The following is a 111,366-nucleotide window of genomic DNA, read 5'->3' as shown; positions in this document are numbered from 1 at the left end:
CTTGTGTATTCAATGCCAAAGGCGACGGCGCGGGCAAGCTGTCTTGTAAAGCGCTGGACAGCTATGACGACACCAAAATCGGTCACGAGCTGGAGCATGCCGTGGACAGCTGCCGCATGCAGCAAGGCGGAGGGAGCCTGGGCCGGAATTACTGGGGCGTGGTCTCCGAAATACACGCGCACACTGTGCAGGCCGCGATTGCCAAGAACAACCAGGAGAAAGGCCTCAAGGTCGAATCGAGGGATCTCTCGCTCATGAAGGACTTCGATGCCGGCTGCATCATGCCCAGCTCGGCTGCCAAACTGGACAACGTGGATGCCGGCATGTGGGCCATCGTGCACAGCTACCACAAGCTCTATGTGCAGACCGATTTGAGCCTGCCGGACTTGCTGGCCATGTATGGCAAAGAAATGGCCAAGGCCCACGCCCGCTATACGGACATGACTCAATCTTCAAGCTACATCTCGGCAAAGGATCCGAGATACAAGGCCATCAAATAGTGGGTCGGCCAGAGACCCGTACCGGGCCGGTCTGACCTGGTCGGTAGCGGACCAGGTAGGGGCCTAGGTACGGCACTCAGCGGTCGAGCAAGCGGGTCGGATCGGCAAGACTTTCCAGCGCCTGCCCCTCCCGCGCCAGCAACTTCTCCAACGCCGGCAGCAGCGGCCCCAGCCGCTCCTCGATGGCCTCACGCACCGTGTCGACGAACACCTGCGTCTGCCGCTCGATCTCGATGTTCAGACCTGAGCCCACCTCCTTCTCGCCGAAGGTGGTCATGCGCAGGGTTTCCGGGATCAGCCAGACTTCGAACCAGCCGGCGCCGCCGGGTTCGCGGTGGGCTTCGGCGACGGTCAGGCTGGCGCCGTTGATCGCGATATAGCCCTTGGCGAAGATGTAGCGCATCCAGGGCGCGGGCACCGCGATGCGCAGCACATGGTTGTTCTCGGGCCGGCGGATCTCGGCCACCGTGGCCATGAAGTCCACATGGCCGGAGAGCGGGTGGCCGCCGATCTCGGCGCCGTCGCGCGCGGCGCGCTCGACATTGATGCGGCTGCCCTGGCGCAGGCCGGCCAGCGTGGTCAGGTTCAGGCTTTGCTGCATCACATCAAAGTCGGCCCGGGTATCGCCCTGCAGCGCGGTGACGGTCAGGCAGACGCCGTCGCTGGCGACGCTGGCGCCGATCTCCAGGCCGTGGCAGAAGCCCGGCGGGAACTCCAGCGAGAAGCTGCGCAGGCCGGGCTTGTCGGTGATGGCGGCGACTTCGGCGATGCCTTGAACAATGCCGGTGAACATATCAGTGCGTCGCTTTCAAAGATGGCGCGAGAAGGTCTCGGCCGAGAAGCCGACCGTCAGGCGGCCGTCGTCCCATTCGATGATGGGGCGCTTGATGACGCTGGGCTGGGCCTGCATCAGCGCGGCCGCGCCGGCGGCGTCCGCCGCAGCGGTCTTGGCCGCCTCGTCGAGCTTGCGCCAGGTGGTGCCGGCACGGTTGAGCACACGCTCCCAGCCCAGTTCCTTGAGCCAGCGCTGCAGCTGCTCGGGCGGCACGCCGGCGCGCTTGTAGTCGTGGAAGTGGTAGCTCAGGCCCTGATCGTCCAGCCAGGCGCGCGCACGCTTCATCGTGTCGCAGTTGGGAATGCCATAAACAGTAATCATGGGGCGGGAAGTTACCATGAAGCCATGATCGACTGGCTCGACGAGGCTTCTCTCGACTTTCCGCCCTCCTCCCGCGCGCTCGGCCCCGACTCGGACGCGCCGGGTCTGCTGGCCGCCGGCGGCGACCTGAGCCCGGCACGGCTGACGGCCGCCTATGCGCGCGGCATCTTTCCCTGGTACGGGCCGGACCAGCCCATCCTGTGGTGGGCACCGGACCCGCGCATGGTGCTGCAGACGCGGCACTTTCGCCTGACCCGTTCGCTGCGCAAGACGATTGCCCGCTTCGTGCGCACGCCGGGCTGCGAGATCCGCGTCGACAGCGCGACGCCGGCCGTGCTGCGCGCCTGCGCCGAGGCGCCGCGCGAGGGCCAGAACGGCACCTGGATACTGCCCGAGATGCAGGCCGCCTATGCCCGTTGGGCCGTGCTGGGCACGGTGCACAGCGTCGAGACCTGGGTCGACGGCGAGCTGGTCGGCGGGCTCTACGGCGTCAACCTGGGCCGCATGTTCTTCGGCGAATCGATGTTCATGCGCGCCACCGATGCCTCCAAGATCGCGCTGGCGGCCCTGGTCTGCCTGTGCCGCCAGCACGGCATCCCCTGGATCGACTGCCAGCAGAACACCCGGCACCTGGCCTCGATGGGGGCGGCCGAGGTGGCTCGGCCCGAGTTCGAAGCCCATCTGCGGCAGTTTGTTGGGCAGTCCTCCCCACAATCCTGGGTCTTCCGGCCCGCGCTATGGGACTGGCTGCAGGCAGAATCGGCCCCAGCCTCAACCACCCTCAAGCCCGCCACGTCGTGACCCATCCCAAAGAGCTACCGCTGTCGCAGCTGCAGTTCTACGCCACAGCGCCCTACCCCTGCAGCTATCTGCCGGACCGCCAGGCGCGCTCCCAGGTCGCCACGCCCAGCCATCTGATCCATGCGGACGCCTACTCGGGTCTGGTCGAGGCGGGTTTCCGGCGCAGCGGTCTGTTCACCTACCGGCCCTATTGCGACGGCTGCAAGTCCTGCGTGCCGATGCGCATCCCGGTGGCGGCCTTCCAGCCCTCGCGCAGCCAGCGCCGCGCCTGGAAGCAGCATGGCGACCTGAGCGTGCATGTGATGCGCCTGGGCTTCAGCGAAGAGCACTACCAGCTCTATCTGCGCTACCAGGCCGGCCGCCACTCGGGCGGCGGCATGGACCACGACAGCATCGACCAGTACACCCAGTTCCTGCTGCAAAGCCGCATCAACTCGCGCCTGGTCGAGTTCCGTGCGCCGGCCGCGCCGGGCGAGGAGGAAGGAGCGCTGAAGATGGTGTCCATCCTCGATGTGCTCAGCGACGGGCTCTCGGCCGTCTACACCTTCTACGAGCCCGATGAGGCCGCCAGCTACGGCAGCTACAACGTGCTGTGGCAGATCGCGCAGGCCCGTGAGCTGGGCCTGGCCCACCTCTATCTGGGCTACTGGATCGCCGAGAGCCAGAAGATGGCTTACAAGGCCCGCTTTCGTCCGCACGAGCTGCTGCGCGACGGCCAGTGGCAGGTCGCCGAGGCCTGATACCAGCCTCGCCCACTTGGCGCGATGCGCACAACTGGACTCTTTTCGGTATTTAAAATTACCAGAAATTACATACAAACCAAGGGTTAACTACGATACCAGCCTTCACATTGGTATCTAAAGTCCGTCTCACTACGGGGGCACGAGCAGTCCGCTTCTTGTAGCTGCAAGCCGATGGCGCCCACGCGCCTGGCTATGGTCAAGACCATTGCGCAGCAGTAACAAGCGCACCGAACGCGGGAGACGTTCATGGACATGCGAACCCTGGTGCTGGGCCTGTGCGGCCTGCTGCTGAACAGCAGCGCGCTGGCGCTGGACTGCAGCCCCCTGCCGGACTGGACAGCCACTGGTATCTACACCGCCGGCCAGCAGACCCGCGATCAGGGCCGCGCCTACAGTGCCAACTGGTGGAACCAGGGCGCGGCACCGGCGACCAACGCCGGGCCCTGGCAGGTCTGGAAGCTGCTGGGCAGCTGTGACGGCGGCGGTGCTGGCAACAAGCCCCCCGTCGCCAGCTTCAGCAGCCAGACCAGCCGGCTGAGCGTGAGCTTCGATGCCAGCGCCTCCAGCGATGCCGACGGCAGCATCAGCACCTGGCGCTGGGACTTCGGTGACGGCGCCACGGCGGCGGTCGCCAAACCCAGCCACCGCTATGCCCGCGCCGGCACCTATGCGGTGAGCCTGACCGTCACCGACAACCAGGGCGCCAGCACCAGCCGCAGCGCCAGCCTGACCGTCTCCAGCATCGCCCGCGACCCGGTCACCGGCAAGTACACGCTGGCCCTGGCCGATCTGCTGGCCAGCGAGGCCGCGCTGACCGACAGCCCGCTGTTCCGCGCGGTCAAGGCCTCGGTCGCGACCCGGCCCCATGCCCTGGTCACCGCCGTGGGGCCAGGTCTTGCCGGCAACCCTGACAACGTCAAGCGGGTCGAACGCCTGCTGGGCGCGACGCAATGGGAGTTCCTGTTCCCGCTGCGCCATCCCTCCTACACCTACACCGGCTTGCTGCAGGCCATCGCCAAGTTCGGCGGCGTCTGCGCCAGCTACGCCGACGGCCGCGACAGCGACGCGATCTGCCGCAAGACCCTGGCCACGATGTTTGCCCACTTCACCCAGGAAACCGGCGCGCACGACCGCAACCATGCCATCCCCGAGTGGCGCCAGGCGCTGTACTACGTGCGCGAGGCCGGCTGCAGCGAGGACGGCTACGGTTGCCCCTACAACAATGAATGCCGGCCCGAGACCTGGCAGGCCCAGGTCTGGCCCTGCGGCAAGGACGCCCAGGGCCGCTACAAGCAGTACTTCGGCCGTGGTGCCAAGCAGCTCTCCTACAGCTTCAACTACGGGCCCTTCTCGGACGCGATGTTCGGCGATGTGCGGGTGCTGCTGAACGCGCCCGAGCAGGTCGCCGACACCTGGCTGAACCTGGCCTCGGCGGTGTTCTTCCTGGTCTACCCGGCCTCGCCCAAGCCCAGCATGCTGCATGTGCTGGACGGCAGCTGGCAGCCCAATGCGGCCGACCTGGCGCTGGGCATACGCCCCGGCTTCGGCGCCACCACCAACATCATCAACGGCGGCATCGAATGCGGCCAGGGCAGCGAAAAGCCTCAGTCGCTCAACCGCATCGCCTACTACCGCCAGCACGCGGCCGTGCTGGGCGTGCCCATCGCGGCCACCGAGGAGCTCGGCTGTGCCCAGCAAAAGCGCTTCGAGGTGGGCGGCGCCGGCGCACTGAACATCTTCTGGGACCAGGACTGGTCCTACCGCGCCGACATGCCGGAGGGCAAGACCTTTGCCTGCAAGACGGTCGGCTACCAGACCGCCTACTCGGCGCTCAAACCCGGCGACTACCAGCGCTGCGTCGAGAAGTATTTCGACGTGATCGTCCAGCCCTAGCCCGCAGCCCCCGTCTTACCCGGCCCGACCCGTGCCCCGAAAGGCACAGGGGTCAGGTCTTGCTCGTCCGTTCATTTCCCCTCATGCAAGGAGTCATCCCATGCGTTCTCCCCAGCTACTCGTGATGCTGATGGCCGGAGGCCTCAGTCCCCTGGTCCTCGCCTATGACTGCAGCGGCCTGGCCGACTGGAGCGCCGCGGCCGTCTACACCGGCGGCCAGAGCGTCAAGCACAACAACGCCGCCTACCAGGCCAAATGGTGGACCCAGAACAACTCGCCGGCCACCAACTCGGGCCAGTGGGATGTCTGGAAGCCGCTGGGCGCCTGCGATGGTGGCCCGGTCAACCAGCCGCCGGTGGCCAGCTTCAGCGCCGCGGTCCAGGGTCTGACGATCACGGTCAACGGCAGTGCCTCCAGCGACCCGGACGGCAGCATCGCCGCCCATGCCTGGAGCTTCGGCGACGGCGCCACGGCCAGCGGCGCCACCGCCAGCCGCAGCTATGCGGCGGCCGGCAGCTACACGGTCACGCTGACCGTGACCGACAACAAGGGCGCCAGCGCCAGCCGCTCGCAGCAGCTCACGGTGACCAGCGGCCCTGTCAACCAGCCGCCGACCGTGGGCCTGAGCGCGCCGACGGCCGGCGCCAGCCCGACCGCCGGCGACGCGGTGACCCTGGCGGCCAACGCTGCCGACAGCGACGGCAGCGTCGCCAAGGTGGGCTTCTACGTCAACGGCGCCCTGGTGGCCGAGGACACGAGCGCACCCTTCAGCGTCAGCTGGACGGCGCGCGCCGGCGTCGCCGACATCGTCGCCCGCGCCACCGACGACAAGGGTGCGGCCACCGACAGCGCCGCCGTTCGCATCACGGTGCGCGGCCAGGTGGTCGGCGAGGAGCGCTGCCGCCCCGAGGGCCTGGCGACCACGCCGGGTACCGCACCGGCCTACTGCAAGGTCTATGACGAGCAGGGGCGCGAAAAGATGGGGGTCGACAAGCCCCGCCGCGTGATTGGCTACTTCACCAGCTGGCGCACCGGCAAGAACGGCCAGCCGGCCTATCTGGCCTCCAACATCCCCTGGGGCCAGCTGACCCATATCAACTACGCCTTCGCCCATGTGGACGCGGCCCACAAGGTCTCGATCGGCAATGCCGCCGATCCGGCCAATGCCGCCACCGGCCTGACCTGGCCCGGCGTGGCCGGCGCCGAGATGGACCCGGCTTACGCCTACAAGGGCCACTTCAACCTGCTGAACAAGTTCAAGAAGCAGTATCCGCAGGTCAAGACCATGATCTCGGTCGGGGGCTGGGCCGAGACCGGCGGCTTCTTCAATGCCAGCGGCCAGCGCGTCGCCAGCGGCGGCTTCTACACGATGACCACGAATGCCGATGGCACGGCCAACACGGCCGGCATCAGCGCCTTCGCCGACTCGGCCGTGGCCTTCATCCGCCAGTACGGCTTCGACGGCGTGGACATCGACTACGAGTACGCCACCAGCATGAAGGACGCCGGCAACCCGGACGACTTCGCGATCTCCAACGCCCGCCGCGCCCATCTGCTGAAGAACTATGTGCTGCTGATGAAGACGCTGCGCGAGCGGCTCGATGCCGCCGGCCAGCAGGACGCCCGCCACTACCTGCTGACGGTGGCCGCGCCCTCCTCGGCCTATCTGCTGCGCGGCATGGAGAACCACCAGATCACGCCCTATCTGGACTACGTCAACATCATGAGCTACGACCTGCACGGGGCCTGGAACCAGTTCGTCGGCCCCAATGCGGCGCTCTACGACGACGGCAAGGACGCCGAGCTCGCGGCCTGGAGCTACTACCCGGCGCCCCAGTACGCGCGCATCGGCTACCTGAACACCGACTGGGCCTACCACTACTTCCGCGGCGCGCTGCCGGCGGGCCGCATCAATATCGGCGTGCCCTATTACAGCCGCGGCTGGAAGGATGTGGTGGGCGGCACGAACGGGCTGTGGGGCCAGGCGCCCCAGGCCGACCAGAGCAAGTGCCCGGCCGGTACCGGCGGCGGCACGGTGCAGAAGTGCGGGGCCGGTGCCGTCGGCATCGACAACCTCTGGCATGACCTGGACGTCGGCAACCGTGAGGTGCCGGCCGGCTCCAACCCGCTATGGCATCTGAAGAACCTGGCCGAGGGCCGGCCCGGCAGCTATCTGGCCGCCTATGGCCTGAACCCGGCCACCAACCCGGCCGACCAGCTGATCGGCAGCTATGCCCGCCACTACGACCCGACCCTGGTCGCACCCTGGCTGTGGAACGCGCAGAAGAAGGTCTTCCTGTCGATCGAGGACGAGCAGTCGCTGGGCGTCAAGGCCCAGTATGTGGCGGACCGCGGCATCGGCGGCGTGATGTTCTGGGAGCTGGCCGGCGACTACGGCTGGAACGCCCAGCGCGGCGAATGGGGCATGGGCAGCACCTTGACGACGGCGCTCTACAACAAGTTCAAGACCGCCACGCCCTATGGCAACACGCTGACCGCACCGGGCCAGGCGGCCCTGCCCGCCGAGGTGCTGGACATCGGCTATGCGATCTCGGGCTTTGCACTCGGCGATGCCAACTACCCGATCAACCCGACGCTGACGCTGACCAACCGCACAGGCAGCACGCTGCCCGGCGGCACCGAGTTCAGCTTCGATGTGCCCACCGCGATCCCGGCCACCCTGACCGACCAGAGCGGCTTCGGCCTGACGGTGGTGCAAAGCGGCGCCAATCCGGCCGGCCACAACATCGGCGGGCTGGCCAAGGACTTCCACCGCGCCAGCTTCAAGCTGCCCGGCTGGCAAAGCCTGGCCCCGGGCGCCAGCGTCCAGGTCAAGCTGAACTACTACCTGCCGATGCCCCTGCCCAGCAACTGGGTCGTGAGCTTCGGCGGCAAGAGCTACGGCCTGGCCCAGGAAGCCCGCCGCGGCACCCAGCCGGCCACGGCCGCTGCCGCTGCCAGCAACAAGACCTCGACGCTCAAGCGCTGAGTCCCCTCCCTCACCCAAGGACATCACCCATGAAGAACGCCTATCGATTGATCGCCCTGGCCGCCGCGATGGCCGCCGGCTCGGCCCAGGCCTATGACTGCAGCGCGGTGCCGGCCTGGACCGCCGCCGACATCTACACCGGCGGCAAGCTGGCCCAGCAGAACAGCAAGGCCTACCAGGCCAAGTGGTGGACCCAGAACAACTCGCCCGCCACCAACTCCGGCAGCTGGGACGTCTGGAAACCGCTGGGCGACTGCGACGGCAACCCGCCCGTCGACACCACGCCGCCCAGCGTGCCCGCCGGCCTGAGCGCCACCGGCGCCACCAGCTCCAGCATCAGCCTGAGCTGGCAGGCCTCGACCGACACCGGCAGCGGCGTGGCCGGCTATGAGCTGCTGCGCGGCGCCAGCCTGATCGCCTCGCCCACCGGCACCAGCCACACCGACAGCGGCCTGAGCGCCGGCACTGCCTACAGCTACACGGTGCGCGCCAAGGACCGGGCCGGCAATGTCTCGGCCGCCAGCGCCGCGCTGCTGACCAGCACGGCCAACGGCGCCTGCGCCGCGCCGCCGGCCACACCCGCCGGGCTGAACGCCACCGGCACCAGCAGCAACAGCGTCAACCTGGCCTGGGGCGCGGTGGCAGCCGGGCCCAACTGCACGGTGCAGTATCGCGTGCTGCAGGGCTCAAGCACGGCCGCCACCGTGGCCAACCCGGCCGCCAGCGTCACCGGCCTGAGCCCCGACACCGCCTACAGCTTCAGCGTCGTCGCCTTCAACCAAGCCGGCGCCTCCCAGCCCTCGGCCGCGATCTCGGTGCGCACCCAGGAGCTGGGCGGTGGCGACAAGACGGTGCTTGGCTACTTCGCGCAATGGGGCATCTACGGCCGCAACTACCTGGTCAAGAACATCGACACCAGCGGCTCGGCCCAGCACCTGACCCATATCAACTACGCCTTCGGCAATGTGCGCAACAACCGTTGCGAGGTCGGCGTGACCCAGGCGGTCAACGAGAACACCGGGGCCGGCGGCGATGCCTTTGCCGACTACACCAAGGGCTTCAGCGCGGCCCAGAGCGTGGACGGCGTGGCCGACCGCTGGGACCAGCCGCTGCGCGGCAACTGGGGCCAGTTGAAGAAGCTCAAGACCAAGTATCCCAAGCTCAAGCTGCTGATCTCGCTGGGCGGCTGGACCTACTCGCGCGGCTTCTCCGAAGCCGCAAAACCCGAGAACCGCGCCGCATTCGTCAAGAGCTGCATCGACGCCTATATCAAGGGCGATCTGCCGCGTGTCGAGGACGCCGGCGGTGCCGGCGCGCTGGCCGGTGTGTTCGATGGCATCGACCTCGACTGGGAGTATCCGAACGCCTGCGGCCTGGCCTGCGGCAAGCCCGAGGACCGCGAGAACTTCACCGGCCTGGTGGCCGAGTTCCGCCGCCAGCTCGACGCGCTGCGCCCGGGCCTGCTGCTGACCATGGCCGCGCCGGCCGGCATCGACAAGATCCGCGCCTTCGACCCCGGCCAGGCCCATCCCTACATGGACTTCATCAATGTGATGACCTACGACTTCCACGGCAGCTGGGAGGCCAGAACCAATTTCCATTCGCCGCTCTACGGCAGCACGGCCGACCCTTCGACCGGCGATGTGCGGCTCTACAACACCGACGATGCGCTGCAGGCCTACCTCGCCCAGGGCGTGCCGGCCACCAAGCTGAACCTGGGCATCGGCTTCTACGGCCGCGGCTGGACCAATGTGCCCAATGTCAACAACGGTCTCTACCAGAGCGGTGTCGCGGCACCGGCCACCTGGGAGCGTGGCAACGAGGACTACAAGGTGCTGAAGAGCCTGGGCTGGCCCAGCTTCGTCGACCCGCAAAGCCGCGCGCAGTGGATCTACAACGGCACGACCTTCTGGAGCTTCGACACCCCGGTGCAGATCCGCGAGAAGATGGACTACGTCAAGTCACGCGGCCTGGGCGGCGCCTTCTTCTGGGAGTTCAGCGGGGATGATGCCCAGGGCAGCCTGAGCAAGGCGATTGGCGAAGGGCTCAAGTAAGGGCCAGCCGCTGCAGTGTCTCCTCGGCAATGGCCAGGCAGCTGGTCAGGCCGGGGGACTCGATGCCCAGCAGATTGACCAGGCCGGGCACGCCGTGGCGCTCGGGGCCGTCGATGCGGAAGTCCGGCGCCGGCTCGCCCGGGCCATGGATCTTGGGCCGCACGCCGCTATAGGCCGGGGCCAGCGCGCCGTCGGGAAGCTCCGGCCAGTAGCGCCGCACATCGGCATAGAAGGCCTCGGCCCGGGCCGGGTCGACCTGGTAGTCGATCTGGCCTGGCTCGCTGACCTCGTCCAGCCACTGCGCGTCCGGTCCGAAGCGGGCCTGGCCGCCCAGGTCCAGGCTCAGGTGCACGCCCAGCCAGGCGTCCTGCGGCAGCGGATAGACCAGGCGCGCAAACGGCGCCTTGCCCTGCAGCGAGAAATAGCTGCCCTTGCTGAAATGCGCGGTCGGCACATGGGCGGCGTCCAGGCCCTCGGTCTGCGCGGCCAGCCAGGGCGCCGACAGGCCCGCCGCATTGACGACGATGGGGGCCAGCAGCTCCATCGTGCCGCCATCGTCGGTGCCCACAGTCAAGACCTGACCCTCGGGCGTGGCTCGCAAGGCCTGCACCGTCGAGGCCAGGCCGACCGCGCCGCCGGCGCGCTCCAGATCGCCCTGCAGGGCCAGCATCAGGCCATGGCTGTCGATGATGCCGGTCGAGGGCGACAGCAGGGCCGCCTCGCAGCGCAGTGCCGGCTCCAGGGCCTGGGCTTCCTCGCGCGCCAGCCAGCGCAGATCGTCAACGCCGTTGCGCGCGCCCTTGGCGGCCAGTGCCCGCAGCCCCGCCACCTGCTCGGGCCCGGTGGCCACAACCAGCTTGCCGCAGCGGCGGTGGGCGATGCCGTGGCTCTCGCACAGCGCATAGAGCTGCTGCTTGCCGGCCACGCAGAGCCGAGCCTTCAGCGAGCCCTCGGGGTAGTAGAGCCCGGCGTGGATGACCTCGCTATTGCGCGAGCTGACCCCGGTGCCGATGGCGGTCTCGCGCTCCAGCACCAGGGTTTCGAGCCCGCGCATGGCCAGCGCCCGGCCCACGGCCAGGCCAACGACACCGGCCCCGACCACCACCGCATCGACCTTGTCCATCACTTTATTCCCCGTGTAGTTCCTTGTGATCGCCGCGTTCGATGGCGTGGGCGATGACGGCCGCCGCATCGGGCGTGAAGCCGCTCAGCGAGCCGGGTTCCAGGTCCAGGAACTCGGCCACCTCGCCGTCCTGGTTGACCGGCCGGAACTCGGCCGGCAGGCGCAGATTGAAGACATGCAGGACCTCGTCGTGCAGGCCCTGGGCAGTCAGCCGCACCGTGCGCAAGGCACCGCCGGGCCGCAGCGCGGCGGACAGCGCCGCGTCGACACCGGCCTCCTCCCACAGCTCGCGCCGCGCGCAGGCCAGCGGCTCCTCGCCGGCGGCCAGGCCGCCGGCGGCCAGATTGTCCAGCAGGCCCGGGTCGGTCGGCTTGCTGAGCGCGCGCCGTCCGCACAGCATGCGGCCGTCGGGCCGCCAGCCATTGATGTGCACGGCCCGGCTCATCAGACCGAAGAAGCGGAAGGCCGCGCGCTCCATGCGGAACAGCTCGGTGCCGCGCGCGCTGCAAGGCTCGGCCAGCGGCGCCTCGCAGGCAAAGGCCTCGCCGCGCCAGCCCTGGATCGCGCCCTGGGCCAGCAAGGCCTCGGCAGCCGCCTGCATCGCGGCGGACAGATCGGCTACGCCCTCCCAGCGCAGCTCCTGGTCGGTCAGCCGGGCACCGGGCAGCAGCGGCAGCACCCGCGCCGCCCGCTCGGGGCTGAGCCAGCCCAGCGCCTGCTCGCCCAGCCGAAAGCGCAGCCAGTCCGTCGGCAGCGGCAACAGTACCGGCTCAGACATCGAGCCGCGTCTGGCCGCCCGGCTCGCGCAAGCGCGTCTGCGCCAGCACGCCGGCCGAGTCGAGGATGGGATAGGCGATCGAGCAGATATGGCTGTTGATGCGCTTCAGGTCGGTGATCAGGTCCAGATGCAGCGAGCTGGTGCCTATGCTCTGCATGGTGTTGTCCTGCAGGCGCGCGATATGGGTGGCCGCGTACTCGAGCTCGAGATCGCGGAAACGCGCCTTCTCCTCCAGCAGCTTCTGCGCATCGCGCACATGGCCGTCGAGGAAGACGCTCATGCCCAGGCGCAGATTGGCCAGCAGGCGCTCGTGCATATGGGCGATCTCGGCCATGCCGGCCTCGGAGAAGTTGCGGCCCTTCCTGATCTTCTTGTCCTCGATGTCTTCGAGGATGCGCTCTATCGTGTCGCCGATCTGCTCCATATTGATCGTGAACGAGACGATGTCGGTCCAGCGCCGCGCCTCGCGCTCGGACAGGGCCTCGCGCGAGATCTGGGTCAGGTAGAACTTGATCGCCGAGTAGAGCTCGTCGACCGTGTCGTCGAGCCGGCGCAGCTCGCCGGAGAGCTGGGTGTCGTCGTTCTTGATCACCGGCAGGATGCCGCGCAGCATGGTCTCGACCACATCGGCCTGGTGCAGGGCCTCGCGGGCCGCGCAGCTGATCGCCAGCGCCGGCGTGGCCAGGGCCATCGGGTCCAGATGGCGCGGCCGGCTCGACGCGGCCGGCGGCGGCGTCACCATGAAGCGCTCCAGCAGCCTGGCCATCGGCGTCACGAAGGCGATGAAGAGCAGCGCCATCAGGATGTTGAAGCCCAGGTGCAGCGCGATCACCTGCTGGTGCACGGTCGGCAGCCACTGCTGCAGCTCGACGTGGATCATCGGCAGCAAGGGCACGACCACCGCACAGGTCGCCAGCTTGAAGATCAGATTGCCCAGCGGCAGGCGGCGCGTCGAGACATTGGCCTTGGCGGTGGACAGCACGGCCAGCACGCCGCTGCCGACATTGGCCCCCATCACCAGGCCCATCGCCAGCGTGGCCGGCACCATGCCGGACTCGGCCAGGGTCGCGGTCAGCAGCACGACGGCCAGGCTGGAATAGGACATCACGGTCAGCAAGGCGCCGACCAGGATCTCCAGCATGATCTCGTTGGGCAGGGCCACCAGCAGCGCGCGCACCGCCGGGCTCTGGGTCAGCGGACCGGTGCTCGCGACGATCAGCTTCAGCGCCAAGGTGATGATGCCCAGGCCGATCGCCACCCGGCCGATGCGCCCGACCGTGGTCTTCTCCTGCGAGATGAACAGCACCACGCCGGTGAAGATCAGCGCTGGCGACAGCCAGGACAGATCGAAGGAGAACACCACCGCCATCAGCGCCGTGCCCATGTCGGCACCCAGCATCACGGCCAGCGCCGAGGCGGTCGACACCAGACCCTGGCCGACGAAGGAGGCGACGATCAGGCAGGTGGCCGTGCTGGACTGCACCAGGGTGGTCACGCCCAGGCCGGCGCTCATCGCGAAGAAGCGGTTGCTGACGCTGCGCGCCAGCACCTCGCGCAAATTGGCCCCGAAGATGCGCAGGACACCGGTGCGCACGATGTAGGTGCCCCAGACCAGCAGCGCGATGGCTGCCAATAGATTCAACAGATGCAACATAGGCGATTGATTCTGCTTGAAGCCCCGGCTGCTTCCCGGCACAGGTTGTTGCATTGCGCACAAACTTTCATATTTGGCAGCGCAATTCCGGCTTTGTTGCAAATGCGAATAGTTCCTGTTTAAATAAACACCCAACGCCAGCCCTCCAGCCAGCCCTTCGCAGCGCCGTGACCGTCACGGCAGGACATGGATGGCCCATGCTGGTTCCCCCCGCCCCTCATTTGCCCGCTACCGCAGCCGCCCGATCGCGCTGGCGCGGCAGACAGCTGCTGGGCCTGCTGATCGTCGGCGCCGGCCTGGCACTGGGCCTGCTGCAGCTCTGGCAGGGCCTGGCGCCGCCCCCGGCGATGCAGACCGCGCTGGGCGCTGGCGGCATGGCGGCGCTGGCCACCGCGCTGGGCGTGCTGCCGATGCTGTGCACCCGCTCGCCCGGCCGGCGCAGCCATGACGCCCTGCTGGGCTTCGGCGCCGGTGTGATGCTGGCGGCCTGCTGCTTCTCGCTGCTGGTGCCGGCCCTGGCCGCCGCCGGCCGCTTGGGCCATGGGAGCTGGGCCAGCGCGGTCGGCATCGGCGCGGCCCTGCTGGCGGGTGCGGCGTTGATCATGGGGGTCGAGCGCCTGTTGCCGCCCCAGCACGGTGGCGCCGGCACGGCCGGCCGGGTCGCCCCGCGCCGCGAGCGCGGCCTGTGGCTGTTCGTCATCGCCATCGTGCTGCACAACATCCCCGAGGGTCTGGCCATCGGCGTCGCGGCGGCCGGCACCGACGCGGCGCGCGCCACCGCGCTGGCCACCGGCATCGCGATCCAGGACGTGCCCGAGGGTCTGGTGGTAGCGCTGGCGCTGCAAAGCCTGGGCGTCGGCCGCTGGCGGGCGGCCGGCATCGGCGCGGCGTCGGGGCTGGTGGAGCCACTGGCGGCCGTGGTCGGTGCCGCACTGCTGGGTCTCAGCGCGGCACTGCTGCCCTGGGGCCTGGCCTTCGCGGCCGGCGCGATGCTCTTCGTCGTCAGTCACGAGGTCATCCCCGAATCGCACCGCCAGGGCCATGAGCGCCATGCCACGACCGGCCTGCTGATCGGCTTCGTGCTGATGATGGTGCTCGACACCGCCCTGGGATAAGTCAACCAAGCCACAGCCATGAACCCACCCACTCCCAACACCTGGACCCAGCTGACCTTGCAGGGCAACGAGCTGTTCGAGCGCGGCGAGCATCTGCGCGCCATCCTGGCCTACGAGCAGGCGCGCAGCCTGGCGCTGGCCTGCTTCAACGACTGGCCGGACGGCGAGGACGCGGTGGCCGCCGTGGTTGTCAGCACCTTGAACCTGGCCGAGGCCCAGGCCCGCGCCGGCGCGCTGGACGAGGCCGCCGAGCTGCTGGCCAGCGTGCACGCCAGCCTGCTGCGGGCCAGCCGCAACAGCGACCTGCACGTCTCGCTGCGCGATGCGGCGACGCGACACCTGCGCGAGACCCAGGCCGCGCTGCTGCGCTTCGAGGCCCAGCACGGCGCCCATGCCGAGCTGCGGCGCTGCCTGTGCCCGGACTGCTATGCCGAGCTGCACGGCAGCCCCTACAACGCCCGCACCCTGCACTGAACCCGCCGACCGCATGAGCGCTTCCGACCATATCGCCGACATCCAGTCGATGGGCCTCAAGGCCACCATGCCGCGCATCAAGATCCTGCGCATATTCCAGCGCACCGCCCAGCGCCATCTCAGCGCCGAGGACGTCTACAAGGCCTTGCTGGCCGAAGATGCCGACATCGGCCTGGCCACCGTCTATCGCGTGCTGATGCAGTTTGCCCAGGCCGGCCTGCTGTCGCGCCATCACTTCGAGCCCGGCAAGGCGGTGTTCGAGCTTGACGAGGGCAGTCATCACGACCATCTGGTCTGCCTGAACTGCGGCCGGGTCGAGGAATTCGTCGACGAGGAGATCGAGCAGCGCCAGCGCGAGATCGCGCTGCGCCACGGCTTCGAGCTGCAGGACCATGCGCTGGCCCTGTATGGCTATTGCTCGGCGCCGCAGTGCCAGGGCACGGGGCGGTTGCGGCCGGCATGAGGGCTCGCCGCCCAAGAAAAAAGCCCCCGAGGTCGATGACTTCGGGGGCTTGATCTGGTGGGCGGTGCAGGGTTCGAACCTGCGACCCCTGCCGTGTGAAGGCAGTGCTCTACCGCTGAGCTAACCGCCCGGTATCTGGGGCGCAACGACCGGTTCAGAATGGGTGACCCCGATACGATTGCCGGAGTCATTCAATATTCTGGTGGGCGGTGCAGGGTTCGAACCTGCGACCCCTGCCGTGTGAAGGCAGTGCTCTACCGCTGAGCTAACCGCCCGGTCTGGTCGTCCGACAAATCCTTTCAAATCGCTTTGGAAGAATTCATCAACCGGGAAGCCCACGATTATGCCATGGCTTTATCGCGGCAATCAAGCCGCTTGCCAGATTCTTTTGCCGCCGCTGGCCTTGTCGAGTTCGGCCAGCACTTTGTCATGAGCTTGCAGCTCGGCCTCGCTGGCCTGCAGCACCGGCAGCGCAAAGCGGCTCAGATCGACCGCCTCGACCCGCAGCTCGCCCGGCTGGTTCGAATGGCTGCTGCCACCCTCGTCGATCACCAGCGAATCCTGCCCGCGGGTCAGGCGGATATAGACCTCGGCCAGCAGCTCGGCATCGAGCAAGGCGCCGTGCAGGGTGCGGCTGGAGTTGTCGACCTCCAGGCGCCGGCACAGCGCGTCCAGCGAATTGGCCTTGCCGGGGAACATATCGCGCGCCATCAGCAAGGTGTCGAGCACGCTGCCGACATGGTCGGTGATCGGCGGCTTCTTCAGGCGCTTGAGTTCGGCATTGACGAAGCCGATGTCGAAAGGCGCGTTGTGGATCACCAGCTGGGCGCCGGCCAGGAAGTCCAGCAGCTGATCGGCCACCTCGGCGAACTTGGGCTTGGTCGAGAGGAATTCCTCGGTCAGCCCGTGCACCTTCAGCGCTTCCTCGTGGCTGGCGCGCTCGGGGTTGACGTAGAGGTGCAGGTTGTTGCCGGTGAGCTGACGGTTGACCATCTCGACGCAGCCGATTTCAACCAGGCGGTCGCCGCCCTCGGCATACAGGCCGGTGGTTTCGGTATCGAAGAAGATTTGACGCATGAAGAAAAACTCAGTTGGCTTGGCGGCGGCTGGCCCAGAGCCAGATCAGCACACCGGCCGCGATCATCGGCAGCGACAGCCATTGTCCCTGACTCAGATTGAAGGCCCGCAGGCCCAGGAAGTCGTCCGGCTCGCGGAAGAACTCGGCCAGGAAACGCATCAGCCCATAGCCGATCAGGAAGAGGCCGGACACCTGGCCGGTCGCGCGCGGCTTCTTCGCATAAAACCACAGCACGACAAAAAGCAGCAGGCCTTCGCCGAGGAACTGGTAGAGCTGCGAGGGATGGCGCGGCACGCCGCCATCGCCGGCCTGCGGAAAGATCATCGCCCAGGGCAGGCTGGGGTCGGCCGCCCGGCCCCACAGCTCGCCGTTGATGAAGTTGCCGATGCGCCCGGCCGCCAGGCCGGTGGGCACGCAGGGCGCGATCAGGTCGGTGACCTCGAAGAACTTGCGGCCGCGCAGCCTGGCAAACAGCGCCATCGCGACCAGCACACCGAGCAGGCCGCCATGAAAGGCCATGCCGCCCTTCCAGACCGCCAGCACCTCGCCGAGGTGGTGCAGGTAGTAGTCGGGCTTGTAGAACAGCACATAGCCCAGCCGCCCGCCCAGCACCACGCCCAGCACGCCGAAGAACAGCAGGTCGTCGACATCGCGCTTGCTCCAGCCGGCCGCCGCGAACTGCGGCTGGCGCACTTTCAGATTGGCCAGCCACAGGAACAAGCCGAAGGCGGCCAGATAGGTCAGGCCGTACCAATGCACGGCCAGCGGGCCGAGGCTGATGGCGATGGGGTCGAACTGGGGGTGGACCAGCATGGCGTAAGCACCTCTTGAAGCAAGCCGCGCATCATAGTGGGCGGCTCATCATGTCAAACCGAGGCAAGCCTGGACATGCTGGACAAAGCGACGCACCGCCGGCCCGGCATCGGGGCGCCAGATCAGGCTGGTCTCGCAGACCGGCACCCTGCCGGCCACGCGCTTGTAGACCACGCCGCTGCGCTGCAAGCCCATCACCGACTCCGGCACCCAGGCCGCGCCCATGCCGGCGGAGACCAGGTTGACGATGGTCTGCATCTGTATCGCCTCCTGGGCGATCACCGGTGCGGCCTGCTGATCGCGGTAGAAGGCCAGCACCGCATCGAACAGCGAGGGCGCTATTTGTCGCGGGAAGATCACCAGCGGCAGCGCCAGGATGTCGGCGGCCGCCAGCTGCGCTTTGGCGGCCAGCGCCTCCTCGGCGCTGAGCGCCAGCACCATGGGCTCGCGGGCGATGCCCAGGGCCTCGAAGCCGGCCGGCAAGGCGCCCGGCGCATGGATCACGAAGCCGGCGTCCAGATCCTCGCCGGAAAACTGCTGCAGCTGCACGTCCAGCGTGGCCTCGCGCAGGCTCAGCACGATGTCGGGCTGCTGCTCGCGGAAAGCGCGCAGCCAGCGCGGCAGCTCGCCGAAACCGACGGTCGAGACAAAGCCCAGCCGCACCCGGCCGCGCTGGCCCTCGGCGGCCGCGCGCACCAGGGTGCCCAGTTGCTCGGCCTCCAGCAGCAGGCGCCTCGCCTGCGGCAGCAAGGCCTCACCGGCCGGGCTCAGCCGCACCGAGCGGCTGCTGCGCTCGAACAGCGGCGCGCCAAGCGCCTGCTCCAGCTTCTGGATCGCCTGGGTCAGCGGCGGCTGGGTCATGTGCAGGCGCAGGGCCGCCCGGCCGAAATGCAACTCCTCCGCAACGGCAAGGAACTGGCGCAGGCTTCTGAGCTCAATCATTGCTTCAATACATATCAATCATCATTGAATAATATATTTGATAAACGATCACCGGCCGCGCAAACTGCAGCAATTCTGAGGAGACACCCATGTCAGCGATCAACCGCCGTTCCAAGAACATCACCGAGGGCGTGGCCCGCGCCCCGAACCGCTCCATGTATTACGGCATGGGCTACCAGGAGAGCGACTTCGGCAAGCCGATGATTGGCATCGCCAACGGCCACTCGACGATCACGCCCTGCAACTCCGGCCTGCAAAAGCTGGCCGATGCCGCCGTGATCGGCCTGAAGGCCGCCGGTGCCAACCCGCAGGTTTTCGGCACACCGACGATCTCGGACGGCATGGCCATGGGCACCGAGGGCATGAAGTACTCGCTGGTCTCGCGCGAGGTGATCTCCGACTGCGTGGAGACCTGCGTCGGCGGCCAGTGGCTGGACGGCGTGATGGTGATCGGCGGCTGCGACAAGAATATGCCCGGCGGCATGATGGGCATGCTGCGCGCCAATGTGCCGGCCATCTACATCTATGGCGGCACCATCAAGCCCGGCCATTACAAGGGCCAGGACCTGAACATCGTCAGCGTCTTTGAGGCGGTCGGTCAGTTCAGCGCCGGCAAGATGAGCGAAGAGGATTTCTGTCAGATCGAGAAGCGCGCCATCCCCGGCAGCGGCTCCTGCGGCGGCATGTACACGGCCAATACGATGAGCTCGGCCTTCGAGGCGCTGGGCATGAGCCTGCCCTATTCCTCGTCGATGTCCAATGTCGAGGACGAGGTGGTGGTCAACACCCAGAAGGCTGCCGCCGTGCTGGTCGAGGCCGTCAAGGCCGACCTGAAGCCGCGCGACATCGTCACCAAGAAAGCCATCGAGAACGCCGTGGCCGTCATCATGGCGACCGGGGGCTCGACCAATGCGGTCTTGCACTTCCTGGCCATCGCCCACGCGGCGGAAGTGGACTGGACCATCGACGACTTCGAGCGCATGCGCAAGAAGATTCCGGTGCTGTGCGACCTGAAGCCCAGCGGCCAGTTCCTGGCGGTGGACCTGCACAAGGCCGGCGGTATCCCGGCCGTGATGAAGGTGCTGCTGAAGGCCGGCTTGCTGCATGGCGACTGCATCACCATCACCGGCAGGACCGTGGCCGAGAACCTGGCCGAGGTGCCCGAGCTGCGCGCCGACCAGGCCGTGATCCGCGACGTCAGCGCGCCGATCTACGCGCAGGGCCATCTGGCCATCCTGAAGGGCAATCTCTCGCCCGAGGGCGCGGTCGCCAAGATCACCGGTCTGAAGACCCCGGTGATGACCGGCCCGGCCCGGGTCTTCGAGGACGAGCAATCGGCGCTGGCCGCCATCATGGCCAACAAGATCGTGGCCGGCGACATCATGGTGCTGCGCTATCTGGGCCCCAAGGGCGGCCCGGGCATGCCCGAGATGCTGGCGCCGACCGGCGCGCTGATCGGTCAGGGCCTGGGCGAGAGCGTGGGCCTGATCACCGATGGCCGCTTCTCCGGCGGCACCTGGGGCATGGTGGTCGGCCATGTGGCCCCCGAGGCCTATGCGGGCGGTGTGATCGCGCTGGTGCAGGAGGGCGACAGCATCACCATCGATGCCCACCAGCTCAAGCTCGAGCTGCATGTGGACGCCGCCGAGCTGGCGCGCCGCAAGACGCTGTGGCAGCAGCCGGCACCGCGCTACACCCGCGGCGTGCTGGCCAAGTTCGCGAAGACCGCGTCGAGCGCCAGCTCCGGTGCGGTGCTCGACCTGTTCGAGTAACGGAAGTGTAGAAAAAGCGGCGCCGGCTATTTGCGGCGCTGCTTCTCGCTCTGGCCCAGCGCTTCGAGCGAGCGCTCGCGGCGCGCTTCCTTGCGCTGGTCCATGCGTTGCATGGCCTTTTTCTGTGTATAGCCGCTGGCATCGGCCCAGGCCCACCACAGCACGGCCAGGCCGAAGGGCGCCAGCACCCAGAGCCAGCTCCACTCGCTGACCGGCGCCACGCCCACCAGCTTGAGCAGCAAGAGCACGACACCGACGGCCATCAACAACATCACACGACTCCTTTGATCCATGCCGCCCCATAAAATCGCGGGCGAGGCTATGCTGTCAGCACTGTAGTGCAGATTGCACCGACCAGCCCTCCGAGATTGTTGAGCCGAAAGGAAACCATGAAATCCTCTCTGATTGCCCTGGCCACACTGGCCGCCACCCTGGCCGCTCCGGCCGCTTTTGCCAACGCCGAACTGGCACAGAAGAAGAACTGCATGGCCTGCCATGCGACCGACAAGAAGCTGGTCGGCCCGTCCTACAAGGACGTCGCGGCCAAGTACGCCAAGGACAAGGACGCCGTCAAGAAGCTGGCCGAGAAGATCATCAAGGGCGGCTCCGGCGTCTGGGGCCCCGTGCCCATGCCCGCCAATGCCCAGGTCAATCCGGCCGAGGCCGAGGAGCTGGCCAAGTGGGTGATGACGATCAAGTGAGCGTCCGAGCGCCATAAAAAAAGCCCCGCACAGCGGGGCTTTTTCATTGCAGGCCGGCGAGCTCAGTAGGCCTGGCCCAGCTGTTCCAGGATGGCGGGGTTCTCCAGCGTCGAGGTGTCCTGTGTGACGCTCTCGCCCTTGGCCACCGAGCGCAGCAGGCGGCGCATGATCTTGCCGCTGCGGGTCTTGGGCAGGTTGTCGCCGAAGCGGATGTCCTTGGGCTTGGCGATCGGACCGATCTCCTTGGCCACATGGTCGCGCAGCTGCTTGGCGATGGCCTTGGCCTCGTCGCCGGTCGGGCGCGGACGCTTCAGCACGACGAAGGCACAGATCGCCTCGCCGGTGGTGTCGTCCGGACGCCCCACCACGGCCGCCTCGGCCACCAGCTCGGTGCAGCTGACCAGGGCCGACTCGATCTCCATCGTGCCCATGCGGTGGCCGGACACGTTCAAGACATCGTCGATGCGGCCGGTGATCGTGAAGTAGCCGGTTTCGGCATCGCGGATCGCGCCGTCACCCGCCAGGTAATAGCCCTTGAGCTCGGCCGGGTAGTAGCTCTTCTTGAAGCGCTCCGGGTCACCCCAGATCGTGCGGATCATCGAGGGCCAGGGCTTCTTGACGACCAGGATGCCGCCCTGCCCGTTGGGCACGTCGTTACCCAGTTCGTCGACGATGGCGGCCGTGATGCCCGGGAAGGGCAAGGTGCAGGAGCCCGGCACCAGCGGCGTCGCGCCCGGCAGCGGCGTGATCATGTGGCCGCCGGTCTCGGTCTGCCAGAAGGTGTCGACGATGGGGCAGCGGCCGCCGCCGATATTCGCGTGGTACCACTCCCAGGCGGCCGGATTGATAGGTTCGCCGACCGAGCCGAGCAGGCGCAGGCTGCTCAGGTCATAACGCTTCGGGTGCACGGCCTCATTGCTCTCGGCCGCCTTGATCAGCGAGCGGATCGCGGTGGGCGCGGTGTAGAAGATCGTGACCTTGTGTTTCTCGATCATCTGCCAGAAGCGGCCGGCATCCGGGAAGGTCGGGATGCTCTCGAACACGATCTCGGTGCCGCCCAGCGCCAGCGGGCCATAGGTGATATAGGTGTGGCCGGTGACCCAGCCGATGTCGGCGGTGCACCAGAAGATATCGTCGGGCTTCAGATCGAAGGTCCACTTGGTCGTCAGCGCCGCATGCAGCAGATAGCCGCCGGTGCTGTGCTGAACGCCCTTGGGCTTGCCGGTCGAACCCGAGGTGTAGAGCAGGAACAGCGGGTGCTCGGCCTCGACCCATTCCGGCGCGCAGTCGCTGGACTGGCCGGCCACGATCTCGTGCAGCCACTGGTCGCGGCCCGCGACCCAGCCGATCGCGCCGCCGGTGCGCTTGTAGACGATCACATCCTCCAGGCTCGGGCAGCTGTTGTCGGCCAGGGCCTCGTCGACGATGGCCTTCAGCGGCAGGGCCTTGCCGCCGCGCTGCTGTTCGTCGGCGGTGATCAGCATCACCGCGCCGGCGTCCTGGATGCGGTCGCGCAAGGATTGCGCCGAGAAGCCGCCGAACACCACCGAATGCGTCGCGCCGATGCGGGCGCAGGCCTGCATCGCAGCCACGCCCTCAACCGACATCGGCATATAGATGACGACCCGGTCGCCCTTTTTCACGCCACGGCTCTTCAGCGCATTCGCCAGCTGGGACACACGGACCAGCAACTCGCTGTAACTGACCTTGGTGACATCGCCGTTGTCGGCCTCGAAGATCAGCGCGGTCTTGTCGCCCAGGCCGGCCTCGATATTGCGGTCCAGGCAGTTGTAGGAGACGTTCAGCCGGCCATCCTCGAACCACTTGAAGAACGGCGCCTCGCTGTCGTTGAGCACCTGGGTGAAGGGCGTCTGCCAGCTGATCAGCTCGCGCGCCTGGCGGGCCCAGAAGCCCTGGTAATCGGCCTCGGCCTCGGCCACCAGGGCCTGGTAGCCGGCCATGCCTTTGACATGGGCCTGGGCCTGCCAATCGGCGCTGGGCAGGTATTGCTTGTTGCTCTGTGTCATCGCTATGTCTCCTCGGGCATCCAAGATCGCTGATCGCTGGGTCAGGACTGTGCGTGCAGTCTCTGACGAAGCGCTTACTCTAACCCCGTAACCGGGCGTGATCGGCCCGCGCTGCGGTCGGACCCCGGGGCCCTAGAATCGCCCGCTACCGAACCCTTGAGCCGTCCCCCATGAGCACACGCCGTCTGCGCCCCTTGCCCAATCTGATCTTTGCCAGCCGCTGGCTGCAGCTGCCGCTCTACCTGGGCCTGATCCTGGCCCAGGGCGTCTATGTCTTCCAGTTCTGGACCGAGCTGGTGCACCTGATCGAGGCCGCTTTCGGCAACCAGGACGCGCTGGCGATGCTGGTCAAGAGCATTGGCTACAAGGCCACCGTGATCAAGGATGCGGCCGGCGTGGTGACCGGCTACGAGCCGATCGCCAAGCTCAACGAGACCATTCTGATGCTGGTCGTGCTGGGCCTGATCGACGTCGTGATGATCTCCAATCTGCTGATCATGGTCATCATCGGCGGCTACGAGACCTTTGTCTCGCGCATGGGCCTGGAAGACCACCCCGACCAGCCCGAGTGGTTGAGCCATGTCAATGCCTCGGTGCTGAAGGTCAAGCTGGCGACCGCCATCATCGGCATCTCATCGATCCATCTGCTGAAGACCTTCATCAACGCCGACAACTACACCGAGAAGACCCTGATGTGGCAGACCCTGATCCACATCGCCTTCCTGTTCTCGGCCATCGCGATCGCCTATACCGACAAGCTGCTCAACGCCAATCACAGCGGCTCGGGCAAACACTGACCCCGTTCAGGGCTGCGGCTGATCGGCCGGCAGCTCGGCCTTGGACGGCTGGCGCTGATGCAGCGCCGCCTTGGCCAGCAGATTGGCCGAAACCGGCGCGGTGATGAAGATGAACAGCGTGATCAGCAGCTCGTGCAGACCGTGATCGCCCTGGGCCCAGTGGATCAGCAGGCTGGCCAGCAGCACGCCGCCGACGCCCAGCGTGCTGGCCTTGGTCGGTGCATGCAGGCGCATGAAGAAGTCCGGGAAGCGCAGCAGGCCGATCGCGCCCACCAGCGCGAACACCCCGCCTATCACCAGCAGCGCAGCGACCAGGGCTTGCAGGGCCCAGTGCAGCTCGTTCATCGTCATCACTCCATCACATCGCCGCGACTCAGATAGCGCGCCAGCGCCACGGTCGAGGCAAAACCCAGCAGCGCGATCAGCAGCGCCGCTTCGAACAGCAGCTCGCTGGCCTGGCGTATGCCCAGCAGGACCACCAGGGCCAGCGCGTTGACATACAGGGTGTCCAGCGCCAGCACGCGGTCGGTGGCCGTCGGCCCCTTCAGCAGGCGCCAGCCGCACAGCAACAGTGCCAGGCCAATGGCGGCCGTGGCGAAGTCCAGCGCCCAGGCGATCAGAGGCAGGTGTTCCATCATCCGAAGATCTCCAGCAGCGGCCGCTCGTAGCGTGCCTTGATCTGGGCGGCCAGCGCGAGCGGGTCGTCACAGTCCAAGGCATGGACCAGGATCTCATGGGCCTCCTCATCGACCACGCAGGACACCGTGCCCGGCGTCATCGTGATGATGGAAGCCATCAGCGAGATCGCGCCCGGCTGGCGCAGCGCCAGCGGCACCGGCACCCAGGCCGGCTGCGGGCGGGCACCGGGCGACAGCACCAGGCGGGCCACCACCAGGTTCGACACCAGGATGTCCCACAGCACGATGAAGACGAGGCGCAGCGCCAGACCGGGCTTGCGAAGGCGCAGCGCCGGCCCCAGAAAACCCTGCAGCAGACGCGGCAGCAGCAGGCCCAGCAGGGCCGCCACGATCAGCTGCGGCAGGGCCAGGCTTTGCTGCAGCAGCAGCCAGACCGCCGCCAGCAGCAGCGACAGCAGCGGGTGACTCAGCCATTTCTTGCCAGGCATCAGCGGGCCTCCTCGGGCTTGTCGATCCGATAGGGCCGGGTCGTCTGCGCCGCCGCCCCGCCCTGCTCGCCCAGCACCGCCTGGGCATAGGCGGCGCGATCCGCCAGCTGCAGCGCCGCCGCCTCGGTATAGCGCTGGATCGGCGCGGCCGCCACGCTCATCAGCACGCTGGCCGCCAGCAGCGCGCAGGTGGCCAGCACCAGCTTGGGACTGCTGCCCGAATCGCCGCAGGCCGGCAGATCGCTGCGCAGATGCCAGAACAGGATGCTGCCGGCGCGCGCCAGGCCCACCAGCGTGAAAAAGCCCACCCCCAGCAGCACGGCCCAGAAGCCGACGGCCCAGGCATGGCCGCTGGCCGCCTGCAGCAGCAGCAGCTTGCCGATGAAGCCCGGCAGCGGCGGCAAGCCGGCGGTCGAGGCCGCTGCCAGCAACAGCATCAGGCCCAGCAAGGTCGGCTGGGCCAGCGGCGAGGCCGGCACCAGCCGACCCTCGGCTTCGCCACGCTGCGCCGCCACCAGCTCGGCCAGCAGGAACAGCGCCGCGATCACCAGCGTGCTGTTGAGCATGTAGTAGAAGGCCGCGCCCCAGGCCGCCGCGCCATAAAGCCCCAGGCCCGCCAGCACCGTGCCCACCGAGGCCACCGTCAGCCAGGCCACCAGGCGCGCCAGCGTGCGGGCCGACAGGGCGCCCATCACGCCGACCGCGCTGGTGGCCAGCGCCAGCGGCAGCAGCACCGGCTCCACCGTCAAGGCTGTGGCGCCGCCGCTGTCGCCGAACACCACGCCATGCACGCGCACGATGGCATAGACCCCCACCTTGGTCATGATGGCAAACAGCGCCGCCACCGGCGGGCTGGCCGCCGCATAGGTGGCCGGCAGCCACATCGCCAGCGGCATCAGCGCGGCCTTGAAGCCGAACACCACCAGCAGCAGCAGCGCGCCGACCCGCAGCACGGCCGCGTCCGGCGCCGCCACCTGCGGCACGCGCAGCGCCAGATCGGCCAGGTTCAAGGTGCCGGTCTCCGCATAGATCAGGGCCACGCCGATCAGGAACAGCGCCGAGGCCGCCAGATTCAGCACCACATAGTGCAGGCCGACCCGGAAGCGCTCCCGCCCCTGGCCATGCACCATCAGCACATAGCTGGCGATCAAGAGCACCTCGAAGAACACGAAGAGATTGAACAGATCGCCGGTCACGAAGGCGCCGCTCAGCCCCATCAGCTGGAACTGGAACAGCGCGTGGAAATAGCGGCCATGGGCGTCCCAGCCGCCGCTGGCGTACCAGAGCACCGGCAAGGCCACGCAGCTTGCCAGCAAGAGCATCATCGCGCCCAGCCGGTCCACCAGCACCATGATGCCGAAGGGTGCCGGCCAGTCGCCGACCCGGTAGGCGATCAACTCGCCGCCCGCAGCCCGCTGCACCAGCGCGGCCGCGATCAACAGGCCCAGCGCGGTCGAGGCCAGCGTCAGGCGGCGCGCCCACAAGAGCTTGTGGTGACCGTGACCGGCATCGCCGCCGTGGTCGCCTAGCAGCAAGAGCAGCACGGCGGTGATGGCCGGCAGCAGCACCGGCAGGATCGGCAGATGCAAAGCGATCCAGTTCATCGCGCCTCGCCTTTCGCGTCGGGTCGCCCATCGACATGGTCGCTGTCGTTCTCATGCCGGCTGCGCAAGGCCAGCTCGATCACGAAGCCGGTGGTCGCGAAGCCGATCACGATGGCCGTCAGCACCAGGGCCTGGGGCAAGGGGTCGGCCACGGCAGCCCCGTCGCGCAGGATGGGCGGCGCGGCGCTCCACAGCCGCCCCATCGCGAAGATGAAGACATTGACCGCATAGCCGATCAGGCTCAGGCCCAGCACCACCGAGAAACTGCGCCCGCGCAGCAGCAGATAAATGCCGCAGGCCGTGACCCAGCCGATGCCGCTGGCCAGCAGGAATTCCATCGAGATCGTCATGCCCTCGCCCCTCGCGCACTGGCCGTGCCGCTTGCCTTGCTCGCCGCGCCCAGCACCGACAGCATCAGCAGCGTCGACCCCACCACGGTGATATAGACCCCCAGATCGAACAGCGCTGCCGTGGCCAGCGGCAGCTCACCGAGCAGCGGCACGGTCGGGTGGCCATGGGCGCTGCTCAGGAAGGGCCGGCCGAACACAAAGGCGCCGACGCCGGTCAACCAGGCAATGCCCAGGCCCGCGCCTATCCAGCGCACAAAGCGCCGCCCGCCCCCGGCGCGCAACAGGCTCTCGGCGCGCTGCTGGCCCTGGGCCATGTATTGCAGCAGCAGGGCCACCGCGGTGACCAGGCCGGCGACAAAGCCGCCGCCCGGCAGGTTGTGGCCGCGCCAGAAGATATAGGCCGACAGCAGCAAGGCCAGCGGCAGCACCAGGCGCGCGACGACACGCAGCATCAGCGGCTCGCGCGCATAGCTCCAGGGCCGACCCTCGGCATCGGCCTTGGGCTTGGCGACCCGGAATCCGTCCAGCAGAGCCAGCACACCCACCGCCGCAATGCCCAGCACGGTGATCTCGCCGAAGGTGTCATAGCCGCGGAAGTCCACCAGGATCACATTGACCGCATTTGTGCCGCCGCCGCCCGGTAGCGACTGCTCCAGGAAATACCACGAGATCGAGTCATGGTTGCGGGTCAGCATCAGCCAGGCCAGCCAGCCGATGCCGCCACCGCCAGCGATGGCCAGCAGCGCATCGCGTCCGCGCCGCAGCCGGCTCGATTCGACCGGGCTGAGCTGCGGCAGCAAGGCCAGGCCCATCAGCAGCAGCGCGGTCGAGACCACATCGACCGAGAGCTGGGTCAGCGCCAGGTCGGGCGCCGACAGTGCCAGAAAAGCCAGCGAGCAGATCAGGCCCACACCGCCCACCAGCACCACCGCGACAAAGCGCTGGCGCTGCATCACCAGCAGGGCCGCGCCCAGCACGATCAGCAGCAGCCACACCCCCACCGCCAGCGGCGGCGCAGCCAGCAGCTCGCGCTCGCCTGTGCCAAGGTTCTGGCCCAGCAGGGGCCAGACTGACAGGCCCACCGCCAGCGCCACCATCCAGGCCGCATAGCGCTGCAGCGAGCCATTCTCCAGCAGCGCGGTGCCACGCCCGGCCAGGCCGATCAGCCCGTCGATGACCGCATGGAACAGGGCCTTGGCACTGAGGGGCCCCGGCCGATAGCGGTGCAGCCGCCCTCCGCGACCGAGCCCGAAATAAAGCAGCGCGCCGCCGGCCACCGCGACCGCGCTCATCAGCAGCGGCAAATTGAGGCCATGCCAGAGCGCGAACTCGAAAGCCGGTGCCGGCGCGCCGAGCATGCTGCTCGCCGCCAAGCTCACCAGCGGGCCGGCAATCCACATCGGCGCCAGGCCTACGGCCACACAGATCGCGACCAGCAGCGCCACCGGTGCCTTCATGCCCAGCGGCGGCTCATGCGGATGCGGGTTCGGCAAGTCCCGCGCCGGACCATTGAAGAACACGTCGTGGACCAGGCGCAGCGAGTAAGCCACCGAACATAGCCCACCCAAGGTGGCCAGCAGCGGGATCGCCCAGGACAGCGGGCCCCAGAAATCGGCCTGCAGGGCCTGATCCAGCATCAGCTCCTTGGACAGAAAGCCGTTGAACGGCGGCAGGCCGGCCATGGCCGCCGCCGCCAGCAGGGCCAGGCTGCCGACCCAGGGCATGGCCTTCATCAGGCCGCCGAGCCGGCGCATATCGCGGCTGCCGCACTCGTGGTCGACGATGCCGGCCGTCATGAACAGCGCGGCCTTGAAGCTGGCGTGGTTCAGGATATGGAACACCGCGACCACGGCCGACATCGGCGAGCCCAGGCCGATCAGAAAGGTGATGAAGCCCAGATGGCTGATCGTCGAGTAGGCCAGCAATCCCTTCAGGTCGTGCTTGAAGATCGCGACAAAGGCGGCGAACACCATGGTCGCCAGGCCCACCGAGGCCACCACCACCTCGAACAGCGCCGAGCCGCTGCCTATCACCGGGTACAGCCGCATCATCAGGAACAGCCCGGCCTTGACCATGGTGGCCGAATGCAGATAGGCCGAAACCGGGGTCGGTGCCGCCATCGCCTCGGGCAGCCAGAAGTGAAAGGGCAGCTGGGCGCTCTTGCTGAAACAGCCGACCAGGATCAGGGCCAGGGCCAGCGGGTAGCGGCCGTCGGCCTGTACCAGTGCGCCCTGGTCGAGCATCTGCGAGAGCTCATAGGTGCCGGCGATCTGGCCCAGCAGGATGACGCCGGCCAGCAGGGCCAGGCCGCCGCCGCCGGTCACCGCCAGCGCCATGCGCGCGCCCTGGCGGGCCTCCTCCTTGTGGCCCCAATAACCCACCAGCAGAAAGGACGAGATGCTGGTCAGCTCCCAGAACACCACCAGCAGGAGCAGGTTGTCACTCAGCGCAATGCCCAGCATCGCCGCCATGAAGAGCATCAGCAGGCTGTAGAACTTGCCGGCCGGGTCCTCACGGTGCAGATAGTAGGCGCCGTAGAGCACGATCAGCAGGCCGATGGCCGTGATCAGGCCGGCGAACAGCAGGGCCAGACCGTCGAGCCGGAAGCCGAGGTTCAGGCCTATGGCCGGCACCCACTCGGCAAAGCCCAGCAAGACCTGACCCTCGAACACGGCCGGCGCAGCCGAGGCCAGCAGGCCCAGCGCGGCAGCGGTGGTCAGGCCGGCGGCCCAGGCCGGGGCCTGACGGTAGGCACTCTTGCGGCCCAGCCAGAAGCACAGGCCGGTGCCGAGCAGAAGCGGCAGCAGAACCACCGAAGCAAGCAGGTTCATCGTGTCGTCAGAGTGGGTAGCGGGGGCGACTCTCGGCAAGACCTGCCCCCGGGGACGCTCTAGGCGCGCGATCGGAAAGTTCTTGATTGTAGGAGACGCCCATCGGGGCACCGGCCTTCATCCCGGGTTCATGCCCCTGGGCTATGCTGCCGGCATGCCGATCAGCCCCTGGTACACCCTGGACACGAGTGGCCCACAACTCCGCCTGGCGCTGCGCGGTGCCTGGCGCATGGTGCATCTGGCCGAGATCGAACAGGCCCTGCGCGAACTGCAGCTGCCCGAGGCGCTGAGCGTCGATGCGACCGAGCTGGCCGAAATCGACTCGGCGGCGGCCCTGGTGCTGCTGCGCGCCCTGCCCCGGCAAGCAGGCTGGCATGGGCTGGCCGAGGTGCCGGCGCGCATCATCGAACGGGTGCGCGAGCATCTGCGGGCGGCAGCACCGCCGCAGGTGGCGCCACCGCCGACGGCGCTGGCCCAGCTGGGTCGCCAGACCCTGGACTTGCGCGCGCTGCTGCTGGGCCATCTGAACTTCTTCGGCGCCACGATGGTGGCGCTGGGCGAGGCGCTGCGGCGGCCACGCCTGCTGCGCCTGCGCGAGCTGACCGTGCAGGTCGAGCAGACGGGGCTCAATGCCGTGCCGGTGGTGGCCCTGGTGACCCTGCTGATCGGCGTCGTGATCGCCTATCTGCTGGGCCTGCAGGCCGAGCAGTACGGCGCTAATATCTTTGTCGTCGACGGCGTCGCGATCGGCGCGACGCGCGAATTCGCGCCCATCATCGTCGCGGTCATCGTCGCGGGCCGCTCTGGCGCCTCCTTCACCGCCCAGCTCGGCGCGATGCGGCTGACCGAGGAGACCGATGCGATCCAGACCCTGGGCCTGTCGACCATGCAGGTGCTGGTGCTACCGCGCGTGCTGGCCCTGATGCTGGTGCTGCCGCTGCTGGTCTTTGTCGGCGACGTGATGAGCATCCTTGGCGCGATGGCGATCGCCGATCCCATGCTGGGCATCACGCCCGGCGCCTTCCTGGCACGGCTGCGCGAGTCGCTGGACCTGCGCCATGTGCTGGTGGGCCTGTCCAAGGCGCCGGTGTTTGCGCTGGTGATCGCGGTGATCGGCGCCCGCATGGGCATGACGGTGGGCAAGGACACCCGCGCGGTCGGCGCGGCCACCACCTCGACCGTGGTGCAGGGCATCGTCGCGGTGATATTGCTGGACGCCGGCTTTGCCATCCTCTTGCAGACCCTGGGCTGGTGATGGCGGGCGACGACAAGGTCATCGAGCTGGAGAACATCGTCACCCGTTTCGGCGCGCAGACGGTGCACGACGGCGTCAGCTTCACGGTCGAACGCGGCACCCTGGTCGGCATGATTGGCGCCAGCGGCACCGGCAAATCGGTGCTGCTGCGCGAGATGATAGGCCTGCAGCGGCCGACGGCCGGCCAGGTGCGGCTGCTGGGCACCGAGATGTGGAATGCGCCAGCCGACGAGCTGGCCGCCGTGCGACGGCGCTTCGGCATGATGTTCCAGGATGGCGCGCTGTTCTCCTCGCTGACGGTGGCGCAGAACATCGCGGTGCCGCTGAGCGAACACACGGCGCTGGACCCGGCCACCATCAAGGCGCTGGTGGCGCTGCGCCTGCACCAGGCCGGTCTGCCGCCGGAGGCCGGGGCCAAGATGCCCAGCGAGCTCTCGGGCGGCATGCGCAAGCGGGCGGCGCTGGCCCGCGCGATCGCGCTGGAGCCCGAGATCCTGTTCCTGGACGAGCCGACCTCGGGGCTGGACCCGATCACCGCGCGCGCCTTCGACCGGCTGGTGCGCTCCCTGGTCGATGATCTGGGCCTGACGGTCTTTCTCGTCACCCATGATCTGGACACCTTGCTGGGCTCGGTCGACCGGCTGATCGCGCTGGCCCGATCCAGGGTGCTGGCCGACGGGCCGGTGCAGCAGGTGATGGCAATCGACGATGAATGGCTGCGCGAGTACTTCTCTGCGCGCCTCACAGTTCAAGGAGTTCAAAGCCATGGAAGCTGAAGCCCGCTACACCCGGGTCGGCGCGATCGTGCTGGCCCTGCTGGCGGCCCTGATCGTCGCCGTGCTGTGGCTCAGCAAGGTCGGCGGCCAGGGCGATTTCAAGCGCTACGCGATCCACTTCGAGCAGCAGGCGCTCGACGGCCTGCAGGTCGGCGCCGATGTCTCGCTGCGCGGCATCAAGATCGGCCGGGTCGAGGACTATTCGCTGGCCGCCAGCAAGTTCAACCGGGTCCGGGTCGAGCTGCGGGTCGACGGCCGCGCGCCGGTGTTGACCAACACGGTGGCCGTCGTGACCCGCAACTTCGTCACCGGCATCGCCGCGATCACGCTGATCACGCCCGAGCCGCCGGGCGAGCCGCTGGTGCAGGTGGCCGAGGGCGAGAGCTACCCGCTGATCAAGGAAGGCCGCTCTGATCTGGATGTGATCACCGGCCGGGTCCAGCAGGTCGGCGAGATGGCCGCGACCACGCTGTCCAGCGTCAACCAGCTGCTCAGCAGCGAGAACCGTGACGAGGTGATGGCGACGATACGCAATCTGCGCCAGCTCTCGCAAGGCCTGAACAGCCGGCTCGGCGCCCTGGATCGCACGCTGGCGCAGACCGGCGCGGCGGCCGAGAGCGTGGGCCAGGCCGCCACCCAGCTGAGCGGCTCGGGCGAGCGCATCACCGCGGCGGTCGAGCGCATGGGCAGCCGCCTGGACGGCACGCTGACCGAGACCGAGCGCACCCTGGTCGAGGCCCGCCAGGCGCTCGGCCAGACGGCCAAGGCGGTCGAGGCGCTGCAGACCCAGTCGGTCGCGACCGCGCGCCGGCTTGAGGACACGGCCAGCGGGGTCGACGACCAGCTGAGCGTCGCGATGTCCGAGCTGCGCCTGTCGATCGACGCCGCCACCCGCGTGTTCGACCGCCTGCGCGATCCGCGCGCGGCCCTGCTGGGGCCCAGCACACAACAACTCGGCCCCGGGGAGAAGAAGCCATGAGCGCTGCCAATCACGAAGTCCTTCTGCGGCGCCAGCTGCTGCTGGGCCTGGGCCTGTCGCCGCTGCTAAGCGCCTGCGTCTCGGTGGGCGGCGGCGATGCACCCTTGCAGGCCCTGTACCGCCTGCATGACGAGGGCGCCGGCACCGCCGAACGACTGCCCGCCCCACTGGTCGCCGCGCTGCTGATCCAGCAGTTGCCGGCCAATGCGATGGCCGACACGGTGTCGATGGCCTACTCAAAGCGAGCCCATGAGTTCGCCTTCTACCAGCAGGGCAGCTGGGTGGAGCAGCCGGTGCGCCAGGTGCCGCGCCTGCTGCAGCAGCGCCTGGAGGCGCGCGGCATCGCCGGCGCGGTGGGCCTGCTGGGCGACCCGATGCGCGCCGACTGGCTGCTGACCGTGGGCATCTCCAGCCTGCATCACGAGGTCGGCAGCGAGCCCGGCAGCGCGAAGCTGGCGCTGACCCTGGAGCTGTTCGACCGCCGCAGCCGCCAGCGCGTCGCGCGCCGGCGTTTCGACGCCGAGGTGCCTGCCAGGAGCGCCAGCGCCGCCGGCGCCGCGCAGGCGCTGTCGCAGGCGCTGAGCCAGAGCTTCGATGCGCTGCTGCCCTGGCTGGAGACCGAGCTGGCGCGTGCGGCCAAGGTCAGCCCACCCGCAGCACCGGCACCGGCCGGCTGAGCGCAAGCAGGGGGAAAGCTGGCCTCGCTAAAATCCCGCCAGCCTTACAAACCCGGACCCGCCTCATCATGACCACCGCGATCAAGCACGACGACCTCGTCGACAGCGTGGCTGCCGCCCTGCAGTACATCAGCTACTACCACCCGACCGACTACATCCAGCATCTGGCCCGTGCCTATGAGCGCGAGCAGAGCGCCGCCGCCAAGGACGCGATCGCGCAGATCCTGACCAACTCGAAGATGTGCGCCGAAGGCCGCCGCCCGATCTGCCAGGACACCGGCATCGTCAATGTGTTCCTGAAGGTGGGCATGGATGTGCGCTTCGAGGGCTTCCCCGGCTCGCTGGAGGATGCCGTCAACGAGGGCGTGCGCCGCGCCTACAACCACCCCGACAACAAGCTGCGCGCCTCGGTGCTCAACGACCCGCTGTTCGAGCGCAAGAACACCAAGGACAACACGCCGGCGGTGATCAGCGTCAGCATCGTGCCCGGCAATACCGTCGATGTGATGGTGGCCGCCAAGGGCGGCGGCTCGGAGAACAAGAGCAAGTTCGTGATGATGAACCCGAACGACAACCTGGTCGACTGGGTGCTGAAGACCGTGCCGCAGATGGGCGCCGGCTGGTGCCCGCCGGGCATGCTGGGCATCGGTGTCGGCGGCACGGCCGAGAAAGCCATGCTGATGGCCAAGGAGTCCTTGATGGACGACATCGATATGTACGAGCTGCTGGAACGCGGCCCGCAGAACAAGCTCGAAGAGCTGCGCATCGAGCTCTACGAGAAGGTCAACGCGCTGGGCATCGGCGCCCAGGGCCTGGGCGGCCTGACCACCGTCTTGGACATCAAGATCAAGACCTACCCGACCCATGCCGCCAGCAAGCCGGTCGCGATGATCCCCAACTGCGCCGCCACCCGCCACGCCCACTTCGTGCTCGACGGCTCCGGCCCCACGTACCTGGAAGCGCCCAGCCTGGACCTGTGGCCCGACGTCAAATGGGCGCCCGACTACAACAAGAGCCGTCGCGTCGACCTGAACGCGCTGAGCCGCGAAGAGATTGCCAGCTGGAAGGCCGGCGACACCCTGCTGCTGAACGGCAAGATGCTGACCGGCCGCGACGCCGCGCACAAGCGCATCGCCGACATGCTGGCCAAGGGCGAAAAGCTGCCGGTGGACTTCACGAACCGCGCGATCTATTACGTCGGCCCGGTCGATCCGGTGCGCGATGAAGTGGTCGGCCCGGCCGGCCCGACCACCGCCACGCGGATGGACGGTTTCACCCGCATGATGCTGGAGAAGACCGGCCTGACCGTGATGATCGGCAAGTCGGAGCGCGGCCCTGTGGCGATCGACGCGATCCGCGACAACAAGGCCGCCTACCTGATGGCCGTCGGCGGCTCCGCCTACCTGGTCTCCAAGGCCATCAAGGCCGCCAAGGTGCTGGGCTTCGAGGACCTGGGCATGGAAGCGATCTACGAGTTCGACGTGACCGATATGCCGGTCACGGTGGCCGTCGATTCGAACGGCACCAACGCCCACGACACCGGCCCGGCCGAGTGGAAGGAGCGCATCGCCTCGGGCAAGGCGGTGAAGATTCCGGTGGCGGCGGGCTGAGCCCGGCTGCGGCCACTCCCGCTCTTTGACGAAGCCACCGCCCAGCGGTGGCTTTTTCTTTGACTGTCCGAGTCGCGGCATCGGCATGAGCGATCAGCGTCGGACCGCTCATATCCTGGCCACACCTCAGAAAAGCGACGTTCTTCGCCAGCGCCCGGGGCGCCCGTGAGGCAACTCACGGAGCGCAGGCTCCGTTGGCACTGCCTGCCTGAGGCTTAGCATGGTCCGCGAGCGCGGCCGGGCCTCGCCACCCCCTTGCTTGGGCGCCCCCCTTGGCGGGATGGCGGCCGGGCGCTCCTTCGGCGACGATGCCGCCAGGGAGGTCGCCAGCAAGGCGGCGCGGCCGCAGCACGATGACATCGGCGGACCGCAGCCAGAACCTCCTACTGCGCCATGGGAGGGCGAACGATGTGGATTTCAAAGTATTGGTACGAGAAGCTGCCGGCGCTCTATGCGGCAGCGGCCTTGCTGAGCCTGGCCTTGCTGGGTACGCCGGCGGCCTTCAGCGCGACGCTGCTGATGGCGGCGGCGGCGCTGACCGCCTGGTGGCGCTACCAGCACCGCCGGCCGGACTGAGCCAGGCCCGGCCTCAGGCCAGCCGGAACACCTTGACCAGCGCGCTCAGGCGCTCGGCCTGCTGGCTCAGGCTTTGGGCCGCGGCGGTGCTCTGTTCGACCAGCGCGGCGTTCTGCTGGGTCACCTCGTCGAGTTGACCCACGGCCAGGCTGACCTGCTGGATGCCGCCGCTTTGCTCGCCGGTGGCCACCGAGATCTCGCTGATCAGGCCCGAGACCCGCTGCACCTGGGTGACCAGCTCGCCCATGGTCTGGCCGGCGCGCTGGACCTGGCGCGCGCCGTCCTCGACCTTGTCGACGTTCTCGCTGATCAGGCTCTTGATCTCGCGTGCGGCAGCGGCCGAGCGCTGGGCCAGCGAGCGCACCTCGGAGGCGACGACCGCGAAACCGCGACCCTGCTCGCCGGCCCGCGCCGCCTCGACGGCCGCGTTCAGCGCCAGGATATTGGTCTGGAAGGCGATGCCGTCGATCACCGAGGTGATGTCGGCGATCTTCTTGCTCTGCGCACTGATCGCATCCATCGTGCCCACCACCTGACCGACCGCCGCGCCGCCCTGGCTGGCCACGCCGCTGGCGGTGGCCGCGAGCTGGGTGGCCTGGCGGGCCGACTCGGCGTTGTGCTGCACGGTCGAAGTCAGCTGATCCATCGACGAGGCGGTCTGCTGCAGGCTGCTGGCCTGATGCTCGGTGCGGCTGGACAGATCCTGGTTGCCGGCCGCGATCTCGCTGGAGGCCAAAGCGATGCTTTGCGCCGACTGGTTGACATCGGTGACCAGCGCCCGCAGCGAATCGCGGGTGCGCTGCAGCGCCGCCATCATCGAGCTGCTGTCACCGGCGGCCACCGGCACCTCGGCCAGCAGATCGCCGGCCGCCACCCGCTCCAGCACCTGGCGTGCGGTGGCCGGATCGCCACCCAGTTCGCGCTGCACGCAGCGGCGCAGGCTGACCAGAAAGGCGATGCAGACCGCCAGGCTCAGCAGCGCCAGGCTCAGCACGGTCCAGCGCGCCGAGCTCATCGCGGCGGCGGCTTCCTGGCGCGCGCCTTCCTTGTCGGCGCCGGTGATTTTCTTGAGCTCCAAGAGCTCGGCGCGCAGCTCGCGCCAGGCCGGGGTTTCCTGCTTGTTCAGCAGCAGGGCGGCAGCGGCGGCATCCTGCTGCACCTGGGCCAGCACCTGCTGCTGCATCTCGGCCAGGCGGCTGCGCAGTGCGGCCATCGCACGCAGCTTGCTCAGCTGCTCGGGCGAGGCGGCCGCCTCGGCCGCGCCGGCAGCCTTGTCATAGGCCTTGGCGGCGCCATCGAGGTTCTCGTAGGCCTTCTTGTTGGCCGGGTCCAGCACGATATTGCGCAACGCCTGGCCCATCTGCAGGCCCTGGGCATACATCTCGTTGACCTCGGCCGACAAGGCGTCTTCATGCGTGAAGTAGTCGCCCAGCTGGCGCTCCACCGAGTAGGTGCCGACGCTGACGGCCGCGCCCAGCACCAGCACCAAGCCGGCCGGCACCGCCAAGGACAACATCACCCGCTGCATGAATCGCATAACCATCCCCTGCTTTGTCGACAAAACCGAGATAGTAGGCAGGAGCCCCTGGCTCAGGGGGGTGGCAGGGTCGCCGAATCGGCACTATTGCGCGCTTGGTGCACAACCCGCTGCGGGAATGGGATCTCGATGCCCAGCGCATCGAACAGACGCAGGATGGCCAGATTGACCTGGGAGCGCACGCCCAGCTGACCGTTGTGCGGATCCTCGATCCAGAAGCCGATCTGCAGGGTCAGCCCGTCGGCCGCAAACTCGCGCAGCAGCACGCCGGGCGCCGGGTCATGCAGCACGCGCGGCACCTTCATGATCTCCTCGACCATGCGCGGCATCAGGGTCTCGACATCGGTGCCATAGGCCACCTGCACGGTCGTGACCACCGAGACGCGCGGATCGGCCAGCGAGGAGTTCTCGACCCGCTGCGTGATCAGCATCTCGTTGGGCACGACCGACTCGCGGCCGTTGAGCGCGCGTATCACCGTGTAGCGGGTCTTGATGTCGCTGATGCGGCCCTCGAAGCCGTCCACCATCACCATATCGCCGATGCGCAGCGAACGCTCGGCCAGGATCACGAAGCCGCTCACATAGTTGGCCGCCAGCTTCTGCAGACCCAGCCCTATGCCCACGCCGATCGCGCCGCCCAGCACGCCCAGCGCGGTCAGGTCGATGCCGGCCGCCGTCAGCGCCAGCAGCAGGCCGACAAAGATCAGGAGCGAGCGGGTCAGGTTGACGCCGATCTTGCGCAGCGACAGATCGGTGGTCACATTGCGCAGCAGCCGCGCCTCGATCACCGACGAGACCCACAGCGCCAGCACCATCACCAGCACCGCGCTGAGGCTGCCCTCGATCAGCGCGCGCAGGCTGACCTGGCTGGCACCGATCTTCCACTTGATGTCGTCGAGCTCCGCCATCAGCACCGGCAGCAGGCCGGTGATCCACAGGATGGAGCCGCCCCAGGCCAGCCAGGAGACGGTGCGCTCGATCAGCTTGACCCAGCCCGAGCTGGGCAGCGCCGCGCTCAGCACCCGCACCGTCAGCCGTATCACCGCCAGCGAGATCAGCACCGGGATCACGACCTTGAACACCGCCACCGGCACGCCCAGCAGCGGCAGCGCCCGCCGCGCGCCCCAGGCCAGCGCCAGCGCCAGCAGCGGGAACAGCACGCCGTCGAACAGCTGGCGGCCAAACAGCACCGAGGGCGGCTGGGGCTGGCGGCCGCGCAGGCGCCAGACCACCAGCCAGGCCAGGCCCAGGCAGGCCAGCACCAGGGCCAGCTCGGTCAGCGCCGCAGGCTGCAGCAAGGACGCCAGCAGCGTCTGCAATTCGTCAAAAGTCAGGGGATGATGGTTCATTCGTCGGGGCGGCCGCCGGGCGGCGCCGCATCATAAAAGTCGCGCCGGGCTCAGACCCCGGCCAGCACGCGCAGATGCACGCCGACGCTGCGCGCCAGCGCGCCCAGGTGGTAGCCGCCCTCCAGGCAGGAGACGATGCGGCCCTGGGCATGGCGCTCGGCCAGCTCCTTGATGCGCCAGGTGATCCACTCGTAGTCGGCCTCGACCAGGCCCAGCTGGCCCAGATCGTCGTCGCGGTGGGCGTCGAAGCCGGCCGAGATGAAGATCATCTCGGGCTTGAAACGCTCCAGCGCCGGCATCCACATCGCCTCTATCATTTCGCGGATCTCGCCGCCGCGGGTGTAGGCCGGCACCGGCACATTGATCATGTTCTCGCCCTTGGGCACGGCGCCGCAATAGGGATAGAGCGGGTGCTGGAAGATGCTGACCATCAGCACGCGCTCGTCGCCGGCCAGGATGTCCTCGGTGCCATTGCCGTGGTGCACATCGAAGTCCACCACCGCGACACGCTGCAGCCCGCGCACATCAAGCGCATGGCGGGCCGCGATCGCGACATTGTTGAAAAAGCAAAAGCCCATGCTCTGGTCGCGCGTCGCATGGTGGCCCGGCGGGCGCACCGAGCAGAAGGCATTCTCGACCTGGCCGTCGATCACCAGATCGGTGGCCTGCACCGCCGCGCCGGCGGCGCGCAAGGCGGCCGACCAGGTGTGGGGATTGGCGATGGTGTCGGGGTCGATGGCACGCGACTCGCCCGTGGCGGCCAGCGACTCCAGCGTGTCGCGCAGCTGGGCCACATAGCCATGGGTATGGGCCAGCTCCACATCCGACAGACGCACGCTCGGCGCCTCATGGCGCTCCAGCGCGACATCCAGTCCGCTGCCGATCAGCCAGTCCTCGATCGCGTCCAGGCGCTGCGGACATTCGGGGTGGCCGGCGCCCATATCGTGGCGGCGGCAGTCGGGGTGGCTGAGGTAGGCAGTGGGCATGCAGGAGGGCGCGGCAGTCAGGGTGGCGCGGCGTGTTTTGAGTTAATGTCCGAGCATGAGCGACCAAGCCACCAAGCACCAGCTGTTCCAGCAACTCAAGACGCTGCAGCACCAGATTAGCACGATCATCCGCGGCAAGCCGACCCAGATCCGCGACTGCGTGGCCTGCCTGATCGCCGGCGGCCATCTGCTGATCGAAGACCTGCCCGGGGTCGGCAAGACCACGCTGGCCCATACCCTGTCCGTCTCGATGGGCCTGCGCTTCTCGCGCGTGCAGTTCACCTCCGACCTGATGCCCTCCGATCTGCTGGGCGTCTCGGTCTACGAGCGCGAGCGCGGCGGCTTCGCCTTCCACCCCGGGCCGGTATTCGCCCAGGTGCTGCTGGCCGACGAGATCAACCGCGCCGGCCCCAAGACCCAGAGCGCGCTGCTGGAGGCGATGGAGGAGAACCAGGTCAGCGTCGACGGCCAGACCCATGCCCTGCCCCAACCCTTCTTCGTGATCGCGACGCAAAACCCCAGCGAGCAGCTCGGCACCTACCCGCTGCCCGAGTCGCAGCTGGACCGCTTCCTGATGTGCATCTCGCTGGGCTATCCGGACGAGAAGGCCGAGCGCGAGCTGCTGATGGGCCAGGACAGCCGCGAGGCGATCCGTGCGCTGGCTGCGGTGATGCAGCCCGGCGAGCTGCTGGCGGCCCAGGCCGCCGTGCGCGAGATCCATGCGGCGCCGGCCCTGCTGGACTATCTGCAGGCCCTGCTGGCCGCGACCCGCTCGGGCCAGTGGTTTGTCGAAGGCCTGAGCCCGCGTGCCGGCCTCGGCGTGCTGCGCGCCGCACGCGCGCGCGCCCTGCTGGACGAGCGCGACTATGTCTCGCCCGACGATGTGCAGGCCATCCTGCCGCAGACCATTGCCCACCGCCTGCGACCCAAGGCCGGCAGCGGCCGCGGCGCGCGCGAGCAGGTGCGGGCCATGATCGAGTCCATCCCGATTCCCTGAGCGCTGATATGGTGCAGTCCCTCCGACGCCGCGCCCGGGCCTGGTGGCAGGCCCGCCATCCGCTCAGCGACACCCACCAGATGGGCCAGCGCAATATCTACATCCTGCCGAGCCGGCCGGGCTTGTCCTATTGCATCACCCTGGTCGTGCTGCTGCTGGCCTCGATCAATGACCAGCTGAGCCTGGGCTATCTGCTGACCTTTCTGCTGGCCGGCGCGGGTTTTGCGTCGATGCACGCCACCCACGCCAATCTGCGCGGCCTGAGCCTGGACCTGAAAAGCCCGCAGCCGGTCTTTGCCGGCGACGATGTGCAGCTGGAGGTGAGGCTGCACAACAGCGGCCGGGCGCGCTATGGCATCGGCATCCAGGTCCGGCCAGGCAAGGAGGCGGAGCCGGCCTGGGCCGATGTGCCGGCGCTGGGCCACAGCCTGCTGCAGCTGCGCTGCCCGGCGGCCACGCGCGGCCTCATGAGCCTGCCGCAGCTGCGCGTCTCGACCCGTTTTCCGCTCGGCCTGTTCGGCGCCTGGAGCATCTGGCGGCCGGCGGCCCGGGTCTGGGTCTATCCCCGGCCCGAGCAGCCGCCGCCGGCCCTGCCCGGCCAGGCGGCCAGCAGCGGCGAGGGCCAGCGCGCCGCGACGCTGATGGTGCGCGGCCAGGACTTCGAGGGGGTGCGCCCCTACCGCCAGGGCGATTCGATCAAGCAGGTGCTGTGGAAGAAGGCCGCCAGCGCCCCCGACGGCCAGCTGCTGGTGCGCGAGACCCTGGCGCCGGCCAGCCGCCAGCGCTGGCTGGACCTGGCCGACACCGCCGGCCTGGACTGGGAGGCACGGCTCTCGCGCCTGAGCGCCTGGGTGCTGCTGGCCGAGCAGCTGGGCCAGTCCTACGGCCTGCGCCTGGGCGGGCAAGAACTGCCCCCCGATCATGGGCCGGCACAGCGCCAGGCCTGCCTGGAGCTGCTTGCCTCGGCGCCCCAGGCGCCGTCCCATGGCTCGCCGCTGGAGCCGCTGCGATGAGTACCTGGGCCACGTTCAAGGCTCGGCTGCAACACCTGCCGCGCGAGACCCGCGACACCTTCTTCCTGCTGTTCGCGATCGCCGCCACCGCCCTGCCCCATGCCAGCCATCTGCCGCTGTGGTGCACGGCGCTGACCGGGCTGATGCTGCTGTGGCGCGGCCTGCTGGCCTGGAACGGCCAGGCACTGCCCGGGCGCTGGAGCCTGAGCCTGCTGCTGCTGGTGACGGCCGGCCTGACCCTGCTGACTCACCGCACGCTGATCGGCCGCGAGGCCGGCATCACGATGCTGGTGATGCTGATGGCGATGAAGACGCTGGAGCTGCGCGCGCGCCGCGATGCCTTCGTCGTGTTCTTCCTCGGCTTCTTCCTGGTGCTGACCCAGTATCTGTACTCGCAGTCGCTGCTGACCGGGCTGTGGACCCTGGTCAGCGTCTGGGCGCTGCTGAGCGCGCTGGTGCTGGCCCAGATGCCGGTGGGCCAGCCCAGCCTGAAGCTGGCCGCGACCCAGGCCGCCCGCACCACCGCGATGGGCCTGCCGGTGATGGTGCTGCTGTTCCTGCTGTTCCCGCGCATCGCGCCGCTATGGGGCATCCCCAGCGACTCGGTGGGCCGTACCGGGCTGTCCAACGAGATGGAACTGGGCGCGATGTCGGAGATCGCCAACGACGAGAGCATCGCGATGCGGCTGCGCTTCGAGGGCCCGGCGCCGCCGCCGCAAGGCCTGTACTTCCGCGGCCCGGTGCTCAGTCGCTTCGACGGCCGCAGCTGGCGACCGCTGCCCGGCAATAACAACCCCTTCATCACCCGCGCGCCGGCGCCACGGGTGCGGGGCCAGGTCTTGCGCTACGAGCTGACGATGGAGCCGCTGCGTCTGAGCGTGCTGCCCCTGCTGGAGAGCAGCCCCGAAGCGCCGGGCAGCGAAATGGATGTGCAGGGGCTGCTGCTGCGTCGCAGCGTCGACCTGCAATGGCTGGCGCCCCGGCCCATCACCGAGCGCCTGCGCCTGAACCAGCAGGCCTATCTCGACTATGACAGCGGCCCGCTGCAGCCGACCCTGGGCCTGCAAGCCTATCTGGAGCTGCCCCAGGGGCTGAACCCGCGCACTCTGGGCTGGGCGGCCGAGCTGCGGCGCCGCCCCGAGCTGGCCGGACTCGACGAGGCCGCGTATGCGCCGGCCATGGTGGCCGCCGTGCTGCGCCACATCACCACGGCCGAGTTCATCTACACGCTGGCCCCGGGCCGCTACGGCGAGGTGACGCCGCATCTGATCGACGAGTTCTGGTTCGACCGCCGGCTGGGCTTTTGCGAGCATTTCTCGGCCGGCTTTGTCGTCGTGATGCGGGCCCTGGGCATTCCGGCCCGCATCGTCACCGGTTTCCAGGGCGCCGACCGCGAGCTGCAGGACGGCTATCTGGTCGTGCGCAACAGCCAGGCCCATGCCTGGGCGGAGGTCTGGCAGGCCGGGCGCGGCTGGGTGCGGGTGGACCCGACAGCCGCGGTGGCGCCGGACCGCGTCAATCTGGGCCAGGCCCTGAGCCCCCCGCCCGGCGCCTTCGCCGGCGCGCTGGGCCAGGTCAACCCAGCCCTGTGGCAGGGGCTGCGGGCCATCGCCCGGAGCTGGGAGCAGCTGAACAACCGCTGGCAGCAGTATGTGCTGAACTACTCGCGCAGCGACCAGTTCGATCTGCTGAAGAAGCTGGGCTGGCGCAGCCCCGACTGGCAGTCGCTGGGCCAGCTGGTCGGCGCGCTGATCGGCCTGCTGGCCGGCGCCGGCGCGGCCTGGGCGGCCTGGCAGGCCCGGCCGCACGACAGCTGGAGCCGCCAGCGCGGCGCCATCCTGCGCGAGCTGCGCCGGCTCGATATTGCCGCCGCCGCCCACCAGGCGCCGCGCCAATGGGCCGCCCTGCTGCGAGCCCGCCACGGCGCGGCGGCCGAGCCGCTGGCGCGCCAGCTGCTGGCGCTGGAGCTCGCGCGCTATGCGGCGGGCAGCACGCCAAGTGCCGCGCACACGGCCGGCTGGCTGAACCGCTGGCGCTGGCTGCGCGAGTTCCGTGCCGCAGGCCGTATGCTGCGGCACCAGACCATGAAGACCTCCTGATGTTGTTGCGTGCCCTGACCCTTGCCCTGATCACCGCCGCGCTGGCCGGCCCGGCCCAAGCCACCAAGAAGAAACAAGCAGCACCGCCGCCCGCCGCCGCGCTCTACGGCGAGCGCGAAGACCTGATGCGCTTCGCCAGCGAGCAAGCCGCACTGCTGGGCTGGAACGAGGCCGGCCTGCGCCGCCTGCTGTCCCAGGCCAGGAAGCTGCCGACCGTGCAGCGCCTGATCATGCCGCCGCCGGCCGGCACAGCCAAGGACTGGGCCGCCTACCGGGCCCGCTTCGTCGAACCGCGCCGGCTGCAGGCCGGCCTGGCCTTCTGGGCCGCCCATGAGGCCGCGCTGGCGCGGGCCGAGGCGCAGTACGGCGTGCCGGCCGAGCTGATCGCCGGCCTGATCGGCGTCGAGACCTTCTACGGCCAGATCACCGGCGGCTTTCGCGTGCTCGACGCGCTGGTGACGCTGGGTTTCGACTTCCCGCCGGGACGGCGCGACCGCAGCGAGTTCTTCCGCGCCGAGCTGGCCGAGTTCCTGAAGCTGTGCCAGCGCGAGGGGCTGGACGCCGCGACCGTCAAAGGCTCCTACGCGGGTGCAATGGGCTGGCCGCAATTCATGCCCAGCAGCTGGAACAAGCATGCGATCGATTTCGATGGCGACGGCCACGTCGACCTGATTGGCAATCCGGTCGACGCGATCGGCTCGGTGGCCCACTACCTGGCCCAGCATGGCTGGCGGCCCGGCATGCCCACCCATTACACGGTGGCGGTACCGGTCGACACCGTCGAGCGGGCCCGCCTGCTGGCGCCCGACATCCTGCCCAGCTTCAGCGCCGCCCAGTTCGCCGAGGCCGGTGCCGAACTCTCGGAGGCCGGCCGCGAACACCAGGGCGCGCTGGCCCTGGTCGAGCTGCAGAATGGCACGGCCGCGCCCAGCTATATCGCCGGCACCGCCAACTTCTATGCGCTGACCCGCTACAACTGGTCCAGCTACTACGCCTATGCGGTGATCGAGCTGGGGCGCACGCTGCGCGGCTTCAGGGACAGCGCTCAAAAACCCTGATCGTCACCGCCGCCAGCCTCGCCCTGGATCGCCGCCGTGCGCTGCCAGTAGCGCCGCACCAGCTCGCGCTGGCATGAGGGCTCGGGCGCATCGCTGCGCCAGCGCAGCGCGCCGCAGTCGGCCGAGTTCCAGACCGGCACGCCGCGCGCCTGCAGTCGCGCCAGCACGGCCGGGGCCGGATGGCCGAAGCGGTTGCGGTAGCCGGCCTGCACAAAGGCCTGGCGCGGCGCCACCGCGTCCAGGAAAGCCGGCGTCGACGACGTCTGGCTGCCATGGTGGGCCAGCATCAGCAAGTCGCTGGGCAGCTGCGGCAGGCCCAGCAGGCTCTGCTCCTGGGCCGCCTCGATATCGCCGGTCAGCAGCAGGCTGCGCGTGCCGGCCCGCAGCTTCAGCACACAGGACAGCGCATTGGGTTTGACAGCTTCGCGCCGGTAGTCGGCCGGCTGTGGGTGCAGGATCTCGAAGTCCACACCGTCCCAGGTCCAGCGCAGGCCCCGCTCGCAGCGGCGCTGCGGCGGGCCTGCCGCCAGCAAGACATGACCCTCGTCCAGCGAGCTCAGCAGCGCGCGCACCGGCAGGCCGGCCAGCAGCGCGGCGGCGCCGCCGACATGGTCCTGGTCGCGGTGGCTCAGCAGCAGCAGGTCCAGCTCGCGCACGCCCAGCGCCCGCAGCAGCGGCAGCAGCACCCGCTGGCCGGCATCGGCCTGGGGTGTGTACTGCGCGCCGCTGTCATAGAGCAGGCTGTGGTTGGCGGTGCGCAGCAGCACGGCCGTGCCCTGGCCGACATCGGCGGCCAGCAGCTCCACCTGGCCCGGCGCCGGCCGCGGCACGGCCGGCCACAGCAGGCCCAGCGCCAGCGGCAGGCCCAGCAGCCGCGAGCCCCAGGGCAGCGGCAGCACCAGCAGCAGCGCCGCCAGCAGGCCGCAGACCTGGGCCCACAGCGGCGCCACCGGCAGATGCCAGACCGCCCAGGGCAGGCCGGCCAGCCAGCGCAGCCACAGCATCAGCCCCTGCAGACACAGCACGGCCAGGTCCCACAGCATCGGCACCAGGCTGCCGGCCAGGGCCAGCGGCGTGATCAGCAGGCTGACCACCGGAATCGCGACCAGATTGGCCAGCAGACCCACCGCCGAGATCTGCTGGAAGAACAGCAGGGTCAGCGGCGCCAGACCCAGCGTGGCGACCCACTGGCTGTGCAGCGCCGCGCCGAGCTGGGCCCGCCAGCCCGGCGGCAGCGTGCCCGGCCCGCTGGCCATCAGCAGGCCGACCGCGACAAAGGACAGCCAGAACCCCGCCTGGCTGATCGCCCAGGGGTCGATGGCCGTCACGACGCAGGCCGCCAGCAGCAGGCTCAGCGGCCAGGGCCAGCGCAGGCCCAGCTGGCGCAGCAGCGCCAGCGTCAGCAGCATCCAGACCGTGCGCTGGGCCGGCACGCCCCAGCCCGAGAACAGCGCATAGGCCAGCGCCACCCCCACGCCGGCCCACAGCCCGGCACTCGGCGCGGGCAGCCACAGGCAAGACCTGGCACTGCGGCGCCACAGGCCGGCCACCGCCCAGCCGGCGGCCCAAGCCAGCATCGTGATGTGCAGGCCGCTGATCGCGACCAGATGGCTGACGCCGGTGTCGCGGAACAGGCCCCAGTCGGCGCGTGTGATCTGGTTTTCCGTAATTGAGTGGAATCTACGCAATAGGTCCACCGGAATCGCCGCGGCGAATTATGTTGGCCGCAATGCCATCCCGGCACCCCTCGACGACCTCCACGAAAGTCGGCCGCAATGGCCTTTCGACCGCCCAACTCTCCTCTGAAACCAATCTCCCACTTACGTCCGATTTACGTATTCGGTCGTCCGAGAATGCTCAGAAATTAAGCAACTCAAGCTGCCTAATTTTTAAGCACTTCTTTCACACGCAATTCCGCACTTTCTGCTTTCCTAGGAAAAAGGCACCGTGCGCAATTGAGATGAAAGCAAAAATGTCCCTCGCGTAAATGAGTTGCGCGCAATCACTACGCGTACCCCAAATCACGCCACGGCCACACCAGAGCAGACGGCTCCTCGCTGCGGCAAACCACTCGAGCAGCCGACCTTCATCACGCCGGAATCGCCCTGATGTCCAGCCACAGTTCCGGCTGGTCGAGCATTTTGTGCTCCTTCATTCGAAGGCTCAAGAGGAGGTCCTCCCCGAGCGCCCACCGCTGCATCTGAGCCCATCCCTCGTGCAGCGGATTCGACTCGTATTCCAGCCCTGTTGGGACGCTCACCGGCCAGCAAGCCCTGCGAAGCGCGTGGACGGCTTCCTGCTCCTCCGACTCTGCATTCCAGCGCGCGGTGCCCACCAGCACCGAAAACGCCCCCACGCAGGCTTTTCCCCTCACGTGAATGCTGATGTCATCGCGAACCTCAGCCCATCTCCGCTCCACCAACTCCACCTCGGCCGGGCTCGGGGCATGTGGGCAGTCAGTCTGGTCGGAAGCACGAAGGAACTCGGCCGGATAGTCGGGCTTGAAATTGCGGAGGATGGCTCCCAGGGTCATCGATTGGTTCATCACGTTCTCACTTGGGCGCAGGCCCGATGAAGCGTGTAGAAGGCTGTTTTATACGCCGCGAGCCGTCGGCTTGCTTCTGACGAGGAAGCAGCTCGACGACCAATCCGTTCAATAGGTTGCCACTCGGTCAATGGGCTACCTGTTCGACGACAGTGAGGGCAGAAGCGCCTACCTAAGCAATTGAGTTGATGACATCAAGGGCCGCGCTCGCTATGAAATTTCAGAACTGGCTCATCTAGTGAGCCACCTTCAGTAGAGACTATTGCTATTGCGTGTCACGGCGGTGGTCGATGGGTTGTCTGGTCGGCATTGAATGTTGTATAAAACACCAGTATGTGTTTTTGTACTGCGCTACAGCTAGTGTCGAAAAACCTCTTGGACCCCACCTTTAGTTTTTGCTAGCACTCTGATACATTGAGTGCCAGACTTTCAGAAAGTGGTTCCTACGCATAAGGAGCGTTGGATGGCGTCGCACGAAGAACTTCCCAAGGGCGTTCATCGCCTCCTCAAACTGCCTTCGCCAGAGTTGGGCGAGCTTTGGGATTCCATAGTCCTCGACCAGGGAATCAAGGACCAATTGATTGGCCAAGCCATTATCAACTTCACGGTCCGGCAGAAAGTGCCCCGCACAGTTCTGCCCCTGCACGGCACCATCCTTCTCGTTGGCGAGCCCGGCACGGGCAAGACTTCGTTGGCACGGGGCCTGGCACACAAGGCCGCTGAAGTGTTCGACAGCACGGCCTTCCGCTTGCTCGAAGTCGACCCTCACGCCCTCGGCAGCGCCATGATGGGCAATACGCAGAAAGCCGTGACCACCCTCTTCGGCCAGACCATTGCTGAGTCGGCCATGGCGGGCCCGACCATCGTGCTGCTGGATGAGGTGGAGACCCTTGCCGCTGACCGCAGCAAGCTCAGCCTGCAGGCCAATCCAGTCGATGTTCACCGTGCCACAGATGCCGTCCTCGTGCAGCTGGATATGCTGGCCGAGCTGCACAAGAACCTCTTGTTCGTTGCGACCTCGAACTTCCCTCAGGCGGTCGACGAGGCCTTCACCTCCCGCTGCGACCTTGTTCTGGAAATACCGCGACCGAACGCGCTGGCCTGCCAGCAAATTCTGTCGTCGTGCCTGACCGAACTTGGGGGCATCTTCAAGGCAATCGGAAAGCTGTCTGCGGCACCCGGTTTCGACAAGCTCGTGCACGAGGTGCAGGGACTCGACGGCCGCGCAATCCGCAAGGTCGTCGGCAGCGCCCTGACCTTGCGTAAACAGGTGGCGGTCGACCCTAACCAACTAACCCTGCAGGACTTGGTCAATGCCGCCAAGGCTGCCAAGGCGGTCCGGCTGAAAGGCGGCAAGTCGTGAGCACCATCGCAAGCCGAGTTGTGCGGAGCTCCCCCTACCGCAACACCAGTGAAACCTGGGCCTTCATCGTCGAGTTGCTCACGCAGGGTAAGGACAGTGATGCCAAGAAGGAACTGCTGTCAGTGGCCGGCATCGCCAGCTCGGTCATCGCCGAACACGGCCCCAAGGACGCGGCCATCGTCGTGACCTGCGACGGGCCGCGCACACGGGTCTATTGCCTGTACGACGAATCAGCCATCGAGGGCGGCGACGCGAAGGAAGACGACCTGGGCTACGAGCCCTTAAAGGGTCAGTGGGCCATTTCGCTGCCCTGCCCTGAAGAGGACCTTGAATGGGTCCAGCGAGCCTTGAAGGCAAAGAGCAGTCGCATCACCGCCCGCGACATGATTCAAAAACTCGGTGAGGAAGCAGAGGCCGGCAAATCAGCGGCAAGTGGCGGTCTGACCTTGAACGTGGACAAGTTCCTAAAATCATGAGTGCAGTCGCCGTCTACTCCTACACCCAGTCGGTCGTCTATGTCGCCGACAACATCCTCAAGAGCCTGAAGGACATCATCCGCCTCAGCGGCCTGGACCCTAGCAAGCTCGTTGGTGACTGGGAAGTCCTGTTGCGAGGCATCAGTACCTGGATTGAGTCCAGGCATCTTGAGACCGTGCGGCTTGAGATTTACGACCCCAAGACTGACGCCCTCATCACGCGCTGGGACGTCGGCATTTCCTACACCTGGGACATCTCGGCCGGCACCTTCTGGACGGATACCGAGCAACTGAAGTACGCCATCCGCAAGGCTGGGCTGATGCCTTCCGAGGCGCGATACCGAGTCGTCGTGCACCGCACTGCTGGCTACTCCGAAGTCGCAGGCTGGAGTACCTGCGAGCTTCGCTCGACCGCAGGCATGGTGCAGCAAAGCCTCGGCACGACCATCGAGCACAACGGCCTCGGCGCCAACACCACCTACTGGAGGAAGCTCTGATGCTGACCATTGACGAGGCTTTTCGCAAATTCAAGAGCCGCCTTGAGCTGAACGCCAAGGAACAGAAGAACGCGACAGACCGCCACACCGAGGTTCGGGAGTACGTCCGCAGCAAGTTCGCCATCGACCGGGACTTCTTGACGGGCTCCTACGCTCGCTACACGAAGACCAAACCGCTCAAGGACATCGACATCTTCTTCGTGATGAAGGAGGCGGAGAAGCACTACCGCAACAAGGGCGCAGGCGTGGTGCTGGACGACTACGAAGCCGCGCTTGTGGAGAAGTACGGCAGGAAGGCGGTCCGGCGCCAGAGCCGCTCCATCAACATCGACTTCGGCGTCGAGGTCAAGGAAGAGGACAAGACAGACTACAAGATTCTGAGCGTGGACGTCGTGCCTGCGTTCGCCAGCGGCGACGACTACGAGATTCCCGACGACGACTCGGGCAAGTGGATTAAGACCAACCCCGAGACCCACGCGGAGAAGGCCACCAAAGCGCACCAGGCGTACGGCAACGAATGGAAGGGCTTGGTGCGCATGGTCAAGTACTGGAACAACAACAAGAAGCACGGGGAGAAGCCTGTTAAGCCCTCGTTCCTCATTGAAGTCATGGCCCTTCAGTGTCTGTACGGCGGCTGGGGCGGGCAGTTCGACAGGGAAATCCAGAGCTTCTTCTCCACCCTGGCCACGCGCATCGGAGAGGTTTGGGCCGACCCAGCAGGTCTTGGCCCACCCATCAGCAACTCGATGGATGCCGCCCGCGTCGCCAAAGCACAGCAGGCACTGCGCCAAGCCGCGAGTGAGGCCGACAGGGCTATCAACCTGGTTCGTCAAGGTCGGACTGGCGATGCGCTTAAAGCATGGCGTGACCTCTTTGGGCCGATGTTCCCTCTGAGCTGAAAGACACCATGACCCAGGCAGTCGTTACCCGCCGCGATGGCGATGTGTTCCAAGCAAGGCTGTTCTGGCTGCATGCCGCGCGCCTGCTGGACGACGAAGGTCCCATCGTGCGAGTCGGCTTCGAGTCCGGCCTCAAGGGGTTCGATGACATCTGGGTGGAATACGACCCGGCGCGCGCGCCGCAGGACCATCGTGGCAACGCCTTGCTGCTTGAGCGCATGCAATGCAAATGGCATGCCGCGCCGGGAACCTTCACGCATGAGGACTTGACGCGACCGGAGTACATCAATGCGACCACGACGTCGTTGCTGCAGCGCGCCTTGGCCGCGTATCGCGAGGACAAGGCGGAAGGTCGTTCTTCTCGCCTCGTCCTGGTGACCAACCATTTCGCCCGTGAACAAGACCCCCTCTTTGGGCTGTTGCGAATGAAGTCGCTCCACATGGACGTAGACGGGCTCTTCGTCGGCAAGACGGTCCGTAGCGCGACCGGCAAGGTGCGCAAGGTCTGGCAGGACCACCTTGGCATCGACGAAGACGAGCTGCGAGCGCTGTGCCTGCGCATGGGCTTCAAGCTCTCCCGCGACTCCCTCGATGGGCTTCGTGGCTTGCTCGATGACGCGTGCCGAGCGAACGGCTTGGTCAGGCCCGCTGCCAATGCAAGCACCACGGTCTACGACGCGAACATCTTCGAGTGGGTCGGACAACGGCGGATGGTCTTCGACAGGAAGGAGTTCAAAGAGAAATGTGCGCAGGAGGGACTGCTGGCAGTCAAGCCAAGCAACGCACCCAAGATGTTTGGCGTGAAGACTTTCGAACACACCCTAGACCGGCTCGAGAACCGCTGCGTGAAGGTGCTCAACCTCGTCCACGAGTTCGACGAGCGCACCATCCGAAACACCGCGGCCTGGCGCGACACCATGGTTCCCAGGCTGACAGACTTCCTGTTGAAGGTTCCGGCACCGGAAGGACGCATGCGCCTCGCCATCGAGGCTCATGCGACGCTCGCCTTTGCCGCCGGTGCCATCTTGGACACAAAGTCGGGCCGCCAAGTCGAGCTGGAGCAACGCTCGCCCGTCCTCAAGATTTGGGCCCCCGACGACCAGCAGCTCGCAGAGGACAGCCCAGGCTGGGTGTTCGAAGAGGAAGAGCTGGATGCAAATGCGTCCGGAACAGCATGCGCCGTCAGCATCACGAGGGACGCTACGGCCGCGGTGAAGCAGTACCTGCAAGAGAACCAAGTCAAGGTTCGCCTGCTGCTCATTGCGAAGCCGTCGTGCGGGGCCTCGCCGCAGGCTGTGTCTTCAGGTGCGCATGCCAACGCCCTCGCCGAAAAGCTTGCCGAGAAACTCAAACGGGACCGCGACGCGAGCCCAGCGGCACGACGCGAGCGCATCCACCTGTTCGTCTCAGCGCCCAACGCCTTCACTTTCTACCTTGGTCGCCAGGTGGCAATGATGAAGCCGCTGACACTCTACGAATACGACTTCACCTACCAAGTGGACGGCTCCTACCGTCCTTCGCTGTCGTACCCAGAGGTCGCGGCTGCCCCGAAGCCATCAATTGACCCCGAGAGATGACGTGCATCGAAGCAGCCTTGAGGGCATGGGTAAAGGACATCGAGCCAACGCCTAAGCAGAAGGAGGCGGCCAGTCGTAGCTACAGCCATCTCGTAAACGTGTTGAGCAAGCGAGGCGTCGGCGACCGCATCGTCAACTGCTACCTCAGCGGAAGCTACAGCCGGAATACTGCTCTGCGTCCCATTGCCGACATTGACGTCATCTTCGTGATTGACCCTAGCCAGTGGTCCGGTGCCTTTTTCGGCCTCGCCGACAAGCCGAACCCGTCTGCTGTGCTTCGGTCGTTTGCGCGAGTGCTCCGCGACGGGTATCAAATGAGTTCCACGTTCACCCAGAAGCGGTCACTCCGGCTGGAACTTGACCACGTACATATTGACTGCGTGCCCGCTATCGCGCGGCCGAACAGCGACGTCATCTTGATTGGCAACCATGCCGATGAGACTTGGTTCGAGTCGTCGCCGAAGCGCCATCAAGCAGCACTCACGGCGGCGAACGCAGAAAACGGCAAGCTGCTGGTTCCGTTGGTCAAGCTGTTAAAGGCCTGGAACTGCTCGCTGCCGGAAGACACACGGGTCCGCTCCTTTGTGGTCGAGACTCTCGCTGTCACGTTGTTCAGCGAGGTGCGTATGGGCTCACTCGAAGAGGGCCTCTATCTCTTCCTCGATTTCATCTCCCACTTCGATGGAAAAGGCGAGCGGACCTGGTTATCGAAGCTCGGAATCGAAATGAACCTGTGGGACGGCATGGTCGTGCCGGACATCTCCGGCACTCGAAGCAACGTCGCTGCAGGCATTGAAATGGGGAAGATGAAGACCTTCAAACGCTTCGCCGCAACTAGCAGAGACAACCTGCAACGTGCCTTCGAGGCGACAACAGATGCCGCCGCTGCGGAACATCTGAACGCAGCGATGAACCGCTGACAAAATGGACTCAGCGCTGCGCCACCCAACGTGCGCGCGGAGATAGAACACGTCGTTTCTTGCGCGGAGCTGTAGGCTTGGACTCAGTGCGAGGCAACGGCAGGATGCTCCACCAACGGATTGGTTGGTCAGTTGCTCCACGGTCAGCAACTTCCCGAAGACCGAGGTGTTCCGGAAAGGTATCGGCGGCCTCGACAAGGAAGTTATTGCAGACGAGCGGTTGGTCGGACTGTCGGAATCTCTCAGCGAGCTCCAACAGCAGCGCTGCTTCGAGCGGTCTCTCGATACGTAACTCCTTCTTCCAGGTCCGGCGCTCCTGGTATCGCCGAAAGAGGGTCACCTGTTCTTGAAGCGGCCAGTCGGGAGGTTCACCTGCCACGGCGTGCACGATTTGAGCCGCGATGCTTGGAGCGTTCAGCACCGCAAGCATTCTCTTCTCGGCAGCGGCTGGAATGTGCACCCGTGCCGTGCCGGCGTATCTATTGAAAAGGAAGAGGATTGCGTAATACGCAAGTCTGTCGCTAGGCTTCATATCCGGTTCCTCAAGGAGAAACCGGTGCAACACCGCCCGAAGGTCCGTGACCGTATGACCTTCGTATCGCATCAGCGCGTAGATAAGCTCTTCTAGGAATCCTTCGAACTTCTTCTGGCTATCTGCCCCCAGGTTGCTGTCGACGGTCGCTATCCAGCAGGATGGCGCGAGCGGTGCAAACAGAATGCCAGGAATGTCTTCCCGGTAGCTTGACGGCTGAGGGCCAACCGTTTCCTGCGCGAGAACGTAGCTCTTGATGACATGCCGTGTGATGCGGGCAAGCCCATGAAGCGTGAACATACGCTTCCTGTCAATGAGCATCGTTTGCATGACCGGCCCCCCGCTCATCAACAATTTGGGAAGTGGCCTAAGCTCGTGCACATACTTTGAGCGAGCCTCGTAGGCACTGGCCAACGCCTGCCCAAGTTCGCTTCTTCCTATCGGATGAGAATGCTGTTTGAAAGGGCCGCGGAAGTAGGCGTCGCCGAGGTACTCTGCCATGAACGCCCGGAACTTCGGACCAATCGACGCGTGCTCCACCTTCACCAACGCGTCGCGAACTCTGCTTGCAACGAGTTCATGTGCCCCTTCGAGAGCACCATCCACTGCTCGTCGCTTTTCTTCAGGCAAATCCGCCCAGGTAGTTGTTTTAACGAAGCGCGTCGCTAGCGTCTCGGCGGACGCGACCAGCAGCGTGTAGGCGAGGTCCAAGTCGTCACCGATTCTTTGCATCCCGGTGACGTGCGTGCGGATGACCTGAATGACGTTACGGTATTTCTCACGTGGAAGGCACAGAAGGTGTTCGACAAAACACGTGAAGCTCTTGGCGTCTTCGTGCCCACAGTAGACGGCCTTGTCAAAGGTCCGCGGCACATACTTGTTCGGCGGCAACGAAGTTGCCAAACCTCGCTCGTTTGCAAGAAGGCGTCTGACCAAGTCTCGGTCGCGTGAGCATGTGCAATCGAAGAAGAAGCTGACTAGGACGCCCATGTCCTCCACATAAGCGTCGGCACCCCATGAAATCACAACGCCCGGCTCCATACGGCCATCTTCGAGACGCTCGGTGAACTCGTAGACCGTTGAGCGCGGGTGCTCATCTATCTCTGTGGTCTGCACGATTCGACCGAAGAGCGGGCTCCGGATTTCGTGTTCGGGGCCGCCTGGGAGCACGAGATTTGTGAACAGTGTTCCTCTCATCGGGTTCTCACGCCCCGCCGATTGCTCGAAGATTCGTCCGGTCGCAATTTGAAGCATGCGCTTTCCCTGGTCGGTGTAGCTGCTGTGTAAATTTTTTAATCAGGCCTGCGGAAAAATTCCCACGTGCTCGATACGAGTCGAAACCATATTCAAGCTTGGTTGGAGCCAGCGCGTTGACGCGACTATGGGACTGCGGTGCAGCCCTCAAAGTTCGCATCGCGGTCATCACATGCCGACGGATGCCGAGCGCTGGAATCCCTCTGACTGCAAAGCACTACATGCCTCGATAACGGTCTAAACCGAATAGCGCTGGAACTCTCAGCTAGGTCGGGCCATCAAGCCTTGTCCACCCTGAAGAACATCTCTCAGGTCCGCCACCAATCGCTCTCGAGCAAACTCAGAAGTGGCACCGCCGCTCAACTGGGAGCCAAGCAAGAATGTGACACCTGGCCACGCTAAGGATGCGTAACGGTGCCCGTTTGTTTGGAGTTCAAGACCAAGCTCATCGCGGACGAGGCGAGAGGCAGCAGCATTAACAACCACGATGACTTTCGGAGCCATCGCACGAACCAAATCCAGGGCGGCATTAAGAAGCTCTTCTCGAGCCTTCCACTTGGCCCGGTTGCTGTCCTCAGTTGCAGCAAGGAACTCTTTGAACGCGCCTTGGTCAGTGGAACGCAGCGGGAACAAGTCAAGGTGCTCGTGGTGAACGTCAGCTTGCGTGTCCGCCATAAGTTTGTCGACCGGGCCGTAATACCTCTTGTACTCTTCGCGGGAATAGCGGTCCAATTGCTCAACTGCTTCTCTGTACTGCCCCCAGCCATCAGCGTTCTCCGGAACAACCCAATTAAGCGCATCGAGGCCTATCGCAAGCAGTTCCGGAGTCTGGTGATGCGTTGCTGCCCAGTGCTCCTCCAACGCAGACGGAACGAATGAAGGGCTGAGTCCAAGAAATAGGACTATTGGCGTCTTTCGCGAAGGCCATTGGCCGAACAATGGGAGAAGCCCAAAACCCGGAGCCGAATCGCCCTCCTGACTACGCCAGATTGCCAGGAGCGCAATTTCAAATTGGGCCAAAGCGTCATCTGGCGTCATCGCGGTCTCGGAACCTCAAGATTCTTGGTGCGCTGGGATAATTCCCTCCAGCTCTAGGCTGTTTCTGCCTAGCACCGTCATGCACTGGAGCAAGAAGGAAGCGCTGAAAGTGCCTCTGTGCAACTTGCTCTTGACTGACCCCTCAGTCTCTTCAAGCCCCAACGCCTGTAGACGTTCCGCCAGCAGACGCAGCGTAAATCCTTTGCGGGCCAACTCGCCCCGGAGCAGGCGAGACGCGGCGTCTGACCAGTCATGCGAAGCCTGCATTTGCCCCTCCGATTCGTGACTTCGCAAAGCATGCGTCAGCACGACTACCGTTCCACTTTCGGAACAAAGGTTTCATATATGAAACTTTCTGGCACAATCTGGCGTTATAGGGCCAACGGTAGCCGAGGATTCTCTCGGTAGCGAGGCTAGTAGGGAGGAGTAAACGATGTCGATTCTACCGAGACGGCCATCAGGCATGGGTTCTGCGCGCCTTCAGCCGCAAAAAACGTCCGAGGGCCGTCTAGACCCCTATCGTTTGACCGATTTGGACGCGCGCTCAAGAGCGAACTCGAAACGCGAAAGGTATGGCCCCACATCCAAACTCCTGGCAAGCCGGACGACACGGTCATCGGGCGAATGCATCGCCTCGCGCTTCGCTACGAACAGTACTCTCAAAAGAAACGACGCTGGAAACGTCCCTCGGCGAATCTTCTTCTGCATACTTTTCAAATCCATATGGTCGGCATGTATCGCTTCCAGACGTTCTTGCAGCTCCTCAACAGTTAGGCCAGCATCGTCCAGGACTGCTCGCAGAAGGTTGGTCGCTTCCGTCTCCCACATGTCCTTGGACTCGGTGTCAGAACTATTCAAAGTCATGACATGAGGGTATTTGCAGCCTGCTTGATTCGTAACCGCCAAATTTGACCCTCTGGAGCCATTTTTGTCCCATAACGCCCATATTTGGACTAATGGAGACGTTTTTGGCAGTGGGCGATGGGTGATGACCTATACGAAGGGCGAGCCAAGCGGTTTGGCTTGAAACCAAGGACACGAAATGAACAATAGCTCTGAGCATAGACAACTAGAAGAAACCACTTCGGCGGACCGCAACACCGGTGCGCCGCGAGTCCCCTTGGGTCGCGATACCTCGCAGCCCATGCGCAGGCGCCGTCAGGCGAGGCGGACTGACCATTTAAACGAAGCAGTCCGCAATAGACGGTCCACCGACCGCCATCCGCGCATGCTGATGCGCCGTGACGGCGACCAGCACTACGTGACGTAGTCACTCCTTGCGGCTTTGAGCAGCTCTCGCCTTCTGGCAAGTAGCGCGAAACCGCTCACCTCCTGAACGCCACCTATCCGGTGCTTCGCTCCTGCGACGTGCCGTGGATAGCCACGTCCGTACTGCCCTACTCGCTCCGAATGGCGCGAAGGGCCTCGAAATCTCCTCCGACTTCAGACATTGAGTTTCCATGACTTCTAGCAACCAAAACGAACGGATGACCGCCGCAGCGCGGCAAGAACTGCTCAATCTCCCCTGCCGTATGGCCGGCGCCGAAACATACAAGCCCGCTATTCGGGTCCACGAGTTCTCCTCGCGCGGCGTCCAATCGCGAACACCTGTTCCCCAACTCGGCCGTGCGGTGCATACCCACTCCTACATCGAGCGAGACCTTCTTCTCGTCACGCTGTTCAACGGCGATATGCGCAACTTCCAAGAGCAGTACGCGCTTGACCGTGGAATTACGCTGGGCGCTGCGAAGGCACTTCGCATCCGCCATCCGGTCGTTGGCAAGAAAGTGAAAGAGCCGCTGGTTATGACCATGGATGCCTTGGTTACTAAGGCCAGCCACCCCGCCGGCCTCCTTTACAAGCAGGGATGGGATGTCAAGCCGCATAGCCAACTCGAGAACCCACGCGTTCTAGAGAAGCTCTCTCTGCACCGCGCCTACTGCCATCAGCTCAACTTCACGCACCACATCTTCACCGAGCAGTCAGTACCCAAGACAGTGCTGAAGAACATCGACTGGCTGCGTGCAGCGCTGCCCGCCGAGGGTGAACTGCTACTCATCGCCGGCCTGTTCACCCATCTGCCGCGATTGATGTTGGCAGAGGTCGCCAAGGGCAAGTTCAACGGCATACCTATCTACGAGTACGCGCTGGGCTTTGACCTGCGCAACAAGCTGCCGCGCGGCGCCGGGCTGCGCGTTTTCAAGTACCTCGCCTGGACTCGCCGGGTTTACATCGACCTGAACGTCGAGCGTCCCGCCCGGCAGCCGGTTGACTCGAATCGCAAAGCTGAGTCCGTCCACATCAAGACCTTCCTCAACAACTACTGAGTAACCGACATGAAATCCCTGAATCGCCTTTCCCACAGTCAGCGACAACAACTGCAGCAGACCCTCCAACAGTTCCCGGACGAGGTCTGGGAGTGCGACATGACCACTCTCAACATCTACGTTCCCGAGCGTCCATTGCACTCTCATGCCCGCTCCGAGGCTGCGCAGCTTATTGAGCCAGCCATCCTGGCGTTGACGACGAAGAGCGGAGTCACCTCGCTGACGCTCGTTCTGGGTGACACCAGCGAATCGGAGCGGAGCAACCCATGAACCTCGTCAAGAACAACGTTCTGCGCAAGGATGGGCGCGACCTCGTACTTATCGACATGGTGCGCCATGAACTTACAGGCAACCAAACGGCCGTCGTCCTGCATCCGCTGGATGAGAAGAATGCGGTGCCAGAGGTCTGGCTTCGCGAAGACCTACAGCACTGGTTTAACGAGAAGCAGGTGAGCTTGGTCAGCCGTGAGGTTGTCCAAACTGGCTCGAAGGCTCCCTCAGCAATCGGGAAGCAGAAACACCGCTGGTCGCTCATCAGCGGCGTCGTGGGGCGCGCCGAGCTTTACTTCCGTTCGACGCGACACAAGCTTCTGAAAGACCACGCGAAAGCGGTCAGTTCGACTTCTGAGCATCTACTGGACCTGTTGCGCCTGTACTGGTCGCGCGGCCAGGTGCGCGACGCGCTGAACGGGGAATACCACCGCTGCGGGCGCGTGGACCCGACCAAGTCCTATGCCCTGACCATCGAGAAAAAAGGAGAGCGCGGGTCGACCGAGGTTCATTTCCTTGTCAACGGCGGAGCTTCGCGCGGTCGCAAGCCCGTGCTTCTCGACTACGAGCCCTACAACCCCCCTGCAGATATTGCGCAACAGATTCTCGAAATCGGTTGCGCGAAGTTCCTTTCGGACGAGATTGTCTCTATCCGCAAGACGACTGACCACGTTCTCAACGTACTCTTCAGCGAGAAGGATGCGGACGGCAACCCACTCGAGGACGAGGAAGGATGTGTCGTCCTCACGCCACTCGGTCAGCGCCCCTCGTTCCATCAGATTGAGTACCGCTTGCGCAAGGCGCTGAGCGATTCAGAGCGATATCGCAAGCGCGTTACCCAGGGCTTGTTCTCGAACAACCACGGGGCGACTTTGGGAACTGCGCTGGATGACTGCAACGGGCCCGGCGATGTTTATGAAATCGACGCGACTATCGTCGACTGCTATGTCGTGGCGGAGGCGGACAGAACCACGATTCTTGGCAAATGCACCCTTTACCTCGTCATCGACCGATTCAGTAAGCTCATCGTCGGCTTCTACATGACCCTCGGAAGCCCCTCTTGGGAAGGCGCCAAGCTCGCTGTCCTGAGTTGCTTCGGAGACTGGGAGATGTTGTGCAAGCGACTGGGAGTTACCTACCGTCCCGAAGCGTTCCCTGCGAAGGGAATCTGCCCGAACCGCATCGTTGCGGACCGTGGTGAGGCTTTAAAGCTCAAGAGCAATGTGCTGTGCGACGGCATGCAAATTGACGTGACCAACCTTCCGGCGCAAAGCGCCAAGGGCAAGGGCTCCGCTGTGGAGGTCGGCTTCAAGGAAACCCACGTTCAAATCAAAGACGAAGTCCCGGGGTATCACCCGCCTAGGAACGCCACTCGCCGCCAAGCAAAGGACGGCTACGAGAAAGACGCCTGCCTTACGGTCAAGCAGCTTGCAGTTACTTACTTGGAAGGCATCATCACCCGCAACTTGACCATCCGCACTGGACGCATCCTGACCCCTGAACAACTGCTCAAGGGCTTCAAGGCGACGCCAGCGAACGTCTGGAACCAGGGCGTGGAGGAGCAAATGAGCCTACTCGCCGCCTTCGACTATGACTACGTTCGCACGCATTTGCTTCCCATTAGTGCGGCAACGGTCACGCAAAGTGGCGTCCGGTTCAACGACCTGTTCTACAAGTTCGACGACATCCTGGCGCGTGATTGGGCAGCCCGAGCAGCCCTGCGCGGAAACTTCCCTGTGCAAGTCCGCTACTCGCCTGAGTCGACCAACGGCATCCTCATTGATGACCCAGACAACCACGGGCAGTTCATCTTGGCCGAGTTGACGACGAAGTCTGCCGCGTTCAAGAACCTGTCGTTCGAAGAAGCCAGCGTTCTCACGAAGCTGCAGCGTAAAAGCGAGGCGGTGGGCGAGGAGCAGAACCAGCGGCGACGCATAGGGTCAGGTAATCGTATCTCGAAGGTCACCATCCCCGCCTATAAGGCGATGAAGAAGGCAACCAAAGGGGTCGGCCTCGGACCTCGCACTCGCAACTCCGTGGAGATGCGAGCAGAGGAACACCGTGCGATGAAGGCGCAGGAGCATGACCTTACCGGCGCAGGCTCACATGTCATCGGTGGAGCGGTGAATCTTGTCCCCGTCGACGGAAATCTGCCGGCTCAACCTGAAGCGCGAGGCGCCTCCGCGAAGGCCTCGCCCACCCTCAACGCCCTGATGACGCACGAGGTCACTCAAGTCAACAGGACCTTGGACCTCATGTTCACCAGCATGGACAACGCCTAATCACCATGAACAACATCAATCACGCTGCACCGAACTTCGACACCACTGGCATCAACGTCGCCAAGTACCGCGAAGAGACATACGAACCCTATGCAGGAAACGCCTACATTGAGGCACTCCCTGAACTCCCGGATGAGGAGGGCCTCATTCAGCGCCTAGCGTGCCGTCCTAAGTTCGCGCCCCAGGAGCGCGAAATGTCCGTCGCCCATCGTCTGATGGCATTGAGCAAAATTAAGCACATCTTCGTTCCCACGCCGCGCGTGGTGAACTTGGCTCGCGCCATGCAGCTCATGATGTTCGAGGGGTACGCCCCCCGTTCTCCGGGCACTCAGTCCGACCGTGAAAATGGCCAACGGCTCGCCACCCTCTTGAGGGCAGGAAGCCTTTCCGAGCTCAGCCAGCGAAACCTAGCTGCGCAATTGTCCATGGGACTGATTGGCTCGTCCGGCCAAGGAAAGAGCTTCACGCTGCGGCACATCGCGGACACCGTTAAACCGTACTACTTCCACGAGAGAACCGGCAAATGGCAGATTCCGTACCTCGTCGTGGAGATGGCCTACGACGGCAGGAGCGTGAACACCTTAGCCACAGCCATCGTGATGGAGCTCGACCGCATTCTTCCCGATGCCAATTACTACAGCCTGGTAATGGGAGGCCGGGGGCGCAACGCCGAGACCAGGTTGGTGATGGCGCTTCAGCTCGCCTATCTGCACGGTGTCGGGATGATTGTGGTCGATGAGACCCAGAACCAAGCAAGTGTCGACGGTGAAGATGCTGCGACCCAGAAACGTCGCGCGCCCAAGGATGCCGTGCGAGAGAACCCGCTCACGAAACTGCTCATCACAGCCTCAAACGTCAGCCATATGCCCCTACTGATGGCAGGCACACCGGAGATGTTCAATACCGTCGGGAACCGATTCACTCGCTCACGCCGTCTTGCCGGCAACGGCTCCGCTGTCTGGGGACCCCTGACGCGCAGCGAGGCGGCCGTCACTGGCGAGTTCGAACTGATTTTGAAAGTTTTGTTTCGGTACCAGTGGGTGAAAACCCCCATCGAATACTCCGAAGATTGGGCAGACTTCTTTCACCGCATGACCGGCGGAATTCCGGACATCATGACCAAGCTCTGGGCATCGGTTCAGCGCTTGGCCATTACCAGCGATATCGAGACAATTACGCGCGAGCTCGCGCAGGAGGTGATGAAAGCAGAGTTCCGCACCGTAATTCTCGGCATTGAGACGGTGCTGAACGAGCACCGGATACCTGCTGAGGTGCACGCGCCGGACTTGGTCATTCCCGAGCAGCATGTCATGGACCGGTGTCTGAGCGAAACACCACTGCCTTTTGAGGTGGAGAGAGTGCTCTCCGGAGATAGCACCGCCGGCAGGCCCCGCAAGACCCGGCGTCCCACGAAAGCGAAGTCCGCTCCCGCAGCCGCGACCCTCGACCCGAAGATACTAACGTCCGCAGACCTAAGGGCCACAGCGAAGGCTCAGTGCAACCCAGCGACTGCACAGGCATCGACGTAACGGAATGCGCTATCTGCTCGAGCGTCCTCGCCCGGACGAACTTCTCACGAGTTGTCTCACGCGGACCGCGCGAGCAGTCTCTATTCCAGTTGGAGCGGTCCTTGGCCACCTACGCGGGATACAGAGAGGCCCCAAGCCGGGGCTTCTCTGCTTTCCTTACATTCACGAAATGGCCAGCGCCTGGCGCACAAGTCCGGGTCGCTTAGTGTGGTGCCACACGATGGTCCCCTACGTCACGGCATTCCTTCCGGAGGCGGCCTACAACCGGGCCATCAACAACGCACTGAGCGCCTTGGCTCAGAGGAGAGGCCTTGGGTCTCTGATGCAGTCGACCACGGCTCACGTGACTACATGCAGGTTCTGCCGTGTTTGTGTCGAGCAAGACCTCGTGGCATGGGGAGACAGTTACTGGCGTCGGGCTCACCACCTTCCCGGAGTGCTAGTCTGCCCCATCCATGGCTGCCCTCTCGTCGTGACCACCATCTCAACTGTCGCCAAGGTGATGTTCGAAGTGCTTCCGCACGAGGTCGAGGTAGCGACTCCGAAATGGCGGCCATCAGCATTCGAGCTGCGGCTCGCACAGGCCAGTCTTGCCGCGTTAATGCGGCCAGAGGGACCTGCAGCCGAACCCACCGCAGCAAGTTACCGAAAGCGCATGGCCCAAGTTGGGCTCATCACCGAAGGACGGGCTATCGATTCGATGCGGCTGCAGGCCTTCGTAAAAGATTCGATGACCGGAGCCGTGTTTCAGCGCATCCTCGCCAAGTCTGAACGTGACCTTCGCTGGATTCCTCGCCTACTCGTGAGCTGCCAGTGCGCGGAGAACCCGGCGGCCCGTCACCTCCTTTTCACCAGCCTCATCGAAGCGGCGCCGAAGTACGACACCCCCCTGCTCGACTTCACACCAGCATTTTCCCGCCGTTCACACATGGTCGAGATGGACGCCAAGTTCGCTGCAGCCGGCAAGAAGCTCGTGCAGGAGGCCATCAGGCACGGCGAACGTGTGAAGGTAAGCGACGTCTTGAAGCAGGTCGGATGTTGGACCTCGTTCCGACACCATCCCCATGACTTCCCCAAGCTTCAAGCGTTCGTCGTCTGGCTCAAGGCATCTCCCGCCGGTATGCGCCCGAACTGGGGCCGAGGCGGAACACCCAGAGTCCGGTCCGTGATGCGGAACAAGCTCTAAGTATCCGTCTGACCGCGATTCAGCGGCCATATCTCCCAGCGTTTGGCTAAATCTGCCTCGCTGTACGTCCTTCAAAGGGCGTACAGCAATGAAATGGACAACAGGATTTTCTCGGGACGCGATGGGCGACATGGTGGCGCTGGTCGTCTCGGAGGACGGAAGAGTAAACCCGGTGGCGGCTGAAAAGGACGACTTGAGGCTCGATGTCGACGAATATGGTTCACCGCGCCACTTTCAGCTCAACCCCATAGAGCTTCAGCAGGCGACCTACGCCGAGTACCTCAAGGGGCCGCTGGCGGCCCTGCCTCTACCGCCTGATGGGGCTCATGCCATCTTTCGTGGAAAGGCCGGAGGACGCGACATTCTCATCCCCGCGCAAGCGCTCATCCGCGCACTGTTCGGTGCTCAGAAGTTGCTGCGCCAGTGGCTGTTCCATCCGGCAGGGCTGAGCCTCGCTACTGACCTCTCGGTGAACTATCACCACCCTAACGATTTCCCGTTGAAGGCCACCGTTGCCTGGCTGAACTCATCCACGGACTTGGCCGCCTGCTGGGCGAGCGTCTATCGGAATGCGCGAGAGGGCCGCGTGGGCTTAACGCGGCCAGATGTGATTTGCAACTTCAGCGCCTGGGGCCACGAAATCGAAGACATCTTCCACGTGACCCACCTCATCCTGTATGAGGTCCAAGAGGCCCAAATGACTCGCTACATCCGTCCCAAGAATGGCCGGTGCACTTTTGACCCACGTGCAGCCCTCGTAGCCCCAACCGGCGCTCTGACGGATGCGCAGTGGCGTCTCGTATGCATCGACCTCGCTGAGGCATTCCCTCCCATCGGTGGCAAGCCGGCATTCTCCTTGCGGGAACGGTTCGATATGGTCCTATTCAAGCGCGCCACCAATATCCGGTGGAATGCGCTGAGCTGGTCTGCCGCGGCTATCGCCTCGGCAAGACGGTTCAACAGCCGCTTAAACAAGACAGACCTGTGGGACCGACTGATGACGCGTCTCGGGGAAGCGCTTGAGACGCCTTCGCCTGCGCCGATGCTCAGCAAGGCTTCGCTGAGGAATGAGGCTTCAAACGACGCGGCTCAGGACCACAAGATGACGCCGAACGCGTCAGACCTCCCTGCCCTGTACGTAATTCTTGATGACCGGGACCGTCCGTACTACGAACATCGGCTGGCAGCCTGAACTAGCGCCCCACCGAGTGGTCTGCGACTGTTCAGCCTTGGTCAGCGCTGGAAGGGCGTGGCCGATATATGTTTCGCAAAGCTGCCAATAGCGGTCGAATAGTGACAGCGCAAGGTGTTCCGGCCCCGACGGTGCAGACCCTCGGGGCCTGTTCTGGCGCCTAAGGCCAAGTCCAGAGAAGGCTCGGCGACCTCTGAACCGACGTCAGAACACTCCTACTGCGAACAATGGCCGACATAATCGAATCGGCGTTCTTAGGTTGAGCTATAACGTCGAGTCTGCGCCAATGAAGCGCTCAACAACCTAAGGGGGGAATACATGCCGTACCAGGCCGCAATCCAACGCTCAGACCCTACTGCTTTCCTCTTCATCGTGGACCAGTCTGGCTCCATGGGAGACAAGATGGCCGCGTCTGAGAAGACTAAGGCGCAGTTCGTCGCCGACGTGCTCAATCGCACCCTGATGAACTTGGTCACCCGCTGCACGAAGTCTGACGGCATGCGCGACTACTTTGAAGTAGGCGTTATCGGCTATGGCCAGCATGGAGCAAACAACGCCCTGGCGGGGGAACTTGCTGCGCAGGTTCTGAATCCGATTTCCGCCTTTGAGCGCAGTCCTCTGCGCGTCGAAGAACGCAAACGAAAAGTTGACGATGGCGCGGGCGGTATCATTGAGCAATCGGTGAAGTTCCCCGTGTGGTTTGAGCCTGTCGCCAGTGGCGGAACGCCTATGTGCGCGGCAATCCAACAAGCGGCTGAAGTGCTGGCCGCCTGGTGTGATTCCCACCCCAACAGCTACCCGCCGACCGTCCTGCATGTCACCGACGGCGAATCAACGGATGGAAATCCCGAGAGCCTTGCTTCGACCCTGAAGCAGTTCAGCACCAACGACGGGAACATTCTTCTCCTCAATCTGCATGTCAGCGCACTGGCTGGCAACCCCATCAGCTTCCCTGCAACTGAGTCTGGTCTGCCTGACGAGTTCGCGAAGTTGCTGTTCAGGATGTCGAGTCCCTTGCCGGAGCACCTCATCAAGGTCACCCAGGAGAAAGGACACAAGGTTTCCTTCGAATCTCGTGGCTACGTCTTCAATGCAGAGGCTAGCGAGGTCGTGGACTTCTTCGACATCGGCACTCGGGCGTCTCAGCTCCGCTAGTGCGTGGCCAAGCTGCAAATATCGCTTTACGCCTCGATAGCCAAGGACCCTGAACAGCCCCATCGGAACGAGGACGCTTGGCTGGCAGATGTCGCTGGCCAACGGTGGGCGCTGTCCGATGGAGCTTCGGAGTCCTACGATTCCCGCGCGTGGGCGCAGGCGTTGGTCCAAAAGTACATTGCCGACCCGGGTGTTAGCACAGCGTGGGTGGCCGCGGCCGTGGCGGAGTACACCCGCTCAATAGACTACAGCGCGCTGAGCTGGTCTCGACAAGCTGCGTTCGACAGGGGGAGTTTCGCCACCCTGCTGGGCGTCGAACTCGGTCCCAATGGCACAGACTTCGAAATCCTGGCCATCGGCGACAGCCTGGCTGTTCACGTGCGTGCCGGGGCCTTGCTTGCCAGCTATCCATATCGAACTGCAGATGAGTTCGACCTACGGCCAAACCTCCTGTCGACCCTTGCCCAGGCCAATCAGTTTGTCGGAGAGCCGGACTTCTTCACAGGCAACAGTGACCGAACTTGGACGGTAGTGCCTGGAGACATCGTCTATCTGGTGACCGACGCGGTTGGGCAATGGATTCTCAAGGAGCTGGCATCGACAGATGTTCCGTCATCGCTTAGTGCCCTAGAGAGCCTTCAAACGGAAGCAGACTTCGAGGCGCTGGTGCTCCAGTTGAGACAGGAGCGACGCATGCGGCTAGACGACTCGACCCTTGTCAGATTGGTCGTCGAGCCAAGCTGAATCATCGGAGAAGACTGTGGGCTACCCTAGCATCGAGCAGTACCAGGAGATACTGCAAAACCCGCAAATCGCTTTCACGGACCCCCAACTCGCTCGTGGCCGAATTCGCACGAACGGGATGCTGGGCACTCCCGCAGTGGCGTCCGGCGGCTTCGCGCTGACGTATGGAGTCGAAGTCGACGGCAAGAAGTTTGCAGTTCGCTGCTTCCACCGAGAAGCCAAGGACCTAGAGAAAAGGTACGCAGCGGTCTCCAAGAAGCTCCAGTCCCTTGGGTCCAGCTACTTCGTTGACTTTGAGTATCAAGCGAGAGGCATCAAGGCCAACGGTAGTGTCTTTCCGCTGGTCAAGATGGCCTGGGCATCTGGGGACACGCTGGGCGCTTTCGTTGAAGCCCATCACGCCGACAAAGCCAAGCTGACCAACCTGCGAACTTCGCTGGAACAGCTTGCTCAAGAACTCGAGAAGATGGGCATCGCCCACGGTGACATCCAAGAGGGCAACCTCATGGTGTCCGAACAGGGCCGGCGTCTCCAGCTCATTGACTATGACGGGATGTACGTCCCTGAGCTCGCTTCAATGGGAAGCGCTGAGCTGGGACATCGCGACTTCCAGCACCCTGGGCGAGATGCGAAACGGTACGACTCCAGGCTAGACCGGTTCTCATTTATCGCCCTGAATCTGGCACTGCGGGCCCTGTGTGAGCGCCCGGCCATCTGGAATAGTTCTCAAAGTGGTTCAGGTGTCATTGTCCTTAAGGCCAACGACTTCGCTGACCCGGGCGCGTCGGCCACGCTTGCGGACATTGGGCAGGTCCCAGCACTGCAGCGTGACGCCAAGAACTTCGCAAGCATCTGCCGTGGCGGCTTTCAGGAAATCCCCTCCCTCGCCGAGTTCCTCGCTGGGACGAACATTCCTCAGCAAATTGTGGCTCTGGGAACCTCACGGGAGCCAACGCAGCAGCCAGTCGGATACATCAGCCAGTTCCCCGTCGTCAGCGGCAGCGATTACGCCAAGTTCGCGGCGTTCATTGGGTCCATGGTCGAGCTCGTCGGTCAGGTGACTCAAGTTCGGACTATGCGGACTCGATACGGCAAGCCCATGACCTTCATCAATTTAGGCACCTATCCGGGCTGCGTGTCGCTGACGCTTTGGAGTGACGCACTGGCAACCCACGGCGAGCAACCGGATACGAACTGGAACGGCCGCTGGATTTCTATTCGCGGCCTGGTCGAACCGCCAAACAAGAAGCAAAAGCACCCTGCGGCGTTCATCCAAGTCTCGAGCCTTTCGCAAATTCATCGGCTCACTGAGAAGGATGCCAAGTACCGCTTGAACTCCAAAGGCGCACCCGCAGGTCAGACCTCATCCCGCGCAACCAGCAACGCTGAACTGTTGGCGGGCATGCAGACCAGACCATCACAATCTGTCGCCGGCTCGCGCAGCACAACGACAGCCCGAGGACGAGGCTCCGCACCGGCACCAGCGCCGGCGGCACCCATGACGGCAAATCAACGTGTTCTGGAGGCAATGCGACAGCAATCGGCGGCGGCAGGGGCACCCGCCCAGCGCCCCTCCTCGTCTGCACCGCAAGGCTCGGCACACTCGCCGCATAGGCAAACGCACACGCCGCCTCCGACACCGACAAAAAGCGTGCCGGGCTGGGTATGGGTAGTGGGTGCAATCGTGGCGTTCTCGTTGCTACGCGCATTGCTGCGCAACTGATGGGCGGAAGCGTCTAGGGAAAGAGTCGTCGGCCAATCTCAAAGATGCCCGCCATGGGAAGCGAACGAACCGGCTCGAGCAGTTCCTCAGTGTCCGTGCGAATCCAGCTCACGCCATCAGTCCTCACGGCCTGCAGAACGGGGCTGAAGTCATAAGCAGCATGACACTTGAACTTGCCGCCACCCCGGATGAGTGCGGCCATCGTGCTGTGATTGCCGTTAGACACCCAGACTATTGGCCATGGCTTCCAAGCGATACCGAAATGGTTCCGGTCTTGCCGCCAGGGGCCCCACTCTCGCTTCGGGCCTAGACCCTGGAGCGCTTTGACAAGTCGCCAGCGCTCCCACGGCGAAGGAAAAACGGCTGCATCGTTAAGGTCGACGGACAGCGTTCGGGAAACCTTTTTCGTCAGCGAGGCGCGTGTATCCCCCGCTGAGTTCAGGGGCAGTGACTCATCCCACAGCAAGTCGTCGGCATCCCAAGCTGGCTTGTGGAATTCGCGGGCATCCATGACCAGCGTCTCGATGGCTCGCGCCCTTATGACCTGGGACAGTGCTACCGCCAGTCCTCGAAGCGCATGCTTGCCGTTCGCCTGGGCCGAGTCGATTGACCATAGCATTGACGTCCATTGCTGGCGCTGTGTGAGACGGCCCGATTGCGGGAGCTGTGGATACGGAATTCGCTCCGGCAGCTTTCTAGCTGGGAACGTCTCGGACAAGTTCTTAAGCAGGGTGTCAAGGCTCTTTGGAAGCACAGTATTCATAGGATAAGTCTGGTGCTCCGCTCAATGACAGGTCTGCCATGCTTGCCTGCGTTGTCGACAAGTCTTCGGTGGCATGGAGTCGGGCTCAGCCCAGAGGCCTCGCTTGGCTGCCTGAGCTTCTGATTGCAGGCGCCGATAGCGCTCACGGTCAGCTGGAGCATCTTCGGGTGAGTAGTCCTCCGGGTACCAGGCTAGCCCCTCCGAAAGCATCAGGTCCGCGGAATCTTGACCGTCACTTGTCTTCAGCCGACAAACACGGCGCTCGTACCGGTCAACCTTGTAACAATCGACGGAACTGCCGCGGGTAGCGAGCTCGCGAAGACGCACCCTAGCAAGTCGCCAATAGGCTTGGCCTGTTTCCGGCGTGTCGATGCTGGCAACGCGTACCGCGAATTGAGAAGCGAAACCAGACGCTGGTTTGCAAGTGAACGTGTCGCCATCGTGGTGATTGGATGTCTCGGCGCATTTGACCCAGTTGCTCCGTGTGTCCGATACATGCAAGCAGCCTCCAGCGAAGAAGGCCACGAACAACGCCAGAACTGGACCTTGCCAATCGTATAAGCGTCTCACGGACTGCCTGCTCAGCCGTTTGGCCGCTTGGTGTCTGTCTGCTCGGCCAATAGCTGCCGCAGAGGTGGCTTGAGGTCCCACAGTTGTTGTCCGCGTGTTGGTTCAACAGCCTTGGCCGGCCAAGCAGAGACCGCGTGCCGGAACCAGTCCGGGACGGACTGGAATCGCGGCTCAGTCAATTTCGCCTTTAGCCAAAGGACTGTCTCGTCCACAGTCCCGTAGGGGTGTCCGCGTTCGGAAAAAAGCTCTTTCAGGATATCTTCGTGAGCCATGTCGGCCGGAAAAGTCGTTCGCCTGAAGTGGACTTCGAATGCCCAATCCACGTGCAACTCAACCAATGCTGTAGCTGGTTCGCCCAAAGCTGCCAAGCAATGAATGCAGTCGAGCATCCAAGCCATGTTCATATCGGCGCTGATTGCGACCGTCGATTCCGCGCAGCCTATCTTGTGCTTGAGAAAATTCCGGACATCGTTCAATCGTGAAGTGCCCATTGCTCGGAGCGCCAATTCGGTAGCATCCAAGTGCGTTTCAGGGGGTTGCACTCCCATTGCTCGCGCATGAGCAGCCACCAGCCCTTTCAATACCTCTTGGGCCGCGCCAATCAAAGAGTGAATTGGCCCCGGGTGTGCGTTCAGAAGGAACAGGCAGATGGCTGTGTCGAGCTGGACCTTCGCGGCTTCAAGCGCGGTCACTTGGACAGGGGTGTAAACATTCTTCATGAAGTCGTAGACGCTTGACAGGCCTAGAGCATGCTCAGTGGTCCCCAATGGGTACGTCAATACGGTCTCGAGCTACGCAATAGCCGTCCTTGATGATGTAGCACTCAACGAAATGAGGCCCTTGAAATGACGTGCGCTCAATCTTCTCAAGGCGGCCACCGTCACTGACGATTTCACCCCGAATCTGATTCTTGTTCTCAGCAAGCTGCCCGACGTTCCGGACCTTCCAAAACACCTCATACGGCTTGGGAGCGTCGCAGGAGACCACATAGAACCGCAAGCTACGATTCAGTTGTAGCCAGAAAAACTTGCTCTCAAGCCAGCGAATGCGCGCTTCGTTCTGTCCTTCTCTGGACACGTCGCAGTCGATATCCACGTCATAGCGGATGTCTAGCGGGAACTTGTCCTCTATGAACTCCTCGGTTTGTCGGAAAGTCGCAGACTGCTGATACGACTTCTCCACCGACATAGCAGGGAAGAATCGCGTGCCAAAGACTTCGCGCCACAGCTTTTCCTTCTTCTTATCTGTGTCGGCATCCAAGGCTTCCTGGCACTTAGCGGCAGCATTCTTGGCCTTGCGTTGGAACTTACCGGGGCTGGGAACCCGTTGATTGCTACCTGGCGCCAACCAGTAGTCCTGCGATGGCAAATTTGCCAGGAACGCGAACACCTCTCGAACGAGTGTCGGATAGCTGGCGTACGACTTCGAATCGAAGTCTGCATTTCCCTTGAAGAAGTTGTACGCCAAAGTGTCAATGAGCATCCCACTCATCGGAGCCCCATGCGCGTCTTTCCAAGCACGAAGCATCTTGCAGACGCGCTTAAGGTTTCGGTTCGAGGTCTTGTTTCGTTCGTTGACGGCGCCAATCTCATGACGCGGTTTGCACTTCGGCCAAGACCCTTCATCATGGGTGTCGCCGTAGGTGTACGAGTCGTCCTCCGCGTTGTAAAAGGCTGGCAGGACCTCGACACGAAACTTGTCGAACTCCACCACAACAACCTGGCCATCCCCGCTCATCTTGGTCTTGGGATAGCGAACCTCAAGGCATCGCTTGACCTCCTGCAGCATCTGCGAAGGACCATTCCCCTTAACTTTCTTAAAGCGGTCCAGCTCCTTAGCGGGCAATTCAAAGACCATGTCAAGGTCGCTAACGCCGTGAATGGCTGTGCACCTGCCATAAGAGCCGACTTGCAGGCAATGCTGCGAGTCTGACTCAAGGCCATCCCAGTAATCCTTGTTCAGCCGCTTCGTTATCTCCCGATACGAGGTTGAGATATCCGCCTCGTTCTGGACGGCAAGGTTCTTCCGGAACTGTTCGAAATGACTTCTGCTCATTGTTTGACAGCCTCCTTGGTCGCCGTCGATGCGGCAGCATCAAGTGAACAAGTGACGCGCATAGACGCAACTGCACCCATCACAACCAAGAGGGCAACAGCAAGATATGCCGAGAGCGGAATCTTGTCCCGCAACAAGCGGAAGGGGCGTGCCTCGTCAATCCAGTCGATTTGCGCCTGCCAGAAGAACTTGAAGTGTGCGTACCAGTCAGACAGGAAAATCTGCTTACTGATGCAGCAGGTAAGTGCGTCGGCCCGAATCTTCTGGGCTTGCTGCACATATGCGCTCACATCAGCACCATCCGGCGCGCTCTTAACAGTTCGGTACAGCGCGTGGAGGTCGTGGAAGCCCTGCGTCAATTTTTTACCGCAGTCTTCGTAGCGTTGCTTCTCTGCGCCATACATGCCGATGTAGAGCGAGATGACCCCAAAGACGACAAACACAGCAGAGACGTGGGTGAGCGACCAGAAGGGGACAAAGAGCCCATAAATGCCTCCAACCATGGAGACAAACCCTAGCCAGCCCGGCCCCTTCTCGATGATGTCGAAGGTGGCGAAGTGCTTCTTGGCGCCAAAGCCAACGTCATACCCAGCGATGGCGATGTACTTCAGGAGTTCTTGTTTATTCATGCTTTCTCCGGAGGAACTGCTCAATACGGAAATGCGGTGCCAAAGACTTCTCGGTACTTGTTCTTTGCCGACCAGTCATGCCCGTGCCCTTGATACGAAATGGCATCCAGAACGCGGAGCTCAGCTTGTCGGGCCTTGTAGTGAAAGCCTCCCCCGTACACCCAGGAACCGCTGCCGGGTGCCAGCCAGTAGGACTGATTGCTTGGCAAGTTGGTGAGGAAGTTGAAGAAGTCTCGCGCAAGAAAGTCGTAGTACAGGTAGGACTTGGTCTTATGCGCCCATGTGTCAATGAATTGGTACGCCAGGGTGTCAATGAGCATGCCGCTCATCGGCACTTGATTGGCGTCACGCCATGCGCGTGCCATGCGTGCGAGCTCGGCCAAGTTCCCGTTGCAGTCCAGATTCCTGGCTGCAAAAGCGGTCATCTCTTGTTTGGGCTTGCAGGTCTTCCATGAGCCGCCACTATTCGAGTCCCCAAAGGTGTACCCCCCGCCCTGATTCTGAAACGAGGGGAGAACCTCAAACTTCACGCCGTCAGCGAACTCAACGACAACAACTTGCCCGTCCCCACCAATCTTGGTGCTGGGGTAGGTCTTCAAGATGGAACCACGGACTTCCGACAACAAGGCCGACTGCCCGTTTCCGATGTACTGGTCGTATTGCGCGTGCTTTGAGGGCGGCATCTCATACAACAGGTCCACATCGCTTACTGACGGAATCGCCGTACCACGGCCATACGACCCGACATAGAACCGATAGGCCGAGTCGGAGCTGAGCGAGCGCATGTCCCAGTTGAGCTGAGCGACGATTCGCTTGGTGCGGCCCGCAATCGTCGAGCGTTGGTCTGCCCCAATTCGTAGATTTCCGCAGAAATCTGAAAACCACTCCCCTACCCCCATCCTGTCACTCCCCTTTGAGATTGGCACTGGCCAAATAGTTGCGCCGTTAGTTTTTATGAGTTCAAGTGCCCAGGTAGCGCTCGTAGACGCGCCCCGTGCGAGCCGCAAACAGGCCTGCAATCAACAACAGAATTGCCACGGCGTAACCAAACGCGCTCTCAGGCATCCAGACGCTGAGGTAGCCCGGCAGCACCTCAGACAGCGCGACCTCGGCGCGGGCAGCACCACCCAGCGCGTTCACGGCCGATGCGGCTGTAGTAGCCGCCTGACCGACAAGGCCCGCGACCAGGAGGAAGCCGCCAGCACGCACCAGCGCAGCCCCAAGCGTGACGAGGCGCCTTGGCTTGGAGATGAAGTAATCGGTCAGGCGTTCCAGCATGGTCGACCTACTTCTTTTCCTTGCGGACGCCCTTAAACGGCGTCTTGTCGGACTTCACATCCATGAAGCGCCCCGTCTGCGTGTCCCGCTTGACGTAGTGCCCGGAGGGCGTGACGGTCTGGCTGCGCTCACGCACAGCTCCGATTCGGTGCCCGTCGCCGGGCGGGTTGTTCTTTGCCATTGCGACCTAATGTTTCTTTTGAGTGAAGTGTATCTAATCAAAATGATTAGGCAAGAGAATTTTTTTGGAGCCATTAGGTCGCAGCATCGCCTATGATGCTTAGATGGCAGAAAACCTAGACCGGCGAACGCAGTTCCTTGCCGACTTGACCAAGACGCAACGGGAACGGCTATCGCACATTGACTTCAAGCTGTACTTCCTGGGAGAGCTCCGTCGAGCAGACGTTGTTGACCGCTTCGGCACAGGCCCTGCCGGCGCTACGCGGGACATTGCGCTCTACCGGGAAATCGCACCTGAGAACCTCGAACTGGACAGCTCGGATAAGGTCTACCGGCCAACTCCGGTCTTCAAGCCGCTGTTCGAGCACAACCCTCGTCGAGTGCTCACAGCACTGACACAGGGCTATGGCGAAGGTCTAGGCGAACTGCTGGGCGACGAGGCGCAGCCCATGCTGCGATGCGAGGTTCCAAGCGCGCTGAGCCTGCCGAAAATGTCTGTGTTGGCCCCCATCACTCGCGCAATACATCGGGGCAAAGCAGTAAGGCTCGGCTACACATCCATTGACAGTGGGCATACAGAACGTGAGCTGGTTCCGTTGGCCCTTGTGGACATCGGCATCCGCTGGCACGTCAGAGCCTTCGACCGCAGGCACAAACAGTTCCGCGACTTCGTCTTCACGCGAATGGACGAACCCACGGTGCTTGAGGGCAGCGCCGTGCAAAGAGACGAAACAGCAGAGTTCGATGTGCAGTGGAGCCGCATCATTGAACTGGAGCTCGTGCCACATCCGGAACATCCCCGGCCGGAAATCGTGAAGATGGACTACGCCTTCCCTGCGGACGGCGTTCTCCAAGTCCGCGTCAGAGCAGCCAATGCGGGTTACATGCTTCGGCGTTGGACAGTAGATTGCTCGGCAGACCATCATCTGCGCGGTCTCGAGTACGCCCTCTGGCTACGCGACCCGCTCGCGCTCTACGGTGCAAGCAACGCGCAGTTGGCTCCTGGCTACCAAGACCCAAGGTCCGACAGAGAGATTAGGGCGCTCTGAGCGACTGCACACGCTCGGTGGGTCACGGTTTCCAGCGGTCAATTGACGCCCCAGATGCCTCCGAGTTCCTCGTCCATCCAGGTTGCGCGGGAGGCATCCCCGGTGTCGCCGTACTGGGCGGCCGGCCAAAGTTATGAAAAATTAAAGTGCCTCTCAATAATTATTGAACTCTCCAATAATTTTTCATAAAGGCTGTTCGGCGCTCCTTCCGAGGCTGATGTGCCGCGAGGTCAGCAACGCAGGCTTTGACTCCGTCCGAGGCCCACGCTGAATCTTGCGGAACCGGACGTAGACTGAAGTCCCAACATTCTCAGGATTCTCAATGGTCACGAGCATTTCCAAACTTCATGCCCAAATCGCCAAGTTGCAAAAGCAGGCTGACGATTTAAAGCAATCAGCCATGAAGCGTGTGCAACGTGAAATTGAATTGCACGGCCTAACCGCCGAAGACCTTTTCGGCGCCGGCAAATCCGTCGAAAGGGGACGCAAGGCCTCTGCCGTTAAGAAGGCAAAGCCAACAGGTGCGACCACTCCACGGGCTCCAAAATATGGCGACAAGGCGGGCAATAGTTGGGGTGGGATGGGCAAGCGCCCGCAGTGGTTGAAGGATGCGCTTGACGGCGGCGCGACGCTCGAGAGCTTCTTGCTCTCCGGAGAGACCAGCAAGTCTTCGAAGCAGAAGACAGCGGCAGCCAAGCCGGAAGTCGCTGGCAGAGCTACGACGAAGGGCGCGGCCAAGCGCAAGGTGGTAGCGAAGAGGGCCTCGGCCAAACCGGTCGCCAAACCAGCGGTCAAAGCCAGCGTAACGCGCAAGCTGAAGCCAAAGCTCAAGCGCGCAACCGCGAAGCCAGTGGAAGCTGCGGCGGAGTGAAGATATGGCGTCGGCCAGCCTGGATTGATGCCGGTATGGCCGCCCGCGGCGAACCTGGTTTGGCCAAGCTGGTCAACAGGAGTTCAGGCGAAGTCGATGTTTGAACCGCAGCCTTCGTTCGACGGGGACAAGCCCAGAATCGAGCTTCGAGACTGGGGCGCGTTTGCCCTCTTGGTGCCTGGGCTCGGTCTGCCCTCGCTGCATATCGTCGGCACGAACCAGGCCACTGGTCGTAGCCGAATCTCTTCAGCAGTCACGGCTGTGCACATTTCCAAGCAACTCGTCGCGACCCAGTCCCGGGCGTACTACTTGGCCGGTGACCCTGGGCCTGTCGACCAACGTATCGCTGTGCTCAGCGCGCTAGCGAAGGCTTGGCGTGCCGAAATGCTCGGGGACATGACGCGGACGCTGTTCACACCGGAACGCTTCGCAGCAAGCCACTTGGAGCTAGCACCGCTTTTCCTTCATTAGGCTCTGATGACGGGCATGCCTCGGCAATGCGCGACGTCCATGCTCCTGGGCTGCGAAACAGAAGGCGCTGGCCACCTTTGACCGACACACTTGTCCTCATTGACCGGCTAGCCGGTCGCAACCAAAAGCGGCTCTGCAGCCTAAGCCGACTTCCCGTGCCTGGTGAATGCTAGCCAGCGCGTGCGTACAAAGTGGTCAACGGCAACCGGCACAGCTGGTCAACACTGCAGGAATCCGCACTCACCACCACGCGGGCTTCACGTAAGGTTTTCGAAGCGCCAGCATCGCTTTCGTTAGTAGGCCGGGATGGAATCCGACATCGACTTCACACAAGATTTGATGGCCGGCCGCATCCCACTCCGACTCGACAAGGCTCTCACCGCTCAGTTGGTCGTCCAAAATCAGAATCGGCTCTCCGCGGTGGTTGACTTCAAGCCATTTCGAAATGGCGTCATGCCTCGAGACGCCACGGTTCTGAGGCGCAGCCCAATTCGGGTGAAGAGCCTCGGCGACTGCTCCAAGCCCGGTACGCCGGAAGACTTCGACGAAATGCTGGCGGTCCATGATGGCCAACCAGCTCGAGGTGAGAACGACCTGAGGCCGGCACGCCGACATCAATTCTTGCATTGCGACTACTGCGGGCGGGTGAAACAGCTTCTCCCATAGGTCTTTCGGCGCCTCTGCGGGGTGCCAGAGTGCGCCTCGTGCGTGATAGCCACCAAAAGGTTGGGAGAGACATAGAACGTCGTCAATATCGAGAAGAAGCAACCCGCGCCGGGGTGATAGGTCTACTGCTTGCATGCGAAAAGAGCCTACTCAAGTTAAATCCGATGGTTGGAGATGTACGAGATGACCCGCCAATGGACCGTCGTCTCGGTAGAACCTTGAGCTGCGAAATTCGACATCCCAGGCGTCATGGCTTACGGGACCGAGGCACTATGGAAAACGCCGTAGAAACATTCGCACCCTCTCGCCCACGGTAACGACGACCCGTTTTGCGCCGGTGACCGACTCTCCGGCATCTGGCCGTTCAACCGAGAGCTGGGCCCATTCAATGGTTCCAGAGTGCCGGTCTATTTGGCATTCGAAGTTCTGTCCCCTCCGAACACTGTCAAACCCGTTGACCAAGCCTGGTGTTCGCGGTGTAAGCGCCAGAATTCGACCATCGCCGAGGCGAATATGAGCGACCTGGATGGCCGTCAGCACCTCGAACACTCTGCCCACAGCCGATTTGGCATCAACTTTTAGCTCATCAGTATCTTGAGCTTCGTCACCCATCTCGAAGCCGAGTTGCTCCAGACACGATGCGGCGGCCCGTACGTCGGCATCCGAACGCCACCTCTCCCTCGTCAGGGCGGACAAAGCATCGAGTGTTGAGCCAGGCGTGGCTTCAAGGTTGACCAGTCGCGCGTCTTGGAACACCTCACGCAGAGCTTCGAGCGCTATAGCCTGCGCCTCCGCTTTCGTTTCAGCTGACCTAACGAACTCCCCGACGAATACCGCCGGCCGGCGTCTGAAACATTTGGCGTACTCGCAGCCCGCCTGCGACAAGAGCGAGAGAAGACGGTCTGAGGGCATGGGCCTTTGCACGGGCGCGCAGACGGACACTCGGAAGTCTGTACGTGCCACTGGCGGTTGTGACGGCCCCACCGGCTCGGCATCGAGCGGTTGGTCCGAGACATTTTCTAGGTCAAAGCTGCCAAGCGTCGGCCATTCAAAGTCGCCAATCAGTGCGCCTGGGATTGCCTTCTGGATGGCGCTGAACGCATCCCGAAGGGCTGCCTCGCCCGAGGATGCCCAGATGTCGAATGGAAGAGAGAAGCTCAGGCCTGGGCCGCCCCGTCCGTTAAACGGCTCGGCGCCAATGCAGCCAGCGTCCGCCAGCTCCGACATGAGGGCCTCGCTGGTTGGTGGTGCATCTTTGAAAATCACTTCCGCGACCAAATGGAATCGGAACTGCCATCGTCGGTCGTAGGCTGCCTCTTCATTGACTACATTGCACCCTTGGCCTTCGAGAGACATCTGTTTGACGAGTTCCTCTGGCGCATAGTGGCCTTCGACACGAGCCCGTTCAACCGCCACTCGCGCGGCCTCAATCAGCGCGCGCTGGCGGCGGTTGTCGGGCTCAAACTTCATCGCGAACCACCTTCAAAGTCTCGTCGAGGCGCTCGAGAACTTCCGCCTCGCGCACGCCTTGATTCGGGTTGCAGAGCACCAAGCGCAGCCGCGCCACGGGTTCGTCAGGCCAGCCGTCGTCCTCGTCATCGAGAGCTACCCAGTTGGAAAGTCCGTGCTTGGCCACGTACCGTTGAATCACGCCATGACTTGTGTTCACCTTCCTCACCCAGTCGAGCGTGATGTACCGGTACTTGTCGTCGCACTTGCCGTCAACGCGGCTCCACAGCCAGGGGGGCGCAAGCTCAGGAAGTAGCTCACCACGCCTGAGCATCGTGGCGGAGGTTCTGAGAACAAAGGAGAGGTTCCATTTTTCAGCGAGCGGCCGAAGAGCTTCGGCCCAGACAAACGGCAAAACAGGCGGAGGTGCTTCGCGCCGAAAGTTGTACTCGACGCCAACCGGATGGAGAACGCCATCCAAGTTGAGGAAGCAGGTCGGACGACCGTTGCGCGCTTCCACGCTTTATAGGTCCGGCCCAGCTGTAGGGTAAACGCGTCGGTAGGGCTCGAAGGCTCCCTTGTGTGTCGACGGTGTGCACCCTACAACAACGGACGGCGCATTGCTGAACCGAAGAAGGAACGACTTTGAGACGCTCGACTCGAAGACTTCCTCGACAACGCCGTAGGTTGCCGCATCCGATGAAATACCAATGGGAGCCAGGAAAGCGGAGAGCTTGGCCGCCCGTCCCGCGATGAACCCGACTGCCGCACCAAGGTCGATGAAGGCTCGTCGCTCGGGGCAATTTGCGCTCTGGAGCACCCCGCCCAAGTCGACCAGAAAAAGATGGTGAATGGAGTCCAGGCGGATGCCCTCCGTCGGAAAAGCAGTTGAGTCCACGTTCATCTGAGCCCTTCATAGGCGCATCTGTCGGCGCCGTATCGCATTGGTCAAGGTTGGACGAAATCTGCGCTGAAACGCGCTTCGTCGGCGTCACAATGATATCCAACGACAGTATATCCAAAAGCAGTAGATTCAAAGCAAGTAGACGAATGGGAAGAGTCGCCTAACCATCTGACGATGGAAGAAAATAAGGCGCCAATGGACGCGGAACTGCGTGCCATCCTGGCGGAGAACGTTGCACGCATTCGGAAAAAACAGAACCTGTCCCAAGAGGTTCTGGCGGCTCAGGCGGGCTTCCATCGTTCGTATGTTTCCCAAATCGAGCAAAGACGCAAAAACATCAGCCTAGAGAGCCTGGCCAAGCTGGCTGTGGCCCTCGATGTCCAGGCGCACCTGCTTTTGAAGCGCGTGTCGGCGCCGACGAACGCGCCCGAGGACTGAATGGACCGCGCCGGACAGCGATTTCCAGCCAACCGTTGACCATTCGACTGAGACAGTCAAGACGTCTCCAGCGATGGCTAACCCCCGGCTCGCTAGACGCTTGACGGCGGATTGGCTCACGGGAGGGTCCGTGTTGGAGGCATTGATTGAGATTTGACTGCCGCAGTGCCTACCGAGATGACGTCTGAATTGGCGAGCCGGGGGGTACGAAAATTGGGAGCAGGTTGACAGTTCGAATAGGCTCACCGGCCAACCCAATTGCGCGAAAATCGCTGCTGAAAATTGAGGCGCCGGCCATCCTAATTGGGCGGTCAACTTTCAGCCGAAGGCGATTTTTGGGGCGTTCTCATAGGAAAAATGGCTCCGAATCGGCGGCGGCCGAGTCAATTACCGCAAACCAGATCGCCGCCTGCTCACCCAGGCTCAGCGCCACCAGCACGCCGGCGGCCCGGGGGTCCGGGACATCGCGCTGGATCGCATCGCGCAGGCGCTGGCGCCAGCGGTCGATGCGCCAGGCGCCACCGGCCTCCAGCAGCCGATGGCCGCCGGGCCGCAGCACGCCGGTGGCGCGCAGCCCCTGCTCGAACAGCCAGAGCTCGTAGTCGAAGGCATGGGGGTTGGAGAGGCCGTGCGGGCGGCGCAGCCGCACCAGCAGCTGCCAGTGGTCGCCGGCCCGCCAGTCGGGCAGCGGCGCCCCGGCCTGGGCATAGGCACTCAGCAGCAGGCGCGGCGGCACCTGAGGCTGGGCGCTGCGCTGCGGGTCCTCGGCCCGCTCGACCATGAAGACGAAGCGCCGCCCCGGCAGGCCGCCCTGGCCCTGCACCGCCTGCGGCAGCGAGGCGATGCGGCCGCTAAGCAGCAGATCACGCCCCTCCCAGGCGGCCGGCAAGGCCTGATCGAGCCGCTGCTGGGCCCGCCAGGCGCCCTGGCCGAAAGCCAGCAGGCCCAGGCTCAGCGCCAGCAGCAGACCGCGCGGCCAGGCCCGGCCTCGGGGTCGCAGCAGCGCGAGCCCGGCCAGGGCCGCTGCGAGCAGCAGCACGGCCGCCAGCTCGCGCGCCTCGGGCAGGCGCGCGCACTGCTGCAGCGCCGCCAGGCCGGTCAGCCAGGCCAGCAGCGCCAGAACGGCCGAATGCGGCGTGCGCCATGCGTGATGCATCCGCTTCCTCCCTGGAAGCTCGGTGTAGGATTCGCGCCAACTTTCTAAACCTTTTTACCAGCTGTGAGTAGCCCCCGATGAGCACAACCGTCTATGAGCGTCTGAAGAACCTGGGCATCGAGCTGCCGCCCGTGGCCGTGCCGGTGGCGGCCTATGTGCCCTATGTGCGCAGCGGCAACCTGGTGTTCCTGTCCGGCCATATCGCGAAAAAGGACGGCAAGCCCTGGGTCGGCAAGCTCGGTCTGGACACCGACACCGCCACCGGCAAGGCGGCCGCCCGCGCCATCGCGATCGACCTGATGGGCACGCTGCAGGCGGCCGTCGGCGATCTGAACAAGATCACCCGCATCGTCAAGCTGATGAGCCTGGTCAACAGCACGCTGGAGTTCACCGAGCAGCATCTGGTGACCAATGGCGCCTCCGAGCTGCTGGCCGAAGTCTTCGGCGAGCGCGGCGCCCATGCGCGCAGCGCTTTCGGTGTGGCCCAGAACCCGATGGGGGCCTGCGTCGAGATCGATCTGGTGGTGGAAGTGGACGCGGACTGATCGATGTTCCTGACCGCCTCGAAACTGCCGGCGCGCGTGCTGGCCTTTGTCTGCCTGGCCAGCTTCGGCGGTGTCGCGATCGCGCTGATCGCCCAGCATGGCTTCAACGTCAAGCCCTGCCCCTGGTGCGTGATGCAGCGGGCCCTCTTCCTGCTGTTAGGCGCGGTGGCCGGCCTGGGCTGGCTGCTCAAGGGCAGCGCTGTGCTGCGCAAGCTCTCGCTGGGCGCGGTGCTGCTGCTGTCGCTGGCCGGCCTGGCCTCGGCCTACTACCAGCACGATGTGGCCTCCAAGCTGGCCTCCTGCGACATGACCCTGGCCGACCGGGTCGTCACCGCGCTGGACCTGGAGACGCTGTGGCCCGATGTCTTCATGATCACCGCCTCCTGCGCCGAGGCCGCCGCCTACCGCCTGTTGGGTCTGCCTTACGAACTCTGGAGCGGGCTGCTGTTCGCCGTGATCTTCGTGGCCGGCGTGCTGGCATTGCGGCGACGCTGAGTCGGCGCCGCGCCTAGGGCCTCAGGCCGGCTGCGGCTGCAGCTGCAAGGCGCACCAGGCCCCGTCGACCAGGGCATACAAGGCCCGCACCGCGCGCGGCTTGGGGCCCACGGGCCGGCTCAGCCGCGCGGCACAGAGCTGGGCCGCGCGCCGCAGCGCGGACACCTTGGGACGGTTGCCACGGCAGTGCTCGCGCGCCACCACCAGGCCGGCGTCCTGAAGTGTCGACCCGTCGGCGAACTCGACGCGGGCACGCACGACGATGCTGGCGGGCGTGCTCAGCAGCAGATCCACATCGAGCGCCGGCTCGGCCTCGGAGCGATGGGGGCTGTTCATGATCCTGTTCATGCAGCGATGCTAGACAGGCCACGCCCCTGCCCCTGTCGGGCCACGGCGCGGCTGCGTGTAGGACAAGGCCGCATTGCCCGGGCGAGCCGGCGTCCTACAAGGCCAGGCGTCGCCCGCCGATGCCCGCCGTGCCGGGCCGGGCCTAGAGTCGACCCATTCCAAGCCACGCCAAGGACTCGACATGATCAAGTGGGCCCTCATCTTCGCCCTGATCTCGGTGATCGCCGGGGTACTGGGTTTCAGCGGCATCGCCGCCGGCGCCGCCGGCATTGCCAAGCTGCTGTTCTTCGTCTTCCTGCTGATCTTCGTGGTGCTGCTGGTGCTGGCAATGCTGGGCGTCGGCGCGCTGCGCAAATAGACGCCAGCACTCGAGGAGCTTTGCATGCATCCCCGGCCAGGCCCGCGCATCACCGTGCTGCTTGCGGGCCTGGCACTGGGTCTGAGTCTGGCGTTCAGCGGCTGCGCTACCCGGGCCCTGCCTTCGCGTGCCGACGCGCCGCCGCAAGCCGCCAAGGCCGGCCAGGTCGCGGCCCGGCTGACGGTCAGCGGCCAGCGTGGGCGTCTCGGCCAGGCCCAGCGCGAGGCGGTGCTGCGAAAGATCGGCAGTCAGGGCAGCGCCTCGCTGCTGCACCGCCATCTGGCCGCGCAGACCGCCGTCGATGACAATGTCCATCTGCATGCGGGCAATGAGGCCCGGCTGCTGCTCGATGGGCCGGCCGCCTTCGCCGCCATGTTCGAGGCCATCGAGCGGGCCCGCTACAGCATCCTGCTGGAGAGCTATATCGTCGAGCACGACGGGGTGGCCCAGCAACTGGCCGCGCTGCTCAAGCGCAAGCGCGCGCAAGGCGTGCAGATCGCCGTGATCTACGACGCACTGGGTTCGATAGGCACCGACCCTGCCTTCTTCGATGCGCTGCGCGAGGCCGGCATCGCGGTCTGCGCCTTCAACCCGGTCAACCCTCTACAGCGCCCGGGCTACTGGGACATCACGCACCGCGACCACCGCAAGATCCTGGTGATCGACCGCGACGTCGGCTTCACCGGCGGCATCAATATCAGCGCGGTCTATTCATCAGGCTCATCAGGTTCATCGGGTTCATCAGGCTCGTTCGGCCGCAAGCACAGCGACCATGCCAAGGAGCGGGGCTGGCGCGACACCCAGATCCGCTTGCGCGGCAGCGCGGTGCCGGCGCTCGATGACTTGGTGCGCAGCACCTGGGTGGCCCAGGGTTGCAAGGAGGCGCTGCCGGCGCTGATGCCGACGCAGGCCGCCGCCGCTGGCGAGCAATTGCTGCGGGTGATCCCGTCCACGCCCGACGACGAGTTCAACAAGATCTACGTGATGCTGTTGACCGCGATCGACAGCGCGCAGCGCAGCGTCTATCTGACGATGGCCTATTTCGCGCCGGGCGAGGACATGGTGGCGGCGCTCAGCGATGCGGCGCGACGCGGTGTCGATGTCCATCTGCTGCTGCCCTCGGTCAGCGACTTCGCGCCGGTGCTGCACGCCGGGCGTGGCTATTACGAGCGGCTGCTGGAGGCCGGGGTCAAGATTCATGAGTTGCAGGACGCGGTGCTGCATGCCAAGACGGCGGTGATCGACGGCGTGGTCTCGACCGTGGGCTCCAGCAATATGGACTGGCGCAGCTTCACCGGCAATAACGAGGTCAATGCCGTCGTGTTTGGCGAGGACTTCGGCGACGCGATGACCGGCATGTTCCGCCGCGACCTGGCCGCTGCCCAGGCCATCGAGCTGCAAGCCTGGCGGTCCCGGCCGCTGTGGCAGCGCGCCCGCGAGATGCTGGCGCAGTGGTTCGAGCGCTGGTGGTGACAGCACGGGGGTAATGGGCCTGGTCCTACACGCCCAGTCGCCCTTCTCCGATGGCCCGGTCGGGGCGGTCTTTCTAGACTGAAGCCATCGGATCAGGGACACCCAGCAAGTCGTTCCGGCCGACCGCCCTCCTCTGAAACAGACCGAAAGGATTCACCATGAACTGGGACCGCATCGAAGGCAACTGGAAGCAAGTCACGGGCAAGGTCCGTGAGCAATGGGGCAAGCTCAGCGACGACGATCTCGACGTCGTCGCTGGCCGCCGCGAACAGCTCAGCGGCAAGATCCAGGAGCGCTACGGCATCGCCAAGGACGAGGCCGAGAAACAGCTCGCCAGCTGGGAGCGCGGCGTCAATGACAGCTGGTTCAAGTGAGCCCTGATCGCACCCGCACAGCCCCGACCGCAAACCGCAAGGAGAACTCCATGAACGAAAGCACCACAGCGCTGGGCAGCAATGCCGGCCATAGCGTCGAACAAGCGGCCGCCCTGGCCGCCAGCAAGGCCGAGGAGGCGCTGCGCAGCACCCAGCGCGCCAGCAACGGCGCCCTCGACCATCTGCAGGGCCGAGTCCATGAGCTGGGCCAGACCGTGCCCGGCGCGCTGGGCAATGCGGTCAGCCATGCCGAGGAGCTGGCGCGCCGTGGCCTGGAGAAGGCACGCCTGGCGAGCGCCGAGGTGCGCGATCAGGTCAGCCGCGGCAGCGAGCGCTCGGTCGCCTATATCCGCGATGAGCCGGTCAAGTCCGTGCTGATGGCCGTGGCGGCCGGTGCGGCGCTGGCCGTGATCGCCGGCTGGGCCAGCCGTTCGCGCAGCCATCACTGAGCGCGCGGCGGGGGCCACCGGCGATGATTCATCCCTTGATTGGCTTGGTGGCCACCCGGCCGGAGCTGCTGTCCGAGCATCTGGGCGCCTATGCCCAGCTGGCCACGGCGGAGAGCCTGGCAGCGCTCGCGCAGCTGCGCCGGCGCAGCCTCTGGGCCGCCGCGCTGTTCGCCAGCCTGGTGCTGGGCCTGGGCCTGGGCGGCGGGGCGTTGATGCTGCTGGCGGTCGTGCCGCTGGCCGAGATGCCGATGCCGGCCTTGCTGGCCGGCGTCGCCGCCACCCCGTGGCTGGCGGCCGGCCTGTGCTTCTTGATGCTGCAGGGCCAGCCACCGTCCCGGCTGTTTCCGCTGCTGCGCCAGCAGTTGCAGCTGGACGGTGTGGTGTTGCAGGAAGCGGGTAAGCCATCATGAGCGCCGAGATCGCGCTGCAAAGGCTGGCGGACTCGCGCCTGCGCTTGCGCCAGGCCATGGGCGGCGACCGCCGCGACGCCGAGCAAGCCAGGCAGGATGCCGGCCGCCCGCTGCCCCGGCTGAGCGCGCTGTGGCGCTGCTGGCGGCGCCGCCTGCGCCACTCTCCGCTGGCGGATGCGGCACTGAGCGGCCTTCAGGCCGTCTGGCAGCATCATCCCTGGCGCCGTCCCGCGGAGGCCGCGTGGCTGCAGGCGCAGGGTGCGCTGCTGCCCACCGTGCGGCGCTACCCGCTGCTGACGGTCGGCGTGCTCGCGCTGGGCGGTGCCGCCTTCGTGGCCAGCAAGCCCTGGCGCTGGGGCTTGCTCAGGCAGCGGCTCGGCCCGCGCCCGCTCGGCGCCTGGCTGTGGACGCAGCTGCGCCTGCTGCCGCTCGAAGCCCTGGTGGCGCAGTGGCTGCTGATGCGCAAGCCCAGCGATAGCGCCGCACCGCCGCCTCGCTGAGCCTGCGCTTGCGGGGCGACAAAGCCTGCGCGGGATCAAGCCGCCCGCGCCCGCGATGCCCTAGGCTTGCCGCCCATGATGAGCAAGCCCTGTGCAGCAAACAAGCCCGTCCTGATCGTCGGCGCCGGCCCGGTGGGCCTGTCGCTGGCCTGTCTGCTGGCCGATGCCGGCATTGCCAGCCGCGTGCTGGAAGCGAAGCCGCTGGCCACGCTGGCGGCCCCGGCCGAGGACGGCCGCGAGATCGCGCTGACCCAGCGCAGCATCGCGCTGCTGCAGCGCCTCGGCGCCTGGCAAGACCTGACCCCTGAGGAGACATCGCCGCTGCGTCGCGCCCGCGTCTTCAATGGCCGGCAGGCCGCCTCGCTGCTGTTCGAGGCCGGCGAGGCGGCGCTCGGCACGCTGGTGCCCAACGATGCGCTGCGCCGTATCGCCCACGCCGGCGCGCTGCGCCGCAGCGCACTGATCACACTGCACGGCGAGGCGTCCGTGACCGCACTGGCGCTTGACGGCATGGCCGCCACGGTGAGCTTGGCCGATGGCCAGCGCCTGCAAGGCCCGCTGCTGGTGGCCGCCGACAGCCGCTTCTCGACCCTGCGCCGTCTGGCCGGCATCCCCTGCGAGCTGCTGGACTTCGGCCGCAGCGTGCAGCTGGCGCGCATCGAGCATCAGCGGCCGCACCAGGACCAGGCGCTGGAGTGTTTCCACCATGGCCACACCATGGCCTGGCTGCCGCTGGGCGGCCGCTCGCCCTGCTTGAGCTCCCTGGTGCTGACCCTGCCGGCCGATCTGGCCGAGACCCTGCGTGGCTGGGAGGACTCGCGCTGGCTGGACTGGGTCCAGACCCATGCCCAGGACCGTCTGGGCGTGCTGCGGCTGGCCGGGCCGCGCCACCAGTACCCGCTGGTGGCCAGCTATGCGCGGCACTTCGCCGCACAGCGCTTCGCCCTGGTCGGCGACGCGGCGGTGGGCATGCATCCGGTCACTGCCCATGGCTACAACTTCGGCCTCTACGGCGCCGAACGCCTGGCCGAGGCCTTGCGGCGCGAGGGCGTGGCCGAACCCGCCGCCGCGCTGGCCCGCTATGCCGAGGGCCACCGGCGCGAGACCCGGCTGATCTACCAGGGCACCAATGCCCTGGTGCGCCTGTTCACCGCCGAGGCCATGCCGGCCCGGCTGCTGCGCCGCGGCGTGCTGGACATCGCCCAGCGCCTGCCGCCGCTGAAGCAGCTGATCACCGCGCGGCTGACCGAGCGCGCCGGGCTCACGGGCTCTCAGGCGCTGAAGAAGCCCAGATCGCGCTCGCTGTAGTTGGCGATCTGCGGCAGCAGGCGCGGCAGCTCGCTGGCGGACACGCCCATCCAGCTGGCCAGCGTGGCGGCCAGCTGGTCGACCGAGCGGGTCGGCAGCAGCCGGCCCTGGCCGACATCGTCGGGCCCGTTGATCGCCACCACCGGGGCCTGGCCCCAGCAACGCCCGCCCCTGACCGCGCCGCCCAGCACGAAGTGATGGCTGCCCCAGCCATGGTCGGAGCCGTCGCCATTGCTGGTCAGCGTGCGGCCGAAGTCCGAGGCGGTAAAGCTGGTCACCTGCTCGGCCACGCCCAGCTCGGCGGTGGCGGCATAGAAGCTGGCCAGCGCATCGCTGACGCGGCCCAGCAGCAGCGGGTGCTGGGTCGGCAGGAAATCATGGTTGTCAAAGCCGCCCAGCGAGACGAAAAAGACCTGGCGGCTGACCCCCAGGCTGGCGCGCGCGGCGATCAGCCTGGCCACCATCTGCAGTTGCACGGCCAGGCTGTTGGCGGCATCGAAGGGGGTCGCCAGCGCCGGCAGGCTGCTCAGCGCACCGGCAACGATGGACTGGGCATTGACCGAGCGGGCCACGACGCGGTTGAGCTCCTGCTCCATCCAGTGGCTGCGCTCGGCCGTGATCAGGCTGCGCAAGGCATCGGCGCAGGCCTGCGAGCCGTACAGCGGCTTGCTCACGCCATTGATCGCGACCGCGCCGCCGCTGGACATCTGGTATTGCACCGCCTGCTGGCCCGACATGAAGACCGCGTTGCCGGAGACATTGATGCAGGTGAAGGTGGCGTTGCCGTTGGCGGACAGGAACTGGTCGCCCAGGCGCCCGCCCCAGCCGCTGGTCGCGCCCTCGGGCATGCTGGACTGCCAGATGCTGGACTGGTCGTTGTGCGAGAACAGCTTGGGCGGCAGCGGCACGCTCTTGGCCTTGTACTGGGCCAGCGTGGTCGGCTGCACCAGGGTACCGACATTGAGCAGCAGGCCCAGCTTGCCGGCATCGAACAAGGCCTTCATCCGGCCGAGCTGCGGCGCGAGCGCCAGCTGGCGGCCATCGGTCAATGGGCTCAGCGCGGTGGCGGTGAGCTGATCGCGCGGCGTCGCGATGGTGCCGCGCAGGCTCTGGTAGGCCTGATGGCTGGCCGCGTCATAGGGCACGACGGTATTGGCCTGGTCGTTGCCGCCATGCAGGAAGACGCAGACCAGGGCCTTGTAGTCGCCCGGTGCGGTGGCCGCCGCCGCCTCGCCGATGCCGGCCAGGCTCAGCGCCCAGGGCGCGGCGGCGCCGGCCACGCCCAGGGCCGAGGCGCGACGCAGGAACTCGCGCCGTTGCAGTGGTTGGATCTTGCTGTGATGCATGGGGCCTGCCTACTTCTGGATCTGGTACTCGGGGCTGGCCATGACCAGCAGCACGGCGGCCTGCACCCGGCTGAGCTGGCGGGCCTCGGTGTCGACCTTCATCGTCGCCAGCGCGGTCGCGATGGTCGCCTTGGTCGCGGCGCTCAGGCCGTCTCCGGCCAGGCGCAACGCGACGCGCTCGACCAGGGCCGGCGCATCGGCGGCCAGCGCCAGTTCATCGGTATAGACCGGCTTGAGCTCGCCGATGCCATTGGCGACGACGCCTTGCATGAAGTTCAGGTAACCGGCCACCGTGCTCTCGTTGCAGAGCTGGAACTCCGGCGCGGTGATGCCCGCGCTGCCCAGCTGCGAGTTCGGCGGCACATAGCCGGGGCGGAAGAAATTGAACACCGAGGGACTGCGCAGCGGGCTCTGGCCCAGCCGCGTGGCCGGGTTGGAGGTGTCGCCGACATTCCACAGATCGGTCGGCGAGCTCAGGCCGAAGCTGCGGCCCCACTGGATGAAGCGCTGCAGCGGCTCGCGCAGCCGGCCGCTGGACGGCGCGCTGCCGACATGGCGGGCGTCCTCGTCCAGCAGCACGGCGGCGATCACCGCCTTCATATCGCCGCGCTGGCCCCTGCCGTTGTTGTTGAACACGCCGGCCACCCGCCGCACATAGGCCGGGCTGGGGTGCGAGCAGACCAGGCGCTGGATCAGCTGTCGGCCGATGAAGGGGCCGACATTGGCATGGTTGGCCAGGGTGTCGAGCGCGATCTTCAGCGCCGTCGGGCCGTCGGCCGTGGCGGGAATGTCAACCTGGAGCACCCGCTTGGCGCCGCTCGCAAAGCGGCCGGCGTTGTGGCTCATCGGCCGGCGCATGAAGCTCGGATCGGTCTCGCTGCGGCCGTCGAAATCCCAGCCGGTGAAGACCCGCGCCAGCTCGGTGATATCGGCCAGCGTGTAGCTCTCCTTGGGCTGGCCGCCGGCGCCCAGCACCGGTGTGCCGTCGAGGTTGAGCTCGTGCAGGCCTATCGTGAACAGCTGCATCACCTCGCGCGCATAGTTTTCGTCCGGTGCGCTGCCCTTGCCGTCCTCCTTCTTGTTGCCGCGCATATTCAGGTAGACGCCCATGCCGCAGGACAGGGTCACGCCCTCCAGCAGATCGCGAAAGGAACCGAAGGCACGCTGCTCCAGCATGTCCACATAGGCGGCCGCGGCGAAGTTGCCCCAGGCCACCGGCAGGCCCGTCATCGAGACCACAAAGATCTCGCTGAGCGCCATCACGACACGCTGGCGCAGCGCATCGGGCGAGGACAGCCATTTGCGCCACAGGCTGTTGTCGACACCGCTCAGGCTGTGCTTGAAATTCTCGGCGCCATAGCCCTTGGCCAGCAACCAGTCGACGTGCGAGCTGCTGCCGCCGACCCCGAACTGCTGCTCCAGCCAGGCGGCATAGCCGGCCGACTTGACGCTGGCGATGTCGGCCATGCTGGCGGCGAAGCCAGCCTGGGCAAGAAAGCGCGCCGCAGCGGCATCGGTGATCGGCGCCTGGACCGGCGCCGGCGCCGAGCCCGGCTGTGCCGTGGGACCGTCGGCCTCGCCGCCGCTGCCACCACCGCCACAGGCGCTCAAGGCCGTGGCGGCGCCCAGCAGGCTCAGGCTTTGTGGGGGCAGCGCGACGCGCTGCGCGGGCGCTACGGGGGTGGGCTCGGCAACAATCGTGCTCATGCGGGCTCTCGCTAGGATTCGAGGGCGCAATCTAAGGGAGCGACGGCTCCCGCCCGGTAACGAGCCTCCCGGCTTTGCAAGAGGGCGTAAGACCCGGGTCATAGTTCACGCTGGAGCCCGCATTGCACGCCCGAACCAGCTGCGGCGATGCATGAAAAAGGGCCGCGATCAGCGGCCCTGTAACGATGCGCAAGCGACGATCAGCGCAGCGGCACGCCGGTCTTGCTCTGCACGAACTCCCGCGTCACGCCCTCGGCCAGCTCGACCAGCTTCAGGCCCTCGGGCGTCACATCCATCACGCCCAGGTCGGTGATGATGCGGTTGACCACACCCACGCCGGTCAGCGGCAGCGTGCACTTGGGGATGATCTTCAGGTCCTCGCTGCCGTCCTTCTTCTTCGCGACATGCTCCATCAGCACGATCACGCGCTTGACGCCGGCCACCAGGTCCATCGCGCCGCCCATGCCCTTGACCATCTTGCCGGGGATCATCCAGTTGGCCAGATCGCCGTGCTCGCTGACCTGCATCGCGCCAAGGATGGACAGATTGATCTTGCCGCCACGGATCATCGCGAAGCTGTCATGGCTGCCGAAGATTGACGAGCCCTTGATGGTCGTGACGGTCTGCTTGCCGGCATTGATCAGGTCGGCGTCGACCTCGTCCTCGGTTGGGAAGGGGCCGATGCCCAGCATGCCGTTCTCGCTCTGCAGCCAGACTTCCTTGTCCGCCGGCACGAAATTGGCCACCAGCGTGGGAATGCCTATGCCCAGGTTCACATAGAAGCCGTCTTCGAGTTCCTGCGCCGCGCGGGCCGCCATTTGGTCTTGTGTCCAGGCCATCTCAGTTCCCCTTGACCGTCAGAGTCTTCTTCTCAATGCGCTTCTCGGGATGCGCATTGACCACGATGCGGTGCACATAGATGCCCGGCAGATGCACCTCGTCCGGATCGATCGCGCCGGTCTCGACCAGCTGCTCGACCTCGACCACGGTGATCTTGCCGGCCATCGCGGCGGCCGGATTGAAGTTGCGCGCGGTGCGGCGGAACACCAGATTGCCGCTCTTGTCGGCCTTGTAGGCCTTGACCAGGGCCACATCCGGATTCAGCGCATGCTCCATCACATAGGTCTGGCCGTCGAACTCGCGCAGCTCCTTGCCCTCGGCGACGATGGTGCCGACGCCGGTGCGGGTGAAGAAGGCCGGGATGCCGGCACCGCCGGCGCGCAGTTTCTCGGCCAGCGTGCCTTGCGGCGTGAACTCCAGCTCCAGCTCGCCCGCCAGGTACTGGCGCTCGAACTCCTTGTTCTCGCCCACATAGCTGGAGATCATGCGCTTGATCTGGCGCGTCTCCAGCAGCTGGCCGAGGCCGAAGCCGTCGACGCCGGCATTGTTGGAGATCACGGTCAGATTCCTGACCGCGCTGTCGCGCAGCGCCGCGATCAGCGCCTCGGGAATGCCGCACAGGCCGAAGCCGCCGACCGCCAGCAACTGGCCGTCCGCGACGATGCCCTGCAGCGCCTCGGCGGCGCTTGGGTAAAGCTTGTTCATGGGGAATGTCTCCGTCTTGGATCGAACGGGGAACAGCGTACTACCTAAGGCATTAGGTAGGGTTACGTAAATTCGCCTAAGGCCCACCCCTGTGGGTGACGAACAGCCTCGGCACCTGGGTCCGGCATACTGGCGGCCGCCATGAATCTAGCGCCCACTGCAAGCCAAGTCCTGTTCCTGTTCAGTGCCCTGGGCGCGGTGAACGGTGTTTTCCTGGCGATTTACCTGTGCACCCGAAGGTCTCAGGGCCGGTCGAATGTCTTCCTGGCTGCCTTGTTGCTGGCCATCAGCATTCGCACCGGAAAATCGGCCGTCTACTATTTTGATCCGGGGCTGGCATCGGGATTCATTCAGTTCGGCCTGTCGGCCTGTCTGTTGATTGGCCCGCTGACCTATCTGTATGTGCACTTTCACCTGGCCGAACTCAGGAAGCACGCGGCCCATCAGCGCTGGGCATGGCACATTCTGTTGCCACTGGGTTTTATCTGCTTGGGCCTGCTGTTTCCGAGGTCGCAATACCCCGAGGTCTGGCATCATGCGTTTCCGAGCCTGCATTATTACTGGCTCGCCTACCTGCTGATCGCCGGCTGGCAATTGTGGCAATCGCGCGGGCCGCTTTTCGCGGCCGACGGTGCTGAGGGTGCCGGCCCGCGCCAGAGGATTTTACTGCTGGGCGTCTACCTGAGCAGCAGCTTGATCCTGTTCGCCTATATGAGTGTGCCGTTCACCTCATACATTGTCGGCGCCCTGTCCTTCTCATTTTCCATCTGTGTCACGGTGATGACCTTTCTGCTGATCAAGGAAGAGCAGACAAGCCAGGTCACGCGCGAGAAGTATCAAAACAGAAAATTGGCAGATACGCAGGCTCAGCAGATACTGGCAGCGCTCAACCAGGCCATGCATGAGCAGCAACTCTACTTGAATCCGAATTTCAGCCTGGCCCTGCTGGCCCGCAAAACCGGGCACTCGCAGACCCTGGTTTCCCAGGTGCTCAATGACAATCTGAGCCAGAATTTCAATCACTATGTCAACGAGTTCCGCATCGTTTTCGCCAAGCACATCCTGCTCACCGAGCCGCGCCTGAGCATGGAGCAGGTGGCCGAACGCAGCGGCTTCAATTCAAGCTCCACTTTTTTTGCGGCTTTCAAGAAGATGGCTGGCCAGACACCGGCCAGCTATCGCAACGAGGCTGCGCTGAAATCCTCCTGATCGGCCCGCGCCGCCCCGGCGCCTTCGCTACGGAATCATGTATCCGGAGTTCGGATTCATGATCGCAGAGCCGCCCGCCCCCTGCCTGCCCTAGATTGCTCCCTGGCCCGATCTGTCACCTGCACGACGCATGGACGGATCGGAGGCTGAACAGGCGACTTTCGCCAACACTGTCTACATATCTAGGGCGATATATGAATCAAAACAATCTGCTGGGCAGTTTCTCGAAGATTCTCGGGCTTTTGCTGTGCCTGGGTGCTGCGGGTGCCGGGCTGGCGCAGAACAAGACCGACACCGAGCAGGTCCACGACACCTTGCTTGACTATATGGAAGGGGTGGCCGATGGGCAGCCGGAGCGGCTCAGAAAAGCCTTCCACCCCGATTTCAAGCTGTACGCCACCACGCCGGAAAATAAACTGCTGATTCGCTCGGGCGAGCAGTACATCAAGGACGTCACCGCCTACGGAAAGATGAAGCGCATCGGGAGGATTGTTTCGACCGACATCGAAAACGATGTGGCCACGGCCAAGGTCGAGATTCTGGTGCCCGGCTCACGCCTCTTTACCGACTATTTTCAGCTGGTCAAATACGAGGGCAGCTGGAAAATCGTCAACAAGAGCTACACCTGGAAGGCGGCACCCAAGTCAGGCAAGAAGATCCTGTTCATCGCCTCCAACCAACACACTTACGGCAACACCAAGATCGATGCGGCCAACCATTTTTCCGAGATTGTCATCGCCTATGACATCTTTAAGAAGCATGGCTATGCGGTGGACTTTGTCAGCCCACAGGGCGGCGCGATTCCGATCGGCTATGTCGCGACCTCCAATCCGACGCAAAAGCAGTATCTGTACGACAGCGAGTTCATGAATCTGCTGAAGCACACCTTCAAGCCCGCGCAAATCAAGCCGGATGATTACCAGGCCGTCTACTACAGCGGCGGTGGGGCGGCGATGTTTGGCGTGGCCGACAACGCCGAGATTCAAGGCATCGCCGGCCGGGTATACAAGAATGGCGGCGTCATTTCTGCGGTCTGCCACGGCACCGCCGGCATCGTCAATTTGAAGGACGAGGCCGGTGTGTCATTGTTCTTGAACAAGAAGATCACCGGCTACCCGGACAGCTTTGAGAACAAGGAAGCGGCCTATTACAAGACCTTCCCTTTCTCCATCGATGCCAAAGTCAAGGAAAACGGCGGCGATCTGGTGCATGCAAAGACTTTCGGCAGCAACTTCTTCGTGGTCGATGGCCGATTCATCACCGGCCAGGATCCTTCATCAACAGCCTCCGTGGCCAACAAGGTCATCGAAGCGATTCAAACCCTGTGATTCAACGAGATGAACAGCATGAAATACTCGCTATCGCAGTTGTTCGGCATCGCCTGCCTGGCCCTCTTGCCCCAGTTGGCCAGCGCGCAGCTGGACCCCGCCGCGCAGGCGGCGGTGGATAGAGTCCTCGCCGATTTCAAGGACCCCAACCGCCCGGCCCTGGCTATTGCTGTCATCAGCAAAGGCAGCTTGATTTACCAGCAAGCCTTTGGCCAGGCCAGTCTGGAATACAAGGTGCCGGCCACCGTGGACACCCGCTTCCATGTCGACAAGCTGGCCTGGGAGGTGATTGCCTTTGCAATCCTGAAACTGGAGCAGGAGGGAAAAGTTTCCCTGAGTGATGACGTCAGAACCTATTTACCGGCACTGCCGGACTTCGGGAAACCCATCAGTATCAATCACCTCCTGAGTTCCACCGACGGGCTGCACAGCTATCGAATTCTCCACGCCTTGACCGGCGCCAAACCCACCGAAGCGGGTCAGAAAGCCGGCCTTCCCGACTACATCAAACGGCAGCGCCAGGCAAACTTCACGCCGGGCCAGGCCTACTCCAGCATTGCCGACACCCGGTTTCTTGTCTTGCAAAAGCTCGTCGAAGTGGTGACCGGGCAATCATTTGATGCGTATTGCAAGGAACAGCTCTTCGAGCCGCTGGGAATGAGCAACACCCTGTTTGCGAGCGCTGCGCCCTTGTCAAATCTGGCCACGCCCTATAGCGGTGACCCCAAGACGGGTTATAGCCCCAGCCACGGCGAGCGCGGCGCGGCAGCCTACGCAAGCCTCTACAGCTCCATTCGCGATATGGCGACCTGGAAGCGCCATGTCCTGTCGCACGGCCTTGCAAAGAAACTGCATGGGGCGCTACGGCTTGATGACGGCACACCCATTCGTAGCGCCTCCGGTGCCACCATCTATGGCCAGCAACACGAGGGTAAGGAAAGAGGCATTCCCAAGCAATTTCAAACCGGCAGCCATGGCGGCTATGCAAGCACCTCGATTCGCTTTCCGGAGCAGGACTTCTCGGTCATCGTGCTGAGTTCGGGGCTGGCCTATAACGGCGCCTATGGGATGCGCTTGGCATTCCTTTTTTTGGAGAAACACTTCACCGAGGCTGAAACCATCGATTTCACCAAGATTGAAGCCGCCAAACTGAGCGCCGCACAACTGCAGAATATCCAGGGCAGCTACTGGAGCCCTCTGGCAGCCCAGGCCACCAAGATCCATCTCAAGGACAATGTCCTGCACTACAGCAGGCCGGGGGCGGAATGGGAGATCCTGCCGCTGAGTGCGGCGCTGTTGCAGCTGAAGATTCCAAGCGATGACAAATTCCTGCTGCAATTGACCGAGGGGCGGGACGGCCGCCAGATGAAACTCAGCGTGACGGGCAGCGACCCGGTGGTTTTCAATGCTTACCAGCCAGCGAGTTACACGAAAGCCGAGCTGGCGCAATTCACCGGGACTTTCTTCAACAGGGATCTCAACACCATGATTGAACTGGTGGAGACAGACGGCGTGCTGACGGCCAGAAACCTGCATATCGGCACGGTGAATTTCGCACCGGTCCATGGCGACATCTTTACCGGCGACAAGAATTTCCTGAGCGGCCTGAAGTTCATTCGCACAGGCCATGCGGTCAGCAGCTTTCAGATCCTGGTCGATGGCGCGCGGAATCTGGAGTTCACAAAGCTGCGAAGCTGATGCCGGCTCCGCCGGGCGGCAAGGCCGGGCAGCGGGGCCGGATAGCATGGCAGCGGCGCGCCAGTCGCCGCTACCATGCTGCACACCCGCCAACCCAGCCGAGCGCCCCGCGCCAAGAATCCAAGCCATGCCTCTCAGCACCGCCGACCTGCAAGCCGCCATTCCGACCATCTTCGCCCCCTGGATCACAGCCATGGAGCTCCAGGTGCAGGAGGCCGCACCGGGCGCGGTGCGCCTGCTGATGCCGGTCAAGCGCGAGTATGTGCATGTGGGCGGCGTGATGTGCGGCCAGGCCGCGATGGCGGCGGCCGATACCGCGATGGTGCTGGCGATGATGGCCGAGCTCGGCGAGTTCAGGCCCATGACCACGGTGCAGCTGAACACCAGCTTTCTGCGCCCCATCTCGGCGGACCACTGCCTGATCAGCGCCAAGGTGCTGCGCAGCGGCAAGAGCCTGGCCTTCGGCACGATAGACATCGCCAACCCCGACGGCCGCCTCGCCGTGCAGGCCACCACCACCTACGCGCTGCTCGGATGAGCGTGGACTATCGCACCGCCTTCGAGATGGCGCCTATTGGCCTGATCCTGTCCGAGCGCCGCCAGATCCTGGACTGCAACCACCGCGTGCTCGCGATCTTCGGTGCGCAGCGCGAGCAGCTCGTCGGCCACAGCTTCGAGCTGCTCTACCCCAGCCCGGCCGAGTTCGAGCGCACCGGCGCGCGCATCGTCGCCAGCCTGGACGCCACCGGCTTCTATGCCGACGACCGGGTGATGCGCCGGGTCGCCGGCCCCGAGGGCGGCCAGCTGTTCTGGTGCCATGTCTCGGGCCGCGCACTGGACCCCGAGGACCCGCACGCGAAGGGCATCTGGAGCTTCGAGGACCTGTCGGCGCACCGCCAGATCAAGGCCGACCTGACCGCCCGCGAGCGCGAGATCGCGGCGCTGCTGATCGAGGGCCTGACCAGCAAGCTGATCGGCCGGCGCCTGGGCATCAGCCCGCGCACCGTCGATGTCTACCGCGCCCGGCTGATGAAGAAGTACGAGGCCGCGACCACGCCGGAGCTGGTGCACAAGCTGCTCGTGGCCTGAACCGAGGACCGGCCGTTTCAGCGCTCCATCGTCACCGGGAGCAGCTCGCGGATATAGAACACGCCGTCCCAGTGTCGACCCAGGCCCGCGCCGCCGCCGGTGGGCAGGCCATAGCCGAACTCCATGGACCGCGAGGGCAGACCGGCAAGATCGGCGCGCATCGGTCGCGGCGCGTCCAGGAAGATGAACTCGGCCGGGTTCTGCGCCAGCGCCGCCTCCAGGCTGCGCGGATAGGCCGGCGGCACCGGCTGGACCTGGCCCGAGGCGAATTCGAGGAAGGAACCCTGCAGCGCCGTCGTGTTCAGCACATAGTAGTCGCGGCCCAGTTTCTCGCCCAGGATGTCGCCGGCAAAGCGGTGCTTGGCATCCAGCTTGACGCCCCGGCCCAGATGGATGATGTGGCCCCAGATCACCGCCTTCTTGCCCGGGTAGAGCTGCTGCAGCTGCCACAGCACGTTGTCGGCCATCGCATGGTCGCGCTGATAGTCGCCACGCCACAGGGTCGCGGCCTGGGCCTGCAGGCTGGCCAGGCTGCGGCACAGCAGGCCGTCCTCGCCACGGTGCTTGCCGGCACAGAGCCGGCCGCGCAGCCGCTCGGCCAGCGCCTCGAAGCGCTGCTGCTCGGCGACCGGCGGCGCGCGCCGCTCGAGCGCGAACAGCGCGGCCGCCAGACGCTCGAACAGCGGCCAGTCGGGCTCGGCACCGCCCAGACGCGCCTTCAGCCGCGGCAGCAGCTCGCGCTGGCTCAGCTCGCCGCTGAGCTGGCTGTCTATGCCCGAGAGCAGCAGCGGGCGTGGCCCGGCCTGGCGCTCGTCCAGATAGCGCAGCAGGCTGCGACCGGCATCGCTCTTCGAGTACATGTAGAACACCTTGCCGGGCGCCAGCGCGTCGAGCTTCTCGCCGCGCTGCATGGCCTCTTGCAGCAGCGCGATATCGAACACCCCGCTCTCCAGCAGCAGCACATCGAAGCCCTTGTGCTCGTGCAGATAGCGCAGCAGCCGCAGCCGCAGCTCGAACTCCTCGCGCCCGCCATGGGTCTGCTCACCCAGCGCCACCACCCGCGCCGAGCCGACGGCCGCGCCAAAGGCCTGCAGCTGCGCGTCGCTGATCTCGGCCGGCGTGGCCGCCGGCATCGCCTGGGCATGCCGGCCAACCCAGCTCATCGCCACATCGCCAAAGGCCGGCGCCACCGGCATCGCCGCCAGCAGCGCGGCTGCCAGCCACTGTCTTCGTCCGCTCATCGCCCGTCCTCCGTCTGGATAGACGGCCAGCTTAGAGGGACTGGGTTTAAGAGCGCATTAACGCTGCGGGCCGGCTGCAGCGTCGCGAGGGCCGCAAAACCGACCTGGGACATTCCCTAGGAGCAGACCCCGTCCGGCGGCGGTTTGGCCCCGGTTTATCGGCCTGTTTTCACTGTGAAGAAAGTCACGGCCGGACCCTATTGCGCGCACTGACAAGCCCTGACCCCACCCCCTTGAATGTGGGGGAGTCCGGCGATGTGCGAAGTGCGATGCGCGGCTTATCGTCGGGCCTCGCGGCATGGTGAGCTGCGGCTCAGCGGCCGCAGCAGGGCAGGCAGCGCAAGTTCCGACGACGAGGTCCGCATGGGCAGTACGGGGACCGATCAGAACCGGCGAACGCTTGGTCACGGTGCCACACATATTGCCATTGGTCCCTCGCGGATTCGCGCCCTCACAGGAGCTTGCCTCATGAAACCCATCAAGAAGATCGCCGCGCTGCTCGCCGCAGCCGCCGCCCTCAGCCTGCCTACCGGCGCAATGGCTGGTTTCGTCTGGAACGAGACTGCCCCGGGCGCCGGCGACCTGCTGGGCACGGCCCAGACCACCTATGACAGCGGCTTCAACAGCCTGAGCGGCATCGGCGGCGCGCTGACCGCCAGCGTGCCGGTCGGCGGCAACCCGCGCCACCAGGTTGATCTCTACAAGATCCGCATCAGCGATGCCGCCAGCTTCTCGGCCAAGACCCTAGACACCGGCTTCGACACCGCGCTCTATCTGTTCGACGCCGCTGGCCTGGGCGTCTACACCAACGACGATGACGGCATGGGCCTGACCTCGCTGCTGCCGGCCGGAGACGCCAGCGGACCGATCAGCGACGGCATCTATTACCTGGCCGTCGCCATCGGCGGTTTTGCCGCCCAGGATGCCAGCAGCCTGCCGGTCTTTCTGGCCGGCGGCTTCACCGATGTGCTGGGTGGAGCCCCGGGTGCCGGCGCGCTGGCGGGCTGGAGTGGCTTTGACAGCGGCAGCGAGTCGCCACTGAGCTACTTCATCGAGCTGACCGGCGCCACCAATGCCGAGCTGCCCGAGCCCGGCACGATGGGCCTGTTGCTGGCCGCCGGCCTGGGGCTGTGGGCCTCCTCGCGTCGGCGCGCCCCGCGCACGCCCATGATCGCCGCCGCCTGACGCCACCCGCTTCTGCAACAAGGAGATCTCCATGTTCAGTTCCCGTACCGCAAGACACGCCCTTCTGAGCGCCGCCGCGATGGCAGCCCTGGGCGCTGCCGTCGCCCAGACCCCCTTGCCCAACACGGCGGCAGCGCTCGCGCTGCCCAGCCCGCAAACCCAGCAGCGCAACTCCCTGCTGCGCCAGCAGACCGGCACTGTGCAGGTGGCCGTGCGCCTGACCGATCCGCCGCTGGCCCAGGCGCTGGCGATGAATGCGAAGAAAACCGGCGGCGGCATGACGCTGGCGCAACGCCAGGCCTATATGGCCAGCCTGAAGAGCAAGCAGGACGCCTTGATGGGCCAGATCCAGGCCCTGGGCGGCAAGGAACTGGGGCGCCTGGGCAAGGCCTACAACGCCGTGGTGATCTCGGCCGACGCCGCCAAGCTGCCGCAGATCGCGCGCCTGCCCGGCGTCTCGGCGCTGCGCCCGGTGGTCGATCACCAGAAAGCCCTGAGCAGCACCGTGCCCTATGTCGGCGCCAAGGTGCTGCAGGACCTGGGCCTGAGCGGCCAGGGCGTCAAGATCGCGGTGCTGGACTCCGGCATCGACTACACCCACCGCAATCTCGGCGGCTCGGGCCTGATCTCGGACTTCAATGCCGCCGCCGCCGCCGCTGGCGGCATGGCGCCGGCCGCCCTGTTCCCCAGCGCCAAGGTGATCGGTGGCTATGACTTTGTCGGCGAGACCTGGCCCAACGGCCCGCAGCTCGCCGATCCGAACCCGATCGACGCGGGCGTCGGCTCCGGCCACGGCACCCATGTGGCCGACATCGCCGCCGGTGCCAGCCTGGACGGCCTGCACAAGGGCATGGCACCCGGCGCCTCGCTGTACGCCGTCAAGGTCTGCAGCAGCGTTTCCACCAGCTGCAACGGCCTGGCGATTCTGCAGGGCATCGAATGGGCCATGGATCCGAACGGCGATCTGGACTTCTCCGACGCCGCCGACATCCTCAACCTCTCGCTGGGCGCCAGCTACGGCCAGCGCGAAAACCCCTCGACCGAGGCGATCAGCAATGCCGTGCGTTTCGGCATCGTCGCCGCGATCTCTGCCGGCAACTCGGCGGACCGGCCCTTCATCGTCGGCTCGCCGTCGAACGCGCCCGAGGCCATCAGCGTGGCGCAGACCAGCATGCCCAATGCCGGCGCCATCCCGCTGGTCGTGACCGCGCCGGCCGGCATTGCCGGCGTCTACTCGAACACCGCAACGCTGGACTGGGCACCGATAGGCGCCGGCTTCAGCGGCACGCTGCGGCGCGCCGGCCCGAACGGCTCGGCCAATGCGCTGGCCTGCGAGATGGCGACGACCATCGATTTCACCGGCACCGTGGCCCTGATTGATCGCGGCGTCTGCTCGATCAGCATCAAGGTGGCAAACGCGGCGAACCGCGGCGCGATCGGTGTGGTGATCGCCAACAATGCGGCCGGCGACGCGCCCACCTTCAGCTTCGGTGGCGGTGCACCGATGGTGCCCAGCCTGGTCGTCACCCAGGCCATCGGCAATGTGCTGAAGTCGGTGCCGACCGACACGGCACAGGTCAGCGTCAGCCCTGCCAACAGCATCCCGCTGGCCGGCAGCATGACCGCGACCTCCTCGCGCGGCCCGTCCTACAACTTTGCCGCGATCAAGCCCGAGATCGGCGCGCCCGGCGCCTCGGTCTCGGCGGTCAACGGCAGCGGCAGCGGCACCGAAAGCTTCGGTGGCACCTCGGGCGCAGCGCCGGTGGTTGCCGGCGCGGCCGCGCTGCTGCTGCAGAAGTACCCGAATGCGGCGCCGCCCGAGATCAAGGCGCGGCTGATGAATGCGGCCAACCAAACGGTCTATACCAACCCGGCCACCCAGCCCGGCGTGCTCGCACCGATCTCGCGCATCGGCGCCGGTGAACTGCGCGTCAATGCCTCGGCCGCGCTGACCACCGGCCTCTGGGACGCCAGCAACAGCTACAGCCCGGCCTTGTCCTTCGGCAGCCCGCGTGCCACCGGCATGATGACCTTGAGCAAGAAGGTCGCGGTGCGCAACTACAGCACCACGCCGCGCACCTACACCATCACCCGCAGCTTCCGCTATGCCGACGATGCGGCCAGCGGCGCGGTGGTGCTGAATGCGCCGGCCTCGATAGCGGTGCCGGCCAATGGCACGGCGGCCTTCACGCTGAGCCTGGTGCTGGATGCCTCCAAGCTGCCCGCATGGAACCTCGGTGCGGCTGCCAACCAGGGCAACGGCGCGCTGCTGCAGGGCGTCGAGTTCGACGGCTACATCACCGTGGCCGACGGCACCGACGGGGCCAGCGTGCCCTGGCATGTGCTGCCGCGCAAGAGCGCCAATGTGGTCGCCGCGACCAATGTGGCGCTGGGCGGTGCGGCCGCAGGCAATCTGCCGATCAGCAATGTCGGCGGCGCGGTTTCCGGCCCGCTGGAGATCTTCTCGCTGACCGGCAGCAGCCCGCAGATCAGCAGCCAGCAGCCGGCTTATGGCGGCGGCCAGGCCATCGTGGATCTGCGCGCAGCGGGCGTGCGGGCGGTGGATGTGGGCGGACTCGGCCTGCAGTTCGGCATCTCGACCTATGGTGAGCGTGCGCACCCGGCCTATCCGGCCGAGTTCAATGTCTATGTCGATGCCAACAACGATGGCATCTTCGACGCCGTGGTCTATAACGCCGAGAACGGCACCTTCGCCAGCAGCGGCCAGACCATCGTCTGGGTACAGAAGCTCAATCCGGACGGATCGAGCAATGGCGGGGCGGTGGCACGCTTCTATGCTGCGGCCGATCTGATGTCGGGCAATATGATCATGACCGTGCTGGCCAGCGATCTGGGCGTCACCGATATCAACCAGAAGATCAGCTTCTCGGTCTTCGCCTACGACAACTACTTCACCGGCAGCCAGACCGATGCCATCACCAATATGGTTTACACGCCGGCCACGCCGCGCTTCGCCAGCGGCATCGGCAACTCGCTGGGCGTGCCGGTCGGCTTCAACGGCGCGCTGCCGGTGAACCACAACCCGGCCGGTGCCGCCGCCTCGCCGTCGCAGACCGGTTTGCTGCTCTTGAATGGTCTGGCCAAGACCGGTCGTGAGGCCGATCTGGTCCTGATCAGCCCCTGAGCAACCCTGCTCCCGTGAAAGCCACCGCCGCGGCGGTGGCTTTTTTTCGTCAGGTACGGCGCTGGCCCATGCGCTCGAGCATTTCAAACAAGCCCATGCCCGCCAGCATCGCCGCGACAAAGATCAGCGCCTTGCCCTCCCCCATGCCCAGCGCCACCAGGGCCGGGCCCGGGCAGAAGCCGGCCAGCCCCCAGCCGGCGCCGAAGGCCAGGCTGCCCAGTACCAGGCGGCGGTCGACATCGCGCGCGGTCGGCAGCCGCATGGCCTCGCCCAACCAGGACAGGCTGCGCGAGCCGGCCAGGCGGAAGGCGATCAGCCCCACCGCAATGGCCCCGGCCATCACCAGGGCCAGCGAGGGATCCCAGGCCCCGGCCAGATCGAGAAAGGCGATCACCTTGGCCGGATCGGCCATGCCCGAGATGATCAGGCCCAGGCCGAACACCAGGCCCGCCAAGGCGGCACTCAAGACAACAAGCAGCATCGCAACTCTCCTCAGCCTGCCAGCAGATGGCGCAGCACGAACACGGTGACAAAGCCGGCGGCCATGAAGGCCAGGGTGGCGACCAGCGAGCGCGGCGACAGCCTGGAGAGGCCGCACACGCCGTGGCCGCTGGTGCAGCCGGCACCGTAGCGCGTGCCGACGCCGACCAGCAGGCCGGCCGCCATCAAGGTCCCGGTGCCGGCTTCGATGCGCGGCACCGGCAGCGGCGCGAACAGGCCATAGACCAGCGACGCCCCCATCAGGCCCAGCAGAAAAGCGACGCGCCAGGCCACGTCCCGACGCGCCGGCCGCAGCAGCCCGCCGAGGATGCCGCTGATGCCGGCGATGCGGCCGTTCAGCAGCAGCAACAAGGCAGCGGCCAGGCCGATCAGCGCGCCGCCGGCCAGGGCCGCGCCGGGGGTGAATTGCGTCCAGGCAATCGTGAGAGTCATCGGGCATCTCCTTCGGGACAGTAGAGGCGGTAGAGCGTGGCCAGGATCTGCAGCAGGCTGGGATCGGCCACGCGGTAATAGATGTTCTTGCCCTCGCGGCGGGTCTCGACCACGCCCTCGTTGCGCAGCACGCCCAGCTGCTGCGACAACGTCGGCTGGCGTATGCCCAGGCTGAGCTCCAGATCGCTGACGCAGGCCTCGCCCTGCGAGAGCTGGCACAGCAGCAGCAGCCGGTCCTCGTTGGCCAGCAGTTTCAGCGCCGCCACCGCACGGCCGGCCGCGGCGCGCAGCTGATCCACATCCAGGCTCAAGACTTCGCTCTTCATCGCAGGACCCTTCCCTTCAATTGACAACAATATATATAAAAATATAATGTAATTCAATAGATCGAAAGGACCCTCATGAGCAGCCAGCCGCAGATCCAGGCCTTCTTCGACCCGCAGACCTGGACCGTCTCCTATCTCGTGTCCGATCCGCTCAGCCGGCACGCCGCCGTGATCGATCCGGTGCTGGACTTCGACTTCAAGTCCGGCCGCACCGGCACCGGCTCGGCCGACAAGCTGCTGGCTTGTGTGCGCGATCAGGGCCTGACGGTGGACTGGATCCTGGAAACCCATGCCCATGCCGACCATCTGTCGGGCGCGCGCTATCTGCAGAGCCAGGTCGGCGGCCGCATCGCGATCGGCGAGAACATCCGCCAGGTCCAGGCCACATTCAAGAAGCTCTACAACCTGGAGCGCAGCTTCCTGCCCGATGGCAGCCAGTTCGACCACTTGTTCAAGGACGGCGAGAGTTTCCGCATCGGCACGCTCGAGGTCACCGCCCTGCTGGTGCCGGGCCACACGCCGGCCGATATGGCCTATCTGATCGGTGACGCGGTCTTTGTCGGCGACACCTTGTTCATGCCCGATGTCGGCAGCGCCCGCGCCGACTTCCCCGGCGGCGATGCGCGGCAGCTCTATCGCTCGATGCGGCGCATCCTGGACCTGCCACCGGCAAGCCGTGTCTTTGTCTGCCACGACTACCCGCCCGAGGGCCGCGCTCCGCAGTGGCAGACCACGGTGGCGGCGCAGCGCGCCGGCAATATCCATATGCGTGACGGCATCGATGAGGACAGCTTTGTCGCAATGCGCCGCGCACGCGACGCGACACTGGAAGTGCCGACGCTGATACTGCCCTCGATCCAGGTCAATGTGCGGGCCGGCCAGCTGCCGCCGGCCGAGGACAACGGTGTGTCCTATCTGCGCATTCCGCTGAACGCGCTGCCCACGAGGCCGTGAAACGAGCTTAGGGATGCGCGCCGCCGCCGGCGGTGCAACACTGGGCCACTCGTGAGAGGTGGACGCTATGAGCGAGACGATTGCGGACCTGGTCAGGCAGCGGCGCCAGGCGCTGTATGGCGCCAAACGTCCACCCGGCGGCGAGGGGCTGTGGGGCTTGGCGCTGTCGGGCGGCGGCATCCGCAGCGCCACCTTCAGCCTGGGCCTGGTCAAGGCCTTAGCACGCGGCGGCGCGCTGCTGCGCTTTGACCTGATGTCCACCGTCTCCGGCGGCGGCTATCTGGGCGCGGCGGTGGGCAAGCTGTTCCACCAGGCGCAAAGTCCCGAGGAGGTGGTCGAGACCGCCAATGCGCTGGCCAGCGTCGACAAGCGCTGGCTGGCCTGGTGGCTGCGCGCCAACGGCCGCTACCTGATCCCGCGCGGCCTGCGCGACGCGATCTTTGCGGTCTCGCTGTATCTGCGCAATCTGGTCGCCGTGCATATCGAGATGGGCGTGCTGGGCCTGCTGCTGGGCTGTCTGCTGGCGCTGTGCAATATCTGGGTCTGGCCCTGGCTGCGCGCGGCCCTGCCCGAGGACGCGCTGGCGCGCAGCACGGTCTACGGCGTGCTGGCCTGGCTGCCCACCGTCTGGTTGCTGCTGCTGCCGCAGCTCTTCATCGCCAGCCTGCTGGCCTGCAGCTACTGGCTGCTGCGGGCGCGCCCGCGCGGCGCCTGGCCCCAGGCCACGCACTACCTGCTGCCGCTGCTCTGGCTGGGCCTGGCCGCGGCGCTGTGGCGGCTGCGGCCGCAGGGCGCGGCCAGCGACTGGCCGGCCGCACTGTGGTGGGCCTGGCTGCTGAGTCTGTGTGGCGCGTTGGCCTGGGTGCTGGCCGGCCCCTATGCCGCCTGGACCCGGCATCGGCTCAAGCAGGCCGCCGCCCGGGCCGGCGAGCCCTTCTCGCTGCGCGTCGTGATGGAGCGGGCCCGCCACAGCCTGACCGCCCAGCTGGCCCTGGTCGGCCAGATCGGCCTGCTGCTGGCGCTGCTGGGTCTGATCGACCGCCTGGCCTGGTATCTGGTCTTCGAGGGCAGCAGCCAGGGCTGGTATGGCGCCGCGCTGGTGGGCCTGTCCGGCCTGCTGCGCCTGCTGCTGCCGCGCCTGGTGCCCAGCAGCTCGACGATGACGCCGGCGCTGGGCCTGTCGCTGGCGGTGCTCGGTCATCTGGCCGGCCTGCTGCTGCTGCTGTCGCTGACGATCTGGTGGGTCTCGCTGGCCTATGCCCTGGTCTTCGTGCCGCAGCCCGACGGCATGATTGGCGCGCATGCGCCGCTATGGGCCGGCGGCCTGGCCCTGCTGTGCCTGTCCTATATCGCCCTGAGTGCCTGGAATATCGAGTTCCTGAACCGCTCCTCGCTGCATATGTTCTACCGCGCCCGGCTGGTGCGCAGCTATCTGGGCGCGGCCAATGGCAAGCGCTTCGCACAGGCCAGCGGTCTCAGCAGCGAGCAGGCGCGGCGCTGCCCGCTGGCGGTGATTCCCGATGAGCCCGATGGTGGCCTGCGCGTCGAGGCCATCGATGTGGTGGACCCCGACGACGATCTGGCGATGCGTCGCTATGCGCCCCATCGGCATGGCGGCCCGGTGCATCTGCTGAATGTCTGCATCAACCAGACCCAGGACCCACGCGGCGGCCTGTTCAACCAGGACCGGCGCGGCCTGCCACTGTCGGTCGGACCGCTGGGCCTGGCCCGTGTCGGCCTGCGGCCCTGGCGCCGCGTCGGGCCGCTGCGGGCCATGTCACTGGGCTCCTGGGTCTCGATCTCGGGGGCGGCCTTCGCGCCGGGCCTGGGCGGCATGACGCGCATGGGCATCGCGGTGCTGGCAATGAGCTCGGGCCTGCGCCTGGGCCATTGGTGGGACAGCCGCGGCCTGAAGGACTCGCAGGGCCAGCGCAGCCAGCGCCGGCGGCTGCGCGGCGGCAAGTCGGCCATGGTGCTGGCCGAGCTGTGCGGCCAGTTCGACCCGGACCGCCAGCGCCACTGGTATCTCAGCGATGGCGGCCACTACGAGAACACCGGTGCCTACGCGCTGCTGGTCGAGGAGGCCGAGCTGATCGTGGTGGCCGATTGCGGCGCCGATCCGCGCTACGGCTTCGCCGATCTGGAGAACCTGGTGCGCAAGGCCCGCATCGATCTGCAGACCGACATCAAGTTCCTGCGCCCGGCGGCCAACACCGGCACCGGCGGCGAGGCCGTGCCCGAGTGCTTCGGCTCGCTCAGCGACCTGGCCTCGGCGCAGAGCGTGGCCTGCATCGCGCTGGCCAGCATCAGCTACCGGCGCAGCGGCGCCAAGGGGCTGATGGTGGTGGTCAAACCGAATATCTGCCCCGGCCTGCCGGTCGATCTGATCAACTTCAAGCGCGAGAACCCGGGCTTCCCGCAGCAGTCGACCACCGACCAGTTCTTCGACGAGGCCCAGTGGGAGAGCTATTTCACGCTGGGTGACCAGCTCGGTCGCCACCTGGGCGACAGCATGCTGGAGCGCCTGCCGCAGCTGGCCACGCGCCTGTTCGTGCCCGATGACGGCATGCCGGTGGGCCGCAGCGGCAGTGTGCCGGTGGAGAGGGAATCGGGCAAGGCGGCGGCCAAGGGCAGCACGGAAGCCAAGCCCGGCATGCTCAGCCGCCTGCCCTCGCGCATCGCCGGCCCGGCGGTGGCGACCACGGTGGGCCTGAGCGCGGCGACGACGATAGGCGTCTCGCTATGGCAGGCGCTGGAGGGCTGGCGCGACGACAGCGCCGAGATCGCCCGCGCCGACCGCGCCGCCTACAAGGAAATCTCCGAGCAGTACGGCCGGCTCGACCTGGCCAGCGACAAGGAGGTGGCCGCGCTGGCAGCCTCGGTGCTGCGCGTCGCCGAGACCCTGTGCCCCAGCGGCGAGGCCGGCTGGTTCCAGCGCTCGCCGCTGGCCCAGTGCGTGCTGCAGCACACCGAGCAGCTGTGCAGCACGCGCCGCGAGCGCCTGCCGGTCTGCGCGATGTTTCTGGACCTGCCGACCAAGCGCTGCCTCGACCTGGGCCGGCTGCGCCGCGACAACGAGGCCCAGCCGCGCTACTGGGGGCTGGACCTGAGCCCGCCGGCCCCGAGCTGCCCGCCGCTGGCGGCGATGGCGGCGACGGACAGCGCAAGCGCCGCAGCGCCCAGCCTGTGCGCCGGCAAGACCATCTACACCCAGGTCTACGGTCTAGAGCGCCTGCCCGAGGTGCGCAGCCTCGTCGTGCAGCTGCGCGCGCTGGGCGCCAAGGTTCCGGCCACCGAGGATGTGCTGGCCAGCGCGCAGCGGCGCGGCCGGGTGCCGCCCAGGCCCTATGGGCAGGTCACCGTGATCTATCACGACGCGGCCAGCCTGGCCTGCGCCGCCAGCGTGCAGCAGGCCGGCTGGCAGCTGGCGCGGCTGCCCGAGGGCCTGCGACCGACGCCGGGCGTGATCGAGATCTGGTGGCCGCCGCGCTGAGGCGCCGAGCCGCCGCGATTCAGCCCAGGTTCAGCTCCCAGATCGGCCCGCCGTCATCGATGCGCACATGGCGGCCATAGGCAAAACCTGACCCTGCGAGCGCGGCGGCGGCGTGGCGGCCGGCGGCGCCGACGTGGCCCAGCGCCGCCTGTGCGGCCTCGTCGAGGAAGGGCAGGTACAGGGTCTGGCGCGGCAGCAGGGCCGCCAGATGGCTGGTCCAGGCCTCGCCCCAGCGCTGGCGCGCAGCCGCCGGATCGCCGGCATAGAAGAAGGACCCCAGCCCCTGCCAGAACGGCGAGCGGCCCTCGGCGTCGCGCGGGCCGGCCAGCTCGACCACCAGGCGCTCGCCGTAGCGCGCGCGCTGCGCCGCGATACGCGCCAGCGCGGCCACGATCAGGGCCCGCAGGGCCGCGACCGGCTCGGCGCAATCGGGGGCGTGGGCCAGATCGGCCAACTCGCTGTCGCCGGTATGGTCATTGCCCAGCAGCAGCGTCGCCTGGCTCTGGAACAGGCCCAGCTCGGCCGCCGCATGGACCGCCCGGCCGACGTGATAGCTGTAGCGCGGCAGGCTCAGGCCCAGCCGTTCGCGCAGACGCAGACAGGCCTGCGGCCGGCCGGCCGCATCGGCAGCGATCAGCCAGCACTCGCCGGCCGCCAGGGCCGGCTCCACCGCCACGCCGGCCTGGTTGACCCAGCCGGCCAGCAAGGCGGCATCGGCCGCCTCGAACTCACGCACGAAGCTCATCAGCGCCCTCCCTGTTCTGCTTGGGGATCGACGGGCGTAACCCGCAGCCGCGCGCCCTCGGCCAGGCCCAGCCGGGCGGCCGCCTCGTGGCCGGGCGCGAGCTCCTGCGCGGCCGGCGGCAGCGCTGCCAGCACGGCCCGGAAATCCTCACGCCCGCTGGTGGCGATCAGATGCCAGGCCGGCAGCCCCAGCGTCACCGCGCCGGCGCGCAGCGGCAGCGTGCGGGCATGGCGCACGCTGCGCAGCATCGCCAGACTGGCCTCCACGGTCGGTCCACCATCGAAGATGTCGATATAGGTGTCGGCATCGAAGCCCTCGGCCTGCAGGATCGCAAACGGCAGCTCGCCGACCGGGTGCAGCTGGCCGATGGCCCATTGCGCATCCTCGGGCAGCAGGGCCACATAGACCGGCGAATGCGGCATCAGGTCGGCGATATAGGCCTTGCTGCGCCCGCCGGTCAGGGCCTCGGCCTGCGGGTAGTCCATATTGAAGAAGCGTCGGCCCACCGCGTCCCAGAACGGGCTCTGGCCGGCCTCATTGGCCAGGCCCGGGCTCTCGGCCGCGATGCGGTCATTGAAGCGCTCGATGTGCTGCTCGATGAAGAGCAGCCGGGCGCGCGACAGCAGCTGCGGGGCCAGGCCTTGCTCATAGGCGGGCTCGATATAGAAGGAGGTCAGCAAGGTGTAGCCGGTCAGGTCGTGGCACAGATGCAGGGTGTGCATGCGCTGGCTGACGCCCAGTGGGGCCGAGGCATGGACGACGAACTCGTTGCGATAGCTGTAGAAACGGTCACGAAAGCCCGCGCTGGCGGCGATGCCGCTGCAGCCGACCACGCGGCCGGCCTCGCGGTCCTCCAAGACGAGGAGATAGGTCTCCTCGCCGCTGGCGGCGTCCTGGCTGGCGAAGGCCTCGATCGAGCGTGCAATGCGGGCGCTGAGCTTGTCGCGGTCGCTGGGCAGGGAGCCGATGCCATGGGCGCTGGCGGCGGCGATGCGCTCCAGCGCCGGCAGATCAGCGCCGGCCACCGGACGCAGCAAAAGGGCAAGCGGGTTCATGGCGGGGTCTCTTCCTTTGGGGGCAGGCTGCGCCAGGCGGCGGCACGCTGGCTGCGCTCATCGCGCGGCGTGTGGCCGAAGGAGGCCTTGTAGCTGTTGGAGAAATGCGGCCCGGACGAAAAGCCGCAGGACAGGCCGATCTGCAAAATGGACTGGCTGCTCTGCTGCAACAGCCGGCGTGCGCGGCTCAGGCGCAGCTCCAGGTAGTAGCGCGAGGGCAGCGAATCCAGATGCTGCTTGAACAGGCGCTCGAGCTGGCGCCGCGAGACACCCACCAGCCGCGCCACCTCCTCGGTGGGCAGGGGCTCGGCCAGATTGGCCTCCATCAGGGCCAGGGCCTCGGCCAGCTTGGGGCTGCCGGCGCGCTCGGAGCTGGGCCGGCGCTGGCGCTCGTCGCGGCCGCGCAAGCGCTCCAGGCCCAGCGCCAGGCTCAGCTCCTGCGCCAGGCGTTCGCCATGCAGGCGGCCCAGCCAGGCCAGCGCCAGATCCAGGCAGGCGGTGCCGCCGCCGCAGCTGAGCCGGTTGGCCGCCAGGTTGATCTCCCAGACCTGGCCCGACCAGACCACGGCCGGATAGGCCTCCATCAACGTCTCGGCCAGGGTCCAGTGCACGCTGGCGCGTTCGCCTTGCAGCAGGCCGGCGGCGGCCAGCACGGCGCTGCCGCCGTCGACACCGGCCAGTACGCAAGACCTGACCCCAAGTTCGTGCAGCACGGCCAGCAGGGACTCAGCGCCCGGTGCGCGCTCGCCGGCCAGCACGAACAGCGCATGCCAAGGCAGCTGCGGGTCGAGCGCCTCGGTGATGAACTGGGCGCCGCTGCTCGCGGCCACCAGCCCGCCGCTCACGGACACCGGCTGCGGCCGGTAGTCGGCCTCGTCCTGCAAGTCATTGGCCCGGTAGAACGCCTCCAGCAAGGCACCCGCCGCCAGCGCCGAATAGCCGGGCAGCAACAGCAGGGCAATGGGGCGGGTCGGACTCACCTGCGCGACTCTACTTCAGCCCGCCGCTGAGGAACTGCTGCAGGCGCGGGCTCTGCGGCTTCAGCAGCACCTCGCGCGGATTGCCCTGCTCCTCGACCTTGCCCTGGTGCAGAAACATCGTGTGGGTCGAGACCTCGCGGGCGAAGCCCATCTCGTGGGTCACGACAATCATCGTGCGGCCCTCGGCCGCCAGGTCGCGCATCACCTTCAGCACCTCGCCCACCAGCTCCGGGTCCAGCGCCGAGGTCGGCTCGTCGAACAGCATCACCTCGGGCTCCACCGCCAGCGCCCGCGCGATCGCGACGCGCTGCTGCTCGCCACCGCTGAGCTGGGCCGGGTAGACATCCTTGCGATGGGCCACGCCGACGCGGGCCAGCAAGGCTTCGGCCTTTTCGATCGCTTCGGCCTTGGGCACGCCCAAGACATAGACCGGCGCCTCGATG

Annotated in this window: 108 protein-coding genes, 2 tRNA genes and 1 pseudogene (1 of these 111 only partly in view); 59 read left to right on the top strand and 52 right to left on the bottom strand. The window is 65.5% G+C overall.

The window, feature by feature from the left end:
- Positions 1-500, top strand: the 3' portion of a protein-coding gene (locus ABGI63_RS14000; RefSeq protein ID WP_349742999.1) for a hypothetical protein. The gene continues 955 nt to the left of window position 1, outside the view; the window shows 500 of its 1,455 coding nt (coding positions 956-1,455); its start codon lies off the left edge, out of view; it ends in the stop codon at positions 498-500.
- Between the two features lie 76 nt (positions 501-576).
- On the opposite strand, the gene ABGI63_RS13995 is transcribed toward ABGI63_RS14000, so the two are convergent.
- A complete protein-coding gene (locus tag ABGI63_RS13995; protein ID WP_349742998.1) occupies positions 577-1,293 on the bottom strand; it encodes a riboflavin synthase subunit alpha in 717 nt (238 codons plus the stop codon).
- Between the two features lie 15 nt (positions 1,294-1,308).
- Entirely contained in the window at positions 1,309-1,656 is a 348-nt protein-coding gene (locus tag ABGI63_RS13990; RefSeq protein ID WP_137942021.1) for an ArsC family reductase, read from the bottom strand.
- 24 nt (positions 1,657-1,680) lie between these two features.
- On the opposite strand from ABGI63_RS13990, the gene aat reads away from it, so the two are divergent.
- The 5 genes from aat to ABGI63_RS13965 all read left to right on the top strand — a co-directional run bounded on the left by aat (position 1,681) and on the right by ABGI63_RS13965 (position 10,136).
- A complete protein-coding gene (aat, locus tag ABGI63_RS13985; protein WP_262970482.1) occupies positions 1,681-2,457 on the top strand; it encodes a leucyl/phenylalanyl-tRNA--protein transferase in 777 nt (258 codons plus the stop codon).
- Positions 2,454-3,197, top strand: coding sequence for an arginyltransferase (locus ABGI63_RS13980; protein WP_349742997.1), 744 nt, complete (start codon positions 2,454-2,456; stop codon positions 3,195-3,197). The genes aat and ABGI63_RS13980 overlap by 4 nt, the downstream gene beginning before the upstream one ends.
- Positions 3,198-3,446: 249 nt before the next feature.
- A complete protein-coding gene (locus ABGI63_RS13975; protein WP_349742996.1) occupies positions 3,447-5,093 on the top strand; it encodes a glycoside hydrolase family 19 protein in 1,647 nt (548 codons plus the stop codon).
- Between the two features lie 100 nt (positions 5,094-5,193).
- Complete coding sequence (locus tag ABGI63_RS13970) at positions 5,194-8,082, top strand: chitinase C-terminal domain-containing protein (protein WP_349742995.1); 2,889 nt, start codon at positions 5,194-5,196, stop codon at positions 8,080-8,082.
- A 29-nt stretch (positions 8,083-8,111) separates the two neighbouring features.
- Positions 8,112-10,136 carry a glycosyl hydrolase family 18 protein gene (locus tag ABGI63_RS13965; protein WP_349742994.1) on the top strand — a complete coding sequence of 675 codons (2,025 nt, stop codon included), beginning with the start codon at positions 8,112-8,114 and terminating at the stop codon, positions 10,134-10,136.
- Here the strand turns inward: ABGI63_RS13965 and ABGI63_RS13960 are convergent.
- The 3 genes from ABGI63_RS13960 to ABGI63_RS13950 are packed head-to-tail and all read right to left on the bottom strand — an operon-like array spanning position 10,129 to position 13,691.
- Positions 10,129-11,259 (bottom strand): NAD(P)/FAD-dependent oxidoreductase, encoded by a 1,131-nt coding sequence (locus tag ABGI63_RS13960; RefSeq protein WP_349742993.1) that lies wholly within the window; start codon positions 11,257-11,259, stop codon positions 10,129-10,131. The genes ABGI63_RS13965 and ABGI63_RS13960 overlap by 8 nt on opposite strands.
- A 4-nt stretch (positions 11,260-11,263) precedes the next feature.
- Positions 11,264-12,037 carry an NUDIX hydrolase gene (locus ABGI63_RS13955; RefSeq protein ID WP_349742992.1) on the bottom strand — a complete coding sequence of 258 codons (774 nt, stop codon included), beginning with the start codon at positions 12,035-12,037 and terminating at the stop codon, positions 11,264-11,266.
- Positions 12,030-13,691, bottom strand: coding sequence for a Na/Pi cotransporter family protein (locus ABGI63_RS13950; protein WP_349742991.1), 1,662 nt, complete (start codon positions 13,689-13,691; stop codon positions 12,030-12,032). Before ABGI63_RS13950 ends, ABGI63_RS13955 begins: the two co-directional genes overlap by 8 nt.
- Before the next feature lie 197 nt (positions 13,692-13,888).
- On the opposite strand from ABGI63_RS13950, the gene ABGI63_RS13945 reads away from it, so the two are divergent.
- The 3 genes from ABGI63_RS13945 to fur are packed head-to-tail and all read left to right on the top strand — an operon-like array spanning position 13,889 to position 15,743.
- Positions 13,889-14,806 carry a ZIP family metal transporter gene (locus tag ABGI63_RS13945; protein ID WP_349742990.1) on the top strand — a complete coding sequence of 306 codons (918 nt, stop codon included), beginning with the start codon at positions 13,889-13,891 and terminating at the stop codon, positions 14,804-14,806.
- 18 nt (positions 14,807-14,824) lie between these two features.
- Positions 14,825-15,280 carry a DUF2753 family protein gene (locus ABGI63_RS13940; protein ID WP_349742989.1) on the top strand — a complete coding sequence of 152 codons (456 nt, stop codon included), beginning with the start codon at positions 14,825-14,827 and terminating at the stop codon, positions 15,278-15,280.
- A gap of 13 nt (positions 15,281-15,293) precedes the next feature.
- Positions 15,294-15,743, top strand: coding sequence for a ferric iron uptake transcriptional regulator (fur, locus tag ABGI63_RS13935; RefSeq protein ID WP_349742988.1), 450 nt, complete (start codon positions 15,294-15,296; stop codon positions 15,741-15,743).
- A 55-nt stretch (positions 15,744-15,798) separates the two neighbouring features.
- Here the strand turns inward: fur and ABGI63_RS13930 are convergent.
- The 5 genes from ABGI63_RS13930 to ABGI63_RS13910 form a co-directional block, all read right to left on the bottom strand.
- A tRNA-Val gene (locus ABGI63_RS13930) sits at positions 15,799-15,873 on the bottom strand.
- Positions 15,874-15,943: 70 nt separating this feature from the next.
- A tRNA-Val gene (locus ABGI63_RS13925) sits at positions 15,944-16,018 on the bottom strand.
- Between the two features lie 91 nt (positions 16,019-16,109).
- Entirely contained in the window at positions 16,110-16,820 is a 711-nt protein-coding gene (gene dnaQ, locus ABGI63_RS13920) for a DNA polymerase III subunit epsilon (RefSeq protein WP_349742987.1), read from the bottom strand.
- Between the two features lie 10 nt (positions 16,821-16,830).
- The gene (lgt, locus tag ABGI63_RS13915; protein WP_349742986.1) at positions 16,831-17,634 is read right to left on the bottom strand and encodes a prolipoprotein diacylglyceryl transferase; all 804 of its coding nucleotides are present in this window, start codon (positions 17,632-17,634) and stop codon (positions 16,831-16,833) included.
- A gap of 48 nt (positions 17,635-17,682) precedes the next feature.
- Entirely contained in the window at positions 17,683-18,576 is an 894-nt protein-coding gene (locus ABGI63_RS13910) for a LysR family transcriptional regulator (protein ID WP_349742985.1), read from the bottom strand.
- A gap of 89 nt (positions 18,577-18,665) precedes the next feature.
- Here ABGI63_RS13910 and ilvD point away from each other — a divergent pair, with 89 nt between their 5' ends.
- Positions 18,666-20,348, top strand: a complete 1,683-nt coding sequence (gene ilvD, locus ABGI63_RS13905; RefSeq protein ID WP_349742984.1) for a dihydroxy-acid dehydratase — start codon at positions 18,666-18,668, stop codon at positions 20,346-20,348.
- A gap of 26 nt (positions 20,349-20,374) precedes the next feature.
- Here ilvD and ABGI63_RS13900 read toward each other — a convergent pair whose 3' ends face one another.
- Positions 20,375-20,620 (bottom strand): TIGR04438 family Trp-rich protein, encoded by a 246-nt coding sequence (locus tag ABGI63_RS13900; protein WP_137942006.1) that lies wholly within the window; start codon positions 20,618-20,620, stop codon positions 20,375-20,377.
- 117 nt (positions 20,621-20,737) lie between these two features.
- Here ABGI63_RS13900 and ABGI63_RS13895 point away from each other — a divergent pair, with 117 nt between their 5' ends.
- The gene (locus tag ABGI63_RS13895) at positions 20,738-21,049 is read left to right on the top strand and encodes a c-type cytochrome (RefSeq protein WP_349742983.1); all 312 of its coding nucleotides are present in this window, start codon (positions 20,738-20,740) and stop codon (positions 21,047-21,049) included.
- Positions 21,050-21,111: 62 nt separating this feature from the next.
- Here the strand turns inward: ABGI63_RS13895 and acs are convergent, their stop codons facing one another.
- On the bottom strand, positions 21,112-23,076 hold the full coding sequence (acs, locus tag ABGI63_RS13890) for an acetate--CoA ligase (RefSeq protein WP_349742982.1): 1,965 nt from the start codon (positions 23,074-23,076) through the stop codon (positions 21,112-21,114).
- Positions 23,077-23,246: 170 nt separating this feature from the next.
- Between acs and ABGI63_RS13885 the strand changes: the two genes are divergently transcribed.
- On the top strand, positions 23,247-23,873 hold the full coding sequence (locus tag ABGI63_RS13885) for a TIGR00645 family protein (protein ID WP_349742981.1): 627 nt from the start codon (positions 23,247-23,249) through the stop codon (positions 23,871-23,873).
- Positions 23,874-23,879: 6 nt separating this feature from the next.
- Here ABGI63_RS13885 and ABGI63_RS13880 read toward each other — a convergent pair whose 3' ends face one another.
- From ABGI63_RS13880 to ABGI63_RS13855, 6 genes are read right to left on the bottom strand one after another with little or no spacing between them, the layout of a single operon-like run.
- Positions 23,880-24,218 (bottom strand): Na+/H+ antiporter subunit G, encoded by a 339-nt coding sequence (locus tag ABGI63_RS13880; protein ID WP_349742980.1) that lies wholly within the window; start codon positions 24,216-24,218, stop codon positions 23,880-23,882.
- 5 nt (positions 24,219-24,223) lie between these two features.
- On the bottom strand, positions 24,224-24,511 hold the full coding sequence (locus ABGI63_RS13875; protein WP_432767419.1) for a K+/H+ antiporter subunit F: 288 nt from the start codon (positions 24,509-24,511) through the stop codon (positions 24,224-24,226).
- The gene (locus ABGI63_RS13870) at positions 24,508-24,999 is read right to left on the bottom strand and encodes a Na+/H+ antiporter subunit E (RefSeq protein WP_349742979.1); all 492 of its coding nucleotides are present in this window, start codon (positions 24,997-24,999) and stop codon (positions 24,508-24,510) included. The genes ABGI63_RS13875 and ABGI63_RS13870 overlap by 4 nt, the downstream gene beginning before the upstream one ends.
- Positions 24,999-26,603, bottom strand: a complete 1,605-nt coding sequence (locus ABGI63_RS13865) for a monovalent cation/H+ antiporter subunit D (protein ID WP_349742978.1) — start codon at positions 26,601-26,603, stop codon at positions 24,999-25,001. Before ABGI63_RS13865 ends, ABGI63_RS13870 begins: the two co-directional genes overlap by 1 nt.
- Entirely contained in the window at positions 26,600-26,941 is a 342-nt protein-coding gene (locus ABGI63_RS13860; RefSeq protein WP_349743180.1) for a Na+/H+ antiporter subunit C, read from the bottom strand. Before ABGI63_RS13860 ends, ABGI63_RS13865 begins: the two co-directional genes overlap by 4 nt.
- An 8-nt stretch (positions 26,942-26,949) precedes the next feature.
- Positions 26,950-29,784: a monovalent cation/H+ antiporter subunit A gene (locus ABGI63_RS13855; RefSeq protein ID WP_349742977.1), complete on the bottom strand. Its 2,835-nt coding sequence runs from the start codon at positions 29,782-29,784 to the stop codon at positions 26,950-26,952.
- Between the two features lie 154 nt (positions 29,785-29,938).
- Between ABGI63_RS13855 and ABGI63_RS13850 the strand changes: the two genes are divergently transcribed.
- The 6 genes from ABGI63_RS13850 (at position 29,939) to ABGI63_RS13825 (ending at position 35,657) form a co-directional block, all read left to right on the top strand.
- Complete coding sequence (locus tag ABGI63_RS13850) at positions 29,939-31,039, top strand: MlaE family ABC transporter permease (RefSeq protein WP_349742976.1); 1,101 nt, start codon at positions 29,939-29,941, stop codon at positions 31,037-31,039.
- Positions 31,039-31,815, top strand: a complete 777-nt coding sequence (locus tag ABGI63_RS13845) for an ABC transporter ATP-binding protein (RefSeq protein ID WP_349742975.1) — start codon at positions 31,039-31,041, stop codon at positions 31,813-31,815. Before ABGI63_RS13850 ends, ABGI63_RS13845 begins: the two co-directional genes overlap by 1 nt.
- On the top strand, positions 31,805-32,794 hold the full coding sequence (locus tag ABGI63_RS13840; protein ID WP_349742974.1) for an MlaD family protein: 990 nt from the start codon (positions 31,805-31,807) through the stop codon (positions 32,792-32,794). Before ABGI63_RS13845 ends, ABGI63_RS13840 begins: the two co-directional genes overlap by 11 nt.
- Positions 32,791-33,471, top strand: coding sequence for an ABC-type transport auxiliary lipoprotein family protein (locus ABGI63_RS13835; protein ID WP_349742973.1), 681 nt, complete (start codon positions 32,791-32,793; stop codon positions 33,469-33,471). Before ABGI63_RS13840 ends, ABGI63_RS13835 begins: the two co-directional genes overlap by 4 nt.
- Positions 33,472-33,539: 68 nt before the next feature.
- Entirely contained in the window at positions 33,540-35,081 is a 1,542-nt protein-coding gene (locus ABGI63_RS13830) for a fumarate hydratase (protein WP_137941992.1), read from the top strand.
- 408 nt (positions 35,082-35,489) lie between these two features.
- Positions 35,490-35,657: a hypothetical protein gene (locus tag ABGI63_RS13825; RefSeq protein WP_171018171.1), complete on the top strand. Its 168-nt coding sequence runs from the start codon at positions 35,490-35,492 to the stop codon at positions 35,655-35,657.
- 13 nt (positions 35,658-35,670) lie between these two features.
- Here the strand turns inward: ABGI63_RS13825 and ABGI63_RS13820 are convergent, their stop codons facing one another.
- Genes ABGI63_RS13820 through ABGI63_RS13810 form a run of 3 tightly spaced genes read right to left on the bottom strand, consistent with a single transcriptional unit; the run spans position 35,671 to position 39,529 of the window.
- Positions 35,671-37,194: a methyl-accepting chemotaxis protein gene (locus ABGI63_RS13820; protein WP_349742972.1), complete on the bottom strand. Its 1,524-nt coding sequence runs from the start codon at positions 37,192-37,194 to the stop codon at positions 35,671-35,673.
- A 53-nt stretch (positions 37,195-37,247) separates the two neighbouring features.
- A complete protein-coding gene (locus ABGI63_RS13815; RefSeq protein WP_349742971.1) occupies positions 37,248-38,543 on the bottom strand; it encodes a mechanosensitive ion channel family protein in 1,296 nt (431 codons plus the stop codon).
- Between the two features lie 50 nt (positions 38,544-38,593).
- Positions 38,594-39,529 (bottom strand): histone deacetylase family protein, encoded by a 936-nt coding sequence (locus ABGI63_RS13810; protein WP_137941989.1) that lies wholly within the window; start codon positions 39,527-39,529, stop codon positions 38,594-38,596.
- A gap of 55 nt (positions 39,530-39,584) precedes the next feature.
- Between ABGI63_RS13810 and ABGI63_RS13805 the strand changes: the two genes are divergently transcribed.
- From ABGI63_RS13805 to mltB, 4 genes are read left to right on the top strand one after another with little or no spacing between them, the layout of a single operon-like run.
- Positions 39,585-40,526 carry an AAA family ATPase gene (locus ABGI63_RS13805; protein WP_137941988.1) on the top strand — a complete coding sequence of 314 codons (942 nt, stop codon included), beginning with the start codon at positions 39,585-39,587 and terminating at the stop codon, positions 40,524-40,526.
- 8 nt (positions 40,527-40,534) lie between these two features.
- Entirely contained in the window at positions 40,535-41,539 is a 1,005-nt protein-coding gene (locus ABGI63_RS13800; protein WP_349742970.1) for a DUF58 domain-containing protein, read from the top strand.
- The gene (locus ABGI63_RS13795; protein WP_349742969.1) at positions 41,536-43,638 is read left to right on the top strand and encodes a transglutaminase TgpA family protein; all 2,103 of its coding nucleotides are present in this window, start codon (positions 41,536-41,538) and stop codon (positions 43,636-43,638) included. The genes ABGI63_RS13800 and ABGI63_RS13795 overlap by 4 nt, the downstream gene beginning before the upstream one ends.
- Entirely contained in the window at positions 43,638-44,696 is a 1,059-nt protein-coding gene (gene mltB / locus ABGI63_RS13790; protein WP_349742968.1) for a lytic murein transglycosylase B, read from the top strand. The genes ABGI63_RS13795 and mltB overlap by 1 nt, the downstream gene beginning before the upstream one ends.
- Here mltB and ABGI63_RS13785 read toward each other — a convergent pair.
- Positions 44,684-46,384 (bottom strand): DNA internalization-related competence protein ComEC/Rec2, encoded by a 1,701-nt coding sequence (locus ABGI63_RS13785; protein ID WP_349742967.1) that lies wholly within the window; start codon positions 46,382-46,384, stop codon positions 44,684-44,686. The genes mltB and ABGI63_RS13785 overlap by 13 nt on opposite strands.
- Before the next feature lie 401 nt (positions 46,385-46,785).
- The gene (locus tag ABGI63_RS13780; protein ID WP_349742966.1) at positions 46,786-47,241 is read right to left on the bottom strand and encodes a hypothetical protein; all 456 of its coding nucleotides are present in this window, start codon (positions 47,239-47,241) and stop codon (positions 46,786-46,788) included.
- Between the two features lie 463 nt (positions 47,242-47,704).
- Between ABGI63_RS13780 and ABGI63_RS13775 the strand changes: the two genes are divergently transcribed.
- From ABGI63_RS13775 to ABGI63_RS13750, 6 genes are read left to right on the top strand one after another with little or no spacing between them, the layout of a single operon-like run.
- Entirely contained in the window at positions 47,705-48,604 is a 900-nt protein-coding gene (locus ABGI63_RS13775; protein WP_349742965.1) for an AAA family ATPase, read from the top strand.
- Positions 48,601-49,080 carry a hypothetical protein gene (locus ABGI63_RS13770; RefSeq protein WP_349742964.1) on the top strand — a complete coding sequence of 160 codons (480 nt, stop codon included), beginning with the start codon at positions 48,601-48,603 and terminating at the stop codon, positions 49,078-49,080. The genes ABGI63_RS13775 and ABGI63_RS13770 overlap by 4 nt, the downstream gene beginning before the upstream one ends.
- Positions 49,077-49,577 (top strand): HORMA domain containing protein, encoded by a 501-nt coding sequence (locus tag ABGI63_RS13765; RefSeq protein WP_349742963.1) that lies wholly within the window; start codon positions 49,077-49,079, stop codon positions 49,575-49,577. Before ABGI63_RS13770 ends, ABGI63_RS13765 begins: the two co-directional genes overlap by 4 nt.
- Positions 49,577-50,476 (top strand): CBASS oligonucleotide cyclase, encoded by a 900-nt coding sequence (locus ABGI63_RS13760; RefSeq protein WP_349742962.1) that lies wholly within the window; start codon positions 49,577-49,579, stop codon positions 50,474-50,476. Before ABGI63_RS13765 ends, ABGI63_RS13760 begins: the two co-directional genes overlap by 1 nt.
- Before the next feature lie 8 nt (positions 50,477-50,484).
- Positions 50,485-52,053 carry an SAVED domain-containing protein gene (locus ABGI63_RS13755; RefSeq protein WP_349742961.1) on the top strand — a complete coding sequence of 523 codons (1,569 nt, stop codon included), beginning with the start codon at positions 50,485-50,487 and terminating at the stop codon, positions 52,051-52,053.
- Positions 52,050-52,973 carry an SMODS domain-containing nucleotidyltransferase gene (locus ABGI63_RS13750; RefSeq protein WP_349742960.1) on the top strand — a complete coding sequence of 308 codons (924 nt, stop codon included), beginning with the start codon at positions 52,050-52,052 and terminating at the stop codon, positions 52,971-52,973. The genes ABGI63_RS13755 and ABGI63_RS13750 overlap by 4 nt, the downstream gene beginning before the upstream one ends.
- A 10-nt stretch (positions 52,974-52,983) precedes the next feature.
- Here ABGI63_RS13750 and ABGI63_RS13745 read toward each other — a convergent pair whose 3' ends face one another.
- The 4 genes from ABGI63_RS13745 to ABGI63_RS13735 form a co-directional block, all read right to left on the bottom strand.
- Positions 52,984-54,759: a hypothetical protein gene (locus ABGI63_RS13745; RefSeq protein WP_349742959.1), complete on the bottom strand. Its 1,776-nt coding sequence runs from the start codon at positions 54,757-54,759 to the stop codon at positions 52,984-52,986.
- A 261-nt stretch (positions 54,760-55,020) separates the two neighbouring features.
- Positions 55,021-55,797, bottom strand: a complete 777-nt coding sequence (locus ABGI63_RS13740; RefSeq protein ID WP_349742958.1) for a hypothetical protein — start codon at positions 55,795-55,797, stop codon at positions 55,021-55,023.
- A gap of 15 nt (positions 55,798-55,812) precedes the next feature.
- The gene (locus tag ABGI63_RS25895) at positions 55,813-56,064 is read right to left on the bottom strand and encodes a DUF6471 domain-containing protein (RefSeq protein WP_432767418.1); all 252 of its coding nucleotides are present in this window, start codon (positions 56,062-56,064) and stop codon (positions 55,813-55,815) included.
- Positions 56,065-56,313: 249 nt separating this feature from the next.
- Entirely contained in the window at positions 56,314-56,625 is a 312-nt protein-coding gene (locus ABGI63_RS13735) for a DUF6471 domain-containing protein (RefSeq protein ID WP_349742957.1), read from the bottom strand.
- A gap of 632 nt (positions 56,626-57,257) precedes the next feature.
- On the opposite strand from ABGI63_RS13735, the gene ABGI63_RS13730 reads away from it, so the two are divergent.
- The 10 genes and pseudogenes from ABGI63_RS13730 to ABGI63_RS13690 all read left to right on the top strand — a co-directional run bounded on the left by ABGI63_RS13730 (position 57,258) and on the right by ABGI63_RS13690 (position 68,205).
- Positions 57,258-58,124 carry a TnsA endonuclease N-terminal domain-containing protein gene (locus ABGI63_RS13730; protein ID WP_349742956.1) on the top strand — a complete coding sequence of 289 codons (867 nt, stop codon included), beginning with the start codon at positions 57,258-57,260 and terminating at the stop codon, positions 58,122-58,124.
- Between the two features lie 9 nt (positions 58,125-58,133).
- Positions 58,134-58,394, top strand: a complete 261-nt coding sequence (locus ABGI63_RS13725) for a hypothetical protein (RefSeq protein WP_349742955.1) — start codon at positions 58,134-58,136, stop codon at positions 58,392-58,394.
- Positions 58,391-60,676 carry a TnsB C-terminal domain-containing protein gene (locus ABGI63_RS13720; protein ID WP_349742954.1) on the top strand — a complete coding sequence of 762 codons (2,286 nt, stop codon included), beginning with the start codon at positions 58,391-58,393 and terminating at the stop codon, positions 60,674-60,676. The genes ABGI63_RS13725 and ABGI63_RS13720 overlap by 4 nt, the downstream gene beginning before the upstream one ends.
- A 5-nt stretch (positions 60,677-60,681) precedes the next feature.
- Positions 60,682-62,205, top strand: a complete 1,524-nt coding sequence (locus ABGI63_RS13715) for an AAA family ATPase (protein WP_349742953.1) — start codon at positions 60,682-60,684, stop codon at positions 62,203-62,205.
- A 4-nt stretch (positions 62,206-62,209) separates the two neighbouring features.
- Positions 62,210-62,662: pseudogene (locus ABGI63_RS25890) on the top strand (TniQ family protein); the annotation flags it as partial.
- 15 nt (positions 62,663-62,677) lie between these two features.
- Complete coding sequence (locus ABGI63_RS13710; RefSeq protein ID WP_349742952.1) at positions 62,678-63,391, top strand: hypothetical protein; 714 nt, start codon at positions 62,678-62,680, stop codon at positions 63,389-63,391.
- An 88-nt stretch (positions 63,392-63,479) separates the two neighbouring features.
- The gene (locus ABGI63_RS13705; protein ID WP_349742951.1) at positions 63,480-64,583 is read left to right on the top strand and encodes a hypothetical protein; all 1,104 of its coding nucleotides are present in this window, start codon (positions 63,480-63,482) and stop codon (positions 64,581-64,583) included.
- A 390-nt stretch (positions 64,584-64,973) separates the two neighbouring features.
- Positions 64,974-65,738, top strand: coding sequence for a vWA domain-containing protein (locus ABGI63_RS13700; RefSeq protein ID WP_349742950.1), 765 nt, complete (start codon positions 64,974-64,976; stop codon positions 65,736-65,738).
- Positions 65,739-65,741: 3 nt separating this feature from the next.
- The gene (locus ABGI63_RS13695; RefSeq protein WP_349742949.1) at positions 65,742-66,482 is read left to right on the top strand and encodes a hypothetical protein; all 741 of its coding nucleotides are present in this window, start codon (positions 65,742-65,744) and stop codon (positions 66,480-66,482) included.
- Between the two features lie 16 nt (positions 66,483-66,498).
- Positions 66,499-68,205: a hypothetical protein gene (locus tag ABGI63_RS13690; RefSeq protein ID WP_349742948.1), complete on the top strand. Its 1,707-nt coding sequence runs from the start codon at positions 66,499-66,501 to the stop codon at positions 68,203-68,205.
- Positions 68,206-68,218: 13 nt separating this feature from the next.
- Here ABGI63_RS13690 and ABGI63_RS13685 read toward each other — a convergent pair whose 3' ends face one another.
- The 8 genes from ABGI63_RS13685 to ABGI63_RS13655 all read right to left on the bottom strand — a co-directional run bounded on the left by ABGI63_RS13685 (position 68,219) and on the right by ABGI63_RS13655 (position 73,681).
- Positions 68,219-68,968, bottom strand: a complete 750-nt coding sequence (locus ABGI63_RS13685; RefSeq protein ID WP_349742947.1) for a DUF6710 family protein — start codon at positions 68,966-68,968, stop codon at positions 68,219-68,221.
- Positions 68,969-68,989: 21 nt separating this feature from the next.
- Positions 68,990-69,493: a thermonuclease family protein gene (locus ABGI63_RS25885; RefSeq protein WP_432767421.1), complete on the bottom strand. Its 504-nt coding sequence runs from the start codon at positions 69,491-69,493 to the stop codon at positions 68,990-68,992.
- A 56-nt stretch (positions 69,494-69,549) separates the two neighbouring features.
- A complete protein-coding gene (locus ABGI63_RS13680; RefSeq protein WP_349742946.1) occupies positions 69,550-70,257 on the bottom strand; it encodes a hypothetical protein in 708 nt (235 codons plus the stop codon).
- A gap of 34 nt (positions 70,258-70,291) precedes the next feature.
- Positions 70,292-71,593, bottom strand: a complete 1,302-nt coding sequence (locus tag ABGI63_RS13675) for a nucleotide-binding domain-containing protein (RefSeq protein ID WP_349742945.1) — start codon at positions 71,591-71,593, stop codon at positions 70,292-70,294.
- Positions 71,590-72,222, bottom strand: a complete 633-nt coding sequence (locus ABGI63_RS13670) for an SLATT domain-containing protein (RefSeq protein ID WP_349742944.1) — start codon at positions 72,220-72,222, stop codon at positions 71,590-71,592. Before ABGI63_RS13670 ends, ABGI63_RS13675 begins: the two co-directional genes overlap by 4 nt.
- A gap of 20 nt (positions 72,223-72,242) precedes the next feature.
- Positions 72,243-73,121: an SMODS domain-containing nucleotidyltransferase gene (locus ABGI63_RS13665; protein ID WP_349742943.1), complete on the bottom strand. Its 879-nt coding sequence runs from the start codon at positions 73,119-73,121 to the stop codon at positions 72,243-72,245.
- A gap of 61 nt (positions 73,122-73,182) precedes the next feature.
- Complete coding sequence (locus tag ABGI63_RS13660) at positions 73,183-73,500, bottom strand: hypothetical protein (RefSeq protein WP_349742942.1); 318 nt, start codon at positions 73,498-73,500, stop codon at positions 73,183-73,185.
- Positions 73,501-73,507: 7 nt separating this feature from the next.
- Positions 73,508-73,681 carry a hypothetical protein gene (locus tag ABGI63_RS13655; RefSeq protein WP_349742941.1) on the bottom strand — a complete coding sequence of 58 codons (174 nt, stop codon included), beginning with the start codon at positions 73,679-73,681 and terminating at the stop codon, positions 73,508-73,510.
- A gap of 103 nt (positions 73,682-73,784) precedes the next feature.
- Here ABGI63_RS13655 and ABGI63_RS13650 point away from each other — a divergent pair, with 103 nt between their 5' ends.
- Positions 73,785-74,729: a WYL domain-containing protein gene (locus ABGI63_RS13650; RefSeq protein WP_349742940.1), complete on the top strand. Its 945-nt coding sequence runs from the start codon at positions 73,785-73,787 to the stop codon at positions 74,727-74,729.
- A gap of 322 nt (positions 74,730-75,051) precedes the next feature.
- A complete protein-coding gene (locus ABGI63_RS13645; protein ID WP_349742939.1) occupies positions 75,052-75,600 on the top strand; it encodes an H-NS histone family protein in 549 nt (182 codons plus the stop codon).
- A gap of 711 nt (positions 75,601-76,311) precedes the next feature.
- On the opposite strand, the gene ABGI63_RS13640 is transcribed toward ABGI63_RS13645, so the two are convergent.
- From ABGI63_RS13640 to ABGI63_RS13630, 3 genes are all read right to left on the bottom strand, one after another.
- Positions 76,312-76,872, bottom strand: coding sequence for an HAD domain-containing protein (locus ABGI63_RS13640; RefSeq protein ID WP_349742938.1), 561 nt, complete (start codon positions 76,870-76,872; stop codon positions 76,312-76,314).
- 135 nt (positions 76,873-77,007) lie between these two features.
- Positions 77,008-78,207, bottom strand: coding sequence for a hypothetical protein (locus ABGI63_RS13635; RefSeq protein WP_349742937.1), 1,200 nt, complete (start codon positions 78,205-78,207; stop codon positions 77,008-77,010).
- Complete coding sequence (locus ABGI63_RS13630; RefSeq protein WP_349742936.1) at positions 78,197-78,706, bottom strand: HAD domain-containing protein; 510 nt, start codon at positions 78,704-78,706, stop codon at positions 78,197-78,199. Before ABGI63_RS13630 ends, ABGI63_RS13635 begins: the two co-directional genes overlap by 11 nt.
- Positions 78,707-79,264: 558 nt before the next feature.
- Between ABGI63_RS13630 and ABGI63_RS13625 the strand changes: the two genes are divergently transcribed.
- Complete coding sequence (locus ABGI63_RS13625; protein WP_349742935.1) at positions 79,265-79,528, top strand: helix-turn-helix domain-containing protein; 264 nt, start codon at positions 79,265-79,267, stop codon at positions 79,526-79,528.
- A gap of 346 nt (positions 79,529-79,874) precedes the next feature.
- On the opposite strand, the gene ABGI63_RS13620 is transcribed toward ABGI63_RS13625, so the two are convergent.
- On the bottom strand, positions 79,875-80,684 hold the full coding sequence (locus ABGI63_RS13620; protein WP_349742934.1) for a ComEC/Rec2 family competence protein: 810 nt from the start codon (positions 80,682-80,684) through the stop codon (positions 79,875-79,877).
- 77 nt (positions 80,685-80,761) lie between these two features.
- Between ABGI63_RS13620 and ABGI63_RS13615 the strand changes: the two genes are divergently transcribed.
- Both ABGI63_RS13615 and ABGI63_RS13610 read left to right on the top strand, forming a co-directional pair.
- The gene (locus ABGI63_RS13615; protein ID WP_266008615.1) at positions 80,762-81,229 is read left to right on the top strand and encodes a RidA family protein; all 468 of its coding nucleotides are present in this window, start codon (positions 80,762-80,764) and stop codon (positions 81,227-81,229) included.
- A gap of 3 nt (positions 81,230-81,232) precedes the next feature.
- Positions 81,233-81,724, top strand: coding sequence for a disulfide bond formation protein B (locus tag ABGI63_RS13610; protein WP_349742933.1), 492 nt, complete (start codon positions 81,233-81,235; stop codon positions 81,722-81,724).
- A 21-nt stretch (positions 81,725-81,745) separates the two neighbouring features.
- On the opposite strand, the gene ABGI63_RS13605 is transcribed toward ABGI63_RS13610, so the two are convergent.
- The gene (locus tag ABGI63_RS13605) at positions 81,746-82,060 is read right to left on the bottom strand and encodes a hypothetical protein (RefSeq protein WP_349742932.1); all 315 of its coding nucleotides are present in this window, start codon (positions 82,058-82,060) and stop codon (positions 81,746-81,748) included.
- A 193-nt stretch (positions 82,061-82,253) separates the two neighbouring features.
- On the opposite strand from ABGI63_RS13605, the gene ABGI63_RS13600 reads away from it, so the two are divergent.
- From ABGI63_RS13600 to ubiM, 7 genes are all read left to right on the top strand, one after another.
- On the top strand, positions 82,254-82,430 hold the full coding sequence (locus ABGI63_RS13600; RefSeq protein ID WP_266008619.1) for a DUF1328 family protein: 177 nt from the start codon (positions 82,254-82,256) through the stop codon (positions 82,428-82,430).
- 24 nt (positions 82,431-82,454) lie between these two features.
- Positions 82,455-83,903, top strand: a complete 1,449-nt coding sequence (locus tag ABGI63_RS13595; protein ID WP_349742931.1) for a phospholipase D-like domain-containing protein — start codon at positions 82,455-82,457, stop codon at positions 83,901-83,903.
- Between the two features lie 158 nt (positions 83,904-84,061).
- Complete coding sequence (locus ABGI63_RS13590; RefSeq protein WP_349742930.1) at positions 84,062-84,277, top strand: CsbD family protein; 216 nt, start codon at positions 84,062-84,064, stop codon at positions 84,275-84,277.
- 50 nt (positions 84,278-84,327) lie between these two features.
- A complete protein-coding gene (locus ABGI63_RS13585; RefSeq protein WP_349742929.1) occupies positions 84,328-84,726 on the top strand; it encodes a hypothetical protein in 399 nt (132 codons plus the stop codon).
- Between the two features lie 23 nt (positions 84,727-84,749).
- Positions 84,750-85,136 carry a hypothetical protein gene (locus ABGI63_RS13580; RefSeq protein WP_349742928.1) on the top strand — a complete coding sequence of 129 codons (387 nt, stop codon included), beginning with the start codon at positions 84,750-84,752 and terminating at the stop codon, positions 85,134-85,136.
- Complete coding sequence (locus ABGI63_RS13575; protein ID WP_349742927.1) at positions 85,133-85,636, top strand: hypothetical protein; 504 nt, start codon at positions 85,133-85,135, stop codon at positions 85,634-85,636. The genes ABGI63_RS13580 and ABGI63_RS13575 overlap by 4 nt, the downstream gene beginning before the upstream one ends.
- A 75-nt stretch (positions 85,637-85,711) precedes the next feature.
- Positions 85,712-86,944 carry a 5-demethoxyubiquinol-8 5-hydroxylase UbiM gene (ubiM, locus tag ABGI63_RS13570; RefSeq protein WP_349742926.1) on the top strand — a complete coding sequence of 411 codons (1,233 nt, stop codon included), beginning with the start codon at positions 85,712-85,714 and terminating at the stop codon, positions 86,942-86,944.
- On the opposite strand, the gene ABGI63_RS13565 is transcribed toward ubiM, so the two are convergent.
- From ABGI63_RS13565 to ABGI63_RS13550, 4 genes are all read right to left on the bottom strand, one after another.
- Positions 86,908-88,290, bottom strand: coding sequence for a DUF1501 domain-containing protein (locus tag ABGI63_RS13565; RefSeq protein WP_349742925.1), 1,383 nt, complete (start codon positions 88,288-88,290; stop codon positions 86,908-86,910). The genes ubiM and ABGI63_RS13565 overlap by 37 nt on opposite strands.
- A 9-nt stretch (positions 88,291-88,299) precedes the next feature.
- Complete coding sequence (locus ABGI63_RS13560) at positions 88,300-89,997, bottom strand: DUF1800 domain-containing protein (protein WP_349742924.1); 1,698 nt, start codon at positions 89,995-89,997, stop codon at positions 88,300-88,302.
- 200 nt (positions 89,998-90,197) lie between these two features.
- Positions 90,198-90,836, bottom strand: coding sequence for a CoA transferase subunit B (locus ABGI63_RS13555; RefSeq protein ID WP_137941974.1), 639 nt, complete (start codon positions 90,834-90,836; stop codon positions 90,198-90,200).
- A gap of 1 nt (position 90,837) precedes the next feature.
- Entirely contained in the window at positions 90,838-91,542 is a 705-nt protein-coding gene (locus ABGI63_RS13550) for a CoA transferase subunit A (RefSeq protein ID WP_349742923.1), read from the bottom strand.
- Positions 91,543-91,683: 141 nt separating this feature from the next.
- Here ABGI63_RS13550 and ABGI63_RS13545 point away from each other — a divergent pair, with 141 nt between their 5' ends.
- From ABGI63_RS13545 to ABGI63_RS13525, 5 genes are all read left to right on the top strand, one after another.
- Positions 91,684-92,751: a helix-turn-helix domain-containing protein gene (locus ABGI63_RS13545; RefSeq protein ID WP_349742922.1), complete on the top strand. Its 1,068-nt coding sequence runs from the start codon at positions 91,684-91,686 to the stop codon at positions 92,749-92,751.
- Between the two features lie 194 nt (positions 92,752-92,945).
- The gene (locus tag ABGI63_RS13540; RefSeq protein WP_349742921.1) at positions 92,946-94,079 is read left to right on the top strand and encodes a nuclear transport factor 2 family protein; all 1,134 of its coding nucleotides are present in this window, start codon (positions 92,946-92,948) and stop codon (positions 94,077-94,079) included.
- Positions 94,080-94,088: 9 nt separating this feature from the next.
- A complete protein-coding gene (locus ABGI63_RS13535) occupies positions 94,089-95,777 on the top strand; it encodes a serine hydrolase domain-containing protein (RefSeq protein WP_349742920.1) in 1,689 nt (562 codons plus the stop codon).
- A 127-nt stretch (positions 95,778-95,904) separates the two neighbouring features.
- Positions 95,905-96,315 carry a PaaI family thioesterase gene (locus ABGI63_RS13530; RefSeq protein ID WP_349742919.1) on the top strand — a complete coding sequence of 137 codons (411 nt, stop codon included), beginning with the start codon at positions 95,905-95,907 and terminating at the stop codon, positions 96,313-96,315.
- A complete protein-coding gene (locus ABGI63_RS13525; RefSeq protein ID WP_349742918.1) occupies positions 96,312-96,866 on the top strand; it encodes a LuxR C-terminal-related transcriptional regulator in 555 nt (184 codons plus the stop codon). Before ABGI63_RS13530 ends, ABGI63_RS13525 begins: the two co-directional genes overlap by 4 nt.
- Before the next feature lie 17 nt (positions 96,867-96,883).
- Here ABGI63_RS13525 and ABGI63_RS13520 read toward each other — a convergent pair whose 3' ends face one another.
- Positions 96,884-98,107: an erythromycin esterase family protein gene (locus tag ABGI63_RS13520; protein WP_349742917.1), complete on the bottom strand. Its 1,224-nt coding sequence runs from the start codon at positions 98,105-98,107 to the stop codon at positions 96,884-96,886.
- Positions 98,108-98,575: 468 nt separating this feature from the next.
- On the opposite strand from ABGI63_RS13520, the gene ABGI63_RS13515 reads away from it, so the two are divergent.
- Together ABGI63_RS13515 and ABGI63_RS13510 are read left to right on the top strand one after the other, a co-directional pair.
- Entirely contained in the window at positions 98,576-99,292 is a 717-nt protein-coding gene (locus ABGI63_RS13515; RefSeq protein ID WP_349742916.1) for a PEP-CTERM sorting domain-containing protein, read from the top strand.
- Between the two features lie 31 nt (positions 99,293-99,323).
- Positions 99,324-102,437, top strand: coding sequence for a DUF8811 domain-containing protein (locus ABGI63_RS13510; RefSeq protein ID WP_349742915.1), 3,114 nt, complete (start codon positions 99,324-99,326; stop codon positions 102,435-102,437).
- 49 nt (positions 102,438-102,486) lie between these two features.
- Here ABGI63_RS13510 and ABGI63_RS13505 read toward each other — a convergent pair whose 3' ends face one another.
- Genes ABGI63_RS13505 through ABGI63_RS13495 form a run of 3 tightly spaced genes read right to left on the bottom strand, consistent with a single transcriptional unit; the run spans position 102,487 to position 103,696 of the window.
- Positions 102,487-102,918 (bottom strand): DUF6691 family protein, encoded by a 432-nt coding sequence (locus ABGI63_RS13505; RefSeq protein ID WP_349742914.1) that lies wholly within the window; start codon positions 102,916-102,918, stop codon positions 102,487-102,489.
- Between the two features lie 11 nt (positions 102,919-102,929).
- Positions 102,930-103,370, bottom strand: a complete 441-nt coding sequence (locus tag ABGI63_RS13500) for a YeeE/YedE family protein (protein WP_349742913.1) — start codon at positions 103,368-103,370, stop codon at positions 102,930-102,932.
- Positions 103,367-103,696 carry an ArsR/SmtB family transcription factor gene (locus ABGI63_RS13495; RefSeq protein ID WP_262970442.1) on the bottom strand — a complete coding sequence of 110 codons (330 nt, stop codon included), beginning with the start codon at positions 103,694-103,696 and terminating at the stop codon, positions 103,367-103,369. The genes ABGI63_RS13500 and ABGI63_RS13495 overlap by 4 nt, the downstream gene beginning before the upstream one ends.
- A gap of 75 nt (positions 103,697-103,771) precedes the next feature.
- Here ABGI63_RS13495 and ABGI63_RS13490 point away from each other — a divergent pair, with 75 nt between their 5' ends.
- Both ABGI63_RS13490 and ABGI63_RS13485 read left to right on the top strand, forming a co-directional pair.
- Positions 103,772-104,650: an MBL fold metallo-hydrolase gene (locus tag ABGI63_RS13490; RefSeq protein ID WP_349742912.1), complete on the top strand. Its 879-nt coding sequence runs from the start codon at positions 103,772-103,774 to the stop codon at positions 104,648-104,650.
- 67 nt (positions 104,651-104,717) lie between these two features.
- Positions 104,718-108,143: a patatin-like phospholipase family protein gene (locus tag ABGI63_RS13485; protein WP_349742911.1), complete on the top strand. Its 3,426-nt coding sequence runs from the start codon at positions 104,718-104,720 to the stop codon at positions 108,141-108,143.
- 19 nt (positions 108,144-108,162) lie between these two features.
- Here the strand turns inward: ABGI63_RS13485 and ABGI63_RS13480 are convergent, their stop codons facing one another.
- The 4 genes from ABGI63_RS13480 to ABGI63_RS13465 all read right to left on the bottom strand — a co-directional run.
- Positions 108,163-108,888, bottom strand: coding sequence for an arginine N-succinyltransferase (locus ABGI63_RS13480; RefSeq protein ID WP_349742910.1), 726 nt, complete (start codon positions 108,886-108,888; stop codon positions 108,163-108,165).
- Positions 108,888-109,943 carry an arginine N-succinyltransferase gene (locus ABGI63_RS13475; RefSeq protein WP_349742909.1) on the bottom strand — a complete coding sequence of 352 codons (1,056 nt, stop codon included), beginning with the start codon at positions 109,941-109,943 and terminating at the stop codon, positions 108,888-108,890. The genes ABGI63_RS13480 and ABGI63_RS13475 overlap by 1 nt, the downstream gene beginning before the upstream one ends.
- Entirely contained in the window at positions 109,940-110,923 is a 984-nt protein-coding gene (locus tag ABGI63_RS13470; RefSeq protein ID WP_349742908.1) for a GlxA family transcriptional regulator, read from the bottom strand. The genes ABGI63_RS13475 and ABGI63_RS13470 overlap by 4 nt, the downstream gene beginning before the upstream one ends.
- A gap of 10 nt (positions 110,924-110,933) precedes the next feature.
- A partial coding sequence (locus ABGI63_RS13465; RefSeq protein WP_349742907.1) for an ATP-binding cassette domain-containing protein occupies positions 110,934-111,366 on the bottom strand: 433 nt, incomplete at its 5' end.

It is taken from the genome of Roseateles cavernae, from assembly GCF_040187885.1.
GTDB lineage: Bacteria > Pseudomonadota > Gammaproteobacteria > Burkholderiales > Burkholderiaceae_C > Roseateles_E > Roseateles_E cavernae.
The sequence above is the reverse complement of the archived record's forward strand: the minus strand, read 5'-3'. Positions and strand labels throughout refer to the sequence as shown.

Bases quoted from the DNA above. Each gene is read 5' to 3' on its own strand.
- ABGI63_RS13975 (WP_349742996.1), top strand. From the start codon at position 3,447: ATGGACATGCGAACCCTGGTGCTGGGCCTGTGCGGCCTGCTGCTGAAC.
- ABGI63_RS13475 (WP_349742909.1), bottom strand. From the start codon at position 109,943: ATGAACCCGCTTGCCCTTTTGCTGCGTCCGGTGGCCGGCGCTGATCTG.
- ABGI63_RS13515 (WP_349742916.1), top strand. From the start codon at position 98,576: ATGAAACCCATCAAGAAGATCGCCGCGCTGCTCGCCGCAGCCGCCGCC.
- aat (WP_262970482.1), top strand. From the start codon at position 1,681: ATGATCGACTGGCTCGACGAGGCTTCTCTCGACTTTCCGCCCTCCTCC.
- ABGI63_RS13510 (WP_349742915.1), top strand. From the start codon at position 99,324: ATGTTCAGTTCCCGTACCGCAAGACACGCCCTTCTGAGCGCCGCCGCG.
- ABGI63_RS13595 (WP_349742931.1), top strand. From the start codon at position 82,455: ATGCATCCCCGGCCAGGCCCGCGCATCACCGTGCTGCTTGCGGGCCTG.
- ABGI63_RS13840 (WP_349742974.1), top strand. From the start codon at position 31,805: ATGGAAGCTGAAGCCCGCTACACCCGGGTCGGCGCGATCGTGCTGGCC.
- ABGI63_RS13955 (WP_349742992.1), bottom strand. From the start codon at position 12,037: ATGTCTGAGCCGGTACTGTTGCCGCTGCCGACGGACTGGCTGCGCTTT.
- ABGI63_RS13485 (WP_349742911.1), top strand. From the start codon at position 104,718: ATGAGCGAGACGATTGCGGACCTGGTCAGGCAGCGGCGCCAGGCGCTG.
- ABGI63_RS13585 (WP_349742929.1), top strand. From the start codon at position 84,328: ATGAACGAAAGCACCACAGCGCTGGGCAGCAATGCCGGCCATAGCGTC.
- ABGI63_RS13800 (WP_349742970.1), top strand. From the start codon at position 40,535: ATGGTGCAGTCCCTCCGACGCCGCGCCCGGGCCTGGTGGCAGGCCCGC.
- ABGI63_RS13635 (WP_349742937.1), bottom strand. From the start codon at position 78,207: ATGAAGTTTGAGCCCGACAACCGCCGCCAGCGCGCGCTGATTGAGGCC.
- ABGI63_RS13680 (WP_349742946.1), bottom strand. From the start codon at position 70,257: ATGAAGAATGTTTACACCCCTGTCCAAGTGACCGCGCTTGAAGCCGCG.
- ABGI63_RS13715 (WP_349742953.1), top strand. From the start codon at position 60,682: ATGAACAACATCAATCACGCTGCACCGAACTTCGACACCACTGGCATC.
- ABGI63_RS13590 (WP_349742930.1), top strand. From the start codon at position 84,062: ATGAACTGGGACCGCATCGAAGGCAACTGGAAGCAAGTCACGGGCAAG.
- ABGI63_RS13480 (WP_349742910.1), bottom strand. From the start codon at position 108,888: ATGAGCTTCGTGCGTGAGTTCGAGGCGGCCGATGCCGCCTTGCTGGCC.
- ABGI63_RS13820 (WP_349742972.1), bottom strand. From the start codon at position 37,194: ATGCGATTCATGCAGCGGGTGATGTTGTCCTTGGCGGTGCCGGCCGGC.
- ABGI63_RS13855 (WP_349742977.1), bottom strand. From the start codon at position 29,784: ATGAACCTGCTTGCTTCGGTGGTTCTGCTGCCGCTTCTGCTCGGCACC.
- ABGI63_RS13960 (WP_349742993.1), bottom strand. From the start codon at position 11,259: ATGGACAAGGTCGATGCGGTGGTGGTCGGGGCCGGTGTCGTTGGCCTG.
- ABGI63_RS13535 (WP_349742920.1), top strand. From the start codon at position 94,089: ATGAACAGCATGAAATACTCGCTATCGCAGTTGTTCGGCATCGCCTGC.
- ABGI63_RS13490 (WP_349742912.1), top strand. From the start codon at position 103,772: ATGAGCAGCCAGCCGCAGATCCAGGCCTTCTTCGACCCGCAGACCTGG.
- ABGI63_RS13685 (WP_349742947.1), bottom strand. From the start codon at position 68,968: ATGAATACTGTGCTTCCAAAGAGCCTTGACACCCTGCTTAAGAACTTG.
- lgt (WP_349742986.1), bottom strand. From the start codon at position 17,634: ATGCTGGTCCACCCCCAGTTCGACCCCATCGCCATCAGCCTCGGCCCG.
- ABGI63_RS13655 (WP_349742941.1), bottom strand. From the start codon at position 73,681: ATGGCAAAGAACAACCCGCCCGGCGACGGGCACCGAATCGGAGCTGTG.
- ABGI63_RS13645 (WP_349742939.1), top strand. From the start codon at position 75,052: ATGGTCACGAGCATTTCCAAACTTCATGCCCAAATCGCCAAGTTGCAA.
- ABGI63_RS13850 (WP_349742976.1), top strand. From the start codon at position 29,939: ATGCCGATCAGCCCCTGGTACACCCTGGACACGAGTGGCCCACAACTC.
- ABGI63_RS13910 (WP_349742985.1), bottom strand. From the start codon at position 18,576: ATGATTGAGCTCAGAAGCCTGCGCCAGTTCCTTGCCGTTGCGGAGGAG.
- mltB (WP_349742968.1), top strand. From the start codon at position 43,638: ATGTTGTTGCGTGCCCTGACCCTTGCCCTGATCACCGCCGCGCTGGCC.
- ABGI63_RS13870 (WP_349742979.1), bottom strand. From the start codon at position 24,999: ATGCCTGGCAAGAAATGGCTGAGTCACCCGCTGCTGTCGCTGCTGCTG.
- ABGI63_RS13525 (WP_349742918.1), top strand. From the start codon at position 96,312: ATGAGCGTGGACTATCGCACCGCCTTCGAGATGGCGCCTATTGGCCTG.
- ABGI63_RS13880 (WP_349742980.1), bottom strand. From the start codon at position 24,218: ATGAACGAGCTGCACTGGGCCCTGCAAGCCCTGGTCGCTGCGCTGCTG.
- ABGI63_RS13970 (WP_349742995.1), top strand. From the start codon at position 5,194: ATGCGTTCTCCCCAGCTACTCGTGATGCTGATGGCCGGAGGCCTCAGT.
- ABGI63_RS13530 (WP_349742919.1), top strand. From the start codon at position 95,905: ATGCCTCTCAGCACCGCCGACCTGCAAGCCGCCATTCCGACCATCTTC.
- ABGI63_RS13875 (WP_432767419.1), bottom strand. From the start codon at position 24,511: ATGATGGAACACCTGCCTCTGATCGCCTGGGCGCTGGACTTCGCCACG.
- ABGI63_RS13660 (WP_349742942.1), bottom strand. From the start codon at position 73,500: ATGCTGGAACGCCTGACCGATTACTTCATCTCCAAGCCAAGGCGCCTC.
- ABGI63_RS13550 (WP_349742923.1), bottom strand. From the start codon at position 91,542: ATGAACAAGCTTTACCCAAGCGCCGCCGAGGCGCTGCAGGGCATCGTC.
- ABGI63_RS13725 (WP_349742955.1), top strand. From the start codon at position 58,134: ATGAAATCCCTGAATCGCCTTTCCCACAGTCAGCGACAACAACTGCAG.
- ABGI63_RS13650 (WP_349742940.1), top strand. From the start codon at position 73,785: ATGGCAGAAAACCTAGACCGGCGAACGCAGTTCCTTGCCGACTTGACC.
- ABGI63_RS13495 (WP_262970442.1), bottom strand. From the start codon at position 103,696: ATGAAGAGCGAAGTCTTGAGCCTGGATGTGGATCAGCTGCGCGCCGCG.
- ABGI63_RS13740 (WP_349742958.1), bottom strand. From the start codon at position 55,797: ATGACGCCAGATGACGCTTTGGCCCAATTTGAAATTGCGCTCCTGGCA.
- ABGI63_RS13575 (WP_349742927.1), top strand. From the start codon at position 85,133: ATGAGCGCCGAGATCGCGCTGCAAAGGCTGGCGGACTCGCGCCTGCGC.
- ABGI63_RS13805 (WP_137941988.1), top strand. From the start codon at position 39,585: ATGAGCGACCAAGCCACCAAGCACCAGCTGTTCCAGCAACTCAAGACG.
- ABGI63_RS13795 (WP_349742969.1), top strand. From the start codon at position 41,536: ATGAGTACCTGGGCCACGTTCAAGGCTCGGCTGCAACACCTGCCGCGC.
- ABGI63_RS13565 (WP_349742925.1), bottom strand. From the start codon at position 88,290: ATGCATCACAGCAAGATCCAACCACTGCAACGGCGCGAGTTCCTGCGT.
- ABGI63_RS13640 (WP_349742938.1), bottom strand. From the start codon at position 76,872: ATGCAAGCAGTAGACCTATCACCCCGGCGCGGGTTGCTTCTTCTCGAT.
- ABGI63_RS13620 (WP_349742934.1), bottom strand. From the start codon at position 80,684: ATGCATCACGCATGGCGCACGCCGCATTCGGCCGTTCTGGCGCTGCTG.
- ABGI63_RS13555 (WP_137941974.1), bottom strand. From the start codon at position 90,836: ATGGCCTGGACACAAGACCAAATGGCGGCCCGCGCGGCGCAGGAACTC.
- ABGI63_RS13545 (WP_349742922.1), top strand. From the start codon at position 91,684: ATGAATCTAGCGCCCACTGCAAGCCAAGTCCTGTTCCTGTTCAGTGCC.
- ABGI63_RS13750 (WP_349742960.1), top strand. From the start codon at position 52,050: ATGACGTGCATCGAAGCAGCCTTGAGGGCATGGGTAAAGGACATCGAG.
- ABGI63_RS13815 (WP_349742971.1), bottom strand. From the start codon at position 38,543: ATGAACCATCATCCCCTGACTTTTGACGAATTGCAGACGCTGCTGGCG.
- ABGI63_RS13755 (WP_349742961.1), top strand. From the start codon at position 50,485: ATGACCCAGGCAGTCGTTACCCGCCGCGATGGCGATGTGTTCCAAGCA.
- ABGI63_RS13625 (WP_349742935.1), top strand. From the start codon at position 79,265: ATGGAAGAAAATAAGGCGCCAATGGACGCGGAACTGCGTGCCATCCTG.
- ABGI63_RS13610 (WP_349742933.1), top strand. From the start codon at position 81,233: ATGTTCCTGACCGCCTCGAAACTGCCGGCGCGCGTGCTGGCCTTTGTC.
- ABGI63_RS13965 (WP_349742994.1), top strand. From the start codon at position 8,112: ATGAAGAACGCCTATCGATTGATCGCCCTGGCCGCCGCGATGGCCGCC.
- ABGI63_RS13700 (WP_349742950.1), top strand. From the start codon at position 64,974: ATGGGAGACAAGATGGCCGCGTCTGAGAAGACTAAGGCGCAGTTCGTC.
- ABGI63_RS13600 (WP_266008619.1), top strand. From the start codon at position 82,254: ATGATCAAGTGGGCCCTCATCTTCGCCCTGATCTCGGTGATCGCCGGG.
- dnaQ (WP_349742987.1), bottom strand. From the start codon at position 16,820: ATGCGTCAAATCTTCTTCGATACCGAAACCACCGGCCTGTATGCCGAG.
- acs (WP_349742982.1), bottom strand. From the start codon at position 23,076: ATGACACAGAGCAACAAGCAATACCTGCCCAGCGCCGATTGGCAGGCC.
- ABGI63_RS13745 (WP_349742959.1), bottom strand. From the start codon at position 54,759: ATGCTTCAAATTGCGACCGGACGAATCTTCGAGCAATCGGCGGGGCGT.
- ABGI63_RS13560 (WP_349742924.1), bottom strand. From the start codon at position 89,997: ATGAGCACGATTGTTGCCGAGCCCACCCCCGTAGCGCCCGCGCAGCGC.
- ilvD (WP_349742984.1), top strand. From the start codon at position 18,666: ATGTCAGCGATCAACCGCCGTTCCAAGAACATCACCGAGGGCGTGGCC.
- ABGI63_RS13735 (WP_349742957.1), bottom strand. From the start codon at position 56,625: ATGTGGGAGACGGAAGCGACCAACCTTCTGCGAGCAGTCCTGGACGAT.
- ABGI63_RS13705 (WP_349742951.1), top strand. From the start codon at position 63,480: ATGAAATGGACAACAGGATTTTCTCGGGACGCGATGGGCGACATGGTG.
- fur (WP_349742988.1), top strand. From the start codon at position 15,294: ATGAGCGCTTCCGACCATATCGCCGACATCCAGTCGATGGGCCTCAAG.
- ABGI63_RS13825 (WP_171018171.1), top strand. From the start codon at position 35,490: ATGTGGATTTCAAAGTATTGGTACGAGAAGCTGCCGGCGCTCTATGCG.
- ABGI63_RS25895 (WP_432767418.1), bottom strand. From the start codon at position 56,064: ATGCAGGCTTCGCATGACTGGTCAGACGCCGCGTCTCGCCTGCTCCGG.
- ubiM (WP_349742926.1), top strand. From the start codon at position 85,712: ATGATGAGCAAGCCCTGTGCAGCAAACAAGCCCGTCCTGATCGTCGGC.
- ABGI63_RS13720 (WP_349742954.1), top strand. From the start codon at position 58,391: ATGAACCTCGTCAAGAACAACGTTCTGCGCAAGGATGGGCGCGACCTC.
- ABGI63_RS13990 (WP_137942021.1), bottom strand. From the start codon at position 1,656: ATGATTACTGTTTATGGCATTCCCAACTGCGACACGATGAAGCGTGCG.
- ABGI63_RS13765 (WP_349742963.1), top strand. From the start codon at position 49,077: ATGAGTGCAGTCGCCGTCTACTCCTACACCCAGTCGGTCGTCTATGTC.
- ABGI63_RS13500 (WP_349742913.1), bottom strand. From the start codon at position 103,370: ATGACTCTCACGATTGCCTGGACGCAATTCACCCCCGGCGCGGCCCTG.
- ABGI63_RS13775 (WP_349742965.1), top strand. From the start codon at position 47,705: ATGGCGTCGCACGAAGAACTTCCCAAGGGCGTTCATCGCCTCCTCAAA.
- ABGI63_RS13895 (WP_349742983.1), top strand. From the start codon at position 20,738: ATGAAATCCTCTCTGATTGCCCTGGCCACACTGGCCGCCACCCTGGCC.
- ABGI63_RS13505 (WP_349742914.1), bottom strand. From the start codon at position 102,918: ATGCTGCTTGTTGTCTTGAGTGCCGCCTTGGCGGGCCTGGTGTTCGGC.
- ABGI63_RS13940 (WP_349742989.1), top strand. From the start codon at position 14,825: ATGAACCCACCCACTCCCAACACCTGGACCCAGCTGACCTTGCAGGGC.
- ABGI63_RS13865 (WP_349742978.1), bottom strand. From the start codon at position 26,603: ATGAACTGGATCGCTTTGCATCTGCCGATCCTGCCGGTGCTGCTGCCG.
- ABGI63_RS13675 (WP_349742945.1), bottom strand. From the start codon at position 71,593: ATGAGCAGAAGTCATTTCGAACAGTTCCGGAAGAACCTTGCCGTCCAG.
- ABGI63_RS13885 (WP_349742981.1), top strand. From the start codon at position 23,247: ATGAGCACACGCCGTCTGCGCCCCTTGCCCAATCTGATCTTTGCCAGC.
- ABGI63_RS13950 (WP_349742991.1), bottom strand. From the start codon at position 13,691: ATGTTGCATCTGTTGAATCTATTGGCAGCCATCGCGCTGCTGGTCTGG.
- ABGI63_RS13605 (WP_349742932.1), bottom strand. From the start codon at position 82,060: ATGAACAGCCCCCATCGCTCCGAGGCCGAGCCGGCGCTCGATGTGGAT.
- ABGI63_RS13900 (WP_137942006.1), bottom strand. From the start codon at position 20,620: ATGTTGTTGATGGCCGTCGGTGTCGTGCTCTTGCTGCTCAAGCTGGTG.
- ABGI63_RS13845 (WP_349742975.1), top strand. From the start codon at position 31,039: ATGGCGGGCGACGACAAGGTCATCGAGCTGGAGAACATCGTCACCCGT.
- ABGI63_RS13540 (WP_349742921.1), top strand. From the start codon at position 92,946: ATGAATCAAAACAATCTGCTGGGCAGTTTCTCGAAGATTCTCGGGCTT.
- ABGI63_RS13665 (WP_349742943.1), bottom strand. From the start codon at position 73,121: ATGGGGGTAGGGGAGTGGTTTTCAGATTTCTGCGGAAATCTACGAATT.
- ABGI63_RS13520 (WP_349742917.1), bottom strand. From the start codon at position 98,107: ATGAGCGGACGAAGACAGTGGCTGGCAGCCGCGCTGCTGGCGGCGATG.
- ABGI63_RS13780 (WP_349742966.1), bottom strand. From the start codon at position 47,241: ATGAACCAATCGATGACCCTGGGAGCCATCCTCCGCAATTTCAAGCCC.
- ABGI63_RS13810 (WP_137941989.1), bottom strand. From the start codon at position 39,529: ATGCCCACTGCCTACCTCAGCCACCCCGACTGCCGCCGCCACGATATG.
- ABGI63_RS13995 (WP_349742998.1), bottom strand. From the start codon at position 1,293: ATGTTCACCGGCATTGTTCAAGGCATCGCCGAAGTCGCCGCCATCACC.
- ABGI63_RS13860 (WP_349743180.1), bottom strand. From the start codon at position 26,941: ATGGAATTCCTGCTGGCCAGCGGCATCGGCTGGGTCACGGCCTGCGGC.
- ABGI63_RS13835 (WP_349742973.1), top strand. From the start codon at position 32,791: ATGAGCGCTGCCAATCACGAAGTCCTTCTGCGGCGCCAGCTGCTGCTG.
- ABGI63_RS13730 (WP_349742956.1), top strand. From the start codon at position 57,258: ATGACTTCTAGCAACCAAAACGAACGGATGACCGCCGCAGCGCGGCAA.
- ABGI63_RS13615 (WP_266008615.1), top strand. From the start codon at position 80,762: ATGAGCACAACCGTCTATGAGCGTCTGAAGAACCTGGGCATCGAGCTG.
- ABGI63_RS13760 (WP_349742962.1), top strand. From the start codon at position 49,577: ATGCTGACCATTGACGAGGCTTTTCGCAAATTCAAGAGCCGCCTTGAG.
- ABGI63_RS13945 (WP_349742990.1), top strand. From the start codon at position 13,889: ATGCTGGTTCCCCCCGCCCCTCATTTGCCCGCTACCGCAGCCGCCCGA.
- ABGI63_RS13670 (WP_349742944.1), bottom strand. From the start codon at position 72,222: ATGAATAAACAAGAACTCCTGAAGTACATCGCCATCGCTGGGTATGAC.
- ABGI63_RS13830 (WP_137941992.1), top strand. From the start codon at position 33,540: ATGACCACCGCGATCAAGCACGACGACCTCGTCGACAGCGTGGCTGCC.
- ABGI63_RS13580 (WP_349742928.1), top strand. From the start codon at position 84,750: ATGATTCATCCCTTGATTGGCTTGGTGGCCACCCGGCCGGAGCTGCTG.